The organism is Serratia sp. G204Y, from assembly GCF_051172435.1.
Taxonomy (GTDB): domain Bacteria; phylum Pseudomonadota; class Gammaproteobacteria; order Enterobacterales; family Enterobacteriaceae; genus Serratia; species Serratia sarumanii.
The window spans coordinates 2,363,293-2,472,167 of the sequence record NZ_JBPIZA010000001.1 but is presented as its reverse complement, the minus strand read 5'-3'; the positions used below and the strand labels follow the sequence as shown (position 1 = coordinate 2,472,167).

Here is a 108,875-nt window from a genome sequence, read left to right as displayed (position 1 = left end):
AGCGGTGGCTTTCGCCACTCGGCGGCGCCGCGCCGCCGTAGCCGGCTGAGCCGAAGTCGGTGCGGGTCTGCAGCGCGCCGGCGGGCAGCGGGGCTTTACCTGAGCCCGCGCCCTGCGGCAGCTCGCGCACGTCGGCGGGAATGTTGGCCACGATCCAGTGCCACCAGCCTGAGCCGGTCGGGGCATCGGGATCGTAAACGGCGATCACGAAGCTTTTGGTGCCGGCCGGCACGCCGTCCCAGGCCAGGTGGGGCGACAGGTTATCGCCGTGATAGCCCATGCCGTTGAAAACCTGCTGCTGCGGCAGTTTGCCGCCGTCCTGCAGATCGTTGCTGTACAAACGAAAAGCCATAGTGACTCCCAGTTGTCGGTAAACGCGAACCCTTAAGCTAGATCTTTTCGGTGGAACAATACAACCCCTTGCGCCAGCGGCGGACGGTTGATCTCGACGGTGACATGCACCAGTTCGGGACGCGCGGCCAACAGTTGGCGTACCCGATCGGGGGTGAGGGTGCGATCGGCGCTGCTCAAGGCGATGACGCAATGATACTTTCCTTTGCCGATGCGGCCTAAATGCAAATCGGTCAGCGTAAGCGAGTGGCCGGCAGTGGCCAGAGTTTGACGAATCTCTTGTGCAACGGGAGCGTCCATTTCGGCATCCAGCAAAATCTTTCCACTATCGCGCATCAGGCTATAGGCCCAGGCGGCCACCATCATCGCGCCGACGATGCCCATCAACGGATCGAGCCATACGGCGCCCCAAAGCTTGCCGCCGAACAGCGCCACGATCGCCAGCACCGAAGTGGCGGCGTCGGCGATGACGTGGATATAGGCGGAACGCAGGTTGAGGTCATGATGATGGTCATCGTGGTCATCCCCGTGATGATGGTGGCCGCCGCCGCGCAACAGCCAGGCGCAAAGCAGATTGACGGCCAGCCCAATCGTACCGATGGCGATGGCTTCGTTGTAATGAATCGGGCTGGGATTCATCAGCCTTTGCGCAGACTGGAACAGCATCAGCGCCGCCACCAGCACCAACAACACCGCGCTGGTGTAACCGGCCAGCACTTCTATCTTCCAGGTGCCGAGGCTGAAGCGGCGGTCTTTGGCCAGCCGTCGTGCGGCGCCGTAAGCCAGCACCGACAGGCCCAGAGCCAGCGCGTGTGAGCTCATATGCCAGCCGTCGGCCAGCAATGCCATCGAGTTAAACAGCCAGCCACCGGCGATCTCGATGGCCATCATACCGGCGGTGAGTATCACCGCCCATCTGGTGTTTCTTTCAGCCAATGGGTTACCATCGTCAAAAACGTGGCTGTGCTCGCGGTGCAAAGCGAGCGCGTGAGAAGTCATGGTGAAGTTCCTCAGCAAAAGGTAGTGTGCTGAAATATACTATACCCCAGTATAGTAAATAACAATCAGGCGGAAATGATGAGCCATACCATCAGAGATCAAAAGAAGCTGTTGGCGCGGGTGCGCCGCATTAAAGGGCAGGCCGAAGCGCTGGAGCGCGCGCTGGAAAGCGGCGGTGAGTGTTCTGCTATTCTGCAGCAGATCGCAGCGGTGCGCGGCGCGGTCAACGGTTTGATGGCGCAGGTGCTGGAAGGGCACGTGCGCGAACACTTGGCTGCTGCGGACGCCACGCCGCAGCAGCGTGAGCAAGACATCGAGCAATTGATGACCGTCTTACGTTCCTATATGAAATAAGCATGATCTCACTGAAAAAACGCACGCCGTGGTTCGGCTGGCTGCGCCGTTGGGCCAAAGGCATCAAGCGCGATATTTACGCGCTGTGGCTGGCCGCCCGTGATAAGCGCACCCCGTGGTACGCCAAACTGATCGCGCTGCTGGTGGCCGGCTATGCGATCTCGCCTATCGATCTGATCCCGGACTTCATTCCGGTGCTGGGCTATCTGGACGACGTGATTATCGTACCGTTGGGCATCATGCTGGCGGTGCGCCTGATCCCCAAGCCGCTGATGGCCGAGCTGCGCGAGAAGGCGCAAAAGCGCGTGGATAACCCCACCGGCCGCATGGCGGCGGTGATGATCATTTTACTCTGGCTGCTGTGTCTGGGGCTGCTGGCCCGCTATCTGGACCAGCATTGGTAAGCCATTAACGCGCGGCGGCGGCCACGGCGGCGGTCAGGCGGCTGAGCTGTTCCGCTTCGATGATGTAAGGCGGCATCAGGTAAATCAGCTTGCCGAACGGCCGGATCCACACCCCGCGTTCGACGAACCCGCGCTGCAGCTCGGCGACGTTCACCGGTTCACGCATCTCCACCACCCCAATCGCGCCCAGCACCCGCACGTCCGCCACCTTCGGCAGCGCCGCGAGCGGCAGCAGCTCCTGCTTCAGCTGGGCTTCGATGGCGCTCACCTGCGCCTGCCAGCGATTTTCCGCCAGCAGAGCCAGGCTGGCATCCGCCACCGCGCAGGCCAGCGGGTTGCCCATAAAGGTCGGCCCGTGCATAAAGCAGCCGGCCGCGCCGTTGCTGATGGTCTCCGCCACGTGGCGGGTGGTCAGGGTGGCGGACAGCGTCATGTAGCCGCCGGTCAGCGCCTTGCCCAGGCAGAGAATGTCCGGCACCACCTGCGCGTGCTCGCAGGCGAACAGCTTGCCGGTGCGGCCGAAGCCGGTGGCGATCTCGTCGGCGATCAGCAGCACCTGATGGCGATCGCACAGCTCGCGCACCCGCTTGAGGTAGCTTGGGTGGTAGATGCGCATGCCGCCGGCGCCTTGCACCACCGGTTCCAGGATCACCGCCGCCACTTCACCGGCGTGCTGCTCCAGCAGCGCGGCGAACGGCGCGATGTCCTCTTCACGCCATTCTTCGTCGAAGCGGCACTGCGGCGCGGTGGCGAACAGGTGCGGCGCCAGATAGCCCTGATAGAGGCTGTGCATCGAGTTGTCCGGATCGCAGACCGACATCGCGCCGAAGGTATCGCCGTGATAGCCGTGGCGCAGCGTCAGGATGCGCTGCCGCCGCTCGCCGCGCGCCTGCCAATACTGCAGCGCCATCTTCAGCGACACTTCCACCGCCACCGAACCGGAATCCGCCAGGAACACGCACTGCAGCGCTTCCGGCGTCATCTCCACCAGCCGACGGCACAGCGAGATGGCGGACGGATGGGTAATACCGCCGAACATCACGTGCGACATCTTCTCCAGCTGCCGGCTGGCGGCCTGATTCAGGCGAGGATGGTTGTAACCGTGGATCGCCGCCCACCAGGAGGACATGCCGTCCACCAGACGCCGGCCGTCCGCCAGCTGCAGCTCGACGCCGCTGGCCGACTCGATCGGGTAACAGGGTAACGGGCGGCTCATGGAGGTGTAGGGGTGCCAGATATGACGTTGGTCAAACGCCAGGTCGGAAGCGGTGACAGACATACTTGTAAACCAAATTGAATTAAGATTGGTTGACAGTATATCCACAATATTTAAACTGGCGACACTTTTTCGTTTTGGAGACGCCATGATGGCCGATCGCATTCACTGGACAGTAGGGCAAGCCCAGGCCCTGTTTGATAAACCGCTGCTTGAACTGCTGTTCGAAGCGCAAACCGTACACCGCCAACACTTCGATCCGCGTCAGGTGCAGGTCAGCACGCTGCTGTCGATCAAAACCGGCGCTTGCCCGGAAGACTGCAAATACTGCCCGCAGAGTTCGCGCTACAAGACCGGCCTGGAGGCGGAGCGGCTGATGCAGGTCGAGCAGGTGCTGGAATCGGCGCGCAAGGCCAAGGCGAACGGCTCGACCCGTTTTTGCATGGGCGCGGCGTGGAAGAACCCGCACGAGCGCGATATGCCTTATCTGCAGCAGATGGTGCAGGGCGTGAAAGCGATGGGCATGGAAACCTGCATGACCCTGGGCACGCTGGATGGCACTCAGGCTGAACGGCTGGCGGAGGCCGGGCTGGATTACTACAACCATAACCTCGACACCTCGCCGGAGTTCTACGGCAGCATCATCACCACCCGCAGCTACCAGGAACGCCTGGATACGCTCGACAAAGTGCGCGATGCCGGCATCAAAGTATGCTCCGGCGGCATCGTCGGGCTGGGTGAAACGGTGCGTGACCGCGCCGGGCTGCTGGTGCAGCTGGCCAATCTGCCGAAGCCGCCGGAGAGTGTGCCGATCAATATGTTGGTGAAGGTGAAAGGCACGCCGCTGGCGGATAACGACGACGTCGATCCGTTCGATTTCATCCGCACCATCGCGGTGGCGCGCATCATGATGCCGTCTTCTTATGTCCGCCTTTCCGCCGGCCGTGAACAGATGAACGAACAGACGCAGGCGATGTGCTTCATGGCCGGCGCCAACTCGATCTTCTACGGCTGCAAGTTGCTGACCACGCCGAACCCGGAAGAAGACAAAGACCTGCAGCTGTTCCGCAAGCTGGGGCTGAACCCGCAGCAGACCGCCACCGAACACGGCGACAACCAGCAACAGCAGGCGCTGGCTAAGCAACTGCTGACCGCCGATACCGCCGAGTTTTACAACGCGGCGCTGTGATGAGCTGGCAACAACGCATTGAGCAGGCGCTGGCAGAGCGGCGCCTCAACGCCGCCTACCGTCGGCGACAGACCACCGAGGGCGGCAATGGCCGCCAGATTCGGCTCGGCGATCGTCTCTACCTGAATTTCTCCGGCAACGACTACCTGGGGCTGAGCCAGGATGCGCGGGTGATCGCCGCCTGGCAGCAGGGCGCGCAGCGCTACGGCGTCGGCAGCGGCGGTTCGGGCCACGTCACCGGCTTTAGCGCGGCACATCAGGCGCTGGAGGAGCAACTGGCGGCGTGGCTCGGCTATCCGCGCGCGCTGCTGTTCATCTCCGGTTACGCCGCCAACCAGGCGGTGCTGGCGGCGTTGATGCAAAAGGGCGATCGCATTTTGGCCGATCGCCTCAGCCACGCCTCGCTGCTGGAGGCGGCGGCGCAATCGCCGGCCGAGCTGCGCCGCTTCCAGCACAATCAGCCGCAGGCGCTGGCGGATCTGTTGGCCAAACCCTGCGACGGGCAGAGGCTGGCGGTGACCGAAGGGGTGTTCAGCATGGACGGCGACGGCGCACCGTTGGTGGAACTGCATCGCCTAACCCGCGCGGCGGGCGCCTGGCTGATGGTGGACGATGCCCACGGCGTCGGCGTGCGCGGCGAGCAAGGCCGCGGCAGCTGCTGGCAGCAGGGCGTGCGCCCTGAACTGCTGGTGGCGACCTTCGGCAAGGCGTTCGGCGTCAGCGGCGCGGCGGTGCTGTGCGATGAGGCGACCGCCGAGTATCTACTGCAGTTCGCCCGCCATCTGATCTACAGCACCGCGATGCCGCCGGCGCAGGCCTGCGCGCTGCAGGCGGCGCTGGCCTGCATTCGAGAGGGCGATGAACTGCGCGCCCGGCTGCAGGACAACATCCGCCGTTTCCGCCAGGGCGCTGCGCCGCTGGCGCTGACCCTGACGGACTCCGACACCGCCATCCAGCCGCTGCTGGTGGGTGACAATCAACGCGCGCTCGATCTGGCGACCCGCCTGCGCGAGCGCGGGCTGTGGGTGAGCGCCATCCGCCCGCCGACGGTGCCGCCGGGCGGCGCGCGGCTGCGCATCACCCTGACGGCGGCGCATCAGCCGCAGGATATCGATCGCCTGCTGGAGGTATTGCATGACGTCAGCCAATGACTGGGTGAACAAACAGGCGGTCGCTTCGGCCTTCAGCCGCGCCGCCGGCAGCTACGACGCCGCCGCCGCGCTGCAGCGTGACGTTGGCGAGCGCTTACTGGGGATGGGGAGTGCCCATCCGGGTGAACGGCTGCTGGATGCCGGCTGCGGCACCGGCTATTTCAGCCGCCTGTGGCGCGAGCGCGGCAAGCAGGTGACCGCGCTCGATCTGGCGCCGGGCATGCTGGATGTCGCCCGTCAACGGCAGGCGGCGCACCATTATTTGCTGGGCGATATCGAACAGGTGCCGCTGCCCGACGCGGCGATGGACATCTGTTTCAGCAGCCTGGTGGTGCAGTGGTGCAGCGATCTGCCCGCCGCGTTGGCGGAGCTGTACCGCGTGACCCGCCCCGGCGGCGCGATCCTGTTTTCCACGCTGGCGGCGGGATCGCTGCAGGAACTGGGGGATGCCTGGCAACAGGTGGACGGCGAGCGCCACGTGAACGCCTTTCTGCCGCTGGCGCAGATCCGCGCCGCCTGTGCTGGCTATCGACACGAGCTGGTCACGGAGTTGCGCACTCTGAACTACCCGGACGTGATGACGCTGATGCGTTCGCTCAAGGGCATCGGGGCCACGCATCTGCATCAGGGGCGCGAGGGCGGCCTGATGTCGCGCGGCCGTCTCGCCGCGCTGCAGGCGGCTTACCCGTGCCGGCGGGGGCAGTTCCCGCTCAGCTATCATCTGGCTTATGGAGTGATTTATCGTGATTAAACGTTGGTTCGTAACCGGCACCGACACCGAAGTGGGGAAAACCGTCGCCAGCAGCGCCTTGCTGCAGGCCGCCAACCGGGCGGGCTACCGCAGCGCCGGGTATAAGCCGGTGGCTTCCGGCAGCGAGATGACCGCCGAGGGACTGCGCAACGGCGACGCGCTGGCGCTGCAGGCCAACAGCGGCGTGGCGCTCAGCTACGATGAAGTGAACCCTTACGTTTTTGCCGAACCCACCTCGCCGCATATCGTCAGCGCCGATGAAGGCCGGCCGATCGACGCGGCGCGGCTGTCCGACGGCCTGCGCCGGCTGGAGCAGCGCGCCGACTGGGTGCTGGTCGAGGGCGCGGGCGGGTGGTTTACCCCGCTGTCGGCGGAGTACACCTTTGCCGACTGGGTGCAGCAGGAGCAACTGCCGGTGATCCTGGTGGTGGGCATCAAACTAGGCTGCATCAACCACGCGGTGCTGACGGCGCAGGCGGTGCAGCAGGCCGGGCTGACGCTGGCCGGTTGGATCGCCAACGACGTGGCGCCGCCGGGGCGGCGGCATCAGGAATACCTGGCCACGCTGCGCCGCATGCTGCCGGCGCCGCTGCTGGGCGAAATCCCGCACCTGCCGCAGGCCGAACGGGCGCCGCTGGGGCAGTATCTGGATATCAGCCTGCTATAAACTCTCAATGAGGGGGGCTTCTCTCCCTCATCCTTCTTCTTGCCCTGCCAACCCGGCGCCGATCAGCGCCTCATCCAGCTGCGCCAGCGCGCCGTGCGCCACCGTGCGCCCGCTATCCAACAGGCAGAAGCGATCCGCCACCCGGCGCACGAACGGCAGCTGATGCTCCACCAGTAAAATGGTCATGCCCAGTTCGCGGTTGAGCCGGCGGATCACGTTGCCGATGTCGGCGGCGATCGAGGGCGGTACACCCGCCGTCGGTTCGTCGAGGATCAGCAGAGCCGGCTCCTGGGCCAGCGCCCGACCGATCGCCAGCTGGCGCTGAGCGCCCACGCACAGATCGCCGGCGCGGCGCGCGCGCATCTGGCGCAAATGGGGAAACAGGCTGTAGATCAGCGGCGGAATACGGCGAGGGGCGCCGCGCCCGGCCATTTGCGCCACCTGCAGATTCTCCTCCACGCTCAACTGCGAGAAGAGCTGCCGCCCTTGGGGTACGTGGCTGATGCCCAGCGCGGCGCGGCGCTCCATCGGCTGCAGCAGCAGGTTTTGCGGCGGCTGATCCGCCGGCTGCCAGGTCATGCTGCCGCTCACCACCGGCACATGCCCCATGATGCAGTTGACCAGCGTGGTCTTGCCCACCCCGTTGCGCCCGAGCAGCACGGTGCACTGGCCGCGCGGCAGCTCCAGGTTGATGTCCCACAGGGTGTGGTTCTGCCCGTAAAATTGATTGACCGATCTCAGGCTCAGCATTTGGCATTCTCCTCATAGACGCTCGTTTCACTCGTTGGCGGGGGCTGCAAAGGCCGCATGAGCGGCGAATTTCCCGAGTGTGGCAATGTCTGGAACAAAATGCCGTCCGTCCGAGGAGCCAGAGCCAGGTCTGCGGTGGACGGAATGACAGTCAATATGTCGTTAAAAACGACGCTTGTGACGACTTGGTGTCGTTCTTGCGTTTTTACGGGCGATAACGCCGCGGCGGTGAAACTTCGCGGCCGGCAGCGCATCATGCTGCCGCACCGCATTTATACGCAGGAAGACAAAGCAACTCCCAGGCCAATTTTTGCCGCCGGGTGAAAACGGGGGATTGTTATCGCCTTGTTAACCGCACGTCAGGCCTGACGCGCGCTGCCGTGACGGCCTGAAAATACGCGGGCAAGTTAACCCGGACGTTTTTTGCACTCTTGTGGTGCTGTTCGGTGTGGGCATGGTGCAAGGCATTGCGCCGCCGTCAAGAGCGATCCACGTGAAAGGAGCCAATGCGATTTTGGCAATGGGGATTTTTAGTATTAATCGGCATAAACAAAGCGATATTTTTATGAAAAAATAACTAAAAAAGGCATTTTGGCCAGTGTAAAGGGCGAAAAGCTTTCTTTCTGTAACTCCCGCCCCGGGCGGGGCGGTGAGAGTTATCCACTATTCCTGTGGATAACCTTGTGTATTAGATTTAGAAAAACGCTGTAAAGCGAGAGCGGACGCGGGTTCTGTTCGCTTTGCCCGCATTCTCGTCTTTTTATTAAAGTAATTAATTATCAATAATTTAATTAAAATCAAGACGCGAGGGTATTGATCAGGTCTCTATGTATGATTTTTCGACGCGGTGCTATCAATAAGTTAATTCGCGGCAAGTTCTGGGGATAAATCTGTTATTGACAATAAAAATGTCACCGGACTGTAACGCCACGGTGCAACGGCGTTGCCGTGGCATCGGGCGCAGCGACGAATCCGCTTGAAGCTGGTTTTATATCCAGTATCATGGGCACTGGCGCAAATCGCCGACACTTTCCATAATTAGGGGCCATGCCCGGCGCAGAGTCGGCTGGCCGCCTGAGCGCGCGCATCTCCACAGGGTAGCCGAGCAATGAGTAAACTTTTCAAACTGCATTCAGAGTTCAAACCGGCCGGCGATCAGCCGGAAGCCATCCGCAAGCTGGAAGAGGGGCTGGAAGACGGCCTGGCGCACCAGACGTTGCTGGGGGTCACCGGTTCGGGCAAGACATTCACCATCGCCAACGTGATAGCCGATCTGAATCGGCCGACCATGGTGCTGGCGCCGAACAAGACGCTGGCGGCGCAGCTGTACGGCGAGATGAAAGAGTTTTTCCCGGAGAATGCGGTGGAATACTTCGTCTCCTACTACGACTACTACCAGCCGGAAGCCTACGTGCCCAGCTCCGATACCTTCATTGAAAAAGACGCTTCGGTGAACGAGCACATCGAGCAGATGCGCCTTTCCGCCACCAAGGCGCTGCTGGAGCGGCGCGACGTGGTGGTGGTGGCGTCGGTGTCGGCGATCTACGGCCTGGGCGATCCGGATCTTTACCTGAAGATGATGCTGCACCTGACCCAGGGGATGATCATCGATCAGCGATCCATTTTGCGCCGCCTGGCGGAGCTGCAATATTCCCGCAACGATCAGGCCTTCCAGCGCGCTACCTTCCGCGTGCGCGGCGAGGTGATCGACATTTACCCGGCGGAGTCGGACGAGCTGGCGCTGCGCGTCGAGCTGTTCGACGAAGAAGTGGAGCGGCTGTCGCTGTTCGATCCGCTGACCGGGCAGATCGAGCAGGTGGTGCCGCGCTTTACCATCTACCCGAAATCGCACTACGTGACGCCGCGCGAGCGGATCATGCAAGCGATGGAAGAGATCAAGGTCGATCTGGCGGACCGCCGCAAGGTGCTGCTGGCCAACAACAAGCTGCTGGAAGAGCAGCGCCTGACGCAGCGCACCCAGTTCGATCTGGAGATGATGAACGAGCTGGGCTACTGCTCGGGCATCGAAAACTACTCGCGCTACCTGTCCGGGCGCGCCGAGGGCGAGCCGCCGCCGACGCTGTTCGACTACCTGCCGGCGGACGGCCTGCTGGTGGTCGACGAATCCCACGTCACCATTCCGCAGATCGGCGCGATGTTCAAGGGCGACCGCGCGCGCAAGGAAACGCTGGTGGAGTACGGCTTCCGCCTGCCGTCGGCGCTGGACAACCGCCCGCTGCGCTTCGAGGAGTTCGAGGCGCTGGCGCCGCAGACCATCTATGTCTCCGCGACGCCGGGCAAATACGAGCTGGAGAAATCCGGCGGCGATCTGATCGATCAGGTGGTGCGGCCGACCGGGCTGCTGGATCCGATCGTGGAGGTGCGGCCGGTCGCCACCCAGGTGGACGATCTGCTCTCCGAGATCCGCAAGCGAGCGGCGATCAACGAGCGCGTGCTGGTGACCACCCTGACCAAACGCATGGCGGAAGACCTGACCGAATACCTGGAAGAGCATGGCGAGCGCGTACGCTACCTGCACTCGGACATCGATACCGTGGAACGGGTCGAAATCATCCGTGACCTGCGTCTGGGCGAGTTCGACGTGCTGGTGGGCATCAACCTGCTGCGTGAGGGGCTCGACATGCCTGAGGTGTCGCTGGTGGCGATTCTGGACGCCGACAAGGAAGGTTTCCTGCGTTCCGAGCGTTCGCTGATCCAGACCATCGGACGCGCGGCGCGTAACCTGAACGGCAAGGCGATCCTGTATGGCGATCGCATCACCGATTCGATGGCCAAGGCGATCGGTGAAACCGAGCGGCGCCGCGCCAAGCAGCAGGCCTACAACGAAGCCAACGGCATCGTGCCGCAGGGGCTGAACAAGAAGATCGGCGACATTCTGCAGATCGGCCAGCCGGTCAACCGCGCCAAGAGCAAAGGCAAGGGCAAGGCGGCGGACGGCGGCGCTTCGCTGCAGAACCTTACGCCGAAAGCGCTGGATCAGAAAATCCGCGATCTGGAAGCGCAAATGTACACCCACGCGCAAAACCTGGAGTTCGAGCAGGCGGCTGCGCTGCGCGACCAGATCCACCAGCTGCGCGAGCAGTTTATTGCGATTTCCTGACCGTTGGATGGCGCCCGCGCGGCGGGCGTCGAAATTCCTTGTCGGCCGCGTCAAAGCTGTTAAGGTGTGCGGCCCGATTTGACCACGAAGAGTACCGAACATGAGCCAACACCAGTCCAAAGACCCGCTGCACGGCGTGACGCTGGAGCAACTGCTGAATAAGCTGGTGGATCACTACGGTTGGTCCGAGCTGGGCGCACGCATTCGCATCAACTGCTTCCGCAGCGATCCGAGCATCAAGTCCAGCCTGAAGTTTTTGCGTCGCACGCCCTGGGCGCGCAAAGAGGTGGAAGATCTGTATATCGATATGGTCAGCCATCCCGCCCCAGCCAGCGATAATCCCTGGCTGCGCGGGCGAGACGGTTAAATTCGGTCAGCGGCGGGCGGCCAGCGCCACCAGCGCCCGATCCAGCGCCTGGCGCAGCAGCTGGCGATCGTGTCTGTAGGGGATGTCGCTCGCTTCCAGCGGCTGTTGAATCACCACCCGATCCTGCACTTCACTGGCGTCTACCACCGGGCCGACGATCAGCGCATCGATCATCCGGCGGCCAATCTTCTCTTCCATCAGCGTCAGCTTATCCTGTAGCGACAGCGCCGCGGCGGCCACGCTCAGCTCGCGGCCGAGGTTGCCGATATAGATCATGCTGGCGCTGCTGCGGCGCAGCGCCTGGGTGAGATCGTCCAGCAGCAGCAGCGGCATCAGGCTGGTGAGGAAACTGCCCGGCCCGATCAGGATCACGTCGGCCTGCGCGATGGCGTCCAGCGCTTCGCGCGTGGCGCTGACCGGCGGCGACAGCATCAGCTCCTGCGGCATATGGGCCAGCTGATCGACATTCACTTCACCGTAAACGTGATTGCCTTCGTGATCGTGCGCCATCAAATCCACCGGCTGCTCCGACATCGGGATCAGCGCCGCGTCTACCTTCAGCAGGCTGCGCACCAGGTTGATCGCTTCCAGCGGGCGCACGCTCAGGTGATCCAGCGCTTTCAGCATCAGGTTGCCGAGGTTGTGGCCGGCCAGTTCGCCGTTGCCGCTGAAGCGGTATTCGAACATCGCCGAGGCGACGCTCGGTTCGGTGATCAGCTGGTTGAGACAGTTACGGGTATCGCCCCAGGCAATGCCGCCTTCCGAACGGCGGATGCGGCCGGTGGAACCGCCGTTGTCGGTGGTGGTGACGATGCCGGTCAGGCGAGAGCCTAAGGACGACAGGGCCGACATCACACGGCCCAGGCCGTGTCCGCCGCCTAACGCCACCACGCGGTCGAGATCGGCCAGGGTACGATTACGCATAAATTTCCTTACAAAGGGGCTGAACTGCCCGCATAAGGTAACGGATCCGGCATAAAAACGCGATAAGAGTGTCATTTGCGTGATTCCGGTCAATTCGTCCGCGCAAGTGATGTTTATCATGGTTTACCAGAATACGCGGCGTCTAAAAACGCTGTATAGACAATTATATAGCGAATTTACGCGTTGGCTATCGTTGCCGATTAGCGCTAGAATTCTGCTGAAAACCACGGTTTCGTTCCGGCTACTCAAGGTAGCGGGAAGAGAAATCAAACTCCTAGCCCCTGCGCCTACGTTGTTCATCCGGAACGATATGGCGCCTGGGCCGTGGCGAAGTCAGCCACCAGGGTGCAGAGGGGAAACGCTCGCATCTCCCGACTTTGGAAAGGTGTTATGGTGCCGCAACTCATTGATGCTTATGAGCGCAAGTTCTATTACCTGCGCTTGTCGATCACCGACGTGTGCAACTTTCGTTGCACCTATTGTCTGCCCGACGGCTACAAGCCGAGCGGCAGCCCGAAAAGCTTCCTGTCGCTGGATGAAATCCGCCGCGTCAGCCGCGCGTTCGCCGAACTGGGCACCGAAAAGGTGCGCCTGACCGGCGGCGAGCCTTCGCTGCGCCGCGATTTTACCGAGATCATCGCCGCCGTGCGGGAAAACCCGGCCATCCGTACCCTGGCGGTCACCACCAACGGCTACCGTCTGGCGCGCGACGTTGCCGCCTGGCGTGACGCCGGTCTGACGGCAATCAACGTCAGCATCGACAGCCTGGATCCCCGCCAGTTTCACGCCATCACCGGCCAGGACAAGTTCCGCCAGGTGATGGACGGCATCGACGCCGCCTTCAGCGCGGGTTTCAGCAAGGTCAAGGTCAACGCAGTGCTGATGCGCGACGTTAACCACCAGCAGCTCGGCGCCTTTCTCGCCTGGATCAAGGACCGGCCTATCCAGCTGCGCTTTATCGAACTGATGGAAACCGGCGAGGGCGGCGAGCTGTTTCGCAAACACCACGTTTCCGGCGAAGTGATTCGCCTGCAGTTGGAGCAGCAGGGCTGGCAGCGCCAGGCACGCGGCCGCAGCGACGGCCCGGCGCAGGTGTTCAGCCACCCGGACTACCAGGGCGAGGTGGGGCTTATCATGCCGTATGAAAAAGACTTTTGCGCCAGCTGTAACCGGCTGCGCGTCTCTTCCATCGGCAATCTGCACCTGTGCCTGTTCGGCGAGCAGGGGGTGCCCCTGCGCGATTTGTTGGCGGACGACGGCCAGCTCGACGCGCTGAAGGCGCGCATCCAGAGCGGGCTGCTGAGCAAGAAACAGACCCATTTCCTGCATCAGGGCAACAGCGGGATCACCCAGAACCTGTCGTTTATCGGCGGCTGACAGCCAATAGGAGCCTATTGAACCATGAGCCATGCGAGCAGCGAGTTTATTGCGGCGCATATCGCCATCCTGACCGTCTCCGACAGCCGCGGCGCGGCGGAAGACACCTCCGGCCACTATCTGCAGGAAGCGGCGCAGGAAGCCGGCCATCAGGTGGTGGATCGCGCCATCGTCAAAGATGACATTTACCAGATCCGCGCGCGGGTTTCCGCCTGGATCGCCGATGACAACGTGCAGGCGGTGCTGATCACCGGCGGCACCGGTTTTACCGCCCGCGACAACACGCCGGAAGCGCTGCTGCCGCTGTTCGACAGAGAGGTGGAAGGGTTCGGCGAACTGTTCCGCATGGTGTCGTACGAAGAGATCGGCACTGCGACGATCCAGTCGCGCGCGCTGGCCGGCCTGGCCAACCGCACGGTGATCTTCGCCATGCCGGGCTCCACCCGCGCCTGCCGCACCGCCTGGGAGCGGATTATCGAAGAGCAGTTGGACGCGCGCCATCGCCCGTGCAACTTCCAGCCCCACTTGAAGAAGCCCTGAGTCATGACACAGCTAACCCACATTAACGCCGCCGGCGAAGCCCATATGGTTGACGTTTCCGCCAAGGCCGAAACGGTGCGCGAGGCGCGCGCCGAAGCCTTCGTCGAGATGCTGCCCGCCACGCTGGCGATGATCGTCGACGGCAGCCATCACAAGGGCGACGTGTTCGCCACGGCGCGCATCGCCGGCATTCAGGCGGCCAAACGCACCTGGGAGCTGATCCCGCTGTGCCACCCGCTGATGCTGAGCAAGGTCGAAGTGCAGCTGGAGGCGCAAACGCAGCACAGCCGGGTGCGCATCGAAACCTGCTGCCGGCTGACCGGCAAAACCGGCGTCGAGATGGAGGCGCTGACCGCCGCCTCGGTGGCGGCATTGACCATCTATGACATGTGCAAAGCGGTACAGAAAGACATGGTGATCGGCCCGGTGCGCCTGCTGGCGAAAAGCGGCGGCAAATCCGGCGATTTTAAGGTGAACGTATGATCGATATTCTTTTCTTCGCGCAGGTGCGCGAACTGGTGGGCACCGGCGGCCTGTCGATGCCGGCGGATTACCCGACCGTCGAGGCGTTGCGCCAGGCGCTGTGCGCGCGCGGCGATCGCTGGGCGCTGGCGCTGGAGTCCGGCAAATTGCTGGCGGCGGTCAATCAGTCGCTGGTGGCGGCGGACCATCCGCTGCGCGCCGGCGATGAAGTGGCCTTCTTCCCGCCGGTCACCGGGGGGTAAGCATGGAAAATACCCGCATTCGCGTGGGCGAAGCGCCGTTCAACGTCGGTGACGAGTACCAGTGGCTGGCGCAGTGCGACGCCGATGGCGCGGTGGTGACCTTCACCGGCAAGGTGCGCAACCATAATCTGGGTGACGACGTCAGCGCGCTGACGCTGGAACATTATCCCGGCATGACCGAGAAGGCGCTGGCGGAGATCGTGGCCGAGGCGCGCAGCCGTTGGCCGCTGCAGCGGGTGACGGTGATCCACCGCGTCGGCGCGCTGTATCCCGGCGACGAGATCGTGTTCGTCGGCGTGACCGGCGCGCACCGCAGCATGGCGTTCGCCGCCAGCGAGTTCATCATGGACTACCTGAAGACCCGCGCGCCGTTCTGGAAGCGCGAAGCCACCGGCCAGGGCGATCGTTGGGTGGACGCCCGCGACAGCGATCGCGAGGCCGCGCAGCGCTGGCACGACGCGGCTAAATAACGCGTCAACAGCGGAAACAAATCAAGACCTTTGCCGCTTTCGCCCGGCATATTCTGTGGTACGCTTATAGCAGGCGAAGCCCCGTTCGCGGGGCTTCGGAATCTTGTTTACAACGCAAAAGGTAACCGTCATGGACCGATATCCACGCTCTAATGGTTCAATCGTCGAACGTGCCAACAGCGGCATTCAGGCCTACATGGCGCAGGTTTACGGCTGGATGACCTGCGGTCTGCTGCTGACGGCGTTCGTTTCCTGGTATGCGGCCAACACGCCCGCGATCCTCAACTTCATCTTCTCCAGCCAGATCACCTTCTTCGGCCTGATCATCGCCCAGCTGGCGCTGGTGTTCGTGATCTCCGGCATGGTCAACCGCCTGAGCGGCGCGGTGGCCACTTCGCTGTTCATGCTGTACTCGGCGCTGACCGGGCTGACGCTGTCGAGCATCTTCATCGCCTACACCTACAGCTCGATCGCCAGCACCTTCGTGGTCACCGCCGGCATGTTCGGCGCCATGAGCCTGTATGGCTACACCACCAAGCGCGATCTGAGCGGCTTCGGCAGCATGCTGTTCATGGCGCTGATCGGCATCGTGCTGGCCTCGCTGGTGAACATCTGGCTGAAAAGCACCGCGCTGATGTGGGCGATCACCTACATCGGGGTGGTGGTGTTCGTCGGCCTGACCGCGTACGACACGCAAAAACTCAAGGCGATGGGCGAGCAGCTGAACGCCGATGATAAAGACAGCTTCCGCAAGTACGCCATCGTCGGCGCGCTGACGCTGTATCTCGATTTCATCAACCTGTTCCTGATGTTGCTGCGTATCTTCGGCAACCGTCGCTAAATCCGTGGCCTTTCAAGCAGCAGCTTGAAATCCACAGGACTTACCAGGCTCTGCATGTGACATGCAGAGCCTTTTTTATGCGATTTTGCGGCGGAACAGCGCGTAGGCGGCGCTGCCGGTGGTGGCGGTGATCACCAGCAGCGGCCACAGGCTGTGCCAGATGATGTCGAAGCTGGCGTCCTTCAGGTAGATCTGCTTGGTGATGTCGGTGAAGTGGCGTATCGGGTTAACCCAGGTCAGATCCTGCAGCCACACCGGCATATTCTCCACCGGCGAGACGTAACCCGAGAGCAGGATCGCCGGCATCATGAACACGAACACGCCGATGAACGCCTGCTGCTGAGTGGCGCACAGCGACGAGATCAGCAGGCCGAAACCGACCAGCGACAGCCCGTAGATCAGCATGGTGGCATAGAACAGCAGCAGCGATCCGGCGAACGGGATCTGATACAGGAAGATGCCGATCAGCAGCACGATGCTGGCCTGGAAGCTGGCGACGATCAGCGCCGGCACCGCCTTGCCGATAAAGATCTGCCAGGTGGTGAGCGGCGAGACCAGCAGCTGTTCCAGCGTACCCTGTTCGCGTTCGCGCGCCACCGACAGCGAGGTGACGATCAGCACGCCAATGGTGGTGATCATGGCGATCAGCGACGGCACCACGAACCATTTGTAGTCCAGATTCGGGTTATACCAGTTGCGCACCACCAGCTCGCTGTTGTTGGGTTTGGCGCGGTTGCCGAGCAGCTCGTTCTGATATTCCTGCACGATCTGCTGCACGTAGTTGGCGGCGATCTGCGCGCTGTTGGAGTTGCGCCCGTCGAGCAGCAGCTGCAGCGGCGCGGTGTTGCCGGTGGCGATATCGCGCGAGAACTGCGCCGGGAAGCGGATCAGCAGCAGCGCCCGCTGGTTGTCGATGGTGGTCTTTATCTCCTGCGGGCTGCGCAGCAGCAGCACGTGTTGAAAGGCCTTGGCCTTGGCGAAGCGCTGGGTCAGCTCTACCGAGGCCTGGCCGCTGTCCTCGCTGTAGACCGCGATGGTGGCGTTGGTGACTTCCAGCGTCGCGGCGAACGGGAACAGCAGCACCTGCAGGATCACCGGCATGATTAAAATGGCGCGGGTTTGCGGATCGCGCAGCAGCGCCTGCATTTCCTTGATGATGAGCGTCAACAGACGATGAAACATCGCTTTTCTCCTCAATCCAGCCGGCGCTGGGTTTTCCAGGCCGTCAGGCCGATGAACACCACCGCGGAAGCGATCAGGAACAGCAGATTGATCAGCAGCACGGTGCCGACGTTGCCCGCCAGGAACAGCGTTTGCAGCGTGCTGACGAAGTAGCGCGCCGGAATGATGTAGGTCACCGCGCGCACGATGGCCGGCATGCTGTCGATCTGGAAGATGAAGCCGGACAGCATGATCGACGGCAGGAAGGCGGCGTTCAGCGCCACCATCGCCGCATTGAACTGATTGCGGGTGAGGGTGGAGATCAGCAGGCCCATGCCGAGGGTGCTGGCGAGGAACAGGCTGCTGATCAGCAACAGGATCAGCAGGGAGCCGCGATAGGGCACGCCGAGCACCCACACCGCCACCGCCATGCACAGCGCCATCGCGGCCATGCCGAGGAAGTAATAAGGGATCAGCTTGGAGAGCAGCAGCTCGCTGCGCGTCACCTGGGTGGACAGCAGGGCCTCCATAGTGCCGCGCTCCCATTCGCGGGCGATCACCAGCGAGGTGAGGATGGCGCCGATCACCGTCATGATGATGGTGATGGCGCCGGGGATGATGTAGTGCCGGCTGATGGCCGCCGGGTTGAACCAGTAGCGCATCTGCACGTCAATCAGCGGTTTGTCGCTGTTGCCCCGATCGGTGGCGCGCTGCTGCTGCCAAACTTGCCATACGCCCTGGGCGTAACCCTGCACGAAGTTGGCGGTGTTCGGCTCGCTGCCGTCGGTGATCACCTGGATGGGGGCGCTGTCGTGCGGGCGCGCCATGCGCTGGTCGAAATCCACCGGGATCACCACCAGGCCACGGATCGTGCCGGCCTGCATCTGCTGGATCAGCCGTTGGCGGTTGTCGCTGATGGTCGGTTCGATATAGGGCGAACCGGCGAAGGCGTGAGCCAGATCGCGCGCGTCTTCGCTCTGTTGCTCCATCAGAATACCCAGATGCAGCTTGCTGGAGTCCAGGTTGATGCCGTAGCCGAAGATAAACAGCAGCATCAGCGGGATGACGAAGGCGATCAGGCCGCTGCTGGGATCGCGCAGTATCTGCAGCGTTTCCTTCAGGCATAGCGCGCGCAGCCGGCGCCAGGAGAAGCCGCCGTCGTCGATTGGGGTGCGGTTATCGCTCACCGTGATTCCTCCTCATCGTAGCCCTGCACCAGCTCGATAAACGCCTGCTCCATCGAGGGGTTGGGATTGTCGTCGCGCGCCACCAGCTGTTTGAGATCGTCCGGCGTGCCGGCGGCGATGATCTTGCCGCGGTATACCAGGCCGATACGGTCGCAGTACTCCGCCTCGTCCATAAAGTGGGTGGTCACCATCACCGTGACGCCCTTGTCGACCATGCCGTTGATGTGCAACCAGAATTCGCGCCGCGTCAGCGGATCGACGCCGGAAGTCGGTTCGTCGAGGAACAGGATATCCGGTTCGTGCATCAGCGCGCAGGCCAGCGCCAGGCGCTGTTTGAAGCCGAGCGGCAGCGCGTCCGGCGTCTGATCGAGGATCGGCGCAAAGTTGAAGGCGCGGGACATCTCGTCGATTTTGTCGCGCTGCGCCTTGCCGCCCAGGCCGTAGACGCCGGAGAAGAACTTCAGGTTTTGCGCCACCGTCAGGTTGCCGTACAGCGAGAATTTTTGCGCCATGTAGCCGAGCCGCTGGCGCGCCTTGCCGGAGCTGGTCTTCAGATCCATCCCCAGCACCAGCGCCTTGCCGCTGGAGGGGATCAGCAGGCCGCACATCATTTTGAAGGTGGTGGACTTGCCGGCGCCGTTCGGCCCGAGCAGGCCGAAAATTTCGCCGCGCCGCACCTGGAAATCAACGTGATCGGTAGCGGCGAAGTCGCCGAATTTTTTGGTCAGCTGCACCGCTTCGATCACCGTTTCACCGCTTGCGCCGTTGACGGTCGGCATGATCTCCGCCAGCGCCGAGCGGTGGTTGGGGCCGCCGCCGAGCAGATCGATAAACGCATCCTCGAAGCGCGGATCCGCTTCGTCCAGTTCGGCCTCCGGCAGATCCAGCGCCTGCAGCAGCCGGCGGTGATCTTCGCCTTCTTTCAGGATCAGGCGCAGATATTTGCCCTGGATCACCCCGTCGGTGACCGCCGGCAGGCAGATCGCCCGCTGCAGCAGCGATCGATGGCTGCCGGGGGGCGCGGCGATCAACACCGTGCGCCCGGCCATACGGCGGGTCAGCGCCTGCGGCGCGCCGCTGAACAGCAGCTCGCCCTCGTTGAGCAGCAGCACTTCGCGGCACTGCTCGGCTTCGTCGAGATAAGACGTGCTCCACAGGATCAACATGCCGTCGTTGGCCAGCTCGTGCACCATGCGCCACAGCTCGCGGCGCGAGATCGGATCGACGCCGACGCCCGGCTCATCCAGCAACAGCACCTGAGGTTCGCCCAGCAGCGTGCAGGCCAGGCCCAGCTTTTGCTTCATGCCGCCGGACAGCTTGCCCGCCAGGCGCTCGGTGAAGCGGGTCAGATCGGTGAATTTCAACAGCCGCTCGAAGGTCTGGCGGCGAAGATCGCCGGTGACGCCGCGCAGATCGGCGTACAGCGTCAGGTTCTCCATCACCGTCAGATCCTCATACAGCCCGAACTTCTGCGGCATGTAACCGAGGATCGCGTGCAGTTGACGATCCTGAGTGATCGGATCCAGCCCGGCGACCCGCAGTTTGCCGCTGCTGGGCTGCAGCAGCCCGGCCAGCATGCGCAGCAGGGTGGTTTTGCCGGCGCCGTCTGGGCCGACCAGCCCGATCACCGCGCCGCTGCGCAGGGTGGTAGTCAGGCTGGCGACCGCCGGTTTCTCAAGCGACGGGAAGCGCTTCTCCAGCCCTTCCAGCTCAATGGTGTGCGCCTGTTCCATGGCCGGCCTCAGGGTTTGGCGAAGCGCAGGGTGACCGGCATGCCCTGGCGCAGCGCGTCATCGGCGTCGGTGACGATCACCCGCAGGCGGTACACCAGATCGGTGCGCAGATCCGGCGTTTCAACGCTTTTCGGCGTGAATTCGGCGGTCGGCGAGACGAAGCCGATCTTGCCGTGATAAGGCTTGCCGGGGCGGCCGTCGGTGTAGATCTCCAGTTCGGTGCCGGGCACCGCCTGGCTCAGGCTGGTTTCGTTGACGTAGGCGCGCACCCACACCGGCCGGGTCAGCGACAGGGTGAAGACCGTGCCGCCGGCGCCGAGCATGGTGCCCGGCTCCACCGCGCGGGTCAGCACCGTGCCGGCGGAAGGGGAAACCAGCGTGGCGTCTTGCAGGTTCAACTGTGCCTGCGCCAGCGCCGCCTCGCTCTGCGCCACGTCGGCCTTGGCCTGTTCGATTTCTTGCGGGCGATTGCCGCTGCGGTATTGCGACAGCTTGTCCTTCGCCGCCTGCAGGTTGGCCTGCGCCTGATTGCGGGCGGTGCGCGCATCCTCCAGCGCGTCGGCGGAGGTAGCGTTTTTCGCCCACAGCCCCTGCTGGCGTTTCAGGAAGCTGTCGGCGTAGGCGAAGGCGGACTGGCGCTGCGCCATTTCCGACCGCACCTGGGCGATCTCTTCGGCGCGGTAACCGGCCTGCAGCAACGACAGCTTGGCGCGCGCGCTGCCGACGTTGGCTTCGGCCTGCTGCAGCGCGTTGCGGTAGGGGGCGTCGTCCAGCTTACCGAGCAACTGGCCCGGCTGAACGGCATCGCCTTCATCCACCGTCAGCGACGCCAGGCGGCCGTCGACGCGAAAGCCGAGGTTCACCGTGCGGATGTCGACGTTGCCATACAGCGTCAGCGGCTTATCCTGCTGCTGTTGGTAATGCCAGACCCCGTAAGCGGCGGCCGCGATCAGCAGAATTAACAACACGATCAAGGCACTGCGTTTTTTGTTCATAACACTCCCTGCCTGAATTTACGCGCCGTGACGTTGGCGCAGCCCAACAACCAGAATCTCGATATGCTCGCTCAGCACCGCCGCGACTTGCGCCGCTTCGCCCTCACCAATCTCTTGCCAGCCGGCCTGACGGCGGATGGTTTCGCGCGCCACGCGGAACGACAGCACCTCGCCGATCAGCGCATGGGTATGCAGCACGAGGCGGGGGGCGCGTTCGTCGATGCCGGTGGCGGCCGCCAGCAGGCGGCACAGCCGCTCGTGCATCGGCGCGATCACCTGGCTGTGGATCAGCGGGTAGGCGTCGGTCGGGGCGAGCTGTTCGCGCGACATGATTTTGCTCAGGTTCAGCGTGTGCGGCTGGGTCATCAGTTCGCTGAAGGCCAGCAGGCCACGCTGCAGCAAACGCAGCGCCGCGTCGGGTGAGCGCAGCGCGACGGGCTGTTGCCAGAAGCGATCGACCTCTTCGGCCAGCGGGGCGAACGCCTGCTGGATGAAATCGGCGAGCGACTGCGCCACGGCCAGGTACAGCCCCTCTTTGGAGCTGAAGTAGTAGGTGATGGCGGCGATGTTCTGGCCGGCGCGCTGGGCGATATCGCGGGTGGTGGCGCCCTGCAGGCCATATTCGCCGAACAGGTCGGTCGCCGCGGCGAGCAGCTGCCGGCGCGCTTGCTCGCCGCGCGCCCGGCCGGCGGCCTGATGAGGTACGGAAGCTGGCATGGGTCACGCTCGAAGTTAATCAATCATATGATTAACTTTATGCCAGATTGTTTAAAACGCAACCGCTAATCACAATGAGTTATGTGATCGGCTTCAGACAATGCTGAATTTACGGCAGATTGTGCTCTCCACGCGTAAAAGTGCTTTTTATTGCGCGACTTCTGTTACAATCGCCGCCTGGTGCACTGCAGTTTGTGCCAATCCCTCGTGGTCATGCTTAATGCCCCGTCTGATCATCCTCCCAGGAAACTGCACCGAACACCGTTAGGTTAGGGGGGATCTGGAGTTTTTCTCTTTATGTCATTTGAAACCCTCGGCTTAAGTGCTGAAATTGTGCGCGCTGTTGAAGAACAGGGCTATCGCGAACCGACGCCAATTCAGCGTCAGGCTATTCCTGTCGTGCTGGAAGGTCGTGACCTGATGGCCAGCGCCCAGACCGGCACCGGTAAAACCGCCGGTTTTACCCTGCCGCTGTTGCAGCTGCTGAGCAAGCATGACCATCCGGTCAAGGGCCGTCGCCCGGTGCGCGCGCTGATCCTGACGCCAACCCGTGAGCTGGCGGCGCAGATCGGCGAAAACGTCGATGCCTACAGCAAACACCTGCGCCTGCGTTCGCTGGTGGTGTTTGGCGGCGTGAGCATCAACCCGCAGATGATGAAGCTGCGCGGCGGCGTCGATATCCTGGTGGCGACGCCGGGTCGTCTGCTGGATCTGGAACATCAGAACGCGGTTGACCTGTCCAAAATCGAAATTCTGGTGCTGGACGAAGCGGACCGCATGCTGGACATGGGCTTTATCCACGACATCCGCCGCGTGCTGGCCAAACTGCCGGCCAAGCGTCAGAACCTGCTGTTCTCAGCCACCTTCTCCGACGACATCAAGGCGCTGGCCAACAAGCTGCTGCACAACCCGGCTTCGGTAGAAGTGGCGCGCCGCAACACCGCGTCCGAGCAGATCGAACAGAGCGTGCATTTCGTCGACAAGAAGCGTAAGCGGGAACTGCTGTCGCAGATGATCGGCGAAGGCGACTGGAAACAGGTGCTGGTGTTTACCCGCACCAAGCACGGCGCCAACCACCTGGCGGAGCAGCTGAACAAAGACGGCATCACCGCCGCGGCGATCCACGGCAACAAGAGCCAGGGCGCCCGTACCCGTGCGCTGGCGGACTTTAAAGACGGCCGCATCCGCGTGCTGGTGGCCACCGACATCGCGGCGCGCGGTCTGGATATCGACCAGCTGCCGCACGTGGTGAACTACGAGCTGCCTAACGTGCCGGAAGACTACGTGCACCGTATCGGCCGTACCGGCCGCGCGGAGCGCACCGGCGAAGCTATCTCGCTGGTGTGCGTGGACGAGCACAAGCTGCTGCGCGACATCGAGCGTCTGCTGAAGCGTGAAATTCCACGCATCGCGCTGCCGGGCTACGAGCCGGATCCGACCATCAAGGCCGAGCCGATCATCAACGGCCGCCAGGGTGGCGGGCGCGGTGCGCCGCGCGGCAACGGCGGTGGCCAGCGTTCCGGTAACGGCGGCGGTCAGCGCAGCGGTAACGCGAACGGCGGCCAGCGTGAAAACCGCGGCAACGGCAACGGTAACGCCCGCCCGCAGGGGGACGGCCAGCGCCGTTCCGGCGCGCCTTCGCGCCGCCCGCGCAATCGCAAACCGGCCGAATAAGCCTGATTGCTCTAAGAGTAAGCCGCCGATACGGGCGGCTTTTTTTTTGCCTGGCGGAACGGCATTTTCGTACTAGGCTGGACGGTGGCTAACCCTACATTCCAGGAGACGGAGATGAAATTGAAGTGCGCAATTCTCGATGATTACCAGCAGGTGGCGCTCAAGATGGCAGACTGGTCGGCACTGGCCGAGCGGGTGGAGGTGTCCGCCATCAGCGCGCACTTTACCGATGAGGCGGAGCTGGCGGTGCATCTGCAGGAGTGCGACATTCTGGTCATCATGCGCGAGCGCACGCCGATGACCGCCTCGCTGCTGGCGCGGCTGCCGAAGCTGAAGCTGCTGATCACCTCCGGCATGCGCAACGCCGCTATCGATTTGGCCGCCGCCGCCGAGCGCGGCGTGGCGGTGTGCGGCACCAGCAGCGGGTCGGCGGCGCCGATGGAGCTGACCTGGGCGCTGCTGCTCGGGCTGGCGAAGCATATCGTGCCGGAAAGCGTCGGGTTGAAAAACAACGGCCCGTGGCAGCGGGATCTCGGTGTTACCCTGCAGGGGAAAACGCTGGGGCTGCTGGGGCTGGGCAAGATCGGTGGCCAGATGGCCCGGGTGGCGCAGGCGTTCGGCATGCGGGTGCTGGCCTGGAGCCAGAACCTGACGGCGGAACGGGCGGCGCAGGAGGGGGTCCTGTTGGCGCCGTCCAAACGGGCGCTGTTCGAGCAGAGCGATTTTGTCTCTATCCACCTGGTGCTGAGCGATCGCAGCCGCGGGCTGGTGGGGCGCGACGAATTGACGGCGATGAAGCCCACCGCTTACCTGATCAACACCTCGCGTGCGGCGATCGTCGATCGGGCGGCGTTGGTGGACGTGCTGCAACAGAGGAAGATCGCCGGCGCCGGGCTGGACGTGTTCGAGACGGAGCCGCTGCCGGCCGACGATGCGTTTCGTCAGCTGCCCAACGTGCTGGCCACGCCGCATGTGGGCTACGTGGCGGACGACAACTACCGCGCCTACTTCACCGAGGCGGTCGAGGACATTGCGGCGTTCCTCGCCGGCCAACCGATCCGCCGGCTGGGCTGACGGCGCTTTTAATGCCCGCAGAGGCTTGTCTGGCGCGGGCATTCACCCGTATCATTGCGGGTCTTTTTTTAGCTGGGATTGGTCATGCGCGTATTATTGGCTCCGATGGAGGGCGTTCTCGATTCTTTGGTGCGTGAGTTGCTCACCGACGTGAACGACTACGATCTGTGCATCACCGAATTTTTGCGCGTGGTCGATCAGCTGCTGCCGGCCAAGTCGTTCTACCGGCTGTGCCCGGAGCTGCGCTGCGCCAGCCGCACGCCGTCGGGCACGCTTGTGCGCGTACAGCTGCTGGGGCAGCACCCACAGTGGCTGGCGGAGAACGCCGCGCGCGCGGTGGAGCTGGGCTCTTACGGCGTCGATCTCAACTGCGGCTGCCCGTCCAAGCTGGTGAACGGCAGCGGCGGCGGGGCGACGCTGCTCAAAGATCCGGAATTGATCTACCAGGGCGCCAAAGCGATGCGCGCGGCGGTGCCGGCCCATCTGCCGGTCACGGTGAAGGTGCGTTTGGGTTGGGACTCCTCCAACCGCAGTTTTGAAATCGCCGATGCGGTGCAGCAGGCGGGCGCCAGCGAGCTGACGGTGCATGGCCGCACCAAAGAGGACGGCTACAAGGCGGATCGCATCAACTGGGCGGCGATCGGCGAGATCCGTCAGCGGCTGAGCATTCCGGTGATCGCCAACGGCGAGATCTGGGATTACCGGAGCGCGCAGGATTGCCTGCAGACGACCGGCTGCGACGCCATCATGCTGGGGCGCGGCGCGCTCAACGTGCCGAACCTGAGCCGGGTGGTGAAGTACAACGAACCGCGCATGCCCTGGCCGCAGGTGGTTGAGCTGCTGCAAAAATACGTCCATCTGGAAAAGCAGGGCGACACCGGCCTGTATCACGTGGCGCGTATCAAACAGTGGCTGGGCTATTTACGCAAGGAATATGACGAAGCCACCGAACTGTTCAGCGAAATACGCGCGCTGACGACCTCGGGGGATATTGCGCGCGTCATCTGCCGCAGCTAAAAATAAACCCGCACGCGGCGGGTTTATTTAAATCGGTATTATCAGGCGGCTTTGTCGAGACGGTTCAATTCTATCTCGATATCCTGAATGGTTTTTTCCAGCCCTTCCAGGCAGGCACCCTGTTTATTCAACAGGTCGTTAATGGCTTCGGCGAATGCCTTATTTTTGCATTCCCCCTGATCGAAGGCCAGCCAGTGTGCGGAGAGCGTTTCGGTATTCGCCTGCGCATAGTGGCGCATTTCCTTCAGCTGGGAAGCGACGTTGCGTAAATTATCCAGCTGCGCCTGTGCGTTTGCATTGTTGCTCATGAATTTCTCCTTGAGTTGGCCGTTAAATAATTTCGACTGCGGGATCAAGCTTACCCCATCTAAATAAAAATATCACCCTTGGTGGCCCAGGTAGTTATTTTTTAATGAATGCGACTATATTTATTTTTCGATTGAACAAGGACTTGGGTGGAATTGTAAAAATAGATAAATACGGTTTTTTTGGCGGTTATTAACGGCCATTCCATGCGGAATGGCCGTTATTCTAACGCTTAAGAGTGATGCTTATTATGCCGCGTCCGCCAGCATAAACATGCCGTAGGGGTGTATTTCCAGATAATACTGTTCGCCGACGTTGGGCTGCAGGCGAGTGGCGTTAACCTGCAGCAAAATCTGCTGCCCATGCCACGCCACCGTGACTTCATACTGCGGCCCCATGTAGGCGACATGCTGGATCACGCAGCGCTGGCTTTCCTCGCCGTACTCGCTCAGCGTGATCGCTTCCGGCCGCACGCCCACCGTGCCGGCGCCTTCGGCGGTAAAGTGCGCGGGGCGCGGCAGGCGATAGCCGCTGATATCGACATAGTCCGCGCTGAAGCCGGCCGGGAACAGGTTGGCGTCCCCCATAAAGCTCGCCATAAAGCGCGACGCCGGCTGCCGATAGAGATCCTGCGGCGAGCCTATCTGCATGATATGCCCCTTGTTCATCACCAGCACGGTGTCTGAGACCGCGAAAGCCTCGCTCTGATCGTGGGTGACGTACAGCGACGTGATATCAAACTGCTTTTGCAGCTCGCGGATCTTTTCGCGCATGCTGCGGCGCAGGTTGGCGTCGAGGTTGCTCAACGGCTCGTCGAACAGCAGCACTTTCGGCTTGAGGATCAGCGCGCGCGCCAGCGCCACGCGCTGCTGTTGGCCGCCGGAGATCTGATCGACATAGCGATCGTCGAACCCCGCCAGATCCACCATCGCCAGCGCTTCCTGCACGCGCGCTTTCACTTCGGCGCGCGGAATGCCGAGCATCTTCAGGCCATAGCCGACGTTTTCCCCCAGCGACATGTGCGGGAACAGGGCATAAGACTGGAACACCATGCAGATGTCACGCTGCTGGATGGAACGATGGGTAACGTCTTCACCATCAATGAATATCTGCCCGTCGCTCGGCTTTTCCAGCCCGGCGACCAGGCGCAAAATGGTGGTCTTGCCGCAGCCGGAAGGGCCGAGCAGCGTCACCATCTGCCCCCGAGGGATGGTGAGCGCGATGTTATCGATCACCGTGTTGCTGCCGAACCGTTTGGAGACGTTGCGCAGTTCAACGAAATTTTTCTGGCTCATCATGGGCTCCATTACGCCTGGTTTTTGGCTTTTGAACGGGAGATGCGTGCCTCGCCGATCAGCCAGTCAAAGAGGAAAATAATCGCCAGCATCACCACGATCAGAATTGAACCGTAGGCGATCGCCACCCCGTATTCGCCGTCTTCCACGCGGTTGAGGATGTATGCGGTGGCCACGCGGGTATCGGGGGTGACCAGGAAGACGATGGCGCTGACGGTGGTGATGGCGCGCACGAAGCTGTAGATCAGCGCCGACAGGATCGCCGGGCGCAGCAGCGGCAGCAGGATGTGCGTGATGGTGCGCAGCGAGCCGGCGCGCAGGCTGAGCGAGGCTTCGTCCAGCGATTTGTCTATCTGGCCCAGCCCGGCGATCCCGGCGCGAATGCCCACCGGCACGTTGCGCATCACCATCGAGATAATCACGATGGCGGCCGTCCCGGTGAGGTACACCGGCGCGCTGTTGAAGGCGAGAATGTAAGAGACGCCGGCCACGGTGCCCGGCACCGCAAAGCACAGCATGGTGGTGAACTCGATGGTCTTTTTGCCCCTGAACTGCTGGCGCACCACGATCCAGGCGATCAGCAGGCCGAAGGCGGCGGTGATCGGCGCGGCGATCCCGGCGTACAGCAGCGTGTCGAGCAGCGAAGGCCACGCGCCGTCGCTCATGCCCTGGCCGAACAGCTTGATGAAGTTATCCAGCGTCAGCGTGTAATCCACCCCCCAGTTGACGGTGAAGCTGCCGTAGAAAATGCTGCCGTAGAGCAGGGCGTTAAAGGCTATCCACACCGCCAGCAGCGCGATCACGCCCCACACCAGCGTGACCGGCAGCGGCTGTACGTCGCCGCGGTAGGATTTGCCGGACACGGTGACGTAAGAGCGTTTGCCGATCCACAGGTATTGGATGCAGAACACCAGCAGCGAGAACAGCAGCAGGAAGGCGCCGAGGGTGCTGGCGGCCTGATAGTCGAGCTGCGAGCCGGTGATGTAGAAATAGATTTGCGTCGCCAGCACGTCGAAGTTGCCGCCGAGCACCAGCGGGTTGCTGAAGTCGGCCAGCGATTGCACCACCACGATCAGAAACGCGTTGGCCAGCGCCGGTTTCAGCAGCGGCACGAACACGCCGTTAAAGGTTTGCCAACGGCTGGCGCGCAGGGTGTAGGAGGCTTCTTCCAGCGAAGGATGAATGGTCTTGATCGCGCCGTCGAGGATCATGAACGCCATCGGCGTGAACGCCAGCACCTGCGCCAGCCAGATGCCGGTAAAGCCGTACAGCCAGTTGGTGTTGGTCAGGCCGAACCAGGCCACCATCCACTCGGTGACGTAGCCGGAGCGCCCCATCATCAGCGTGACGCCCAGGCCGACGACGAACGGCGGCGTGACGATGGGCAGGATGGAGAAGATGCGGCCGATAATGGCGCTGCGCTTGGCGATGCGGGTGGTGTAAATCGCCAGCACCAGGCCGAAGAAGGTGCAGCCGGCGCCCACCGCGATCGACAGGGCGATGGAGTTGAGGATCACCTGAACGATATGCGCCTGCGACAGCACGTTCATAAACGCCAGCGGCGCGAACGCACCCGTCTGGTCGGTGAACATCGGAATGAAAATCGCGATGCTCGGCCAGACGATGAAGACGCCGATCAGCGCCACGATGGTGACCAGCGCACCGATAACGAAACGGTCGCCGCCCAGCCATTCGAGGCGGGTCAGCGCCAGCGTCATGATGGCGCCCAGCGCGGTCAATTGCACCAGGGTGGCGTAGCCTAAACCGCGCCCCGCCACCGTGGCGCTGACGACGATAAAGGCCATGCACAGCAGCGCCCAGCCGGCATCGAACGCGTGGCGCCGCCGCCGTTCACCGCCCGCCGGGGCGTAGGGGCGAAGCAGCAGCAGGCTCGGCAACAGGCACCATAGCCAGCTGACATTGCGGTGTGACCAGCCGTAGGCCGCGAGGATTTCATCGCCGGTGGACTCCAGCAGGCCGTAATCCAGGCTCCAGCTCGGCAGCAGGGCGAACGCCAGCCAGCCAAGCAAGACCCAAAGGAATATCGCATCTCGTTTTTTCACGAGATGGAGAGCATGTGTATGTGACATAAGTTTCCCGGATGTTCAGGCCGGGTAAGGCGTGAGGCTTACCCGGCAACAGGCGCAGAATGCGGGTTTATTTACCCATCTTGACTTCGCTGACCCATTTGTTGATCAGCGCCTTGCGGACCTCGGTCGAGCCGTATTTGTCCATGTCGTAGTTGATCAGTTTCAGATCGTCGAGCTTCAGCGAGTTCGGCGAGGTAGCGGCGGTGGTATTGGTCAGGATCTGATAGGACTTACCTTTCTGCCATGCCAGTTCCTGCGCCTCTTTCGACAGCACCCAATCCACGAACAGCTTGGCGTTGTCGAGGTTGCGCGCGCCTTTGAGGATGCTGACGCCGCCGATTTCGTAGCCGGTGCCTTCACAAGGCGAGATCAGCTCAAGCGGCGCGCCCTGTTCCTTTTCGAGCGAGTAGTCATGCAGGAAACCGATGCCGATCGCCGTTTCACCGCGGGCGGCGTTGCGCGCCGGGGCAATGCCGGACTTGGTGTACTGCGAGACGTTGGCGTTCAGCTGCTTGAGGTAATCGAACGCCTGATCGTCTCCCCACAGCTGGGCAAAGGTCGCCAGCGCGGTGTAGGCGGTGCCGGAGCTCTGCGGATCGGCGATTTGAATCTCGCCTTTGTATTCCGGCTTGGTCAGGTCTTTCCAGCACTTGGGCACCGGCAGGTTTTTCTCTTGCAGGCGCTGGGTATTGACGCCAAAGCCGAGAATGCCGACGTAGACCGCCGAGGAGTAGTTGCCTTTCAGCTTCGCCGGATCGCGGAATTGTGGCATCACCTGTTCGAGGTTTGGCGATTTATATGGCTGCAGCAGCCCCATTTCACCGGCCTGGGATTGCGGATCGAGCGTGCCGCCGTACCAGACGTCCGCCTGCGGGTTTTTCTTCTCGGCGTCCACTTTCGCCAGCGTGCTGCCGGAGCCGTTGCGGATGAACGAGGTTTTCACGTCATATTTCTCGCCGAAGGCTTTGGTTTCCGCTTCGCACATTTCATTGGTGGCGCTGCAGTAGACCACCAGGCGGCCCTTGGCGTGCGCGGCGCCGCTCAGCGTGGCCAGCGCGATGCCGGAAGCTATCAGGGTAGTGACTAAGGTTTTTTTCATTGTTTTATCCTTCTCTCGGTAGAGGTGGTAACGCTCGCCATCAGCAGCGGCATCAGCAATAAACCCATAAGAACGGCGGCGATCGACAGCAAACTGAACATGCCTGACCAGCCGTAGCCTTCGATGATCTGCGACAGCGGCCAGCCCGCCAGCGCGGCCCCCAGGTAGGCGAACAGGCCGAGAAAACCGGTGATGGAGCCCGCTGCGCCTTTGTGCCCGCATTCCACGGCGGCGAGGCCAATCAGCATCTGTGGGCCGAAGACAAAAAAGCCCACCGCAAAGAAACAGCCCGCCAGCAGCGCGTAGTGATGCACCGGCGCCAGCCACAGCGCGGCGACGGAAACCATCAGCCCGAGCGTGAACAGCAAAATCATCGGCGCGCGCTGCCCGCCGAACAGCAAATCCGAGCCCCAGCCGGCGAACAGCGCGCCGAGCAGGCCGCCTACCTCGAACAGCATCACCGTGGCGTTGGCGCTGAGCAGGTTGACGCCGTGGCTTTCCGTCAGCCAGAGATTGCCCCAGTCGTTCAACGCGATGCGGATCAGGTAGACCAGCACGTAAGAGACGCCGAGCAGCCAGATCATCGGGTTCTTCAGCATCGTGGTGCGCAACATCTGCCACAGCCCCATCGGCGGGCTTTGCTGTTCCTGGCGCAGTTCCAGCGGATCGTGGCGCCACCGGCCGACCGACGGCAGGCCTTCTTCCTGCGGCGTGCCCGTCAGCCGCCGCGTGAGCCAGATGCCCAACACCATGCTGACGGCGCCCGGGATCAGCATCGCCGCCTGCCAGCCCCAGCGCTGGGCGGCGAAGGCGCTGATCAGCGGCACGAGCGCGCCGCCGAGGTTGATCGACATATTCCAGCAGCCCCACCAGAAGCCACGCTCGTTGCGCGAATACCAGTGGGTCAGCAGCCGCGCGCAGGGCGGCCAGCCCCAGCCCTGAAAGAAGCCGTTCAGCGCCCAGACCGCCAGCAGCAGCGTCAACGATTCGCCGAAGGCAAACGCCACGTTCAGCAAGCCGGTGGCGCACAGGCCGATCCCCATAAACTTGCGCTGCCCGTGGCCGTCGTGCCACAGTCCGGCGGCGAATTTCGACAGGCCGTAGCTCAGGTAAAACAGCGAGCCGAGCAGGCCGATGTCCCCTTTATCCAGCCCCAAATCCGTTTGCAGCGCCGGCAGCACGTAATTCACGCTTTTGCGCGTCAGGTAAAAGGCGGCGTACCCGATGACCATGTACAGCAGCAGTCGCGGGCGCAGCGCGCGGTAACGATGATCGATTTCAGATGCCGAGCGTGCCTGCATAGCCGCCTCCCTGGTGCTGACTATAAGAAGGTGAAAGGGAAAGGGGATGAGAGAAAGTCCGGAGTGGCTAAGACTTTTTCCTAGTTAGTCGATGGTTTGTTGCAAATTTGTGGGCAGGTTAACAATTACCCTCGTGCCGCAATGCGTTTCCAGCGTCAGCTCGCCGCCCAGCGCGCTGACCCGCTCGCGCATCCCCTGAATGCCGAGGCCGGGCGCCTTGTCCACGCGGATGCCGACGCCGTTGTCCCGCACCTCGAGGTGCAAAAGCGCGCCCTGTTGATACAAGACGATGGCGACCTCGCTGGCTTCGGCATGTTTGCACACGTTGTTGAGCAGCTCTTGCAGCAGCCGGTAGAGGGTGAAGCGCACCGTTTCGCCGGCGGGCGTGTCTATGAGCCGGTAGTCGAAACGGCAGCGGATGCCCCGTTCGGCAAAGGCGAATTCGCTCAGCAGGTGGTGAAGCGCCTCTTTGAACGCCAGTTCGTCCAACGCGGGCGGGCGAAGCTGGCGCAGCAGCTGGCGCGTGGAGTGATGAATGCGCCGGGCGAGCTCGCTTATCTGGTGCGCGGCGGCCTGGGTTTGCGCCGGATCGCGCGCCCGTTTGACCAGCTGCGACTGGATTTGAATCGCGGTGATGTTCTGGCCGATTTCATCGTGCAGCTCGCGCGCCAGATTTTTCCGCGTGTCTTCTTCGGTGTGGATCAGTTTTTCGGTCAGCGCCCGCCGCGCCGCCAGCTCTTCTTCCAGGCGACGCTGATAGTGGTGCAGGTTTTGCGCCAGGTGCTGCTGGCGGCTGATGGCGATGCCCAAGCCGATGCCGAGCAGCGCCTGCGTCGCCAGAAAGATTTCCAGCTCGACCAGATTGCCGAACCCCACGCCGACCTGCCGGGCGAGGGTGATCATCATGCTGCCGAGCAGGCCGGACAGCACGCCGCCCTGCCAGCCGAACTTCCACGCCATCACCACGTTCGGCAGAAACACCACGATCAGCAGCAGGCGTTCGATTTCCGGCGACAGCACCATCTGCGTGCCGATGCCGATAACGAAAAACAGGCTGCACCAGATGATTAAGGACGCGCGCAGCGGCGGGTTGGGGGTGTCCAGCCCCAGCAGGTGGTAACGGTGCTGCTGGCGCAGAAATTCAAAGATCAGGTAGACGAACGGGGCCAGCAAGACGCCGCCGGTAAACGACGCCAGGCCAAGCAGCATCGCCGGGCTTGGCACAAACGGCGAAAGCAGGGTGGTATTGAGCAGCGAGGCGGCGGTCACCGCAGCCAGCAGCAGCGTCAGCCGCTGCCAGTAGAGCGGAAAACGGTGCCAGAGTCGTTGCGCGACCGCGGCCGGAAGCAGGGTGATAAACGGCGCGGCCAGCAGGCCGTAGCCGCTCAGCAGGCGTTCGCCGTGCAGCCAGAACAGCAACAGCACCGGCGGAATTATCAGGGCGGGCCAATAGCGGCGCGCCAGCAGGATCAGCAGCGCGAGATAGACGCCGTGCGGCAGAAACAGCGCCGCCTGGTTGCCGTTGTGGGTCAGATAGAAGCCGAGCGTCCACAGCATCAGCCAGCCGCTGCCCCAGGCCAACAGGATAAACAGTGAGATAACCCAGGGCCGGAGTTTGGGCGACATCAATGCCCCGCCAGCAACTGATGGTCGAGGGCGAAATGCACCAGCTCGATGGTGCTGTTGCACTGCAACTTGCCCAGGACGTTGGCGCGATGCACGTGCACCGTTTTATGGCTGAGCGCGAGCTTGAAAGCGATCTCCTTTACGCTGTCGCCTTTGACCAGCAGATCGAAGATTTCACGCTCGCGCGGGGTCAGCGCTTCCAGCGCCGTGGCCGGCTGCTCGCCGCCGCGCAGCGCCCGCAGCGCGTCGGCGCACAGGTAATGGCCGCCCATATCGACGGAACGCACCGCCTGCACCAGCTCTTCCGGCCCGCAGCGTTTGGTCAGATAGCCGCTGGCGCCGGCGTCCAGCGCGCTTTGCACGAAGGTGGGGGAGTCATAGATGCTGAGGATGATCGCGCGGAACTGCGGCTTCTGCGCCCGCAGGCGCTTCAACAGGCTGAGGCCGTTTTCATCCGGCATGGCGATGTCCATCAACGCGACGCTGACGTCGTCGCGCAGCAATGCCGGCCAGGCCGCCGCCGCGCTGCTGTATTGCCCCACCACGTCGAGATCGTCCTCGAGGCTGAGCAATTGCGCAAAGCCGGAGCGCACCACCACATGGTCATCCACCAGTATCACACGGATCATTTTTCGCACTCTGTTGCCGAATCATGGCCCTATGATGCCTGCCGCCGCGGTGCTGGCAATCAGCCAAGCGCGGTTATGCAATCGGTGTAACAGAATCGTAATAAAAGGGCGCCGCCTGCGCCGTCAACGATCCAAATCGATGGCGAAATGCTGCCACAGCGCGGCGCGCCGCTCCTCTTCCGAATGCAGCGTCGTTTCGTGGCGCTGATGATCTTCGGTCACGATCAGCTTCATGTCGCTGAGGGTCACCCGGCCGTGGTCCGTCGGCCGTGAACACACCAGCCGCTGGGTGAAGTGCGACTGCGGCGAGGTGCTGTGGAAGCGGCACATCTCGTCGAACTCATGCAGCTCGCGCGGCTGAACGGTAAAGCGATACAGGGTTTTGGCATGCGAACGTTGGTCGCCGTTGCGGCGCTCCAGCAGGTAATAGTCGCCTTCCCGCTCCAGGTGGAAGGTGCCGCTGGCCTGCGGTTGCGGCTCGGCGGCGACGATCTTCAGCGGCGTCAGGAAGGAATCGCCGAAACCGACGTCCACCAGCCAGGCCTGGCCCGCCAGATCCAACCGCAGCGCCAGATGGTCGTAGGGCGGGCCGAAATGGCCGTCGCGCGCGCGGATCTCGCCGGAGATGAAGCTCACCTTGAAACCGATCTCCCGCAGCAGCAGGGCGAACAGCGCGTTCAGCTCATAACAGAAACCGCCGCGGTTGCGCTCGACCACCTTGCTGAACAGCGCCTCCGGCGCCAGCTGAATACCCTGATGATAAATAATGCTCAGGTTCTCGAACGGGACGCTCAGCATGTGGCGATGGTGCAGCTGTTGCAACGTGTGGAGGTCAGGGCGGGCGGCGCCGGTAAAGCCGATATGCTGCAGGTAGCGTTGGGTATCCACAGGGAGTCTCGCATGAGAAAAAGTAGGCATAAAATAGCGGGCTTTGCGGCTTTTGTGAGCGCATTACGTGCTGCGCTGTCGCTGCTGCCGCAAACTGTCACTGGTCGGCGTTAGCCTGTTCCCCTGAGTTCAATCTGGCAGGAGAACGGTTATGCAAGATTTCAAACATCGGGTGGCGCTGGTGACCGGCGCTTCCACCGGCATCGGCGAAGCGATCGCCGCCGAACTGTTTCGGCGCGGTGCCACGGTGGTGATGACCGGCCGCCACGCCGCGCCTCTCGCCGCCGCCGCCGCGCGGCTCGATCCCGAGGGCCGACGGGTGATGACGTTGCGGATGGACGTGCGTGAGGCGCCGTCGGTGCAGCAGGGTATTGAAGAGACGGTGCGGCGCTGCGGCGCGCTGCATCTGTTGGTCAACAACGCCGGGATCACCGGCCCGCACGAGGTGGACATCGATCGGTACGCGGTCGAAGATTGGCATGAGGTGATCGCCACCTGCCTGAGCGGCACGTTTTTCGGCATGAAGTACGGCCTGCCGGCGATCGTCGCCGGCGGCGGCGGGGCGGTGGTGAACCTATCTTCCGCCAACGGCGTGGTGGGCATTGCCGGGATCGCGCCTTATACCGCCGCCAAGCATGGCGTGTTGGGCCTGACGCGCTCGGCGGCGCTGGAGTTCGCCACGCGCGGCGTGCGCATCAACGCCGTCGGGCCGGGCTATGTGGAGACGCCGGCGATGGGGACTCTGCCGGCGTCGGCGCGGGCGCAGATGGCCGCTTCGCACCCGATGGGGAGAATGGCGACGCGGGAAGAGGTGGCGAAAACGGTGGCTTTCCTGCTCTCGGACGACAGCAGTTTCACCACCGGCGCGTTTTACAGCATCGACGGCGGTTATACCGCGCGCTGAGCCAGCGCCTGCAACCAATTGAGAAACGCCGCTGCGCCGGGTTTTTCCAGCGTGCGCGGCGGGTAAACCACGTAGTAGGGTTTGCTGAGCGGCAGCGCCGGTTCGGCCAGGGTGACCAGCTGGCCTGCCGCCAGTTCACGGCCGATCAGCCGCCGCTGGCCGAGCAGCACCCCGCGCCCTTGCACGGCGGCGTCGATGGCCAGTGAAGTCAGGTTATAGGTCAGCCCGCGCCGCGCCGGCGGCATTCGCTCGGCGGCGGTAAACCACTCGTGCCAGCCCGGCAGAAACTGGCTCTCTTTGCCCCAGTCGACGTGGATCAGCGGCAACTGCGTCCAGTCGCCGCGATCGCGCAGCGCCGGGCTGCACACCGGCTGCACCCGATCTTGAAACAGCCGCACCTTTTCCAGCAGCGGGTAATCCTGTTCGCCGAAGCACAGGGCGAAGTCCGCCGCCGAATGGGCGAAATCGACCGCCGCATGGGTGGCGTGCAGCCGCAGATCGCCGTCGGGGCACTGCGCCAGCCAGTCGCCCAGCGCCGGGTTCAGCCACTTGGAGGCCAACGCCGGCAGGGCGAACACCGTCAGCGTCTGTTTGCCGCGCTGGCGCTCGACGTGCTGCTGCGCCACGCGCAGCGTTTCGAACGCCTCCTGCACGTAGGCCAGGTAGTCCGCGCCCTGTTCGGTCAGCGTGACGCCGCTTTTGGCGCGGATGAACAGCGTGATGCCCAGATGCTGTTCGAGCTGGCGGATCTGCTGGCTGACGGCGGCGGCGGTCAGCGCCAGCGTATCCGCCGCGCGGGCCAGGCTGCCGGTGCGGGCGGCGGTTTCGAACGCCAGAATGGCGCTCAGCTTGGGCAAGCGCGCGCGGAACGGTGAGTGCATGGGCAGGGCTATCGCTAAGAATTGGTTAGCTTATCCATAACGTATTTTTGTTATGGCGGCAATACGCCATTCGCTACAGTGAGAGGCATCCGGCTATCGCACACGAGGGGAACGCCATGCCGCAACTTGCCGATATTATCGATCTGTCCGCTCATCCCATCGACGACGCCGCATTCCGCGTCCGCTGCCGGCAAACGCTGGAGCGCGCCGGCGCGCTGGTGCTGCCGGGATTTCTGCGCGCCGCCGCGCTGGCGACGGTAAGGCTGGAAGGCTCCGAACAGCACCACGCGGCGTTTTACGCCACCAGCAAACACAACGTGTATCTGCGGCCGCAGGACGATACGCTGCCGGCCAATCACGCGCGCAACCGGCTGGTGGTGTCGTCCAAGGGCTGCATTACCGACGAAGATATTCCGCCGCAGTCGCCGCTGCGTGCGCTGTACGACGCCCCGGCGTTTCGCGCGTTCCTCTGCGCGGTGCTGGATGAGGCGCAGCTGTATCCCTACGCCGATCGGCTGTCGTCGATCAACCTGCATTACGCCCACACCGGCCAGGAGCTGGGCTGGCACTTCGACAACTCGTCGTTCGCCATCACGCTGCTGATCCAGAAACCGGCGGCAGGCGGGCGTTTCGAGTACGTGGAGAACCTGCGCGACGCCGATCGCGGCGAGATGAACTATGCCGGGGTCACGCAGGTGCTGGACGGCGAGCGGGCGGCCAAACGGCTGGCGATGGAGGAGGGGGATTTGGTGCTGTTTCGCGGGCGCAACGCCATGCACCGGGTGACGCCGACCGAAGGCGACACCACGCGCATGCTGGTGGTGCTGGCCTACAATGCGCAGCCGGACGTGATGCTGTCGGAAAGCGCCAGAATGACGTTCTACGGCCGCTTATAGCGGATAAAAAAACCGCCCCGGAGGGCGGTTTGTCGATTCAGTGCGGGTTCTGCTCTTCGTGAGCCTGCTGCTCCCGCTTCACTTCCTGCGCGCGCTTGCGCAGGCCGAACCAGCCCAGCGTCAGCAGCACCGCCAGCACCGGAATGGTGGCGATGGTCCAGGTGCCGTTCGGGTAGTCGAACGCCATCATCACCACCACGATCAGCAGGAACGCCAGCGTCAGCCAGGAGGTGAACGGCGCGCCCGGCATTTTGAACGATACCGGCTGCGCGCGGCCTTCGCGCACGGCTTTGCGCAGGCGCATCTGGCAGACGATGATAAACGCCCAGGAGGCGATGATGCCCAGCGAGGCGATGTTCAGCACGATCTCGAATACCTGCGAAGGCACCAGGTAGTTGAGCACCACGCCGATCACGTAGATGCCGCAGGTGACCAGGATGCCGGCATAAGGCACCTGCTGGCTGCTCATTTTGGCCATCAGCTTCGGCGCGGAGCCGCCCATCGCCAGCGAACGCAGGATGCGGCCGGTGGAGTAGAGGCCGGAGTTGAGGCTGGACAGCGCGGCGGTCAACACCACGATGTTCATGATGGTGCCGATGTAAGGCACGCCCAGCTTGCTGAAGAAGGTGACGAACGGGCTTTGGCCGGCCTGGTAGGCGTTCCACGGCAGCAGCAGCACCAACAGCACCACGGAGCCGACGTAGAACAGGCCGATACGCCAGATCACGCTGTTGATCGCTTTGGGCATCATTTTGGCCGGATCTTTACACTCGCCGGCGGCGGTGCCGATCAGCTCGATGCCGGCGAAGGCGAAGATCACCCCTTGCACCAGTACCAGCGCCGGCAGCAGGCCGTGCGGGAACATGCCACCGTTTTCGGTGATCAGGTGCATGCCGGTGGTGTGCCCGGCGACCGGGGTGCCGGTGCCGAGGAAGACGACGCCGACAATCAGGAACAGCGCGATGGCGACCACCTTGATCAGCGCGAACCAGAACTCCATCTCGGCGAACCACTTCACGCCGATCATGTTCATGGTGGCGACGATGCCGAGCGCGCCGAGGGCGAACAGCCACTGCGGCACGTCGGCGAAGGTGCCCCAGTAGTGCATGTACAGCGCCACCGCGGTGATGTCGACGATGCCGGTCATCGCCCAGTTGAGGAAATACATCCAGCCGGCGACGTAAGAGGCTTTCTCACCGAGAAATTCGCGGGCGTAAGAAACGAAGCTGCCGCTGGAAGGGCGATGCAGCACCAGCTCGCCCAGCGCGCGCAGGATGAAGAAAGAGAAGATCCCGCACACCAGATAGACCAGCGCCAGCGCCGGCCCGGCCAGTTCGAGACGGCCGCCGGTACCGAGGAACAAGCCGGTGCCGATCGAACCGCCAATGGCGATCATTTGGATCTGCCGGTTGCCCATGCTTTTGTGATAACCGGATTCATGAGAGTCTAGCCAGCGTCTTCTGGCGGCGTGTTTATCGTCCGCCGACTTTTTTTGTGAGTGCATTATCCGTCCTGTTTACCTGTCTATGATGAACGCCGCCCTGAGCTGCAGGGCAAACGATTGCCATCAGCAATCGTAATGAGAATGAGGTCGTGGCATCATTCCGCTGTTTATTGTGTATACAGCCGCCGTTAAATAACGGCGTGGCATGCTACCGTTTCCCGATAAAGCTGGCAAAAAAACCTGCGTACAAAGCGTGAACAATTGTGTGTATTTTTTAAACTGAAAACAAAAGCGCATATTATTCAGTAAGATGAGTCTTATTATCAACACGGAAATATCGAGCGATAAAAGTGATTGAAATCACAGAATAATAATTACCGCGCAAATTAAAGGGATTTGGACGTTATTTTGCGTGAGGGGGAAGGCGGGCGGAAAATAAAGCGATGGCGCCTGCGCAGTAATTAGCGTGCGCAGGCGAATCGGACGCGGGGGCTTTTTAGGCGGATTCACCGGCCGGCAGAGCCGAAGCCGGCAGGCCGAACAGCTTGTCGAACGCCCAGTTAAACAGGAAGGTGTAGCAAGGAATGATGACGATCAGCGCCATATCCAGCAGCAGCGCCTGCCACAGCGTGATGCCCATCCACCAGGCGATCAGCGGGATCAGATACACCACCAGCGTCAGCTGAAAGCCGACGGCGTGCAAAATGCGGCGCTTGAGCGTGCGGGTACGCGACAGCTGGCGGCTTTCCCACCACTCGAATAAATAGTTGTAAATGAAGTTCCAGCTGACCGCGATGGTGGTGATCACCACCGCCAGCGGCCCGGTGCTGCTCGGCGCATGGCCCGACAGCAGCGCCAGCCCCAGCGCCGAGATCGCCATGCCGATGATTTCATAAGCGGTGACATACACCAGTTTGCGTTTGACGCCTTGCATTGTTTTCTCCCGATCTGTTTTTAGTTGCCTCTGCGGCGACGGCGGCTAAGATAACGTCAATCACATTGATAGAAAAAGTCAGGAGCTGTCAGTTTTACTGACAGGTTAAACGATGAACTTTTCCAGCGACAATATCGAACTGTTTCTGGCTGTGCTCGATCGCGGTTCGTTTTCCGCCGCCGCCCGCGCGCTGCGGCGCGTACCGTCCGCCGTCAGCATGGGTATCGCCAACATGGAGGCGGAACTCGGTTTCGCCTTGTTCGATCGCTCGCACCGTGAACCGACGCCGACCGCGCTGGCGTTGGCCCTGGCGCCGCACGCCCGCCTGATCGCCGGGCAGCTTAAGCAGCTGCAGGTGCACGCCATCGAACTTTCCCAGGGGCTGGAAAGCACGCTTTCGATCGGGGTGGCATCGGATATCAACGGTACTGGCCTGCTGGCGGCGGTGAAGACGCTGTCGCAGCGTTATCCGCTGCTGAACATCGAAGTGCTCAGCGCGCCACAGGACGACGTGCTGCACATGCTGCATCAGGGGCGCATTGGCGTTTGTCTGGCGTTCGGCGGGCTGAACATCAACAGCGCGGAGCAGTTCCACTTCGTCGGCGCGGAGTCGCTGGTAGCGATGGTATCGCCGCAGCATCCGGCGCTGGAGGGCGCGGCGGGCGAGCTGTTTCTCGAGGATCTGGTCAACGTGCGGCAGATCATGGTGGCCAGCCGCGATCTGCCGATCGGCGATCTGCGCCCGCAGGTGGCGGAGGCCTACTGGCGCACCGACAGCCTGCCGATGGCGCTGAACATGGTGGAAGCGGGCCTGGGGTGGGGCAATTTCCCGCTGTCGCTGGCCGAGCCGCTGCTGGCGCAGGGGCGGCTGGTGCGGCTGAAATTCAAAAACACTAAGAACGAGCTGCGCTTGCCGATGCATTTGATCTGGCTGAAGAATCGCCCGCTGGACAAGGCGGCGCGCGAGCTGGTCGAGCTGATGCGCACGGCACCGCAAGAAGGCTGACGCCAGGCGCGCTGGCTTATTCCGCGTGGCGTTTGCGCCACCAGAAGCGCACCAGCAGGATGGCGGCGATCGCCAGCGCGACAAACAGCAGGCTGGAGAGTTTTTTGTCGAAGCCGGTAACGAAGCGTTCGATCGCCTGGCCGCCAAAATAGCCGAGCATGACGAAGATCGTTGCCCACAGAATGGCGCCGAGGATATTGAGCGGCACGAAGCGCGATGGCGGCAGGCGGCTGGCGCCGATCAGCACCGGGCCGATGATGCGGAAGCCGTACATAAAGCGCACCCCGATAACGAACAGCATCGGGTGGCGGGCGATCAGCCTTCTGGCGCGCGCGATGCGCTTTTCCTGCCCCTTGAGCCGCGAGATGACCCGGCCTTCGAACCGGCGGCCGGCGAAGTACAGCAGCTGATCCCCCAGTGTACCTCCCAGCGCCACCACCGCGATCACCCACGGCCAGTGCAGCAAGCCTTCATGGGCGGCGATGCCGCCCAGCAGCGTGATGGTTTCTCCCTCAGCCAGGCAGCCGATAAACAACGCCCAGTAGCCGTAGTCCGTAATGTAGTGGGCCAAATCGGTCATTCCTTACTCCTTATGTGGCTGACGCATAAGGGCAAGTATACCCCCGATCGCTAGCCTTGGGCGATCTGGGCCACCAATGCTCTGCGCCGCGCCAGGCTTTCCGCCATCTGCGCCTGTACCCTGGCGTAAATGTGCGGCGGGGCCAGTTCCGGCGTGCCGCCCGTGAACGGCGGGGCCGGGGCGTATTCCAGATAAAGCTGGATCGTCTGGGCAGTGTCTTCGCCGTGCAGTTCGGCGATCAGCGCCAGCGCAAAGTCGATGCCGGCGGTGACGCCGCCGCCGCTGATCACGTTGCCGTCGCGCTCTACGCGTGCAGCGCTGGGGATGGCGCCGAACAGCGCCAGGCTGTCGCGCATCGACCAGTGGCAGGCGGCACGTTTGCCCGCCAGCAGGCCGGCCGCGGCCAGGATCAGCGAACCGGTGCACACCGAGGTCAGGTAGCGGGCATCGGCGCCCAGCCGCCGGATTTGCTGCATGAACGCTTTATCCTGCAGCGCCTGGGTGCAGCCGCTGCCGCCCGGCACGCACAGCACGTCGCAGCGCGCGATCTCCGGCAGCGGGCGCAGCTGGGTGAAGTGCAAGCCTTCCGATTCGACATCCGCGCCGTCTACCGAAGCGACGATGATTTCCGCGCCCGGCATGTGGCGCAGAAACTGCAGCGGGCCGGTGAAGTCGAGCTGGGTGACGCCTTGATAGATGGGAAATACAATCACGAGTGGTTCAGACATGACATTCGCCTCATTTTTATCGTTGGACCTGGGCCATAATAGCCGCCCTGATTTTGGCTGGTATGACAGATAACCCTCAAAAAGCGCCATCATGAAAACGATCGGTTTTGTGGTTTTTCCCGGTTTCAACCTGCTGGATTTTGCCGGCCCTCTGGCGGCGTTCGATAACGTCAGCCAGTTTACCGATCCATCGGCCTACCGCTGCGTGGCGATCTCGCCGCAGGGCGGGATGGTCGCCAGCTCGGCCGGGGTGGAGATCGCCACGCAGCCGTGCGGCGACGAGCGTTTCGATACGCTGGTGGTGGCCGGCGGCAGCGGCAACGTGATGGCGGCGCAGTCGCCGGCGCTGGTGGCGTTTCTGACCACCCACAGCCGGCGGGCGCGGCGCATCGCCAGCGTGTGCACCGGCGCGTTTATTCTGGCGGCCTGCGGTTTGCTGGACGGCAAGCGCGCCACCACCCACTGGTATCATGCGGCGCGGCTGCAGCAGAGCTATCCGCGCATCCGCGTCGACAGCAACCGCATTTTCATTCGCGACGGCGATATCTGGACCTCGGCCGGCATCAGCGCCGGTATCGATCTGGCGCTGGCGTTGATAGAAGACGACCTTGGCGCCACCCTGGCGGCGGCCGTGGCGCGGCAGCTGGTGGTCTATCATCGGCGCCCCGGCGGGCAGTCGCAGTATTCGCTGCTGCTGGCGTTGAACCCGTCGTCGGATCGCATGCGCGCCGCGCTGTCGTTCGCGCGCGAGCACTTGCACCTGCCACTGTCGGTGGCGGATCTGGCCGACGCCGCCTGCCTGAGCGAGCGCCAGTTCGGCCGGCTGTTCCGCGCCGAAACCGGGCAGACGCCGGCCAAGGTGATCGAACAGCTGCGGGTGGAGGCGGCCAGGGTGCGCATCGAAGAGAGCACCGAGCCGCTGGAGGCGATCGCCCGTTCGGTGGGGTTCAGCGATCCGGAGCGCATGAGACGGGCGTTTATCCGGGTATTTGGCCTGTCGCCGCAGGCGATCCGCCGGCTCGGCCGCGCGGGATAACTTTTTTGCCACGCCTGGCGGCGGGGCACACCAGAGGAGCAACGGATGTATCAGGATTTCGAGAGCGAATTGAACTGGGCGATGCGCCATATGCCGCGCACCCGGGCGGCGGTGGCGGCGTTGCCGGACCTGCACGGGGTGCGGCTGGCGTGCAATATGCACCTGGATCTGAAAATGGCGCCGCTGGTGGCCGGCCTGCTGGACAAGGGCGCGGCGATCTTCCTGACCACCTGCAATCCCACCACGGTGCAGAACGACGTGGTGGCCTGGCTGGAACGGCGGGGCGCGCAGGCCTATGCCTGGCGCGACATGAACGCCGGCGAATGGTCGGAGTCCTTCGACCGCGCGCTGGCCTGGCAGCCGACTCACCTGTGCGAAATGGGGGCGGATCTGACCACCCGTTTGCACCAATCGCCGAACGGCCCGCAGATCGTCGCCGGGCTGGAGGCCACCGGCTCGGGCATCAGCCGTTTGAACGGCGTGGCGCCGCGCTACCCGATCTTCAACTGGGACGATCTGCCGGTGAAAGAGGGGCTGCACAATCGGCATATGGTTGGGCTGACTGCCTGGCACACCTTCTTCCAGACCACCCACTTGACGCTGCACGAAAAGCGCGTGCTGGTGATCGGCTACGGCCTGGTCGGGCAGGGGACAGCGGCGGCGGCCAGGGCTTACGGCGGCCAGGTGATGGTGGCGGAAATCGATCCTGCGCGCGCGCTGCAGGCGCGTTATGACGGCTGGCAGGTGGTGGATCTGGCGAGCGCCGTCGCGCAGGCGGACGTGATCGCTACCGCAACCGGCGCGAAAAACGTGCTCTCGGCGCAGCATTTGCAACAGGCGCAAGACGGCGTGTTTATCCTCAACGTCGGCCACGTGGCAGAAGAGATCGACGTCGGCTTCCTGCAAGGCCTGCCGCACCACGAGCCGATGCCTTATGTGAACGCTTACCAACTTAATGAGAAGACGGTGTATTTGCTGGCCAACGGCTCGATGTTTAACCTGACCGCCGGCTATGGCGACAGCCTTAACGCCTTCGATGTGACGCTGGCGGTGATGGCGGCCGGCATCGGCCATATCGTCGGCGCCGGTGCGCGGCAAACGCCGGGGCTGTACCTGTTGCCGCAGTCGGCCTGGCAGCCGGCGCTGTAACTTTTTCCACGCGGGCGTTCATCCCAGAGCGCCCGCGGGCTGCGTCGTTTTTCATCGGACAGAATTTGTCACAAATCCGCCATACAATCCCAGTGCCAAGCGCTGAACCCTCACATATAATTCGCTGAGTTCAAGCCCCCATTTCAGAGTAATGCCTGTGAAAATACGTGTTTTGGTTCTGACCCTGCTCGCTTTGCAGGCGGGCGCAGGCTTTGCGCCGCGCGCGTTGGCCAGCGACAACGCCGCCGCCCTGCACGCCACCCAACCGGAGCTGGCCTCCGGCAGCGCGATGGTCGTCGATATGCAAACCCATAAGGTGATGTATGCGCGCAACCCGGATGAAGTGGTGCCGATCGCCTCGATCACCAAGCTGATGACCGCCATGGTCACGCTCGACGCGCACCTGCCGCTCGACGAGATGCTGGCGGTGGACATTCGCCAGACGCCGGAGATGAAAGGGGTGTATTCACGGGTGCGGCTGAACAGCGAAATCAGCCGTAAGGATATGCTGCTGCTGGCGCTGATGTCGTCGGAAAACCGCGCCGCCGCCAGCCTGGCGCACCACTATCCGGGGGGCTACAACGCCTTCATCAAAGCGATGAACGCCAAGGCCAGGGCGCTGGGCATGACCAATACCCATTATGTGGAACCGACCGGGCTGTCTATTCATAACGTGTCGACGGCGCGCGATCTGACCAAGCTGCTGATCGCCACCAAGCAATATCCGTTGATCGGCCAGCTCAGCACCACCACCGAACGCATGGCCAGCTTCAAGGATCCGAACTACACGCTGCCGTTCCGCAACACCAACCACCTGGTGTACAACCCGAAATGGAACATCCAGCTGACCAAAACCGGCTTCACCAACCAGGCGGGCCACTGCCTGGCGATGCGTACGGTAATCGGTAACCGCTCGGTGTCGCTGGTGGTGCTGGACGCCTTCGGCAAATACACCCACTTCGCCGACGCCAACCGCCTGCGCAGCTGGATTGAAACCGGCAAGGTGACGCCGATCCCGGCCGCCGCCCGCGACTATCGTCGCCAAAAAGACGCCCGTCTGGCGAAGAACGACAGCGAATAACCCGCCTGGCGGCCTGCCCGTTTGCGGCAGGCCGCTATCGGCCCTCGGGCCGTCTGATGACAAATCCCCGCTCGCGATCGCCGTCGAAACCCGCCTTGAGATAAAGCTGGTGCGCGCCGGTGCGTTGCTGCCCCGACAGCAGCATCACCTTGTAACAGCCCTTGCGCCAGGCCAGCTGCAGCGCGTATTCGATCATCGCGAGCGCCACGCCGTGGCCGCGATAGGGCTCCGCCGTCACCACGTGTTCGATGACGCCGAACGGCTGCGCCTGATGCGCCAGCCCCGGGATCAGCGCCAGCATGCAGGTGGCGATCGGCTGTTCCTCTTCCGCTGCCACCACCAGACGAATGGCCGGATCGTCCAGCAGGCGCTGCAGGGCACGGCGCGCGTCGTCGCTGCGCAGCGGCGCATCCTGTGGGCGCAGCTCGCGATACAGAGCCAACAGGCCGTTGAGATCGTCCGGCTGCGCCAGGCGATGAATGATGCTCATGGTTGCTCCTTTCGCCGCTTCAAGGGTAATCCGCTATCCTCCATTAATACCACAACGATTACCGAAGGGGATGTTATGAGTCAGGTTTCGACCTTTGTCATGTTCCAGGGGGAGGCGCAGCAGGCGATCGACCTCTACAGCCAGGTGTTTGCGCGTTTTCGGCTCATGCAGGTGCAGCATTACGACCCGACGCCGGACGGCCGGCGGTTAATCAAGCATGCCACCATCGATTTCGACCGGCAGAACCTGGTGTTTATCGACAGCCCGATCAGCCATGATTTCAGCTTTACCCCGGCGGTGTCGCTGTTCATCAACCTGCCTAACGAAGAGGCGCTGGAGCAGGCTTTCCACCGCCTGGCGGAGGGCGGCAAGGTGCTGATGCCACTTGACGACTACGGCTTCAGCGCTCGCTTCGGCTGGCTCAACGATCGCTTTGGGCTTTCCTGGCAGCTCAATGTGCCGGCGGGGGATCTGCCCTGAGGCTAAGGGGGAGTGTGCAAAAGGCATGGTAGTTCCTGTTGTTGTTTCATATGCTTATCGCCGGGGCAGGAACTCTGCCGTGGGGAATACCGACAACATCATGGAAAGGTGCGATTTGATTGATTTTGACCGCTATGTTGAGCAAGCGAAGTCTTACGGTGAGTGGCCGGGGGCACAGGTGGGCACGTTGTCCGGTTGCGTTGAGGGATTGAGCTACCGCCTGTATCGACAAACTGCCGAGAGCGAAGACGTGATCGTGGTTTATCACGGCGGCGGGGTTAACAGCGCCGCCGGGTATGACATTCTTGCGCGCCAGCTGGCCGCCGAGCCAACGCTCGCGGTGTGCCTGGTCGATATTCGCGGGCATGGCGATTCCACGGGAGAGCGGGGGACGGTTGAGCGGCCTGAGCGTATTTGGCGCGATGTCGATGTCATCCTGGCGGAAATGCGCCTGCGTTTTCCGTTAGCGCGCAGGCACCTGCTTGGCCATTCCAGCGGCGCCGGGATGTTGCTCAACTACCTGACCCGCTATCCTTGTGAACAGCAGGCGGACAGCCTGATCCTGCTGGCACCCGAGCTGGGGCCATTTTCCGGGATGGCCCGCGATCTGGCGGCGGCGGCCCGTTTTGCCCAGGTGCGGCAATGGCCTTTTGTGGCCAATGCGCTCAGCGGTGGGCGATGGTTTGGGCAATCTCGGGCGGTCAGCCTGAATTTCCCCCCGGCCGTACTGGCCGCCTCCCCCGATTTTGTTTGCCAATACAGCGTTAATATGGCTAACGCCTTGACGCCACGCACCCCGGCAAAGCAACTGGCGGCGCTGCGATTGCCGACTTTGCTGCTGGCGGCAGCGCAGGATGAGTTGTTCAGCGCACAATCCTTGCAGCGTTTCGTTGAACAGCATGGCAGCGTGCATGTTGCCTTTGGCTTGCTTGCGAGCAGCACGCATTTATCGTGCGTCTTTGAGGCCCACGTCCCGATCCTTCAACATATCTCACGCGCGTTCGCTCTCGGAGCTGATGAGGGACTGTCAGGCGAGAGGTTTTAACTTCCACCCGGCGTTTTCCGCGATCCTCCCATATCCTTTCATGACGCTTTACCGCTATGCTAAATATAGAATGGCCCGTGAACATGAAAAGGATGAATCATTTTGGCAGGAAGTAGCTTACTTACCCTTATCGACGACATCGCCTCGTTGCTGGACGATGTCTCTTTGATGACCAAGATGGCGGCAAAAAAAACCGCTGGGGTGCTGGGGGACGATCTGGCGCTCAACGCGCAGCAGGTCACCGGCGTTAAAGCCGACCGCGAACTGCCGGTGGTGTGGAGCGTCGCCAAAGGTTCGCTGATCAACAAGGCGATCCTGGTGCCGCTGGCGCTGCTGATCAGCGCTTTCGCGCCCTGGGCGATCACGCCGCTGCTGATGGTGGGCGGCGCCTACCTGTGCTACGAAGGGTTCGAAAAGGTGTATCACAGCCTGAGCCAAGACAAGCAGGCACATGAGGATAAGCAAGACGGACCGGGCGCCAATGAGGATGTGGCGGCCTATGAAAAGCGTAAGATAAAAGGGGCTGTGCGTACCGATTTCGTGTTATCCGCCGAGATTATCGCCATTACGTTGGGCACCGTCGCCGGCGCCACTTTCAGTCAGCAGGTGATCGTGCTGTGCGGCATCGCGCTGGTGATGACGCTGGGGGTTTACGGCATCGTCGCCGGTATCGTCAAGCTGGATGATTTGGGGCTGTACCTGAGCCGCAAGGGCAGCGCGTTGGCGCGCGCCGTCGGCGGCGGCATCGTGCGCGCCGCGCCTTATTTGATGAAAACGCTGTCGATCGTCGGCACAGTCGCCATGTTTATGGTCGGCGGCGGCATCCTGACCCACGGTCTGCCGCCGGTACATCATCTGTTTGAGGACTGGGCTTCCTACGCTACGGTGGTGCCAACGTTGGGGCATATTTTGCAGGGTGTCATTCCAGCTCTGCTGAACGTGGTGTTCGGTGTGATCGCCGGCGGCGTGGTGCTGGCGGTAGTGTCGGCGCTGGGCGCGGTGCGCGCGCGTTTCAAGGCATGATGAAAAGTCTCGCCCCGCAAGGGGCGGGACGGAGCTGACGCTTTAAAAAATCAGTTTGAGAACGCCGGTAATCGTCAACAAACCCACGATGAAGATGATGGCGACAATCCACAGAATAATTTTCATTTACTTCTCCCTTACCGGTTAAATGTGGCGCACGATTGGCGCTAACTTAATGAAATCACTCTTCACTATAGACGCTAACTCCCTATCGTGCGTCGCCATGTATTCAAGGATGCTGACTGTCGCCCGAGCCCAGCGCGCGCTGCATGAGGTGGGTGTCGCGCCATTCCCCCAGTTTGAATCCCACGGCCTTTAACGTCCCGACGCTGGTAAAGCCGAGCGACTGGTGCAGCGCCAGCGAACCGCGGTTGGCGGCGGAATCGCCGACGATCGCCAGCATCTGGCGCCAGGGGCCTTGCTCGCAGCGGGCGATAAGCTTGCTCAGCAGCGCCTTGCCGACGCCTTTACCCTGTTGCCCCTCGGCGATATACACCGAGTCTTCCACGGTAAAACGATAGGCCGGCCGGGGCCGATACGGCGTGGCGTAGCAGTAGCCCACAATATGGCCTTCGCTTTTCGCCACCAGCCAAGGCAGCCCGGCTTCTTGCACCTTGCTCAGCCGCAGCTGCATTTCCGCCAGGGGCGGCGGCTGTTCTTCAAACGAGGCGGCACCGTACAGCACGTGGTGGGTGTAAATGCGCAGCACGGCGGCCATATCGTCCGGCGTGGCGTCAAGGAGGCTGAGTACGGGAGCGGAGAACGTCATGGTAATGCCTGTTTACCTTGGAAATCAGCGGATAAACGCCATTATGCGCGCCGCTCGCCGCCGGGGTAAATCGGGTTTTCTTATGGTGAGATAAGAAAAGGCGATGATTAGCGGACAAGGGGCTCTTTGGGGAGAGCCCCTGTGGCGCTGTGCCTGGAATTACCAGCCTTTCACCGCGCCGCCGTTGAAGATTTTCTCGGCGGCTTTGGCGACTTCGTCCGACTCATAGGCCTTGATGAAGTTCTGCACGTTCGGCGCGTCCTTGTTGTCTTCGCGGGTGACGATGATGTTGGTGTACGGCGAGTCCTTATCCTCGATGAAGATGCCGTCTTTGGTTGGCGACAGGCCGGTCTGGTTGATGTAGGTGGTGCTGATGACGGCGAGGGTGACCTTTGGATCGTCCAGCACGTGCGGCAGCTGCGCGCCTTCCAGCTCCATGATTTGGTAACGGTGCGGGTTGGCGCTGATGTCCAGAGCGGTGGGCAACAACCCCTTGCCTTGTTTCAGCGTAATCAATCCGGTTTTTTCCAGCAGCAGCAGGGCGCGCCCCAGGTTGGTCGGATCGAGCGGGATGGCGATCACCGCGCCGTCCGGCAGCTCTTTGAGCGATTTTATCTTTTTGGAGTAGCCGGCCATCGGGAAGACAAAGGTATTGCCGACCGCCACCAGCTTATAGCCGTGATCTTTGTTTTGCTGTTCGAGGAACGGGCGGTGCTGGAACACGTTGGCGTCCAGTTCGCCCTTGTCGGTGGCGTCGTTCGGCAGCAGCGAACCGCTGAAGCCGACCAGCTCGACGTCCAGCCCGTATTTCTCTTTCGCCACTTGCCTGGCGACTTCCGCCACGTCCTGTTCCGCGCCGTTGATGACGCCGACCTTGATATGGTTCCGATCGGTTTTTTGATCGCAGCCCTGAAGCGCCAAAACGGCGGTGAAGGCCGCCGCCAGAGGGGTGATACGCCAGCGTAAGGTCATCGAAGTCTTCCTGAAAAGAACAATAAAATCAGTTGGTTTTTGTTCTTACAGCTAAGCCTGAACCGCCGATGAAGTCAAACGCTCGCTCAGCATAAACGGCTATAGCTTATAGCCGTTATGCGGCGGGGGATTATCGGCTGAGCGAACGCAGCACCACGATGCCCGGCGTGGCCATCACGTAATCCATAAAGGGCGAATCGACCACCCGCATGTTGGCCTTGCGCGATGAGGCGTTGCGCAGCACCGGGCCGTTGTCGGTCATCACGAAGATGCCGGTGTGGGTCACGTCCAGCCCGTCCAGGTTGGTGTAAATGCCGATGTAATCGCCGGTGCGCAGCTGGGCCAGCACCTTGTCGTCGATACGGTCGCTGGGGATATAGGTCACGCTGCGTTGTACGTCGGGCAAGCCGGGCAGGTAGCTGCCGCCATCCGCTTTGCGGTTGAGGGTTTTCACGAGGGTGACGGCGTGCGGGCTGAGCCGCGCGGTGATGTCTTCAGCCACTTTTTTCGGCCGCTGCGCCCAATCGGTGAAGAAGTGTTTGCGCTGCGGGAAGGCGATGTTGCCGTCGACGTAGCGAATGTCTACCAGGCGCTGTACGAACTCGCCCTCGCTGCGGGCGGTGCTGAGTGCTTCCACATAATCGATGTAGGTGAAGCAATCCAGCCCGCGGAAGTCGATCACCAGCTGCTCGGGCGTGCTCTGCGAACCGATCAGGCGGTTGGCGAGATAGGGCGTGCCGAGAAACTCGCGCGAAATCAAATCGACGGTGCGGCCATGTGGCTGCGTGGCGTGCCAACCGGCGCGCAGCGCGAGGATCTCATGCAGCTTGCTGCGGGTGCTGGCGTCCATCTGCGGTTGCACAGCCGGCGGCGAAACGGTGACGTCGGTCGGCGGCGTTGCGGGGGAGACGGCGGTGGGGCGCTCGGCGCATCCGCTCATGGCGATAGCTAACATCAGTAAAACAACCTTGTTCTGGTTCATACGGCCCTCCCTGGGTGTCGCTGGTTTATCAGAGTCAGTGATAACAGTTCTCATCCGATGGTAGGGGTTAAAAAGTAAACATAGCCTCAATGGCGGCCGATAAATCAGTAACCGATTTCGCTATTGAACGGCAAATACCAGAACAGCGCGATTTCGTGATCGGCGATCTCCGGCTCGGCGCGGTACAGCAAACGGTCGATGCCGCCGAGAATAAACCCGTAATGCTGGTAGCAGCGACAGGCGGCCAGATTGTTGTTCTGCGTTTCGAGCATCATACCTGAGGTTTCCTGCTGCCGCGCCCACTGTTTGGCGCAGTCCAGCAGCGCCCCGGCGATGCCCTGACGGCGCGCGTGAGCGCTGACCGCGATCTCGTCGATCAGGGTGTAACCGTTCCAGTTTTTGCTCAGCGTGATGTGGCCAACGGCTTGGTCCTGGCGATACGCCAGGAAAGTCGCGCTGTCTTGGTTGGCGAACGGCGCCAAGGGATACTGTTTGCGAAACGGCGCCACCGGGCGGGTTGGCCAGCTGTCGACCGGGGTGTCGAACTGCGGCAGGGCGTAACAGCGGATGGTAAAGCCGAAATCGCCGCGCGTCAGGTAATCATCGGGCAGCGCCTCAATGGCCGCGATGCGGATGACCGGGGTCATTACGGCAGCTCCCGCAGCAGGCGCGCCGGGTTGCCGGCATAAATCCCCTTGCGGGTGATGTTGCGGGTCACGACCGCCCCGGCGCCGATCACCGCGTCGCTGCAGATCTCCACCGCCAGGATGGTGGCGCCGGAGCCGATGGACACCCGATCGCCGACGCGCGTGCGCCCCCAGCTGGCCGGATCGGCATTGGGCGCGCCGTCTTTGAACAGATCGTTGGCGAAGGTGACGCCGTGGCCGACAAAACACGCTTCGCCGAGGGTGACGTATTCGCAGATAAAGCTGTGCGACTGAATTTTACTGCGCGCGCCGATGCTGACGTGGCGCTGGATCTCCACGAACGGGCCGACGAAGACATCGTCGCCGAGCCGGCAGCCGTACAGATTGCAGGGCTCGACAACGGTGACGTTGCGCCCGGCGTCGACGTCGACGATCCCCGCCTGGCGGGTGGTGATAACGGATGACATGGCCTTCCTCGCAGCCTGGTTTTTATGGTGGGAGTATAAGACAAAGCGCCGCGGCGTTGCGCTTTCCGCACGTTTTTTCGCCGAAAGACTATAATGAGTACAGGGGAGAGAGCCCCGTGGCCGCAATCCTCGCACGGGTAGCAGTCCGTCGGAGGTGTGAAATTCGTTCGCCGATCGCGGCCTACGGCGAGATAGGAGGTGTCTCATGGTCAGTCATGTTTGGGGACTTCTGGCGCATCCCAGCGCCGAGTTCGAACAGATCAAAAACGAGAATGAAAGCGTCTCGCACCTATACACCCATCACGTGTTGCTCTTGGCAGCAATCCCGGTGGTCTGCGCCTTTATCGGCACCACCCAGCTGGGCTGGCTCTCCGGCGAGGGACATGCCATCAGGCTCGACATGTTTACCGCGCTTTATACCGCCGTGGCGTTTTACCTGCTGATGCTGGCGGGCGTAGCGGCCATGGGGAAAGTCATTCACTGGATGGCGCGGCGCTATGAATCGCGCCCCAGCCTGCACCGCTGCATGGTGTTCGCCGGCTACGTAGCGACCCCGATGTTCCTAAGCGGGATTGTGGCGCTCTATCCGGTCGTCTGGCTGTGTCTGTTTGTCGGCATTATCGGCCTGTGCTATTCGGGCTATCTGCTGAATCTGGGGATCCCGCACTTCCTGAATATCGACAGTAAGGAAGGGTTCATCTTCTCCAGCTCGACCTTCGCCATCGGCATTCTGTTGCTCGAGCTGCTGCTTGGGGTGACGGTGCTGCTGTGGGGGTACGGTTCCTGGTTATTCTGAGTTAACGGTTGTTGTTGTCGCCCCCGCGCCGGTGGAACGGCGCGGGGGCTTTTGCTTTTATACGCGGCGGAAAACCAGCATCACGCCGAGCACGATGCCCGCCATGCCCAGCAGGCTCAGCGCCGCCAGCGCGTGGCCGAGCAGCAGGTAGTCCAGCAGGGCGGTGACCGCCGGGATCAGATAGAACAGGCTGGTGACCTGCACCAGGTTGCCGCGCTGGATCAGGCGATACAGCAAGAAGGTCGCCAGCACCGAGATCACCACCGCCATCCACAGCAGCGGTAGCACGAACTCTGGCCGCCACTCGACCCGCAGCGGCTCAAACGGCAGCGCCAGCGTACACATCAGCAACCCGACGGCATACTGCAGCGGCAAGACCGCCAGCGGCGGCTGCGTCATGCCTTTTTGCAGCAGGGTGCCGGCGGTCATGCAGCCCAGCGCGATAAAGGCGAACAGCATGCCGCTCAGCGAGAAGTGGGCCACCATCAGGCTTTGGTACACCACCAGCGTCAGCCCGACCATTGCCAGCGCCAGGCCGAGCGCCCGCAGCCCGGTGCAGCGCCGTTCGGTGATGAACTGGGTGAGGATCGGCTGTACGCCAAGCAACGTGGCCAGCACGCCGGGCGTAATACCCTGTTCCAACGCCAGCAGATAGCAGATTTGATAGCTGCCGATCATCAGCACGCCAATCAGCGCGACGCGCCGGCGGGTGCCGGGGGCGGGCAGGCACTGGCGCTGCCACAGGCCGATGGCCAACAGCACCGCCAGCGCGATGGCGCAGCGGAAGAACAGAAAAGCGAAGGCGGAGGCGTGCTCCAGCCCCCAACGGGAGAAAATCGCGCCGCTGCTCCAAAGCAGGACGAACAGCGTAGCCAGGCCGGCATTGGCCCAGAGAGAAGGTAATCGCATGTCAATTTCACCTGTCGTGAAAATTACAGGCTCCGGCGCGCGCGGCGGTCTACGCCTGAACGCAACAGATCAATAAGCCGGAGGTAAAAAGTCGGTTTGGCTTAGCGCACGACCACAATGCGTGGCGGGTAAGCGGCAACCGCTGAAACGACAGAGGAAACGGCGGGTGGGGCGGAAGAAGCACACAGCAAAACGGCGGCCGGAACGGTCGCGTTTGTCGGATCTGTGCTGTGCGCCAGGTAGGTCATGTGAGTTCCTGAAAACCGGGAATGAAACTAATCGCTCAAACATAACTAAGTTCAGCGGGGCGTGCAATCGGAAATCGCAGTGGTTTAAGTGATAATGAAAATCATTATCATTCATTGAGAGGTATGCTATGTTGCTTTGGCCGCGCAGTTTTGACGCAGAGGGCGCGGCTTGCTCTTGCCTCGGTTCACGCAATGCGTGCGACAAAAGACATTGCGATTCGCTTTTGCAGAAGGCACGTAATCGTGGTAAAAATATTGATATGTTATAATATAACAATTTACGCATAATGAATTCAGTTCGCGACATCCTCCACGTTGATGGGATTAGCCTGACCGGCCACGGCGGGGCATTGATACTCGACAACATCCATTTCGCGCTGCGCGCCGGTGAGAAGCTGGCGGTGATCGGCCCTAACGGCAGCGGCAAGTCCAGCCTGTTGCGTGCCCTGATCGGTGAAACGCGGCCGGACAGCGGCGACATTTACTGGCGAGGGCGCGCCTTGTCCGCGTGGCCGGCGGCGGAGCGCGCCAGAAGCATCGCCTTTCTGGCGCAAAACGATCTGCCGGATTTGCGGCTGTCGGTTGAGGACTACGTGGCGTTGAGTCGTTTGCCGCATGGCGCATGTTCTGCGACGGGAAAGCGCATCGTTGACGAAGCCATCGGGGAAACCGGGCTGGCGTCGCTCAGGCACCACCCGTTGGGGCGGCTCTCGGGCGGCCAGCGTCAGCGTGCCGCGCTGGCTCGGGCGTTGGCGCAGTCTCCCGATCTGTTGTTGCTGGATGAACCGACCAATCACCTCGATCCGCCCGGGCGCTCGGCGCTGCTGTCGTTAGTGAAAAATAAAGACATCTCCGTGATTGCGGTGCTGCACGACCTGCCCGTGGCAGAGGCGTTTGCCGATCGGATCCTGGTGCTCAACGAAAGCCGTCAGGTGGCCTGTGGTACGCCCGAGGCGGTGTTGCAGACCCCAGTGATTCTGCCGGTGTTCGGCATGAACAGTTTCAAGGTGGCGCATCCCGTCAGCGGGAAAACGCTGCGCATTTTTGACGTTCCCCATTGCGCTTGATCAACCAGAGAGAAACATGAACGCACGCGTATTCATTCTGCTTCTGCTGCTGGCCGCCAGGTCGGCGGCGGCCGAACATTTTCCCGTCACCGTAGAAAGCTGCGGTGTGCCGGTCACCTTCAACCAGGCGCCGCAGCGCGCCGTCATCAACGACATCAACATGGCCGAGATGGCCTTTGCACTGCATCTGCAGGATCGCATTGTCGGGCTGACCGGCATCACCGGCTGGTACAAACTGACGCCCGAATTCAAGGCCGCGATGGGCACCATTCCCGAGCTGGCGCCGAAATATCCCGCTTTGGAAACGCTGCTGGCGGCACAGCCGGATTTCTTCTTCGCCGGCTGGAATTACGGCATGAAGATCGGCGGCGACGTCACGCCGGAGAAGCTCGCCCCGTTCGGCATCAAAACGCTGGTGCTGAGCGAGAGCTGCGTACAGGCCGGCGGGCGGCCGCAGAAGGCCGATATGAACCTGCTGTATGACGATGAGCTGAAGCTCGGCAAGATTTTCGGCAAGCAGCAAGAGGCCACCGCGCTGGTTGAGGGCTGGCAGCGCCGGTTGGCTACGCTTCCCGCCAGGCCGGCGGGCCAGCCGCCGCTCAAGGTGTTCGTCTATGACTCGGGGGAGGAGAAGCCTTTCACCAGCGGCAAATACGCGATGCCGACGGCGATCATCGAAGCGGCGGGCGGCCGCAACGTGATGGACGGTTTGCCGGCGAGCTGGACGACGGCGTCCTGGGAGGCGGTAGCGGCGGCCGAGCCCGACTTCATTATTCTGCTGGATTACCAGACCGGTTCGGGCGCCGATGCGCTGCGGCGCTTCCTCGAGTCTCACCCGTTGATGAAATTGACGCCTGCCGTACGGCACCACCGCTATCTGAAACTGCAGTATGCGGAGCTGACGCCGGGGCCGGCCAACATCGGCGCAGTGGAAAAGCTGGCGCGGGCGCTGTACGCGCCGGAGGCTGAATGAACTCGCCGACTCGGCGCTTTATGCTGCTCGCACCGCTGGCGCTGTCGGTATTGTGCGGGCTAATGATCTGGAGCCTGCAGTTGGGGAGCGTCGCGCTGTCATGGCGGCAGGCGTTTGCGGCGTTAGGGCTCGGTTCGGCGCCGCTTTCCGGCATGCTGGACACCATCGTCGTGCAGCTGCGGGTGCCCAGGGCTTTGTTGGCGGCGTTAACCGGCGCCGGACTGGCGATGACCGGCGCGCTGCTGCAGACCACCACCCGCAATGAGCTGGCCGATCCTTTTTTGTTTGGGCTCTCTTCCGGTGCCTCCGCCGGCGCGGTGCTGGTCATCACGCGCTTCGGCGATGCGCTGGGCGTACTGACGTTGCCGCTGTCCGCTTTCGTCGGCGGCGTTTTGTCCGCATTGGCGGTGATGATCCTGTTTCGCGTCAGCCGGGTCAGGCGCGCCGAGCAGCTGATCGTCTGTGGCCTGGCGGTCTCATTTTTGTTTAGCGCGCTCACCAGCTACCTGGTGTTTTCCGGCGATCAGCGGGCGGCCGGTTCGGTGTTGTTCTGGTCGCTCGGTGGGCTGGGGCTGGCGCGTTGGGATAATCTGTTCATTCCGCTGGTGAGTTTCGTGCTGCTGGCCGGGTTTACGGCGCTGCGTTGGCGGGCGCTGGACGCGCTGCTGGCGGGCGAGCAAACCGCCCATTCGATGGGGGTCAACGTGGCGCGGCTGCGCACCGAGACCTTTCTGTGCTGCGCACTGTCCACGGCGTTTCTCGTTTCGCTGACGGGCGTGATCGGCTTTGTCGGGCTGATGGTGCCTTATCTGGCCCGGCGCCTGGTGGGCGTGCGCCACCGATTGTCCGTGCCGATGTGCGGCATGCTGGGGGCGATGCTGCTGACCGGCGGCGACATGCTCAGCCGCAGCCTGATCCCCAATCAGGAACTGCCCATCGGCATCATTACGGCGGGGCTGGGGGGCGCGTTCATCGTGTCCTTGCTGCTGCGCGCGGAGCGGTGAACGCCGCCCTGTCTCAATAGAGCTCCAGATGCAGGCGCTGCTGCTCAATCAGCGTCTGCCACAGGTTTTCCGCCCCGCAGGCTTGCTCCAGCGCCGTCGCCACGGCATGTTCCAGATACTGACGATTGCCGCACAGGTAGACATGCGCGCCCCGCCGCAGCAGGCCGCTGACGACACCGGCGTGATCGTCGATGGCGTGTTGCACGTAATACTTGTCGGCGGTGTCGCGCGAGAAGGCGGTGATGAGCCGCGTGAGTACGCCCGCCGCGTTCAGCGTGACCAACTCCTCGCCATACAGGAAGTCTTCATCGCGCCTTTTCTCACCGAAGATCAGCACGGTTTCACGCCGTTCGCCCTGGGCGGCCATTTCGCGCAGTAAGCCAATCAACGGTGCGATGCCGGTACCGGTGCCGATAAGCAGCACCGGTACGGTGGTATCGCGCGGCAGGTAAAAGCCGGGGTTGGCGCGGCAGAAGAGGCGGAAAGAGCCGGGTTGGCTGAGCAGCCAGCCGGTCGCCGTGCCGCGCCGGGTGCGGCCGCCGCGTTCATAATGCACGTCGCGCACGCACAGATCGAGGCTCTCTTCCCGCGTTGCCGAAGCGATGGAGTAGGCGCGCGGCAGGCAAACGGGCAGCAGCGTCAGCAGGTTCTCCAGCGTGACCGCGTGCGGCGGGCAAAAATCGTGCAGCACGTCCAGCAGATCGGCGCCGTACAGATAACTCTCCAGGGCTTTGCGCTGGCGGATCTTGAGCAAGCCTTTGAGTTCTTCGTTGTCGGCCAACTGCGCCAGTTCACGCAGCGTCGTTTTGCTGAGCTGGCGCAGCTCCCGGCGGCGCAGCGCGTCGGCGGCCTCCGGCCTGCCGAGCCAGTCAGCCAGCCGGGTCAATAATCCTTCGTCGTTCTCCGGCAACAGATAGACGGTATCTCCCGCCCGGTAAACGATGCCGCTGCCGGCGATATTCAGCCGCAGGTGCCAGGCCTGCGGGGTGCGTGCGCTGAGCGGCCGCCGTTCGAGGAGGGCGGCGCTGAACGCATGGTCTTCACCGTAGGCGGTCACGCGCAGATGTAAATCGCGGCCGGCCTGGGCATCGCCGGCCAGCACCTTCTCAAGCGTCTTCAGCCAGGTTGCGAAGAACGGTTCGAAGTTAACGTCGGCGTCGACGCGATTGACGATGGCCTGGGCGCCGTATTGCGTCAGGCGTGCATCCAGCGCCTGCGTGAAGCCGCAGAAATGCGGGTACGCGGTGTCGCCGAGGCCGAAGATGGCGTAGCGCAACCGGTGGCGGTCAGGCCATTGCGCCAGCGCGTCGGAAAAACGCTCGGCGTTGGCGGGCGGTTCGCCGTCGCCAAATGAGCTCGAGACGATCAGCAGGGCGTCACGCTCGCCCACATCGGCGGGCTGGATGGCGTTGAGTTCTTTCACGACGGGGCGGTAGGGTTGCAGGCTGCTTTGCTCGCCCAGGCGCATCGCCAGCGCCCGGGCGTTGCCCGACTCCGAACCGTAACCAATCAGGATGCGTTCGATAAGGTCGGCCATGGCGGTTACTTGTCGTAGTGGTTGTCGAACTGTTCTTTGGCGAATTCCACCGATTCGAAGTCGGTCATCAGATCGTTGATCACGCGGCGGATGCTGATATAGGCCGCGATATTGCCCTGGGCGTCATACAGCGGCTGCACCGTGGTGTCGACCACGTACAGCACGCCGCCTTTGCCGACGTTCGGAATGATGCCGGTCCAGATGCCGCCCGCCTTGATGGTGTCCCACATCGCTTTGTAAACCGCTTTCGGCACGGAAGGGTGGCGCACGATGCTATGGGGCTGGCCCACCAGCTCTTCCCGGGAAAAGCCGGTCAGCTGGCAAAACAGATCGTTGACGTAGGTGATGGTGCCCTGCAGATCGGTGGTGGAGATCACCATCACTTTATCGAGCGCGGTTAACAGCTGGGCGGAATCGAGGGTCTGACTCATGGTAGGTTCCTTCTCATTAACAACTTCGCGGTGATTGCCACGGCGGATGCCATGTATCCGTCATGACAGTTTTGTAATTGATTCTCATTTGCGATGAATGGTAATCGGGAAATTTATAAGTTGCAATAAGAATGCATCTTTAAGGGCGCAGAAAGATCACGATGAGGCAGGCAGGGGAGAGTCGGCCCGCGCCGGGTGCGGCGGCGGGCCAATCGGGCGGTCTTAGCGGGGGCCTTCGGCCCAGCCTTTGCGTTTACTGGTTTTGCCGATGCCGGGGTTGAAGCTGTTGGTCGGATCGGCGGCGTGGTAGAACGCCTGCAGATCCGGTTTGGCGTGATACAGGTGGCCGACGTTATGCTCCGCCGGGTACTCGGCGCCGCGCCGGTTGAGGATCTCGAGCATCTTTTCTTTCAGCGCGTGGCTGTCGACGCCTTTTTTCACCACGTAGTCCTGATGGAAGACGTGGCACATAAAGTGGCCGTAATACAGCTTATGCACCAGCTGGTTGTCGATTTCCGGCGGCAGCGTTTCAAACCAGTCGGTGTCGTTGCGGCGCAGGGCGATATCCAGCGCAAGAATATCTTCCACCTTGTCGGCGTGCACCGCATGGTAGCGCACGGCGGCGCCGGCGGCGGCGAAGCGGTGCAGGAAGGCCTTTTTGCCTTCGTCAGGCGTACAGGCGAAGAAAGCGCCTTCGGCCTGGGCGAAGTACTCGGTCAGGTAGCGCTGCGCTTCGTCTACGCCGGGGCCGGCCATCTTCAGCAGCAGGTGATGTTCGAAACGTTCGCGGTAGTCCTTCATGCGCTTCGGCAGGTGGCTCGGCGCCAGATGGCTCAGGCCCTGCATCAGCCGGTCGGTCAGGTTGTGCGGCAGCAGCGGCAACTTGTTGAGGCTGGCGTCCATGCGGCCTTTCAGGGTGAAGAAGCGCGGCATCTGATCGGTGCCGAGCTTGTCGATCATCATGAAGGTGTCTTTGCCGTACACCTCGGCGATGTCGAAGATATCGCGGTGCATGTATTCACCGGCCACCGGCAGGTTGTCGAACTGGCTCAGCATGTGGCGGCGCAGCTCGGTCAGCACCGCGGTGTCGTTGGTGCCGATATAGAATACCTGTTCTTTGCCTTCTTTCTCGAAGGTGTCGAGCCGCACCGCGAACACCGCCAGCTTGCCGGCGCAGCCGGAGGCCTCGAACAGGCGGCGTTTGTCGGCGTTAAAGCGGGAAGGGGTGTCGGCATCGACGTCGCGCACCCGGCTGGCGTACTCGTTATCCGAGGCGCGCAGCTCGCCGTATTCGACGTCGGTCGGGCGATAGTCGCCTTTTTCCAGCCGGGTGAGGATCTCTTCCGGCGTGTCGCCGAGGCGGATGCCCAAATGATTCACCAGGCGCAGTTGGCCGTCTTCCCCTAGCTGGGCGTACAGCGCCATTTCGGTATAGGCCGGGCCGCGTTTCACCAGCGAGCCGCCGGAGTTGTTGCACACGCCGCCGATCACCGAGGCGCCGATACAGGAGGAACCGATCACCGAATGCGGTTCGCGGCCGTAGGGTTTGAGCAATTTCTCGAGGTGGTGCAGGGTGCTGCCGGGGAAGCCGACCACCTGCTTGCCGTTGTCCAGCACCTGAATATGGTCGAGGCGCAGGGTGCTGACGATGACGATGTCGCGATCATAGTCGTTGCCGCTGGGGGTCGATCCTTCGGTCAGGCCGGTATTGGCGGCCTGCATGATGACGATTTTGTCGGCGGCCACGCAGGCCTGCAAAATGCGCCACAGCTGCAACAGGCTGGTGGGAAACACCACCGCCAGCGCCTGGCCTTCGCCGGAGCGGAACCCCTTGCGATACCGCTCGGTGTTGCGATCGCCGGTCAACAGCTGCGGGCCGCCGACGATGTCCTTGAGCTGATTGATAAACGCCTGATTGCCTGACTGCATGCTGTCTGTCTCCCTGTCATCCCCGTCGCTTTAACCGCGGCGCCGGAGTGCCGCATATAAGCTAAGAGGTTATCAATTAAATAACTTATTAAGCTATCAGCTTAGCCGGGCTAATGGCTTGTGGGTTTAGTAGCGCTCGGCGTAGCCGGCCCGGCGCTCTTCGTCGCGCAGCGTCAGGATCTCCACGCCGTCGGCGGTGACCGCCACGGTGTGCTCCCACTGCGCCGACAGTTTTTTGTCGCGCGTCACCACCGTCCAGCCGTCTTTCTTCTGCTTGATGCGGCGGTCGCCCTGGTTGATCATCGGCTCGATGGTGAACACCATGCCTTCCTGCAGCACCAGACCGCTGCCGGGTTGACCGTAGTGCAATACCGCCGGCTCTTCATGCATATCGCGGCCGATGCCGTGGCCGCAATACTCCCGCACGATGCTGTAGCCGGCCTGCTCGGCGTGCCGCTGGACGGCATGGCCGATATCGCCGAGGGTGGCGCCCGGTTTCACCGCGCGAATGCCCTGCCACATCGATTCATAGACGTTGTTCACCAGCCGTTTGGCCAGCGGCGTCACCTGGCCAATGCAGTACATCTTGCTGGAGTCGGCGATGTAGCCGCCGTTTTCCAGCGTGATGTCCACGTTGACGATCATGCCGGAACGCAGGATTTTGCTGGCCGACGGCACCCCGTGGCACACCACGTCGTCGATTGAGGTGTTGAGCACATAGGGGAAATCATACTGCCCTTTGCTGGCCGGGCGCGACTTCAGCTCCTCGACGATAAACGCCTCGGCGCGGTCGTTGATCTCCATGGTGGAGATGCCTTCGACGATGACCTCATCGAGCATAGCAAACACTTTCGCCAGCAGGGCGCCGGAATGGCGCATTTTGGCAATCTCTTCCGGTGTTTTAATCACAATCTGTTTCACCCGACAATCTCCTTCAGCGTCAGCGCGTTATCTTTCATCATCTTTTTTACCAGCTGTGGGTAGGTCAGTTCCGGATGGAACTCCGCCAGCATGCCGATCTTGATCCAGTACTCGGCCTGCGCATTGATCGAACGCGTCATGGTCAGGCTGGCGAGGCGCAGATCGTCATGCAGCGCGTCTGAAATTTTTACGATGCCCATCGGCGTCTCCCTAAGTGAACGATATACGAAGTGTATACGTTTAGGATGGTCGCGATGTGGCATTCCGTGGCGTAAGAAGATTCTGGCGACAACGATTGCCGCCGCCGGGCAATGCGTTTATTGTGATGAACGACTTTTTTGCCATGATTTTTCAGAAGGATTTAAGGCGTGACTAAACTACGTGTTGGGGTGATTTTTGGCGGTAAATCGGCGGAGCATGAGGTGTCGCTGCAGTCGGCCAAAAACATTGTGGATGCAATCGACAAAGAGAAGTTTGACGTCACGCTGCTGGGGATCGACAAACAGGGGCAGTGGCACATCAACGACGCCTCCAACTACCTGCTCAACGCCGAGAACCCGGCGCTGATCGCGCTGAACCGCTCGAACAAGAACGTGGCGCTGATCCCGGGCCAGGAAAAACAGCAGCTGATCGAAGCGGGCAGCGCCGGCGCGCTGGGCCAACTCGACGTCATCTTCCCGATCGTGCACGGTACGCTGGGGGAGGACGGCTCGCTGCAGGGGCTGCTGCGCATGGCCAATATGCCGTTCGTCGGCGCCGGCGTACTCGGCTCGGCGGTCAGCATGGACAAAGATGTGACCAAGCGCCTGCTGCGCGACGCCGGGCTGGCGGTGGCGCCGTTCGTCACCCTGACGCGCGCCAACCGCGCCGGATTCACGTTTGAGCAACTGAGCGAGCGCCTCGGCCTGCCGCTGTTCGTCAAGCCGGCCAACCAGGGCTCGTCGGTCGGGGTCAGCAAGGTGGAAAACCGCGCCGAGTTCGACGCGGCGGTATCGCTGGCCTTCAGCTTCGATCACAAGGTGCTGGTGGAGTCGGCGATCGTCGGCCGCGAGATCGAGTGCGCGGTGCTGGGCAACGACGATCCGCAGGCCAGCGTGTGCGGCGAGATCGTGCTGAGCGACGCCTTCTATTCTTACGACACCAAATACATCAATGAGCAGGGCGCTCAGGTGGTGGTGCCGGCGGCAATCGCGCCGGAAGTGAGCGACCACATCCGCGAGGTGGCGCTGAAGGCGTTCCGCACGCTGGAGTGCTTCGGGCTGGCGCGGGTGGATGTGTTCCTGACGCCGGACAACCAGGTGGTGATCAACGAAATCAACACGCTGCCGGGCTTCACCAATATCAGCATGTATCCCAAGCTGTGGGCCGCCAGCGGCGTCAGCTATCAGGCGCTGATCACGCGCCTGATCGAATTGGCGCTGGAGCGCCACCAGCAGGATCGCGCGCTGAACAGTTCGGTGTTCGATCGCTAAACGCGGCAGGGGGCGGCGGTGCCGCCCCCGTCTCTCACTTCACCGTCACGTCGATGTCGCCGAAATACTTCTTCGACAGCGCCGCCACCGTACCTTGCTGTTTCACTTTGGCGATGGCGGCATCCAGTTTTTTCTTCAGCGCCTCATCCCCTTTACGCAGGCCGAAGGCGATACCTTCACCGAGGATTTTGTCGTCGCGCACCGCCTCGCCGACGAAGGCGAAGCCTTTGCCGTCCGGCTGCGACAGGAAGCCGCTTTGCCCCGACGGCGCCATCACCAGCGTGGCGTCGAGCCGACCGGCCGCCAGATCGAGGTAAACCTGGTTCTGATCCTGATAAGACACCACGTCCACGCCCGCCGGCGCCCAATGGGTTTTGGCGTAAATCTCCTGAATCGATCCTTGCAGCACGCCCACGTGTTTGCCCGCCAGCGATTTGGCGTCCGGCAGCAGGCCGCTGCCGGCTTTGGCGATCAGGCGGTTCGGCACCTGATAGATGGCGTCGGTGAAGGCGATCGCCTGACGCCGCTGTTCGGTCACGTTCATCGCCGAGTTGATGGCGTCGAACTTGCGCGCCTGCAGCGCCGGGATCAGGCTGTCGAACGAGGTTTCCACCCAGCTGCATTGCAACTGCGCGGCGGCGCACACCGCGTCGCCCAGTTCGATGTCGAACCCTTCCAGTTTGCCGCTGGCGGATTTGGATTCGAACGGCGGATACAGCGCTTCCAGGCCGAAGCGCAGGCTGTTTTCCGCCGCCAGCGAAGCGCCGGCGGCCAGCAGGCATCCGGCGGCGAACAGCGTTTTCAATGCTTTCATAGGCAGTGCCCCTTTCCCATGGTTGGACAAAAAATCACACCTGGCTCAGGCGGCGCGCGCCTTCCAGCAGGGTCTCGTTATCTTTGGAAAAACTCAGCCGGATAATGCCGGTATCGGTGCTGTCGCTGTAGAACGCCGACAGCGGGATCGTCGCCACCTTCGCTTCGCGGATCAAGCGCACGGCGAAATCATTGTCGCTTTCGTGACTGAAGCCGCTAAAGCGTGCCAGCATGAAGAAGCTGCCGCGGCTGGGCAGCAGCTCAAAGCGCGAATCCTGCAGGGCGCTGGCCAGCAGATCGCGCTTTTGTTGATAAAACGCTGCCAGCCCCAGGTAGCTCTGCGGGTTGGCGAGCGCGGCGGCGAAGGCGTGCTGCATCGGCGTATCGGCGGAGAACACCATGAACTGGTGCACCTTGCGGATCTCGTCCATCAGCGCCGCCGGCGCCAGGCAGTAGCCGACGCGCCAGCCGGTGACGTGGTAGGTTTTACCGAACGACGACACGATCACGCTGCGTTCCGCCAGCTGCGGGTAGCGCGCCATGCTGTGGTGAATATCGCCGTCGAACACCACGTGCTCGTAGACCTCGTCGGACAGGATCACGATGTCGGTGTCGCGGGTCAGGGCGGTCAGACGTTCGATGTCGTGCGCGTCAAACACCGCGCCGGTCGGGTTGTGCGGCGTGTTGACGATGATCATGCGCGTTTTGCCGTTGATGGCGGCGGCCACTTCGTCCCAGTCGACGCGAAAATCCTGCAGCGACAGTTTGATCGCTACCGGCGTGGCGCCCTGCAGGCGCACGATCGGCGCATAGCTGTCGAACGCCGGTTCGAAATAGATCACCTCGTCGCCGGGATGCACCAGCGCGCTGATCGCCGAGTACAGCCCTTCACTGGCGCTGGCGATCACCGTGATTTCTTCGTCGGCGTCATAGCGTGCGCCATACAATCGTTCAGCTTTTTCCGCCAGAGCAGCACGTAACGCCGCCACGCCGCTCATCGGCGCGTATTGGTTATGACCTGAGCGCATGGCTTGCGCCGTTGCCTCGATCAGCTGCGGGTCACCGGCGAAGTTGGGCGCGCCCTGCGACAGATTGAGGGCCTGATGTTCGGCGCTGAGTTGGCCAATGACGGTGAAAATGGTGGTGCCGACGTCCGGCAGCTTCGAGCGGGATGAACAGGCGCTCTGCATGATGGGCTCCAGTCAAACAGGGAAGTGTTGAGCGATTAAGCATCAGCCGGCGTAGGCGGACAAGGGAAAGTTTGTCATACTTGCCATGCACTACGATCATACCTAATCGAGGCCCGCTATGCCGATATCCCTGCCGTCGCTCGACGTGTTGAAAACCTTCGTGGTGGTGGCGCAACGCCTCAACTTTACCCATGCCGCCCGGCAGCTGCACCTGACGCAGGGGGCGGTCAGCCGGCAAATCCTCGGGCTGGAACAGCGCCTGGGCTATCCGCTGTTCAGCCGCCAGGCGCGCGGTTTGGCGCTGACGCCGCAGGGCGCGCAGCTGCTGGTGCCGGTGCAGCAGGCGCTGGGGCAGTTGGACGAGGCGCTGACGCGGGCCGTCGCCCCGCCGGGGGCGCTGCGCATCAAATGCCCGACCTGCGCCATGCGCTGGGTGCTGCCGCGCATCATTCGCCTGCAGAATGAACGGCCGGACATGCATATTGAGCTGACCGCTTCGGTGTCGCACGGTCTGGATTTCAGCACCGAGCAATTTGACGCTGCGGTGGTATTCGGCCGGCCGCCGGGCAAAAAGCTGAGCGCGCACCTGCTGTTCGATGAAATCCTCACGCCGGTCTGCACGCCGACGTTTCTGCCGCCAACGCCCCGGCTGGCGGACTTGACGGACAAAACCCTGCTGCACCCGACGCGCGATCGGCGCGACTGGCTGCGCTGGCTGAAGGCGGCGGGGGCCGATGCGCTGCCGTCCGGCAAGGCTCAGCATTTCGATACCCTCGATCTGGCGATGAGCGCCGCGCTGCAGGGGTTCGGCATCGCCATCGGCGATCTGTGCCTGCTGGAGGAGGATATTCAGGCGCGGCGTATCGTCACGCCGTTCCCGCTCTGCGTCAGCAGCGGCGCGGCCTATTATTTGGTCTATCCTGAACGCGGGGCGCCATCGCCGGCGCTGGCGCAGTTTATCGATTTCCTGACGGCGGAGGCCGCCGACAGTCGCGCCCGGCTGCAGAATTACCTGCCGATAACCTGTAATGCTTTGTAAACATTAACGATGCGAATTCCCTTGGCGATGAAACAGAGTGTGGCAAACTGTTTCTTCACTCCGATTAAACTCCGCGGCGTTGGCGGCGGAAACACGCCTGAGATAAAACAAGATGAAATGGCTTTGTGTGGTGAGTATGTTGTCCGGTCTGGCCCTCAGCCCGGCTTTTGCGCAGGAAACGCCGATAACGCAGGGCATGCACGCCCAGCAGCGCGACGCCTTCGTGTCCAATTTGATGAAGCAGATGACGCTGGAAGAGAAGATCGGCCAGCTGCGGCTGATCAGCGTCGGGCCGGATAACCCGAAAGAAGCGATCCGCGAGGGCATCCGCAAAGGGCAGATCGGCGCCATCTTCAATACCGTTACCCGGCCGGATATCCGGGTGATGCAGGATCAGGCGATGCAGCTCAGCCGCCTCAAAATCCCGTTGTTCTTCGCCTATGACGTGGTGCACGGTCAGCGCACCGTGTTCCCGATCAGCCTGGGGCTGGCGGCCAGCTTCGATCTGGAAGCCATCGCGCTCAGCGCTCGGGTGGCGGCGCAGGAGGCCAGCGACGACGGCCTGAACATGACCTTCGCGCCGATGGTCGATATCACCCGCGATCCGCGCTGGGGCCGGGTCTCCGAAGGCTTCGGCGAAGATACCTGGCTGGTGTCGAAAATCGCCAAGGTGATGGTCGACGGTTTCCAGAACGGCGACCCGGCCAAACCCGGTTCGGTGATGGCCAGCGTCAAGCACTTTGCGCTGTACGGCGCCGTCGAAGGCGGCCGCGATTACAACACCGTCGACATGAGCCCGCTGCGCATGCATCAGGACTATCTGCCGCCTTATAAAGCGGCGGTGGATGCCGGCAGCGGCGGGGTGATGGTGTCGCTCAATGCGATCAACGGCGTGCCGGCCACCGCCAACCCGTGGTTGCTGAAAGATCTGCTGCGCGACCAGTGGGGCTTTAAAGGCATCACCATCAGCGACCACGGCGCAATTAAAGAACTGATTAAACACGGCGTGGCCGCCGACGCGCGCGACGCGGTGCGCCTGGCAATCACCTCCGGCGTCGACATGAGCATGAGCGACGAGTTCTACGACAAATACCTGCCGGGCCTGGTGAAAGACGGGCTGGTGGCTGAAAGCGATATCGACCGCGCCTGCCGCGACGTGCTGAACACCAAGTACGACATGGGGTTGTTCACCGATCCGTATGTGCATCTGGGCCCGGCGGGTGCCGATCCGCAGGACACCAACGCCGAAAGCCGCCTGCACCGCGCCGAGGCGCGGGTGGTGGCGCGCAAAACGATGGTGCTGCTGAAGAACGATAAGCAGACGCTGCCGCTGAGCAAACAGGCGACCATCGCGCTGGTCGGGCCGATGGCCGACAGCCAGCGCGACGTGATGGGCAGCTGGTCCGCCGCCGGGGTGGTCAAGCAGTCGGTGACCCTGCGCGAAGGGCTGGAGCGGGCGGTGGGCGACAAGGCGCGCATTCTTTACGCCAAGGGCGCCAACGTCACGCAGGATAAGGGCATTATCGACTACCTGAATGAGTATGAGCCGGCGGTGGCGTTCGACACCCGTTCGCCGCAGCAGATGATCGACGAAGCGGTACAGGCGGCGAACAAGGCCGACGTGGTGGTGGCGGTGGTGGGGGAATCGCAGGGCATGGCGCATGAGGCCTCCAGCCGCGCCGACATCACGATCCCGCAGAGCCAGCGCGATCTGATCGCCGCGCTGAAAGCCACCGGCAAGCCGCTGGTGCTGGTGCTGATGAACGGCCGGCCGCTGGCGCTGAGCTGGGAGAGCGAGCAGGCGGACGCAATGCTGGAAACCTGGTACAGCGGCACCGAGGGCGGCAACGCGGTGGCGGACGTGCTGTTCGGCGATTACAACCCGTCGGGCAAGCTGCCGATGACCTTCCCGCGCTCGGTCGGCCAGATCCCGATGTACTACAACCACCTGAACACCGGCCGCCCGTTCGGCAAGGAGAATCCGGGCAAGTACACCTCGCGCTACTTCGATTCGCCCAACGGCCCGCTGTATCCGTTCGGTTACGGCCTGAGCTACACCACCTTCAGCCTGTCGGATCTGACATTGTCCAGCCCGACGATGGCGCGCAACGGCAAGCTAACCGCCAGCGTCACGCTGAAAAATACCGGCAAGTACGACGGCGCCACGGTGGTGCAGCTGTATCTGCAGGACGTGACCGCCTCGGTCAGCCGGCCGGTGAAAGAGCTGCGCAACTTCAAGAAAGTGACGCTGAAGGCCGGTCAGTCGCAGCAGGTTGAGCTGCCGATTAGCGAAGACGATCTGAAGTTCTACAACGCCAGCCTGAAATGGGGGGCGGAGCCGGGCAAATTCAACGTGTTCGTCGGCCTGGACTCCGACAACGTGCAGGCGCAAAGCTTTACGCTGAAGTAACCCTGTCCCCCTCGTTCGCCGCGCTGAGCGAGGGGCATCTATTCATTCCCGCTAACGTCATCGGAGCTTGCCTCATGAAACGCTATCTGGACTGCAGCGCCAGCGATCTGGCCGATATCGGCAAAGCCGATCTGCTCTACGCCATCCGCGCCAGCGAAGGGCGCATCTTGGTCAGCGAAACCATCGCGGTCACTCAGCCGCTGCTCAATAACGTCACCAACGCCGAGCTGGCGGCCAGCCAGGGCGCCGACCTGCTGCTGCTGAACCTGTTCGACGTCGACCATCCGCACATCGCGGGCCTGCCCGCCGACGTGCCGCCGCAGGAGGCGCTGCGCACGCTGCAGCGCCTGACCGGGCGGGTGATAGGGGTGAACCTGGAGGCCGTCGATCCGGCCTTCGCCACCGAACATAACGATTTCTGGCAGATGACGGCGGGTCGTGCCGCCACCGCCGAGAATGCGCGCAAGCTGTATCAACTCGGCGCGCGCATGCTGGTGCTGACCGGCAACCCGAACAACGGCGTCAGCAATCAGGCGATCGCCGCCGCGCTGAAAGCGATCCGTGATGAGGTGGGCGACGAGATGGTGCTGGTGACCGGCAAGATGCACGGGGCCGGTATCGTGCGCGAAAGCGGCAGCCAGCTGATCGGCGAGCAGGACATCGCGCTGTTCGTGGAGAACGGCGCGGACATCGTGCTGTTGCCGGCGCCCGGCACCATTCCCGGCATGTCGCAGGAGAAAGTGGCGGCGCTGATCGCTTATGCGCAGCGGCAGGGCGCGCTGGCAATGACGGCGATCGGCACCTCGCAAGAGGGGGCCGACGTGCAGACCGTGCGGCAGATTGCGCTGATGAGCAAAATGGCCGGCGCGGATCTGCACCATATCGGCGATACCGGCTATCTGGGGCTGGCGCTGCCGGAAAACATCTTCGCTTACAGCGTGGCGATTCGCGGCGTGCGCCACACCTACAGCCGCATGGCGCGCTCGGTGAACCGCTAAGCCTGGGGCTTTTGCGCCGTCACGATGCTGAAATAGCCGAGCGACGGCAGCACCTGAGTAGGCCCGAAGCCGACGTCGTGCAGCAGGTCGCCGATTTCCCTGCCGGAGTATTGGCGGCCCTGCGTCCATCCCATCATCATCAGGCTGTACCCCGCGGCGGCAGGCGGCCCGTCGCCGTCATCGTTGTACAGCACTTCGTGGATCACGATCCTCCCCCCGGGCGGGAGGGCCGCATAGCTCTTTTGCGCCAGGAAGCGGTTCTTGTCCATCGGCCAGTCGTGGAAAATATTGGAGTACAGGTGCAGATCCGCCGCCGGGTAGGGATCGCGCCACATATCGCCGCTGTGGGTGCCGATGCGCTGGCTGAGACCGTAATGGCGCGCGTAGTCGGCGGCGAGCGGGCACACCTCCGGCAGATCGAACACGGTGCAGGTCAACGTCGGCCAGTGGGCCGCCAGGCTGATGGCATGGGCGCCGGAGGCGCCGCCGATATCCAGCGCCGCGCGGCAGGCACCGAGGGGCAACAGCGCCGGCCAAACGCTGGCCGAGCCCATGCTCAGGCTGTGCATGGCGTGGGTAAACCGCCGCATTCTGTCGGCGTCGAGCGTATGGGTTTCAAACAGCTCCTGCTCGCCGTACACCTGCGAGGTATTTTTTCTGATGGCGCTTTCCAGGTTTTTCAGCGAGAAAATTTCGCTATTTTCAACCATCAAATCCCAGAAGTAGCCGAAATAATGCGGGTTGTTTTTTAACAAAAAGGTTTCCGCTTCCGGCGTGAGAGAGAATGTTTCACCGTCTCTGTCTATCAATTTCAATGCCAATAACGCCATGACCAACGTTTCCGCCGGGCGTCTTTCCACATTGGCCTGAGCGCATATATCGGTCAGGTTGCGGGGGTGCAAAGCAATAAATTCAAAGATGCCCAGGCGATGCGCGATAAGTACCGCCGGATAGAGATATAAATTCATCGTGATATCGAGAATGGTTTTGTCGTCGCATTGCGGCGGCCGGACGGAATAGTTCATGTGAATCCCCTCCCACTAGGCATGGCGCGTCTTAACAGGCTATGTCACGCCTGTGATTTTAGCAAAGGGCGGGAGCACGATTGACCGCAGGCCAACACTTCCGTTGCAAATAATTCCTGGGTGAGATTATTTTTAATATGAATTGAGCGCGGCCAATATCGAGCATGAAAAAATGATACCGGGCGGGGGTCATTACCCTATCGTGCGTTTTTATTTTATTGGGGGTTAACTTAATCACAGTTATTAACGCGTTAGGGTTGTGCTAATCTAGGCCGCCGTTATACCGTAGCGGTGTTCGCATTCTTTTTGTGAATAATTAAAACTTAACTATTTCATTATTAAAACGAGTTAACAATGAAAAAAAGCATTCTGACCGGCATGATTGCCGCGACTCTGGGCCTGTTCAACACCGCTAACGCTGAAGGGATGGATCCTGCCGCATTGAAAAACGTTTATGACATCACGCGCAATACCGCCGGGCTGATGTCTTACTGCGTCGATAAAGGCTTCCTGAAAGCCGACAGCATCGACAACGCCAAGAAAATGGTGGCCTACGTGGCGGCTATTCCCGGCGGCGTCGACACCCGCGATGGCGACAAGCGCGAAGCGATGGGCCGAGAAGGCAATGTGCTGAACGACGACGGCAAAGTGGTCGCGTTGGAAAAAGAAGCGCCGCAGGGGCTGCAGGCATGGTGCCAGCAGGCTGACGAAGGGATCCGCCAGGGGCTGACGTCTATCGGTCAGTAAGTCTTCTTCACGCGCCCTTACAGGGCCGATGGGATCCGTCGCCACACCGGCGGATCCGCTTCCAGGATCGCATTCACGCCTCGTTTTACCTCCCGAGTACCCGCATCCGGTTTGATCCCGCTGATTGTTTCGCCATGCACATCGCTATATTATTTGCTATACAACGATAATCAACCGGTCACTGCCATGTTTAACTTTCTCCCGCGCCTGCTGTTGGCGCTTGTTTTGTTTTCCACCGCCGCCCAGGCGGATCGCCAGGTCACCGATCAGCTCAATCGCCAGGTCACGCTGCCCGATCGCATCACCCGCGCGGTGGTGCTGCAACACCAGACGTTGAACCTGTTGGTGCAGCTTGATGCGATGCCTCAGGTGGTCGGTGTGCTCAGCAGTTGGAAAAAGCAGCTGGGGCCAAACTACCTGCGGCTGGCGCCGACGTTGGCAACCCTGCCGATGCCGGGCGATCTGACTTCGGTGAATATCGAGAGCCTGCTCGGCCTGCATCCGCAGGTGGTGTTCGTGGCCAACTATGCGCCGCCGGAGATGATTGCGCAGATCGAACGGGCGGGCATTCCGGTGGTGGCTATCTCGCTGCGCCGCGAGGCGGCCGATCAGGCGGGTAAAATGAATCCGCAGCTGAGCGATGAGGATCGGGCCTATACGCTGGGGCTGCAGGACGGCATTCGCCTGATCGGCGAGGTGATGTCGCGTCAGCCTCAGGCAGAAGCCCTGATTAAGGACGTCATTCAGCAGCGCGCGTTGGTCGCCGAACGGCTGCGCGATCTGCCGGAAAATCAGCGGGTGCGGGTGTATATGGCCAACCCCGATCTCACCACCTACGGCGCCGGCAAATATACCGGGTTGATGATGCGGCACGCCGGTGCGCTCAACGTAGCGGCGAAGGACATTCAGGGGTTTAAACAGGTTTCTATCGAGGATGTCCTGAAGTGGGATCCGGCGGTGATTTTCGTGCAGGAGCGCTACCCGGAGGTGGTGAAACAGATCCTGACGTCACCGCAGTGGCAGCCGATCGACGCGGTGAAGAATAAGCGGGTCTACCTGATGCCGGAGTACGCCAAGGCCTGGGGGTATCCAATGCCGGAAGCGATGGCGTTGGGTGAGTTGTGGATGGCGAAAAAACTTTACCCGCAGCGTTTTGCCGATATCAATCTGCAGCAGCGGGTCGACGCTTACTATCAACGTTATTACCGCGCCACCTGCTGCCAGAGCGGGCAATGAGGCTGGGCTGGCTGGCATTGTTGACGCTGTGCTGCGCGCTGTTTTCGCTCGGCGTTGGCCGCTTTCAGGTGCCAATAACGCACAGCCTGATGATTTTGCTGGAGCCGTTCACCGGGCAGCATTATGCCGGCATCGATGCTATCCAACGCCAGGTGATCCTGGTTGTGCGCGTGCCGCGAGTGCTGTTGGCGATGGGCGCCGGCGCAGCGCTGGCCCTGTGCGGCGCGGCTTTGCAAGGCGTCTTTCGCAACCCGCTGGTCGACCCGCATATCATCGGCGTGTCGTCCGGCGCGGCCTTTGGCGGCACGCTGGCTATCCTGCTCAGCCTGCCATTGGCGGCGCTGCTGCTGTCGGCTTTTGTTTTCGGCATGGCGGCGCTGCTGTTGATTTTCACTCTCACCAGCGCCATTGCGCGGCGCAATATTCTCTCTTTGGTACTGGCGGGAGTGATCCTCAGCGGCTTCTTCTCAGCCTGCGTCAGCCTGATGCAATATCTGGCGGATACCGAAGAGAAACTGCCGAGCATCGTGTTTTGGCTGCTCGGCAGCTTTGCCACCGCCGATCGGCAAAAGCTGCTGATGCTGTTTGTGCCTTTGCTGTTGGCCGGCGGCTTGCTGTTGGCGCTGCGCTGGCGCATCAATCTGCTGTCGTTGGGTGATGAGGATGCCGGTGCATTGGGCATCAACGTTGAGCGCACCCGCTGGCTGATTTTGACGCTGTGCGCCGCCATCGTGGCCGCCCAGGTGGCGGTCAGCGGCAGCATCGGTTGGGTCGGCTTGGTGATCCCGCACGTGGCGAGGCGGCTGGTGGGGCCGGATCACCGGCGCCTGTTGCCGGCTTCACTTTGCCTGGGGGCCCTGTACATGCTGGTGATCGACGATTTGGCGCGCACGCTGAGCAGCAGCGAAATCCCGCTGGGCATTCTGACCGCGCTGATTGGCGCGCCGCTGTTCGCGCTGCTGCTGCGTCGCGCGCAAGTGAGAGGCTGGCATGACTGACACCTTATTGGCCGCCAGGGGCGTGAGTTTCGCCTGGCCGGGCGGGGCTCCGCTGTTCCAACATCTGGACATTCAGCTGCGGCGCGGCGAAGTGCTGGCGATATTGGGCCCGAATGGGCGTGGCAAGAGCACGCTGCTGCAGCTGTTGTTAGGCAGCCTGACGCCGCAATCCGGCGAGATTGAGCGCCACGGTGAGATGGGCTTTGTCCCGCAGCACTTTGCGCCGCCGTTCGCCTATCGGGTGCTAGATATCGTATTGATGGGGCGGGCGCGCCATGTCGGCCTGTTCCGTTCACCGTCAGCCGAGGACCATCGGCTGGCGAGAGAAGCGTTGCAGTCGTTGGATTTGCAGCACCTGGCAGAGCGCGAGTTTGGCAGCCTATCCGGCGGTCAACGTCAATTAGTGATGATCGCCCGCGCGTTGGCGATGCGCTGCGAGGTGTTGATCCTGGATGAACCGACTTCGGCGCTGGATCTGCATTATCAGGATCGGGTGTTGAGCCTGATGGCGAGCCTGGCGCGGGAGCAGCAGTTGGCGGTGGTGTTCTCTACGCATCAACCCAATCATGCTCACGCGGTGGCCGATCGGGCTTTGCTGTTGGGCAAGGAAGGGCGCAGCCGGCTCGGTGCCTGCCGCGAGGTGTTAACGGCGCAATCCCTGTCACCCCTGTTCGAGCTGGCGATCGAACGGGTGCCGCTGACGGTGGCGGGCCGCCGTTACGCGACGCTGGTGCCGCTGTATCGCAGCCAACTGGAGCGACATGATGAGTGATATCCTGCTGTTTGCCGCCGGCAGCCTGCGGCTGGCGTTTGCGCCGCTGCTGTCGGCGTTTCAGCGGCGCGCCGGGCAAAAAGTCACGGCGGAATTCGGCCCGGCGGGGTTGTTGCGCCAGCGGATAGAGAATGGCGAGCGGCCACAGCTGTTCGCCTCGGCCAACGTGGCGCACCCGCAAAGGTTGGCGGATCTTGGGATAGCGGGGGCGGTGCAGATTTTTGCGCGCAATCGGCTCTGTGTGACGGTACGCAACGTGCCGGCATTAACCGAACGTCCGCTGCCGCAGGTGCTGTTCGATCCCCACTGGCGCCTTGCTACCTCGACACCGGAGGCAGATCCTTCCGGCGATTATGCGCTGCAGCTTTTCGAACGTTGTGAGCAATACTGGTCGGGGCAAGGGGAAGCGTTGCGCCGCCGGGCGCTGCCGTTGGTTGGCGGCAGGGATTCTGCCCCGGTGCCGGCGGGCCGATTGGCAGCGGAATATCTGATCGCCGGCGGGCAGGCGGATATTTTTCTCGGCTACGCCAGCTATGCTCCGGCCTTAGCCGCCTACCCGACGTTGGCGGTGCGGCCGTTGGCGCCGCCGCTGGACATCGAGGCGGATTACGGTTTATGCCTGTTGGATGACGGCGCGCAGCGGTTAGCCGCATTTATCTTGAGCGAACAGGGGCAGGAAATCCTGAGCCGACACGGGTTTATGCGGCGCGCGGAATGACTCGCCGGGCCTGGCGGCCCGGAGAATGTTACCAGAACAGCGGTGTGGTGTTTTCAGCCAGAAACGCCAGCAGGATTTCGTTGACCGCCGTCGGGTTTTCCTTGTTGCTGATATGCCCGGCGTTGGGGATCAGCACGTGCCGACAGCCGAGAAGATCGGCCATGCGCTGGCCTTCCGCCGGCGGGCGCGGTTTATCCTGCGCGCCGGTGATGACGATGCTGGCGGCGGTGATGTTTTCCAGCAGCGCCAGCTTGTCGGGGCGACCGAAGATCATCCGGCCCAGCGGGACGATGCTCTCGCGCAGGCGAGCGGCGGGCAGGCTCTGCAGATGGGCCAACAATGGTTGCGACAACGCATCGGGTACTTCGTCGGAATAAAACTGCGCGGCGATATACTCCAGCAACGGCGAGGTGATGGCGCCGGCCTGTTCAACGGCCGCCAGCATGCCCATATAACGCTGCCGCGCCTCCGGCGTTTCGTCGCCCAGATAGCTGTCCATCAGCGCCAGCACCTTGACCCGCTCAGGCGCCAGTGCTGCCAGTTCGGCGCCCCACATGCCGCCGACGGACAGGCCGACGATGCCGAACTCTTCAATATCCAAATGATCCATCAGCGCCAAATGATCGGCGGCGATATCCGACAGGCTGTTTCGCCCGGCCGGCAGCGCCGGTGAGTCGCCGTGGCCCCAGAGATCCGGCACGATCAGGCGGTAGCGTTTCGCCAGCGCTTCGAACTGCGGTGCCCACATGTTCAGATCGAACAGATAGCTGTGGCCCAGCAGCAACGGAAAGCCTGAGCCCACGTCGAGATAATGCAGGGATTTGCCCATCGTTGGCATCTTATCGGTTCCTTATATAAAGAGAGTCCGGCTGCTTATATCACACTCATATTCAACCTGCGGTATTAATTTACCTTAAATTACTTAGGTAAATCCTTATTTTTAATTTCTCTTGATAACAAGACGTCAATGAAAGGTAACGCTAAGGATAATATTCTGGTGACGATAAGCGCCTTGGTTTATGCTGGCGCTCCTTTCAAGATGGAATAGCTAAACAGGGAGTCACGATGAAAAGACTTTTCAGACTATTAATTATTTTGCTTGTCATTTTGCTGCTGGCGGCGGTGCTGTGGTGGTTCTTCGGGCGTGGTAATCCGAATGCGCTGTGGCAAATCGTCAGCCAACAGTGCGTGCCCAATCAGCAGCAGAACAACGATCCGGCGCCCTGCTTAAAGGTTGATTTAACACAGGGTTATGTGCTGTTTAAGGACAGCAAAGGCCCCTATCACGATCTGGTGATGCCAACCGAAAAGGTCAGCGGCATCGAGAGCCCGGCATTGCAGACGGAGCACGCGCCGCCTTATTTCGCCCAGGCCTGGAATAACCGCGAACATATATCCGGCGAGTTGGGTAAGCCGTTAAAAGATGCGTGGCTTTCGCTGGCGGTCAATTCGAAATATGGCCGTTCTCAGGATCAGCTGCATATTCACGTTGCCTGCCTGCGTCAGGATATCTATAACGCGCTGGGGCAACAGGCGGAGCAATTAGATCAGCAGTGGCGCCCGCTGGCGGTGAAATTGGTCGGCCACCAATATCTGGCCAGAAAATTGGCGGGCACCGATTTAACCCAGGAAGATCCTTTCCGTTTGCTGCACAACTATGTGGTCGAGCAGGGCGACAGCATCGGCAATTATGGCCTGGCGCTGGCGGTCAGCCCGCAGGGTGAGATGCTGCTGTTGGCCAACCGTTTGAAGTTGACCGATCTGAACCTGGGCTCGGCCGGCGAAATTCAGGACTACCACTGCGCGGTGGCGGGGAACTGAAGGTGATGACAACCCGCCGGCGATGGCCAGCCGGCGGCTGCCGCGCGGTCAGAGCTTCTTCAGCAGCGCCAGCAGCTGCGCTTCGCTTTTCTCCGCCAGCCCGTCGATGGCCAGCTTGATGATGTCGGAGCGGGTAATGCGCACGATGCCGCTGCGCGCCGCCTGGACGATCACTTCATCGATGGCTTCAATGTGGCTGTCCGTCAGGCTGACGGAAATCGCCTTATAGGTGCGCTTGCGGCCGGCCGGTTTGGCTTCCGGCGCGGGCGCCGCGACCGGCAGCGTGTGCGAGGTGGCGCTGTTGATGAATTCGTCTTCCGACATGCGGTGGGTGGGGGCGCGCTTCTTCACAGGATCACCTCTTTCACCAGGCATTCAATTTCGCTCTGCGCCTTTTCGTTGTTCGCCTCATGCACGGTGATGGCTTCGCCCCAGGCGTCGCGGTAAATCTTGCGGTCGCACAGGCGGTGGCTCACCAGGGTGAACTCCGGGTATTCGCTCAGCACCTGCGCCGCTTCGTTGGCTTCATTGATGAAGATGTTGGTCGGGCACATGTTCAGCACGATGTAGCCTTTGACCTTCTCGTTGTATTCCTGCGCGGTGGAGAACATCTCCGACAGATAGCCGATGGTGTCGAGATCCATCTGCGAAGGGCGCAGTGGCGAGAGGAACAGATCGGCGGCCAGCAGCCCGGAGCGCAGTTCGGCGCTGTCGCGGCCGGCGGTGTCGACGATCACGTAGTCGTAATGGCGATCCAGTTCCAGCAGCGTTTCCTTGATTTTGCCCGACGCGGCCACCACCGGAATGTGCGGCAGCCCCTCGACGTTCTGACGGTCGTTGTACCAGGTCATGATCGATTTCTGGTCGTCGGCATCGACGATGATCGCCGTCTTGCCTTGCTTAAGAATCAGATACCCGGCGATATTCACCGCTTTCGTCGATTTGCCGACGCCGCCTTTTTGCGAGCCAATCAGAACAATCATGCTGCCATCTCTCAAGTTATTAAGCTGATAACTTATTAAGTTAATGTGCTTATTAGGTTGATAATCAAACAGGTTAACAAGAACAACTCGCGAACAATATGCACCAACTGCGGCGGCTTGCCAAGCCAGTATGTCGTTAACTGCGCAGCTTATTTTGCGCTGGATGGCCCGGATGGGTAAGTAGGAATTCTCTGGGAAGTGGCGGAACGGAAGAGGGAGTTGTTAATTTAACAGCTTAATAAGTTAGTGGCTCATTAAGCTGTCGGTGGCGTTACTTCTTCATCATCGCCTTCAGGTTGGCGAACGGGTTATGGGTGGCGACGCCGACATCTTTCTGCGCGTCTTCACCGGCCACCACCGTCGAACCGTATTGATCGGCCTCGGTGTATTTCGAGTGTTCATGGTCGTGGCAGTACAGGCACAGCATTTCCCAATTGCTGCCGTCTTCGGGGTTGTTGCTGTGATCGTGATCGATGTGGTGCACCGTCAGTTCGCGCAGGTTGGAATAAACGAACTCGCGCGAGCAGTGCCCGCATACCCAGGGGAACAGTTTCAGCGCTTTTTCGCGATAGCCGGTTTCCAGCTTCGCATAGTTTTTGGGGATATAGGCCATGGTGGTCGTCCGTCGTGAATCACTATGCGGCAAATAATACCACACTGCGTGCGGCGACAACGTGCGGCTCATCCTGTCGCTAGCGAAATGTCTCCACCGCCCAGTCGATAAACGCCCGCAGCTTGCCGCTGAGGTGGCGATTGGACGGGTACACCACGTACATCTGCTCCGGCGGCGGCTGCCAGTCGTGCAGCAGGCTGACCAGCTCGCAGCGCTCGAGGTGCGGCTGCGCCATAAACCGATAGATCTGGATGATGCCCAATCCGGCCAGGCTCGCCGCCAGCAGCGCGTTGCCTTCGTTAATGCTGACCGGGTAGCGCTGTTGAATGGCGATCTCTTTGCCGCGTTCGACATAGCGTTGCGGATGGATGCGATCGTTGACCGGATGGCGGTAGTGCACCATCGGAAAACCCTGCTCCAGATCGCACGGGTGGCGTGGGGCGCCGTGGCGCGCCAGATAAGCCGGGGTGGCGCAGCTGACCCAGTCCAGATCGAACAGACGCCGGGCGATCAGGCTGGAGTCGGCCAACGGGCCGCTGCGGATCACGCAGTCCGCGCTGTCGCTGATCAGATCGATAACGCGATCGCCGATGCTGAGATCGATCTGGATTTGCGGGTAGCGTTCCAAAAAGCCGGGCAGCGCCGGCAACAGCAGCTGGCGGGCGGTGCCACTGCCGGTATCGATGCGCAGCACGCCCTGCGGAGAATTCTGTGACTCGGTCAGACAGCCCTCCATCTGCTCCAAATCCGCCAGCCATTTCACCGTATTCTGGTAATAGCATTCGCCTTCGCGGGTGACCGACACGCTGCGGGTGGTGCGCTGGAACAGCTTGGTCTGCAGGTGATCCTCCAGATTCTGGATCAGCTTGGTGACCGTCGCTTTCGGCATGCCCAGCGAATCGGCGGCGCGGGTAAAACCGCCGGTTTCCACCACGCGGTTAAATACCCGGATAGCGAGCAAATGATGGTCCATAGGTTCCCAACGTCATGCCCCGGCAGTGGCCGGGGCATGTTTCTGCAGATAGATAATGATTAACACTGTTTAGCGCCAATCGCACCGGAGCGCAAGCTGAGGCCGAACACCAGCGTGGCGGAGAGGATCAGCGCGCCGCCGAACAGCATGGCGCTGCTGACGCCCTGCCAGTCCACCACCTCGCCGCCCAGCAGTGCGCCGGAGGCCAGCGCGATCTGGATGACGCACACCAGCAGCGCCTGGCCGGCTTCCGGCGCCTGCGGCACCGCGGCGAACATCCAGTTGGTGGCGCATACCGGCACGGCGCCGAACGCCAGCCCCCAAACCAACACCATCAGCGTGGCGCCGGCGAGGCCGCTGAGCAGCGGCGAAACGATCAGAATGCCCGCCAGCATGGCGGCGATCAGGATAAAGGTGGCGCGCAGGCTGTACTCCCCCAGACGCTCGCCGAGGAAGGTGCCCAGCAGGCCGATGGCGCCATAGGCCAGCAGCTGCAGCGAGATCGCCGATGGGCTGAGCACGAACACCTGTTGCAGCAGAGGGCGCAGATAGGTATAGGCGGCGAAGTGGCCGATGAACAGCAGCACGATGGCGATCAGGCCGATGCGCGCCATCGGCAGGCGCAGCGGCAGCACCAGATCGCGCGGCGTAACCGGCCGGGAAGGCGGTACCGACGTAAGTAAACGCAGCTGCGCCAACAGTACGCCGACCGCCAGCGCCGCCCCGCCGAAGAAGGCGGCGCGCCAGCCGAACAGATCGCCGATCAGCGCCCCCGCCGGCACGCCGCACACCGCGCCGACCGAGATGCCGCTGAGGATCAGCGCGGTGGCGCGGCCCTGGCTGGCTTCCGGCACCAGATGGCGGCCGTAGTTGGCGGCGAACGACCAGAAGCCGCCGACGCAGACGCCCAGCAGCACGCGGCCCAACAGCATCATCGGGAAGTTGACCGCCAGCGCCGCCACCAGGTTGGACACCATCAGCAGCAACGACAGTCCCAGCATCAGCAGGCGTCTGTCCAGCCGGCCGGAAGCCAGGCTCAACACCGGTGCGGCCACCGCCGCCACGATGCCGGGCATGGTGACCATCAGCCCGGCGGTGCCGGTGCTAACGCCGAGCGAAGGGGCGATGTTGGTCAGCAGGCCGATCGGCAGAAACTCGGTGGTGACCATGACAAAACAGGCGACCGTCAGCGAGAAGATCGCCGGCCACGGGGATGATGCAGGTTTATCTTTATTATTCAGCATAATGCCGCTCGTCTTGGGTGAATGCGCAGGCCGCGCTCGGGGCGCGGTGTGACCGAAGTCACAATCTACGGCAGGCCGAAGCCGCGGATAAATCCGTTTGCGGTGGTTACACTGTTTCTGAGGGGAAACAATCGCCGGCGGCGAGTGAAAACGCGGCTTGCGCCGCGCTACGGGGGAAAGGAATAAAACGGCATAAGGTTATGACCGAATGCCGCTTGCGTTTAAAGCCCCGGCGCTTTCCACAGCGAGGTGGTCAGGCCGTTATCCACCAGCGTCAGCTGATCGGCGTAAACCTGCCGCCAGGTTTCTTTCTGTTCCTGATACAGCGCATGGTGGGTCATGTCGGGTTGATGCTCGCGCTCCCAGCGCACCAGGCGTTCGCCGGTTTCGGCCAGCGACTCGAACAGCCCGGCGCCGACGCCGGCGGCGATCGCGCAGCCCAGCGCGGTGGCTTCTTTCACCACCGGCACCCGCACCGTCAACCCGGTGACGTCGCTGAGGATCTGGCTCCACAGCTTGCCCTTGGCGCCGCCGCCGGCGAACACCAGCGAGCGCGCCTGCACGCCGGAGAAGGCGGCGATCTGCTCCAGGTTGCAGGCGGAGACGATGGCGGCGTTCTCCTCCAGCGCGCGGAACAGCGTCTGTTTATTGCAGCGCTCCGGGTCGATCGACATATTGATGAACGACGGCGCCGCGTGATACCAGGTTTTGAAATGCATGGCGTCGGAGAAAATCGGCATCACGCCGTAGGCGCCCGGCGGTACCCTGGCCGCCATCTCTTCCAGCAGGCTGTAGGCATCGACCCCCAGCCGCTCCGCCAGCAATTTTTCCTCCGCGCAGAAGGCGTCGCGGAACCAGCGCATGGTCAGGCCGGTAAAGAAGCTGATGGATTCCGCCTGCGCCATGCCGGGAATGACGTGGGGGTTGATGCGGATGTTCATTTCCGGATCGATGGCCGGCTCCGGCAGGTTGACGATCTGCTGCCAGAAGGTGCCGCCGAGCACCGCCGTCTGCCCGGCGCGCACGATGCCAAGCCCCAGGCTGCCGAGCTGCACGTCGCCGCCGCCCATCACCACCGGGGTGCCGCGCAGCAGCCCGCTCTCCTGCGCCGCCTGTTCGGTGACGCGCCCCAGCACGCTGCCGGTCTCTTTCACCGGCGACAGAATATCGGCGCGCAGCCCGGCCATGTCGAGCAGCGCCGGCCGCCAGTCGCGGCTGGTCAGATCCAGCATGCCGGTGGTGCCGGCGTTGGAAGGATCGACCGCCAGCTCGCCGCTGAGCATGTTGGCCAGCCAGTCGCTGATCATGGTCAGCGTCGCCGCCTGGCGGTAGATGTCCGGCCGATGGTGCGCCAGCCACAGCAGACGCGGCATGGCACTCAGCGCCAGAGTCTGGCCGGAGTATTGATACACCTCGCGTTCGAAGCCGTGGTTATGCAACTCTTTCAGCTCGCTGACTTCGTGGCTGGCGCGCGCGTCGACGTTGGCGCAGGCCCAGATCGGCACGCCGTTGCGGTCGTACAGAACGATGCCTTCACGCATCGAGCAGCAGGCCACCGCGCGTATCGCCTGCGCCGTCAGCCCGGCGCGCTGCAAGGCCTGGCGAATGCACTGGCAGGCCAGCTGCCAGTTGCGGCTGAGGTCAAACTCCATCGAGCCGGGCACGCCCGGCACCGCCAGGTGTTGCCACTCCGCCTGGCCGTGCGCGATCTGATTGCCCGCCAGATCGAAGATCACCGCGCGAATACTGCCCGTTCCTGCGTCCAGCGCCATCAAGTAGTTATCCATAGCCTATGCTCTCAGGGGGAGGAGTGTTAACTATAGATGCCGCCGCCATACCCCGCCGGGGGAGGAGTGGGCGTCGCCGATGCGATTTGTGAGCCAGGCGGCAAAATTGCCGTTGCGGCAGGGCAATCGACGGGAATAAACCTATGGTTGGAAAGCGCCATGCTACGGCGCGCCGTTCAAACAAGGAGCTGTCATGCACGTCACATTGGTTGAGATCAACGTTAAACAAGACAAAATCGACGAATTTATCGATGTTTTCCGCGCCAATCATCGGGGGGCAATCGAAGAGCCGGGCAACCTGCGCTTCGACGTGCTGCAGGACGAACAGATTCCGACGCGGTTTTACATCTACGAAGCCTATCGCGACGAGCAGGCGGTGGCGGCGCACAAGCAGACCCCGCACTACCTGCAGTGCGTGGAGAAGCTGGAAGCGCTGATGACCGGCCCGCGCAAGAAGACCACCTTTATCGGCCTGATGCCGGAATAATCGCCGGCGTTTGCCGGTGTCCATACGCCTGGTTTGGTTGTAACCTGCAAGCTAAAGCGATTTTCAATGGGATAAGCGGGGCGAGGATGACATTGCGCGATCGGCTGTTGGCGCTGTTGGTGGTGGTGATCTGGGGCGTGAATTTCGTCGTGATCAAGTTCGGTTTACAGGGCATGCCGCCGTTTCTGCTGGCCGGGATGCGTTTTTTGCTGGTGGCGTTGCCGGCGATCTTCTTTATCCCGCGCCCGACGATCCCGTGGAAATGGCTGCTGCTGTACGGCATGACCATGAGCTTCGCGCAGTTTGCCTTCCTGTTTGTCGCCATCAAGGTGGGCATGCCGGCGGGGCTGGCTTCGCTGGTGTTGCAGGCGCAGGTGTTCTTCACCCTGCTGTTGGGTGTCGTGCTGATGGGCGAAAAGCTGCGCGTCAACCATTTCGTCGGCATCGCTATCGCCAGCGGCGGCATGCTGGTGCTGGCGCAGGCCAGCCTGCATAAGCCGGGCAGCGGCGCGGTCCCCCTGGCGGGCCTGCTGCTGACGCTGGCGGCGGCGTTTTCCTGGGCGCTGGGCAACCTGACCAACAAGAAGATCCTGGCCGGTTTCCCGCAGCGCAACATTTTGTCGCTGGTGGTGTGGAGCGCGCCGATCCCGGTCGTGCCGTTCCTGGCCTGCAGCTGGCTGTTCGACGGCCCGCAGGCGGTGCTGAGCAGCCTGGGCCATGTGCAGGTCGGCACCTGGCTGGCGGTTGCCTACCTGGCGTTTGCCGCCACGCTGTTCGGTTATTCGGTGTGGGGTAGCCTGCTGGGGCGCTATGAAACCTGGCGCGTTGCGCCGCTGACGCTGCTGGTGCCGCTGGTCGGGCTGTTCGCCGCCTGGCTGCTGCTGGATGAAGCGCTGTCACCGGCGCAGTTTGGCGGCGCATTGCTGGTGCTGGGCGGCATGGCGGTCAACACCTTCGGGCTGCCGCGCCGCCGGGCGGCGATCGCGCGTTAAACCGAACAGGGCAATTCTGTTCAATACCTTGTCGACGGCGGTCGGCATTCTGGCGCCTGTGAATACTTTCTCAGGTGACCATCATGAATATCTACCTTTCCATGGCCGCGTTTGCGCTGGCGGCCTCCATCACCCCCGGCCCGGTCAACATCGTCGCATTGAGCGCAGGGGCGCAATTCGGCTTTGGCGCGGCCCAGCGCCACGTGTTCGGCGCCACGCTGGGGTTTACCCTGTTGCTGGTGCTGCTGGGATTGGGCATGCACCAGCTGCTGATCCTGTGGCCGGCGCTGACCCGCTTGATTCAGTGGGCCGGCGTGGCTTTCCTGCTGTTTATGGCCTATCGGCTGGCGTTTGACGACGGCAGGTTGGGCAGCGGCGCGGCGCGGGCGCCTTCCTGCCGCTACGGCGCGCTGATGCAATGGCTGAACCCCAAGGCGTGGCTGGCGTCGGTGGCCAGCCTCGGCGCTTTTGTCGGCGACGGCGACATCCGGCTGCTGTGGCAGTTCGCCGGGCTCTACTTCGTGATTTGCTATGCCTCGGTGGCCTGCTGGGCCTATGTCGGCGCGATGCTGCGCGGCCTGCTCAGGCAGGCGCGCAACGTGCGGCGTTTCAACCGCGCAATGGCGGCGTTGCTGGCGGCCAGCGCCTGCTATCTGCTGGCGGAGGGTTTTTGATACTGCCCCGGCGTGGCGGCCAGCAGCTGTTTGAAGGTGCGCTGGAAGTGCGCCTGATCGGCAAAGCCGCTTTCGCTGGCGGCCGCGGCGATCGGCAGGCCGCTTTTCAACAGCCGATGGCCGTGCTGCACGCGGCGGTTAACCAGATAGGCGTGCGGCGTCATGCCGTAGCGCTGGCGGAAGGCGCGGATCAGGTAAGAAGGGGACAGCGCGGCGGCGCGGCAAATGTCGTCCAGCGTCAGCGGCCGGGTGCAGTGCGCGTCAATAAACGCCGCCGCCGCTTCCAGTCGGGTATGCGACGGTGTTTCCGGTTGGCGGGCATCGCCCAGCCCGAGCTGCAGGGCGCTGAAATACTCCACCATGGCGATCTGTTTTTCCAGCGCGCTGCACAGCGGATCCGTCAGCAGCGCATAAAGCCGGTTCAGGCCGTGGAACAGCACCGGATCGCGGCTCAGCGGCTGGCTGAACGGAACAAAACGGTCGCCGTCGCCGCCGAGCAGCTCCTGCTGCAGCGCGCCGAGCCAGGCGAGATCGAGATAGAACATGATGTACGACCAACAGCGATCGGCGATGGGGTTGCAGGCATGCGCCTGCTGCGGGTTGATGACAACCAAATCGCCGGCGCTGACCTGCATGCGCCGCTCGCCGTTGACATAGGTGCTGACGCCGCCGGTGATGGCGCCGATGGAAAAGAATTCGTGGCTGTGCAGGCTGTAGCACACCTGGCGGCCATCCGCGATGGCGCGGGCTTCGACGAACGGCAACTGCGGATCGCGCCAGAACTGCGGCGTTTTTTCACTCATACGCTTTCCTTTTCACTGCGGCGGCATCACAGTGTTATAGCCTGAAAGCGACGAGCGGGGGAATGGCGGATGATGATTTTTAACGTATTCGGCCGTCTGCTGGGCGTGAAGCGCATCGGGGACGAATGGCGGCTGTTCCGCGTGACGCTGCCGGAGCGCAAGTATGCCCCCAGCTACGATATCGTGCTGCCGGCCGACCTGCGCGAAGAGGAGATCGCCGGCTATCTGGGGGATATTTATCACGAGGCGGCGACGCTGCAGCGGCCGGAGGTGTTTCGCGTCGAATAGCGCGGCGCGTTACTCTTCCGCGTTGCGCGCCATCATGCGGCGTTGATGCTCCTCGCCGGCGGCCTGGATCTCTTCCAGCACCGAGCCGACGTCGGCGCGTTTCAGGGTTTCGCTGAACCGGCCGCTGAGGACGCTGTCCGGCGTCAGGTTGCCTTCCTGATACAGCGCCCAAATCTCTTTGGCGTATTGGCTATCGCGCAGCTCCGGCGCGAACTGGCCATAATATTCCGCCAGATTGCCGATATCGCGCTCGAACATGCTTTTGGCGTGGTTGTTGGCGGCGGCGTCCACCACCTGCGGTAGATCGATGATCACCGGCCCGTCTTTATCCATCAGCACGTTGAATTCCGACAGGTCGCCGTGGACCAGGCCGGCGCACAGCATGCGCACCGCGTAGTTCATCATCAGGGCGTGATCGGCGCGCGCCTGTTCCGGCGTCAGGATGACATCGCTCAAGCGCGGCGCCACCAGGCCTTCTTCGTCGGTGATCAGCTCCATCAGCAGCACGCCGTCCAGGCAGATATCCGGCTGCGGCACCCGCACCCCGGCCTTGGCCAGCAGATACAGCGCGTCCACTTCGGTGTTTTGCCAGGCTTCTTCCTGCTGCTGGCGGCCGAATTTGGAGCCTTTGCTCATGGCGCGCGCGTCGCGGCTGTTGCGCACCTTGCGCCCTTCCTGATAGTGAACGGCCTGCTTGAAGTTGCGCTTCTCGGCCTCTTTGTACACTTTGGCGCAGCGGATCTCATCGCCGCAGCGCACGATAAACACGTCGGCTTCTTTGCCGCTTTTCAACCGGCGGATGACGTCGTCGATTAATCCGTCATCAACCAGCGGCTGGAGTCGTTTTGGAATTTTCATGCAGCCTTGTACCCTATTTAGGCTCCGGTGTGAATGGCTTGCGCAGTTGATAGCGTAAGTTAGACCCGAAAGGCAAACATTAGTTTTGCCGCCGCTGCATCATTGCGCGGCGGCGGGCGCTCACAGGCTGGCGGCCGGCACCCAGACGCTGACGCTGCCGGCGTTGACCGGGAAATGGGCGCTGCCCTGGTCGTCGGTGGTGATTTCCTCCTGACGGTTGCCGAGGAAATCGCGCCAGGCGGTGTGCGCCAGATCGGCTCCCAGCGCGACGGTTTTGCCGCTTTCGCCGCCGTTGGTCAGCACCACCACGCAGCCGGGGGCCTCGGCGGTGCCGGCGCGGCTGAAGGCCACGCAGTGGCTGTCGTCGAAGTAGTCGGTTTGCGGGCCGTTGGCGAAACGCTGGCGGGCGGCGATCAGCTTCTCCAGCTCCGGGATCGCCGGCATATCAATCTGGTACTCGCCGCCGTCGCGCCCCTTGTCACGGTAGCTGGCGCCATACAGGTCGGGATAAAACACGCAGGGCACGCCCTGTTCGCGCAGCAGGATCAGCGCGTAGGCCAGCGGTTTGAACCAGGGTTCCACCGGCGCTTCCAGCGACTGCAGCGGCTGGGTGTCGTGGTTGGCGACCAGCGTCACCGCGTGGGCCGGATCGGCGGCGGTCAGGGTATCGGTGAAGATTTGCGCCATGTCGAAGCCGTCGCCCTGTTTCGACGCCTGATGAAACTTCAGGTGCAGCGCCACGTCGAACAGCATCACCTTGCCGTCCACCAACTCGATGTATTGTTGCAGCGCGCTCAGATCGTGCGACCAGTATTCGGCAACGATCAGCAGGTCGCGCTGCGCGCTGTCGCGCACGTGATCCGCCCACTCTTTGAAGAACCAGGCGGGAATGTGTTTGGCGGCGTCCAGGCGGAAGCCGTCGCACGGCAGGCTTTCCAACAGCCAGCGCGCCCAGTATTTGAGCTCCTCCGTCACGGCGGTATTGCGGAACTCCACGTCGGCGCCCATCAGATAGTCGTAGTTGCCCTTTTCGTCGTCGACCTGATCGTTCCAGCCGTCGTCGCCATAGTCGTTGGCGATTTTGAACACCCCTTTGTCGTCCGGCTGCTCAACGTAGTCGACGCCGCTGAAGCATTTGTAATCCCAGATAAACTCGGAATGCACGCCCTGGCGGCCGGGAAAGGTGAAGCGGGTGTAGGCCAGCGCGTCGAAGCCCTGGTCGTCGATGTCGTTGCGGTTGTTGGCGTCCACCTTGAACACGTGTACCTGTTCTTTCTCGTCCGCGCCGAGCTTGTGGTTGAACACCACGTCGTAGAGCACCCCCACGCCGTGTTCGCGCAGCGTATTGGCGGCGTGTTCGAGCGCCGCCTTGTCGCCGTATTTGGTGGCCACGCTGCCTTTCTGGTCAAACTCGCCGAGATCGAACAGATCGTAAGTATCGTAGCCGACGGAGTAGCCGCCGGAAGCGCCCTTGCAGGCGGGCGGCAGCCACAGATCGGTGATGCCCAGTTCGGCGAGGTGCGGCGCGCGCTCGGCGGCCTCCTGCCACAGTTTGCCGCCGTCGGGGTAGTACCAGTGGAAGAATTGCAGCAGGGTGGTTTTTTTCGTCATGAGCCAGCGTCCCGGTTAGCCAGAAGGAGAGGAGCAGTTGCCGTTAAAGCATGGGCTACTTTTGGCAAAAGGGACAAGTTTGGCATAGGCGGCCCGAGAAGGCCGCCCGAGAGACGGCTTAACGTTGGCTGGCGTAATGAGGTGAGCGTGGGCCATAAAGAATGGCGCCGTTCTGACCTGTCGCCGATAGCAGGCGGGTGTTGGCGATGGCGCCAACATCAAATCCTTTGTCGCTGATGGTATCGGCGATTTGCGAAATCGCGGCGCTGATCACCATGCCCAGCAGGCCACCGGAGTTGTTGTTGCCTTCGTTGCTGGATGCGGTGGCGGTGCCGGCCCACAGCTGTTTGCCGTTGCGCAGATCGACCAGGCGAGCGGCTACGGTAACGCGGGTTTCGCTGCTGATCACCATGTAGCTGGTGCCGTATTGCGTGACATCCAGGTACAGCACGGTGTCGGCGCCGAAAATCTGGTGCAGTTTTTTCGGACTGACGGCGCGGATGTCGTTGGCGTTGGTTAGGCCGTTTTGCAGGAAGGTTTCCTCCACTACAGCGACCGGCAACACATAGTAACCGGCCTCGGCCAGCGGCAAGGTGGCGCTGGCGAGCACGCTGTGGCTGGCTTTGACGTCCGGCGACTGGTTAACCGGCGGCAAGACCAGGATCGACTTCGGCTTGCTCTCATGGAACGCCGCATAGTCATAAGGCGTCTGCTTGGCACAGCCGCTTAGCAACAGGGTGGCGGCAACGGCGAGGAAAGTGAGTACACGTTTCATTTAAAGCTCCCTTTATCCCTGGCCATCAGGAAATTCATAAACGGCGCCGACTCCGGGAACAGCGTTTTTTCCGTGTTGAATTCATTCATGGCTTGTCCGTCGTTGCCGATTTTGCTGTACAGCAGCCCCAGCTGCGCATGCAGACCTGGCGGTACGGCTTTATCCTTGGCGCGGGATTTCTCGACGATCTCTTTCAGCGTGGCGATCTGCTGCTCAGGGCTTTGCCCCTCCTGCTGGTAGTATTGATAGAGAGAAGTCTGGTAGCCATCCCAATTGTAAAGCGTTTTCGGCGCGGCGCAGCCGGCCAGCAGGGTCGCTGCAAACAGCGCCCCGCCCATTTTTTTAGTTATCATCTTTCTGCTTCTATTCCGTTAGTTAGCAGGGCGCCATGCGCCGTTTTCGATACCGGTGACCAGGTTATTGACGGCTTCACGCACGGCCAGATCCAGCACCTTGCCGTTGAGGGTGGAGTCGTAGCTGGCGGTGCCCCCGAAACCGATGATTTCGCGATTGGACAGTTCGTATTCACCGGCGCCCTGAGCGGAATAGACGACTTCTGAGGTCTGTACGTTTACGACGTTCAGATTGACTTTGGCGTAAGCGACCTGTGATTTACCACGGCCCAAAATCCCCCACAGCTGATGATCGCCGACTTCTTTACGGCCGAATTCGGTGACATCGCCGGTAATCACATAGTTGGCGCCTTTCAGCGTTTGCGCCTTCCCTTTAATGCCGGCTTCAGTTTTCAACTCTTCCATGTTGGCGCGATCCAGCACGTTGAAACGGCCAGTCTGCTGCAAATGCGTGATCAGGATAGTCTTGGACTGATTGCCCAGCCGATCGACGCCATCGGAGAAGATGCCGTTCATGTAGCTGGATCGGTTGTCGAATTTGCCGACGGCGATAGGGCTGCGTGGGCCCTGATAAGTGGTGTTGTAGGAAGCCACTTTCGGCACTTCCAAAGAGCGGGAGGATTCGGTCGCGCAGCCCGCCAGCAAAGTGACGGAAAGGGCAACGGAACAGACGGCGAGTGATTTTTTCATTGGCATGCGATCTCTCCATGAGCATAAAACAGCGCGGGAGCAACCCGCGCCCGACGTTGACATAACGAACGTTGTCGCCGTTATGGAAACGCCGCGATCCTGCCATGAATATGTAACAAATTACAACAAGATATCGGCATTAATGCCGTTATTAACATTATTGTAACCTATTGGAATACAATGAATTAGTATCGATTTTCACTTGTCATCACAGCGTTTTCCACGATTGTGCATTTTTTGTCTGGGTTATTGTCTTTTTAATCGCAAACATATGGCCATTAATCCTGAAATATTTTAACTAATCAGTTTGTTGTATTGAGTAATGTTACGTTTTGCATCAACTCCTGTGTTATGCCGGGGTTCATGGCGGCTTGATGATCCGTTAAGGTAGTGAAAATTAGGTAACACTATCAACCAAATGTCATTTTTCATCGGTAGCTAATCGGGGATATCAATTGTGAACATCAGGGATTTCAGAGCATTGGCGCGTAGTTTGGTCAGAGAATTCGGCATGTTGAACAAGCAGAGCAACGGCTCGCGCTTTTCGCCGCTGCAGATCCATCTGATGATCGAATTCAGCGAGCAGCCGCTGGGCGTCACCGAGCTGGCGGCCCGGCTTTGCATCGACAAGGCCAGCGCCAGCCGGGCGCTGCGCAGCCTGGTGGCCGCCGGTGTGATAGAAACGGTGGATCATCCGGATGACAGGCGGCACAACCTGCATCGGCTGAGTAAAAAGGGCGGCAAGGCGCTGGCCGGCATCGAGAGCGACGCCGACGGTTTTATGCAGGCGGCGCTGGCGCAGTTGGACGACGATGAGCTGGCGAGCACCACGGCGGCGATGAAAAAGATGACCGCGGCGCTGCGCAGCGCGCGCAAACAGCGCGACGCCAACCTGCGGGTACGGCCGATTGCCGCGCGCGACGATGCGGCGATGGCGGCGATCATTCGCGACGTGTTTCGCGAGTACGGTATGGACAAGATGGAAGGGGTCAGCCTGCACGATCCGGATCTCGATCGGCTGACCGGCCTGTATCGCGACAACGGCGGCCACTACTGGGTGCTGGAGCGGGACGGGCAGGTGGTGGGGGGCGTCGGCATGGCGCCGCTGGCGGGCGAAGAGCCCGGCTATTGCGAGCTGCAGAAACTGTTCTTTAAGTCCGGCGCGCGCGGGCTGGGCATGGCGCGCTATATGGTGGTGCAGGCGCTGAAGGCGGCGCGGGCGGCGGGGTATCGCTACTGCTACCTGGAAACCACCGAACAGTTGAAAGAGGCGATCGGGCTGTACTACGCGCTGGGGTTCACCCTGTTGACGGAACGGCGCGGCAATACCGGCCATCACGGCTGCAACGTGTGCATGCTGAAAAATCTGCAGAACGACGATATGTGAGCGGTTTCAAGGTTAGCGCCCGCGCCTTGTGCCACCCTGTTAACCGTTTGATAACAATCACAACGTTTTATCAGGGAGGAAACTATGTTGGGGGATCCGATGGCGCTGTCCGCGCTGGTCACGCTGGTGGTCATCGCGCTATGGGCCAGCGCCCGCTTACCGGAGTATCTGGTCGCGCTGCTGTTCTTCGCGGCGGTGATGGTGTTGCAGCTGGCGCCCGCCGCAGTGACCTTTTCCGGTTTCGCGTCTTCCGCATTCTGGCTGGTGCTCAGCGGTTTCGTGCTGGGCACCGCCATCCGCAGCACCGGCTTGGCGGATCGCCTGGCCAACCGACTCTCGCCGCACCTGGCCGGCTCCTGGCCGCGCCTGGTGGGCGGCGTGGTGGCGATAAGCTACGCGCTGGCGTTTGTCATGCCTTCCAACATGGGGCGCATTACGCTGTTGATGCCGATCGTCATGGCGTTGGCCGATCGCGCCGGTCTGGCGGAGGGCTCGCGCGGCCGCATCGGTTTGGCGCTGGCGGTGGGATTCGGCACCTTCCAGCTCTCCGCCAGCATCCTGCCGGCCAACGTGCCCAACCTGGTGATGAGCGGCGCGGCGGAAAGCGCCTACGGCAGCCACTTCGCTTATCTCTCTTACCTGCTGTTGCACGCGCCGGTGCTCGGGGTTGCCAAAGGCGCGCTGCTGACGCTGTGCATCTGCGGCCTGTTCCGTGCGCGGCCGCAGCCGGTGGCGGCCGAGGCAGCGCAAACCCCGCTCAGCGCCGCCGAATGGCGGCTGATCGCGCTGTTGGGCGCCACGGTGTTGCTGTGGATGACCGACAGCTGGCACGGCATCGCTCCCGCCTGGATCGGGTTGGCGGCGGCCTGCTTGTGCCTGTTGCCGCGTATCGGGTTTCTCAACGGCGAGCAGTTCGCCGCCGGGGTTAATGTGCGCACCTGCATCTACGTGGCGGGGATCCTGGGGCTGACGGCGCTGGTCAGCCACTCGGGGCTTGGCGATCGGTTGGGCGGTGCGCTGCTGGCGATGATGCCGGATCTGCACGGCAAACCGTTCACCGCATTCGGTTCGCTGGTGGGGATCACCGCGTTGCTGAATTTCGTGGTGACCGCCAACGGCGTGCCGGCGCTGTTTACCCCGCTGGCGCAGGCGCTGTCCGCGGGCAGCGGCTTGCCGCTGCTGACGGTGCTGATGACCCAGGTGATCGGTTACGCCACGCCGCTGCTGCCGTATCAGGCTTCGCCGATCGTGGTGGCGATGGGGATGGGCAAAGTGCCGGCGCGCGAAGGGCTGAAACTGTGCCTGCTGTTGGCCGCGCTCAGCTTTGCGCTGCTGGTGCCGTTGGACTATCTGTGGTTCAGGCTGCTGGGGTGGATCCCGTAAACAGCCCCGCGCCGCCGGCAAAACAATCTTCGTCCAACGTCAGGGTGGCGATTTTATGCACCGGTCCGCGCATGCTGACCTGAAAATCGCCGCTGAAGGCGATCTGCAGTTCGCCGCCAGGCATCCGCACGCTAACCCGATCGCCGACTCGTCCCAACTTGCGCATCACGCTGGCGGCGGCGCAGCTGCTGCTGCCGGAGGCGAGGGTAAAACCGGCGCCGCGCTCCCAGATGCCGATGCGCAGCGTCTGGCGATCGACCACTTCCACCAGTTGTACATTGGTGCGTTTCGGGAACAGCGGATGGCGTTCAATCTGCGGTCCGAGCCGATGCACTTGCGCCAGATCAAGTTTTTCCACCGGCACCACGCAGTGCGGGTTGCCCATCGACACCAGCGAAACGCTTAACGTCTCCTCCCTCAGGGGCAGGGGATAGTTCAGCGCCTCCGGCAGATCGATCAAGGCCGGCAGCGCCGCCGGGCTGAAATTGGCGCGCCCCATCTCCACGGTTATCTGATGCGCGTCTTCCGCCACTTGGCAACGCACGTCGCCGCCGGCGGTGTGCACCAGAAACGGCTGATGCCCCACGCGCTCGCTGTCGAACAGATACCGCGCGTAGATACGCAGGCCGTTGCCGCTTTTCTCCGCTTCGGAGCCGTCCGGGTTGATGATGCGCAGGGTGGGATTGACGGCGTCGCCGCTGTCGATCAGCAGGCCGTCGGAACCGATGCCGTAATGCGGGTGGCACAGCAGGCGGATCTGTTCCTGGCTCAGACGATCGGCGACCGAACGGTGGCATACCAGGTAGTCGTTGCCCAGGCCGTGATATTTGTGAAACAGCAGGGGAGTCATGTCGTTGCTCGGCTCAGCAAAAAAAGGTTGCTACAGCTTACAACAGAACGTTGGCGTCAAAACAAACAAAAGGCGGCCTGAGCCGCCCTTTTGCACGATTACCTATCTGGCAATTAATTGTAGATGATCGCGGTACCGTGCAGTTTGTTGTCGCCGGTGGTGGCGATGATCTGGAAGGATTTGGCGCCGGCCGTGTCGGCTTTGGCCGCCAGTTTGTTTTCCAGGCTGCTCAGGTCGGAAGCACCGCTGACGGTAACGACGCCGGTTTTTTGCAGATCGGCCGGTTGAGCGTTGACCAGTTCGGCGGCGAAGCTGCCGAAGGAGACGGAGGCCAGTGCGATGGCGGCGATGGTCATTTTCAGGTTTTTCATGGTCTTATTTCCTATCTATGTTCTTTACGATGTTTGTTTTGTAAGGTCGTTAAATTAATTAACGATCGATAATTTAATGTTAGATGCCGGTTTGACGGATTGCAAGTATTTTTTTAATGCTCGTTAATTAATTTTTTTTGATGCCCTGGCGTCGGGAGCAGAATTTCTCGCGATCCACTGGTTTAATGTCTTGTTATTGATAGATTTCTGCGGTTCCATGCAGCTGGTTGTTACCACCGGCGCCGATGATGCGGAAGGATTTGGCACCCGCCTGATCGGCTTTGGCGGCCAGGCTGCTTTCCAGCGAGGTCAGATCGGACGCGCCGCTGACGGTGATGACGCCCACTTTCTGCTGGTCTGCCGGTTGGTTCTGGACTAAATCGGCGGCGAAGCTGCCGAAGGAAACGCTGGCCAGAGTGAGAGCTGCTAAGGTTAATTTTAAGTTTTTCATAATGTTAATTCCTTTCCGATAACGGTGAATAGAGGGTTTTAATCCGCTTCGCTAAATTATCTTAACGATCGATAACTAAATGCTAATCGGTTCTCGACGAAGGCGCAATATTTTTTTATAATGATCGTTAATTTATTTGTGCTAACCCTGCCGTGGAGCGGGATAGGAGAGGAACGATGAGCATCAATGAAGAGGTTTGCGGCAAGAAAAGCCGCGGCAGACCGAAACAATTTGATCGCGACCGGGCGCTGGAAAGCGCGCTCGATCTGTTCTGGCGGCACGGTTATGAAGCCACCTCGCTGGCCGATCTGGTGGAAGTGACCGGCGCCAAGGCGCCGACGCTGTATGCGGAATTCGGCAACAAGGAAGGAATGTTCCGCGCGGCGGTGGAACGCTATCTGCAAAAATACACCACCTGCACCAACCAACTGTTGGAGCAGGATCTGCCGGTGGCCGAGATCGTCGAGGCCTACGTACGCTCTTCCGTTGAAGTGTTTACCGACCCCGATACGCCGTCAGGCTGCTTTATGGTGTGCGCCTCGGCCGCGCTGTCGTCTGCGTCCGACGACGTCGCCCAGATGCTGCGCAGGAAACATCATGCGCAGGAAGCGGCGCTGAAGGCCTGCTTCGATCGCAAGGTGCAGCAGGGCGAACTGCTGGCGAAAACCGACACCGCGCTGCTGGCGAAATACGTGATTTGCACCATTGAAGGCATGTCGGTGCAGGCGCGCGAAGGGGCAAGCCGGAGCGATCTGCTGCGGTTGCTGGAGGCGTTGATGCTGGTGTGGCCGCGGCTCAGCCAGATTGGCAATAAGGTATAACAACCGGCCCGGCTTTTACCGGGCCGTGTAACCCATTACTGATTGACCGGGATCACCGCGCCCTGATATTTCTCGCGGATAAAGTCCTGAATCGGTTTGGAGTGCAGCACCTTCACCAGCGCCACGATCTCCGGCTTGTTCACGTCGGCCTTGTGCACGGTGATGATGTTGGCGTATGGGTTGTTTTCGCCGCTTTCGACCGCGATCGGATCTTTGGTCGGGTTCAGCCCGGCGTCGATGGCGTAGTTGGCGTTGATCACCACCGCGTCGCCTTCGTCGTTGTTGTACATCTGCGGCAGCAGCGCGCCCTCAACGTTGGCCTGGAATTTCAGGTGTTTCGGGTTTTCCACCACGTCGGTGATGCGCGCGTCCACCTTGCTTACCCCCGGCTTCAGCTTGATCACGCCTTCCCGCTCAAAAATAGACAGGATGCGGCCTTCTTCCGCCACCGCGTCGCGCATGATGATTTTGCCGTTTTCCGGCAGATCTTTCAGGCTCTTGTACTTCTTCGAGTAGATGCCGATAGGCTCAATATGGATCGCGCCGGCACTGACGAAGTCGTAGCTCTTGTCGTCGGCGTGGTCTTTCAGCACCGAGTTCAGATAAGGCACGTGCTGGAAGTAGTTGGCGTCGATGTCGCGGCTGGCCAAGGCGGTGTTCGGCAGGATGTAGTCCTGGAAGCGCTTGATCTGCAGGTCGATGCCTTCCTTCGCCAGTATCGGCTTGGCCTGTTCGAGGATCTCGGCGTGCGGCACGTTGGAGGCGCCGACCACCAGCTTGGTCGCCGCGGCGGCGCCGTAAGAGGCGAGGGTGGCGACGGAGGCGAAAGCCAACATCAGTAGGTGCTTTTTCATCATCGTTTTCCTTGGTTAATTAACGTTTATCGAGCGTTCTTGTCAGGGTGTCGCCGATGAACTGAATGACGAAAACGATCAGCAGAATCGTCAGCGTCGCCACCAGCGTCACATCACTGTGGTTGCGTTGAAACCCTTCCAGATAGGCCAGGTTGCCCAGGCCGCCGGCGCCGATCACCCCGGCCATCGCGGTGTAGCTCACCAGCGCGATCAGGGTGACGGTGATGCCGGAAACCAGCGCCGGCGAGCTCTCCGGCAGCAATACGCGGAAAATCAGGGTGCGGTTTTTGGCGCCCATCGAGCGCGCCGCTTCGATCACCCCTTTGTCGACCTCGCGCAGCGCGATCTCCACCAGCCGGGCGTAGAACGGAGCCGCGCCGACGATCAGCGCCGGCAGGGCCGCGTCCGCGCCGAGAATGGTGCCGATCAGCGATTTGGTGAACGGGATCAGCAGCACGATCAGAATGATGAACGGAATGGAGCGGAAGACGTTGACCAACACGGAGATCAGCGAGTAGACCGCCCGGTTCTGCCACAGCTGGCCCTTCGAGGTTAAAAACAGCAGCACGCCGAGCACGATGCCCAGCACCAGCGTGGCCAAACCGGCGATGCCGGTCATGTACAGCGTTTCCCAGGTGGCGTCCCACAGTTGGTCCAGACGCAGGTGGGGGAACAGGGATTCAATCATGTTGGATAACCTCGACGGCGATATCTCTTTCGTGCAGCAGGCTGAGCATGTCGGCGACTTGTTGTTCGTTGCCTTCGGCGTGAATGTACAGTTCGCCGAACGAACCGTTGAGGGTGTGGCTGATCTTGCCGTGCAGAATGTTGACGGTCAGGGCATAGCGCCGGATCACTTCAGAGATCACCGCCTGATGGGTTTGCACGCCCACGAAGGTCAGCTTGAAAATCGCCCCCGGCAGATGGGCGGTGAGCAGCGGGTTGAAGCTCTCTTCGGTATCCGCATACTGCGACACCTGTTTGACGAACTGCCGGGTGATCGGCTGCTGTGGCCGGGTGAACACGTCGAGCACCGGGCCTTCTTCGACGATGCGGCCGTTTTCCATCACCGCCACGCGGTGGCAGATTTTGCGCACCACGTGCATCTCGTGGGTGATCAGCACGATGGTCAATTTCAACTGGCGGTTGATGTCCAGCAGCAGGTCGAGAATGGCGTCGGTGGTCTGCGGGTCGAGCGCCGAGGTGGCCTCGTCGCACAGCAGCACGCTCGGGTTATTGGCCAGCGCGCGGGCGATGCCGACGCGCTGTTTCTGGCCGCCGCTGAGCTGCGAAGGATAGGCGTCTTCACGCCCCTGCAGGCCGACCAGCGCGATCAGTTCCGCCACGCGCGGCGCAATCTGCGCCTTGGGCACGCCGGCGATCTGCATGGAAAATGCGATGTTTTGGCTGACGGTGCGCGACCACAGCAGGTTGAAGTGCTGAAACACCATGCTGATTTTCAGGCGCGCCTGGCGCAGGTGGCTGCCTTTGGCGCGGGCGATATCGAAGCCGCCTACGTCAATGCGGCCGCTGGTGGGCGTTTCCAGGCCGTTAAGCAGGCGGATGAGCGTGCTTTTGCCGGCGCCGCTGTAGCCGATGATGCCGTAAATTTGCCCGGCCTCTACCGCCAGACTGACGTTGTCTACCGCCACGACGCGGCCCTGTGTGCTGTCAAAAGTTTTGCAAACGTTCGAAAGAACGATCATAGCGAAGCGGATCCTTATCGATACATCACAGCATTCCGCCCAGAGCGCGGTGCGCCGGACAGGGATCGTTCGGCTTTTCGGCGGGCACAACCCGGCGGGGAGTGGCGGACGGAACCTCTGTTGCGGGTGAATACCGGGCAATCCTACCGAGGGTTTATAGTGACAGGAAGAATGTAAATTCTATTACTTATTCTGATTTGATATATAAAGCGGCGGGTGAAACAGGGTGAGAAAACCGGCCGCAGGGCGGCCGGCGGGAGGGCTAGCGTTTGTCCAGCTTCATGTGCAGCAGCGGGAACGGGTTGCCCTGGCCGTCGAGCGGCGAGCGGCCGGTGATGACAAACCCGTAGTGGCGGTAGAAGCCGCTGGCCTGCGGATTTTGCTCGTTCACGTCCAGCTGCAGCTCATCGTGCAGCGTTTCCGCATGGGTGAGCAGCGCTTTGCCCACCCCTTTGCCGCGCTGATCGGCGTCGATAAACAGCATCTCCACCTTGTTGCCGTTCAGGCCGATAAAGCCGCAGGGGTGCCCCGGCCGCTCTTCGGCCACCCAGACGTTAACCGCCGGCAGGTAGTCGTTCAGCACCAGCGGGAACAGCTGCGCGATGTTGTCTTCGGTTAAAAAATGGTGAGTGGCGCGCACCGAACGCAGCCAGATATCTGCCAATTGCGCGTTGTCTTCCGCCGCGCGTGCTCTGATGGTAATCATCGAACTCTCTGCTATCTAAGTTGGAGGAAAAAAACTAGATAGAGGTTTTGTGGGGTTAGTGCCGAATTAACGTGGGTTAACGCCCTGCAAAGCGCCTCTGCAGTGGATCGAATAGGCCCGCCTTTCTGCCGGCGGTATAATAAATGTAATTCAGTAAGTTAATGCTTTCAACCGCCGCAGGGCGCAATGAGGCGCCCGACGCGTGGTACACTGGCCGCCGGGTGAACAGCGGAGGCAGCAGGATGGAAGCGGTACGCGCAGCGATAGAAAAACAGGTGCTCAGCCTGACCGGGCTGGCGCTCGGCGGCGTCGATTTTGAGAACCCGCCCGGCGATCCGGGCTTGTTCGGCCCGCAGTCGGTCATCTGGCAGGTTCACCGCGATTTCACCCCGATGCTGTGCGGCGGTGTCAGCGCCTTGCTGCTGCAGATGCTGCACCCGCTGGCGCTGGCCGGGGTGTGGGATCACTCCAACTTCCGCGAAGATATGATTGGCCGCCTGCGCCGCACCAGCCAGTTCGTGTCGGTTACCACCTTCGGCCCGACCGCCGAGGCGCAGCGGCTGATTGCCAAAGTCAAAGCCATCCATCTGCGGGTGACCGGCGTCGGCAGCGACGGCACGCCTTATGCCGCCAGCGATCCGGCGCTGCTGACCTGGGTACACGTCGCGGAGAGCAGCCGTTTTCTGGCCAGCCACCTGCGCTACCGCAACCCCCATCTTTCCCGCGATTTGCAGGATCAATACTACCGCGAAGCGGCGCGCGTGGCCGCCGCGCTGGGGGCGACCGCCATCCCTCAGTCCTGCGCGGAGGTCGAAGAGTACCTGCAGGCGATGCGGCCGCAGCTGGTCTGCGATGAACGCACGCAAGAGGTGGCGCGCATTCTGCTGAAGGCGCCGGCGCCGAGCGCATTGGCGCGCCCGCTCGGCGGGGTGGTGATGCAGGCGGGCATCGATCTGTTGCCCGATTGGGCGCAGCGGCAGTTCGGTTTTCATCCGGGCGCGCTGCGGCGGCGGCTGGTGCGAACGGGCGCCGCAGGCCTCGGCAAGGTGCTGGGCGCGTCGATGCGCAACGGCTCCTATCAGCGCGCGGTGCGGCGCATCACTCAGCCGTCATGAGCCACAGCCGCTATAATTAGTCTTTGTTTATCTTCGTTTACGGCCGCTTTTGAGACTTTTACGGGTGATCCGGCCAGTAATGCGTTTTACACTTGGGGGCAAAGCCACATTCCATTTTTGGCGCGCAGCCGATTCTGCCGCGCCCTGACCCTATTGAGGTGATATGAACGAGTCATACGTACTTGCTGAAGTCAGCAATGAGAACCAGACGCTGGTTGCGGTGGTTCAGCAAGGGAGCAGGGCAGCCTATTTTTATATCTATCCCGCCGAAGCCTACAGCGATCGCTATCAGGTGCGCGCCTGCTGGCTGCGCAACCTGGCCGCCGCGCCGCTGCAGGAAGATCGCGCCGCGCTGGAACAAGGGCAGCCGCCGATGCTGGCGGCGGAGTATTGCCGCAACCTGGAAGGCGAAGCGCCGCTGAACCCGGAAGGGCTGATGGTGGTGTGGAGCGAAAGCGACGACGGCGCGGCCCTGTGGTATTACGGCCAACTGCTGGCGGTGATCCCCGGCTGGAGCCTGTATATCGACCATTCGGTGTGCTATTCGGCCAGCTGCATCAAGGAGAGCCCGTTGGCCTATCCGCTCGGTTCGGCCTCGACCAACACGCAATATGCTCAGGCGGAAAGCACCCGCCAGTTTTGGCGCAGCTGGCAGCGTGAAGAGGGCAACCCGTGGCCGAAGATGCAGCGCGATTTTCAGGCGCGCTATGAGTCGCATTTCGGCCCTTCGGTGAAGTACTACGCCATCGATCAGGGCAAGTGGCCGCCGATGGCCATCACCCAGCACGAGCGCGACGGCATCTATTACTTCCTCACCATGGGGGTGAGCATCCGGCCGATGCCGTGGGTGGAGATCCTGTTCAACGACGAGGCTTCGCGCTATCGCCGCATGGAGATGGCGATTGCCATCGACAGCCAATACATGACCGAAGACAACGCGGTGCAGATGGCCAGCGCGCTGGCCGGTTTCGCGCATGCGCCGTGGGCGCGGCTGACCTGGATCGGCGAAGGGCATACGCTGGAGTCGGACGTGGCGCCGCTGGGCTACGAGGGCTATATTTTATCGTCGTCCTTCTACCCGCATAACGCGCACCTGACTCTGCCGCAGCAGTACGGCGATCCGGTGAACCTGTTCTGGGCCAGCCCAGTGTTTACCGCTGAGCGGCAGCTGGCGCACGCCACGCCGAACGGCGGGCACGATCTGGTTAACCGACTGCGGGAGCAGGGTGTCGACCATATTTTCCGCCCGCGCCAGCCGGTGTGCTGACGCCACTTATCTTCTGTTCGGGAGCCGCCATGACCAGCGCGCTGTTGATTATCGATGTGCAGGAAGGATTGTTTACGCCGCCGCCGGCGGATGCCGCGGGCACCGTTGCGCGCATCAATCAGCTGAGCGAGCGCGCCCGCCGGGCGGGCGTGCCGGTTGTCGTCATTCAGCACCATACGCCGGACGACGAGCTGCCGCACGGCAGCGCCGCCTGGCAAGTGCTCGCGGCGCTGAAGGTGGCGCCGGGCGATCATCGGGTGGATAAAACCACGCCGGACTCGTTCCTGCGCACCTCGCTGGGCGCGTTGCTGATCGCCAACGGCGTATCGCAGCTGGTGGTTTGCGGCTACTCCACGCCGTTTTGCATCGATACCACGGTGCGCAGCGCGGCGGCGCACGGTTATCCGGTGACGCTGGCGGCGGATGCCCACACCTGCCACGACAAACCCTATGCCGACGGTCTGCTGATCCGCACCCACCATAACGAGACGCTGTCGACTATCGAAAGTTTCGGCGTGCCGATCCGCGCCGTTCCCGCGGCGGACATCGTGTTCTGAGAGCGGAAAAACGGGGGCCGAGGCCCCCGTTCGTTATTTCAGGCCCGCCCGCCGCGCCGCCACCTTGGCCAGCGCCGCCCAGTCCAGATCCGCATCCCCCTGCGCCATCGCGTCGAGGAAGTTGTCTTTCAGCACCCCGGCGAACGGCATCGGCGTATGGCTGTCGGCGCTGGCGGCCAGCGCCAGCCCGACGTCCTTCAGCCCCAGCGCCAGCCGGAACCCGGCGGGGGAATACTTCTCGGCGGCGATCAGCGCGCCATAGCCCTGATAGGCCGGGGCGGCGAAGACGGTGCCGCCCAGCATCTGCAGGTAGTCGGCGCCGGACACGCCGTAGTTGCGCACCAGCGCGCTGCCTTCCGCCATCGCTTCAATGGCGCTGGCCAGCGTAAAGTTGGTGGCGATTTTGACCACGTTGGCCTGCGCCGGATCGGCGCCGAAGTGCCAGGTTTTCTGGCCGAGGGCATCGAACAGCGGCTGCGCTTGCTTCAGCCGCTCGCTATCGCCGGCCGCCAGAATATTCAGCTTGCCGGCGGCGGCCACGTCGACCCGCCCCAGCACCGGCGCGGCGAGATAGCCGATGCCGTGTTCCGCATGCAGCGCCGTCAAACGCTTGGCGAGTTCGACCGAGATGGTCGCCATATTGATATGCAGCGCGCCCGGTTTCATCCGTTGCAGCAACCCGCTGTCGACCACCACCTGTTGCGTGGCGGCATCGTCGGCCAGCATGGTGATCAGCACGTCGGCATCGGCCAGCTGTTCCGGCCGTTCTGCCTGCCGCGCGCCGGCGCTCACCAGCGGCTGCGCCGCCTGCGGCGAGCGGTTCCATACCGTTAAGGCGAAGCCCGCTTGCAACAGGTTGGCCGCCATGGCGCTACCCATCCCACCCAGTCCGGCAAATCCGATCTTCATCATGCGCTCCTTTTTCAGGTTGAAGGTTTTACCCTAGCGCGCCAGGCCAGGAACGCAAATGCCGGAGTGTAACGCCGCCTTACGCGCTATTGACGCGTTGCCGCTGCGGGTATACCTTGATGCCATGAATATATCGATGCACTCCACCCACAATCAGTCATGGTGGCGCCTCTTCTGAGGCGGCACGAGTATTCACATCTCTTATTAATGCCGCCGGTTTGGCGGCATTATTTTTTGTGGCGTTGATCCGGCGGTCTACAGACCTTCAGGAGCACTGTCATGAGCTACACCATTCTTACCGGCGATCGCGCCACCGGCCCACTGCATTTAGGCCACTTCGTCGGCTCGCTGCGCCAGCGCGTGGAACTGCAGCACCAGCATAACCAAACGGTGATGGTGGCGGATCTGCAGGGTCTGACCGACAACGGTAACAACCCGCAAAAAATCAGCGCCAACGTGCTCAACGTGGTGGCCGACTATCTGGCGGTGGGCATCGATCCGCACAAGACCACGATCTGCCTGCAGTCGGCGCTGCCGGCGTTGGCCGAGCTGACGATGTACTACCTCAACCTGGTCAGCGTGGCGCGGCTGGAACGCAACCCGACGGTGAAAAACGAAATCGCCGAGAAGGATTTCGCTCGCAGCCTGCCGGCCGGTTTTTTGATTTATCCGGTCAGCCAGGCGGCGGACATCACCGCCTTTGGCGCCACCCACGTGCCGGTCGGCGAGGATCAGCTGCCGATGCTGGAGCAAACCAATGAGATCGTGCGGCGTTTCAACCACATCGTCGGCCAAGCGATATTAACGGAGTGCCAGCCGTTGTTGAGCAACGTCGGGCGTTTGCCGGGGCTGGACGGGCAGGGCAAGATGTCGAAATCGCGCGGCAACGCCATTCAGCTTGGCGCCGGCGCCGACGAGGTGCACAAGGCGGTGATGAGCATGTTCACCGACCCCGGCCATCTCAACGTCAGCGATCCCGGCCGGGTGGAAGGCAACATGGTGTTCACCTACCTGGACGCCTTCTGCGAAGACGCCGCGCTGGTGGCGGATCTGAAGGCGCACTATCGCCGCGGCGGGTTGGGGGACGTGAAAATCAAACGGCTGCTGGAGGACTGTCTGCAGAGCCTGCTCGAGCCGATCCGTGCCCGGCGCGCCGAATTCATCGCCGATAAAGGCGAGCTGACGCGCATCCTGCAGCACGGCACCCGCCGCGCGCATCAGGTCAGCCAACAGACGCTGCGGCAGGTCAAGACGGCGCTTGGGCTGGACTTCTTCACCCTGGAATGAGGCGAACGCCGGGGCGGCACGCGTCACGCCCTGGCCATAAAACCATCATCCCACTGTCATAAACTTATCCGTTAATAGGTGCCCATAATGATTAGCCACTGAAACCAGAGAAATCATATGGCTCAGGCACTGTTAAAATTGGCACAGCACGACTTTCCAGGGCAGCACGCCGCCGCATCCCGCAAAGTATTGTCGGTAAAGGGACTCGGCAAGGCCTACAAAGCGCAGCAGCGCGTGCTGGATGACATCAATTTCGATCTGCACGCCGGCGAATTCGTGGCGGTGATCGGCCGTTCCGGGGCGGGCAAGTCCACGCTGCTGCATACCCTGAACGGCACCATTCCTTCCAGCTGCGGCGAGATGCTGCACTTCGAAGACGATGGCGCAGCGCAGGATATCGCTCAGTTGGCCGGCCGCCAGATGCGCCAGTGGCGCGCGCGCTGCGGCATGATCTTCCAGGACTTCTGCCTGGTGCCGCGGCTGGACGTGATGACCAACGTGCTGCTGGGCCGCCTGAGCCACACTTCCACTCTGAAATCCTTCTTCAAACTGTTCGATGATACCGACCGCGCTCGCGCCATCGAGCTGTTGCAGTGGCTCAACATGCTGCCGCACGCGCTGCAGCGCGCCGAGAACCTCTCCGGCGGCCAGATGCAGCGCGTCGCCATCTGCCGCGCGCTGATGCAAAACCCGCAAATCCTGCTGGCCGATGAGCCGGTGGCGTCGCTCGATCCGAAAAACACCCGCCGCATCATGGACGCGCTGCAGAAAATCAGCGAAGACGGCATCGCGGTGATGGTGAACCTGCACTCGGTCGAACTGGTGAAAGAGTATTGCTCGCGGGTGATCGGCATCGCCCACGGGAAGATCGTGTTTGACGGGCATCCTTCGCAACTGAACGAACGGATCCTGCACCAGCTGTATGGCGAAGAAGCCAATCAGATCCATTGAAGCACTTTTGACCTTTACCCTTTACACACAAGGCACACCTGATGAAAAAAGTATTGAGTCTGACCACCCTGATGGCCGGCGCGATGATGGTATTTAATGCTGCCGCAGCGGATGCGCCGAAAGAGCTGAACCTGGGCATTCTCGGCGGCCAGAACGCCACCCAGCAGATCGGCGATAACCAGTGCGTGAAGCAGTTCCTGGACAAAGAGCTGAACGTCGATACCAAGCTGCGCAACTCGTCCGACTATTCCGGCGTGATCCAGGGCCTGCTGGGCGGCAAGATTGACCTGGTGCTGAGCATGTCGCCGTCGTCGTTCGCTTCGGTCTACATCAAGGATCCGAAAGCGGTGGACATCGTCGGCATCGCGGTCGACGACGTCGACCAGTCGCGCGGCTACCACTCGGTCGTGGTGGTGAAGGCCGGCAGCCCGTACCAGAAACTGGAAGACCTGAAAGGCAAGGCCATCGGCTTCGCCGATCCGGATTCCACCTCCGGCTTCCTGATCCCGAACCAGGCGTTTAAAAAGCTGTTCGGCGGCACGGTCGACAACAAATACAACAACACCTTCTCCAGCGTCACCTTCTCCGGCGGCCACGAGCAGGACATTCTCGGCGTGCTGAACGGCCAGTTCGAGGGCGCGGTGACCTGGGCGTCGATGATCGGCGACTACAACACCGGCTACACCAGCGGCGCGTTCACCCGCATGATCCGCATGGATCACCCGGACCTGATGAAACAGATCCGCATCATCTGGCAGTCGCCGCTGATCCCGAACGGCCCGATCCTGGTGAGCAACTCGCTGCCGGCCGACTTTAAGGCCAAAGTGGTCACCGCCATCAAGAAGCTGGATAAAGACGATCACCAGTGCTTTATCAAAGCGATGGGTGGCAAGCAGCACATCGGCGACACCACCCTGGCGGAATACCAGACCATCATCGATATGAAGCGTGAGCTGACCAAAGGCGACCGTTAATTCCTGGCTGCCTCGGCCGTTCGAATGAAGGGGTTCAGCGTGCTGAGCCCCTTGTTCCATAAAGATGGAAGACCTCTTTTGAATACCGATTTCGCACATTATTACCAACGGATCCGCAGCAAGCAAAAGCGCGAAGCGCTGCTGTGGTCGCTCGGGCTGGTGGCGCTGTACCTGGGCGCCGGCAACCTCGCCGAGTTCAACCTGCACACCGTTTGGGTGTCTATTCCGCACTTCTTCGACTACCTGGCCGAAACCATTCCGACGCTGCACTGGCCTCTGCTGTTCGCCGACGGGCGCACCGAGGGCTCGCTGGCCTACTGGGGTTACCGCCTGAATATCCAGCTGCCGCTGATCTGGGAGACCCTGCAGCTGGCGCTGGCGGCGACCATTTTCTCGGTGCTGGTGGCGACCGTGCTGGCGTTTCTGGCGGCCGGCAACACCTATACCCCGGCTTCGGTGCGGCTGGCGATCCGCACGCTGGTGGCGTTTTTGCGCACCATGCCGGAGCTGGCGTGGGCGGTGATGTTCGTGATGGCGTTCGGCATCGGCGCCATTCCCGGCTTCCTGGCGCTGGCGCTGCACACTATCGGCAGCCTGACCAAGCTGTTCTACGAATCGATCGAAACCGCCTCCAACAAACCGGTGCGCGGGCTGGCGGCCTGCGGCGCCACGCCGCTGCAGCGCATGCGTTTCGGCCTGTGGCCGCAGGTGAAACCGGTGTTTCTTTCCTACAGCTTCATGCGGCTGGAGATCAACTTCCGCCAGTCGACCATTTTGGGGCTGGTGGGGGCGGGCGGCATCGGCCAGGAGCTGATGACCAACATTAAACTCGACCGCTACGATCAGGTCAGCATGACGCTGCTGTTGATTATCGTAGTGGTTTCCGTGCTCGACTACGTGTCGGGCGAGCTGCGCAAGCGCGTGGTGGAGGGGGCAAAATGATAGCGGGCACTCCGGCGTCGGCGGAAACGCTGCGCCAGTTGAAACAGCAGCATCCGGCGATCTTCGCGCAGCAGGGGCGCTACCTGCGCACCGTCGGCCTGATAGCATTGGCGATCGTGCTGTATTACGTGTTCTTCTTCCTGGTGTTCGGCATTACCTGGCCGCAGTTTATCAACGGCTGTCAGCAGCTGGGGCGCTATTTCCTGCGCATGTTCGTCTGGCACGACTTCGTCAACTGGCCGTTCATGTACTACTTCCAGCAGATCGGCATCACCATCGCCATCGTGTTCGCCGGCACCATTACCGCGTCGCTGATCGCGCTGCCGCTGTCGTTCTTCGCCGCACGCAACGTGATGTCGACGCCGCTGCTGCGGCCGATCTCCGTGCTGGTGCGCCGCTTGCTGGACGTGCTGCGCGGTATCGACATGGCGATCTGGGGGCTTATCTTCGTGCGCGCCGTCGGCATGGGGCCGCTGGCCGGGGTGTTGGCGATCGTGATGCAGGACGTCGGGCTGCTGGGCAAACTGTACGCCGAAGGGCACGAGGCGGTGGACAAGTCCCCCAGCCGTGGCCTGACGGCGGTAGGCGCCAACGGGTTGCAGAAGCACCGCTACGGCATCTTCACCCAATCGTTCCCCACCTTCCTGGCGCTCAGCCTGTACCAGATCGAGTCCAACACCCGCTCTGCGGCGGTGCTGGGCTTCGTCGGCGCCGGCGGCATCGGCCTGGTATACGCGGAGAACATGCGGCTGTGGAACTGGGACGTGGTGATGTTCATCACCCTGATCCTGGTGGTGGTGGTGATGATCATGGACAAGGTCTCGTCGATGCTGCGCAACAAGTACATCATCGGCGAAGACATCCCGCTGTATCAGCAAAAAAGCCAAATCGATTGAGAAACCCCTTGCCGATCCCTATACTGCCGCACATTCAAGGTGTGTGGCAGTCATTTCGTTTCGCAATGTGCGCACGTCCCCGTTAGACAAATAAGGCAATGCAATCCCATGATGAACAACGACGTGCTGCGCAGCGTGCGCTATATGCTGAGCATTAACAACGCCAAAATGGTCGAGATTATTAAACTGGACGATTTCGAGGTGGCGGTGTCGGCGATGGACGCTTACGTGATCAAAGAAGGCGAGCCGGGCTACGAGAAGTGCCCGGACGAAGTGATGGCGCACTTCCTCAACGGCCTGGTGTTCTTCAAGCGCGGCAAGGACGACAAGTTCCCGGCGCCGGCGGTTGAGCTGCCGATCACCAATAACCTGGTGCTGAAAAAGCTGCGCGTGGCGTTTGAGCTGAAAGACACCGATATGCACCAGATCTTCACCGCGGTGGACTTCCGTATCTCCAAGCCGGAGCTGAGCGCGCTGTTCCGCAAAGAAGGCACCAAGAACTACCGCCCGTGCGGCGATCAGATGCTGCGCTACTTCCTCAAAGGGCTGGCGCAGCGCGTTCGCGGCGAGTAACGCGCAGCGTTCATCGAGCCTCAGGCGCAATCGCAAGGTTGCGCCTTTTTTATTGCCGCTCTCCCGCCCGCCGTTGTTGTACTGGCCCTCAGCCATCCGCCATCGATGGTGGACGGGCCGCCCCTCCGGTTACTTTCTCATGGTCAATTCAATCCCCCCAACCATGAGGAAAGCAGGATGCCAACCA

At 62.0% G+C, this 108,875-nt stretch carries 117 protein-coding genes and 1 riboswitch (2 of these 118 only partly in view); of the genes, 58 read left to right on the top strand and 59 right to left on the bottom strand.

What is annotated here, in order from left to right; genetic code table 11:
• Positions 1-352: the 5' portion of a kinase inhibitor gene (locus ACSBQQ_RS12050; protein WP_033637497.1), read on the bottom strand. 131 nt of this gene lie to the left of the window's left edge; the window shows 352 of its 483 coding nt (coding positions 1-352); it begins with the start codon at positions 350-352; its stop codon lies off the left edge, out of view.
• 32 nt (positions 353-384) lie between these two features.
• Positions 385-1,350: a CDF family Co(II)/Ni(II) efflux transporter DmeF gene (gene dmeF, locus ACSBQQ_RS12045; RefSeq protein WP_072269907.1), complete on the bottom strand. Its 966-nt coding sequence runs from the start codon at positions 1,348-1,350 to the stop codon at positions 385-387.
• A gap of 78 nt (positions 1,351-1,428) precedes the next feature.
• On the opposite strand from dmeF, the gene ACSBQQ_RS12040 reads away from it, so the two are divergent.
• Positions 1,429-1,704, top strand: coding sequence for a metal/formaldehyde-sensitive transcriptional repressor (locus ACSBQQ_RS12040; RefSeq protein WP_019453999.1), 276 nt, complete (start codon positions 1,429-1,431; stop codon positions 1,702-1,704).
• A gap of 2 nt (positions 1,705-1,706) precedes the next feature.
• The gene (locus ACSBQQ_RS12035; RefSeq protein ID WP_016928691.1) at positions 1,707-2,108 is read left to right on the top strand and encodes a YkvA family protein; all 402 of its coding nucleotides are present in this window, start codon (positions 1,707-1,709) and stop codon (positions 2,106-2,108) included.
• A gap of 4 nt (positions 2,109-2,112) precedes the next feature.
• Here the strand turns inward: ACSBQQ_RS12035 and bioA are convergent, their stop codons facing one another.
• Entirely contained in the window at positions 2,113-3,387 is a 1,275-nt protein-coding gene (gene bioA, locus ACSBQQ_RS12030) for an adenosylmethionine--8-amino-7-oxononanoate transaminase (RefSeq protein WP_060428240.1), read from the bottom strand.
• An 88-nt stretch (positions 3,388-3,475) separates the two neighbouring features.
• Here bioA and bioB point away from each other — a divergent pair, with 88 nt between their 5' ends.
• Genes bioB through bioD form a run of 4 tightly spaced genes read left to right on the top strand, consistent with a single transcriptional unit; the run spans position 3,476 to position 7,082 of the window.
• Positions 3,476-4,513 carry a biotin synthase BioB gene (bioB, locus tag ACSBQQ_RS12025; RefSeq protein WP_033653544.1) on the top strand — a complete coding sequence of 346 codons (1,038 nt, stop codon included), beginning with the start codon at positions 3,476-3,478 and terminating at the stop codon, positions 4,511-4,513.
• Positions 4,513-5,664 carry an 8-amino-7-oxononanoate synthase gene (gene bioF, locus ACSBQQ_RS12020; RefSeq protein ID WP_060428242.1) on the top strand — a complete coding sequence of 384 codons (1,152 nt, stop codon included), beginning with the start codon at positions 4,513-4,515 and terminating at the stop codon, positions 5,662-5,664. Before bioB ends, bioF begins: the two co-directional genes overlap by 1 nt.
• Positions 5,648-6,415, top strand: a complete 768-nt coding sequence (gene bioC, locus ACSBQQ_RS12015) for a malonyl-ACP O-methyltransferase BioC (RefSeq protein ID WP_033647122.1) — start codon at positions 5,648-5,650, stop codon at positions 6,413-6,415. The genes bioF and bioC overlap by 17 nt, the downstream gene beginning before the upstream one ends.
• Entirely contained in the window at positions 6,408-7,082 is a 675-nt protein-coding gene (gene bioD, locus ACSBQQ_RS12010; RefSeq protein ID WP_039566910.1) for a dethiobiotin synthase, read from the top strand. The genes bioC and bioD overlap by 8 nt, the downstream gene beginning before the upstream one ends.
• 27 nt (positions 7,083-7,109) lie before the next feature.
• Here the strand turns inward: bioD and ACSBQQ_RS12005 are convergent, their stop codons facing one another.
• Complete coding sequence (locus ACSBQQ_RS12005) at positions 7,110-7,832, bottom strand: ATP-binding cassette domain-containing protein (RefSeq protein WP_033647117.1); 723 nt, start codon at positions 7,830-7,832, stop codon at positions 7,110-7,112.
• Positions 7,833-7,976: 144 nt separating this feature from the next.
• Between ACSBQQ_RS12005 and ACSBQQ_RS12000 the strand changes: the two genes are divergently transcribed.
• From ACSBQQ_RS12000 to ACSBQQ_RS11990, 3 genes are all read left to right on the top strand, one after another.
• Positions 7,977-8,156, top strand: coding sequence for a hypothetical protein (locus tag ACSBQQ_RS12000; RefSeq protein ID WP_130042688.1), 180 nt, complete (start codon positions 7,977-7,979; stop codon positions 8,154-8,156).
• 784 nt (positions 8,157-8,940) lie between these two features.
• The gene (gene uvrB / locus ACSBQQ_RS11995; protein ID WP_033647115.1) at positions 8,941-10,953 is read left to right on the top strand and encodes an excinuclease ABC subunit UvrB; all 2,013 of its coding nucleotides are present in this window, start codon (positions 8,941-8,943) and stop codon (positions 10,951-10,953) included.
• 100 nt (positions 10,954-11,053) lie between these two features.
• On the top strand, positions 11,054-11,320 hold the full coding sequence (locus ACSBQQ_RS11990) for a VF530 family DNA-binding protein (RefSeq protein WP_004939783.1): 267 nt from the start codon (positions 11,054-11,056) through the stop codon (positions 11,318-11,320).
• 6 nt (positions 11,321-11,326) lie between these two features.
• On the opposite strand, the gene yvcK is transcribed toward ACSBQQ_RS11990, so the two are convergent.
• On the bottom strand, positions 11,327-12,244 hold the full coding sequence (yvcK, locus tag ACSBQQ_RS11985) for a uridine diphosphate-N-acetylglucosamine-binding protein YvcK (protein ID WP_060428244.1): 918 nt from the start codon (positions 12,242-12,244) through the stop codon (positions 11,327-11,329).
• A 259-nt stretch (positions 12,245-12,503) separates the two neighbouring features.
• Positions 12,504-12,648: riboswitch (molybdenum cofactor riboswitch) on the top strand.
• On the opposite strand from yvcK, the gene moaA reads away from it, so the two are divergent.
• The 6 genes from moaA (at position 12,635) to ACSBQQ_RS11955 (ending at position 16,197) form a co-directional block, all read left to right on the top strand.
• Complete coding sequence (gene moaA / locus ACSBQQ_RS11980; protein ID WP_016928681.1) at positions 12,635-13,621, top strand: GTP 3',8-cyclase MoaA; 987 nt, start codon at positions 12,635-12,637, stop codon at positions 13,619-13,621. (Overlaps the previous riboswitch by 14 nt.)
• 24 nt (positions 13,622-13,645) lie before the next feature.
• Complete coding sequence (gene moaB / locus ACSBQQ_RS11975; RefSeq protein ID WP_033637505.1) at positions 13,646-14,161, top strand: molybdenum cofactor biosynthesis protein B; 516 nt, start codon at positions 13,646-13,648, stop codon at positions 14,159-14,161.
• Between the two features lie 3 nt (positions 14,162-14,164).
• The gene (gene moaC / locus ACSBQQ_RS11970) at positions 14,165-14,644 is read left to right on the top strand and encodes a cyclic pyranopterin monophosphate synthase MoaC (protein ID WP_033637506.1); all 480 of its coding nucleotides are present in this window, start codon (positions 14,165-14,167) and stop codon (positions 14,642-14,644) included.
• Positions 14,641-14,886 carry a molybdopterin synthase sulfur carrier subunit gene (gene moaD, locus ACSBQQ_RS11965; RefSeq protein ID WP_019453985.1) on the top strand — a complete coding sequence of 82 codons (246 nt, stop codon included), beginning with the start codon at positions 14,641-14,643 and terminating at the stop codon, positions 14,884-14,886. Before moaC ends, moaD begins: the two co-directional genes overlap by 4 nt.
• A 2-nt stretch (positions 14,887-14,888) precedes the next feature.
• Positions 14,889-15,356, top strand: coding sequence for a molybdopterin synthase catalytic subunit MoaE (gene moaE, locus ACSBQQ_RS11960; protein ID WP_004939764.1), 468 nt, complete (start codon positions 14,889-14,891; stop codon positions 15,354-15,356).
• Positions 15,357-15,486: 130 nt separating this feature from the next.
• Positions 15,487-16,197: a Bax inhibitor-1/YccA family protein gene (locus tag ACSBQQ_RS11955; RefSeq protein WP_033637508.1), complete on the top strand. Its 711-nt coding sequence runs from the start codon at positions 15,487-15,489 to the stop codon at positions 16,195-16,197.
• 75 nt (positions 16,198-16,272) lie between these two features.
• Here the strand turns inward: ACSBQQ_RS11955 and ACSBQQ_RS11950 are convergent, their stop codons facing one another.
• Genes ACSBQQ_RS11950 through cecR form a run of 5 tightly spaced genes read right to left on the bottom strand, consistent with a single transcriptional unit; the run spans position 16,273 to position 21,990 of the window.
• Positions 16,273-17,379: an ABC transporter permease gene (locus ACSBQQ_RS11950; protein ID WP_033637509.1), complete on the bottom strand. Its 1,107-nt coding sequence runs from the start codon at positions 17,377-17,379 to the stop codon at positions 16,273-16,275.
• 11 nt (positions 17,380-17,390) lie between these two features.
• On the bottom strand, positions 17,391-18,545 hold the full coding sequence (locus ACSBQQ_RS11945; RefSeq protein WP_060426447.1) for an ABC transporter permease: 1,155 nt from the start codon (positions 18,543-18,545) through the stop codon (positions 17,391-17,393).
• Positions 18,542-20,278, bottom strand: a complete 1,737-nt coding sequence (locus tag ACSBQQ_RS11940) for an ATP-binding cassette domain-containing protein (RefSeq protein ID WP_060426450.1) — start codon at positions 20,276-20,278, stop codon at positions 18,542-18,544. Before ACSBQQ_RS11940 ends, ACSBQQ_RS11945 begins: the two co-directional genes overlap by 4 nt.
• A gap of 8 nt (positions 20,279-20,286) precedes the next feature.
• Positions 20,287-21,273 (bottom strand): secretion protein HlyD, encoded by a 987-nt coding sequence (gene hlyD, locus ACSBQQ_RS11935; protein ID WP_033647110.1) that lies wholly within the window; start codon positions 21,271-21,273, stop codon positions 20,287-20,289.
• 18 nt (positions 21,274-21,291) lie between these two features.
• Entirely contained in the window at positions 21,292-21,990 is a 699-nt protein-coding gene (cecR, locus tag ACSBQQ_RS11930; RefSeq protein WP_033647107.1) for a transcriptional regulator CecR, read from the bottom strand.
• A 297-nt stretch (positions 21,991-22,287) separates the two neighbouring features.
• Between cecR and rhlE the strand changes: the two genes are divergently transcribed.
• The 3 genes from rhlE (at position 22,288) to dusC (ending at position 25,755) form a co-directional block, all read left to right on the top strand.
• The gene (gene rhlE, locus ACSBQQ_RS11925; RefSeq protein WP_033637514.1) at positions 22,288-23,664 is read left to right on the top strand and encodes an ATP-dependent RNA helicase RhlE; all 1,377 of its coding nucleotides are present in this window, start codon (positions 22,288-22,290) and stop codon (positions 23,662-23,664) included.
• Between the two features lie 114 nt (positions 23,665-23,778).
• Positions 23,779-24,738 (top strand): D-2-hydroxyacid dehydrogenase family protein, encoded by a 960-nt coding sequence (locus tag ACSBQQ_RS11920; RefSeq protein ID WP_060428246.1) that lies wholly within the window; start codon positions 23,779-23,781, stop codon positions 24,736-24,738.
• 84 nt (positions 24,739-24,822) lie between these two features.
• Positions 24,823-25,755 (top strand): tRNA dihydrouridine(16) synthase DusC, encoded by a 933-nt coding sequence (gene dusC, locus ACSBQQ_RS11915; protein WP_060428248.1) that lies wholly within the window; start codon positions 24,823-24,825, stop codon positions 25,753-25,755.
• 41 nt (positions 25,756-25,796) lie between these two features.
• Here the strand turns inward: dusC and ACSBQQ_RS11910 are convergent, their stop codons facing one another.
• From ACSBQQ_RS11910 to ACSBQQ_RS11875, 8 genes are all read right to left on the bottom strand, one after another.
• Positions 25,797-26,063: a hypothetical protein gene (locus ACSBQQ_RS11910; RefSeq protein WP_004939738.1), complete on the bottom strand. Its 267-nt coding sequence runs from the start codon at positions 26,061-26,063 to the stop codon at positions 25,797-25,799.
• A 246-nt stretch (positions 26,064-26,309) separates the two neighbouring features.
• On the bottom strand, positions 26,310-27,356 hold the full coding sequence (gene fbpC / locus ACSBQQ_RS11905) for a ferric ABC transporter ATP-binding protein (protein ID WP_060418312.1): 1,047 nt from the start codon (positions 27,354-27,356) through the stop codon (positions 26,310-26,312).
• 11 nt (positions 27,357-27,367) lie between these two features.
• Entirely contained in the window at positions 27,368-29,446 is a 2,079-nt protein-coding gene (locus tag ACSBQQ_RS11900; protein ID WP_060428251.1) for an ABC transporter permease, read from the bottom strand.
• 67 nt (positions 29,447-29,513) lie between these two features.
• Entirely contained in the window at positions 29,514-30,545 is a 1,032-nt protein-coding gene (locus ACSBQQ_RS11895; protein WP_049212802.1) for an ABC transporter substrate-binding protein, read from the bottom strand.
• Positions 30,542-31,870, bottom strand: coding sequence for an MFS transporter family glucose-6-phosphate receptor UhpC (uhpC, locus tag ACSBQQ_RS11890; RefSeq protein ID WP_268257853.1), 1,329 nt, complete (start codon positions 31,868-31,870; stop codon positions 30,542-30,544). The genes ACSBQQ_RS11895 and uhpC overlap by 4 nt, the downstream gene beginning before the upstream one ends.
• A gap of 60 nt (positions 31,871-31,930) precedes the next feature.
• The gene (locus tag ACSBQQ_RS11885) at positions 31,931-33,472 is read right to left on the bottom strand and encodes an MASE1 domain-containing sensor histidine kinase (protein ID WP_049212804.1); all 1,542 of its coding nucleotides are present in this window, start codon (positions 33,470-33,472) and stop codon (positions 31,931-31,933) included.
• Positions 33,472-34,101, bottom strand: a complete 630-nt coding sequence (locus ACSBQQ_RS11880) for a response regulator transcription factor (protein WP_033647090.1) — start codon at positions 34,099-34,101, stop codon at positions 33,472-33,474. Before ACSBQQ_RS11880 ends, ACSBQQ_RS11885 begins: the two co-directional genes overlap by 1 nt.
• Positions 34,102-34,224: 123 nt before the next feature.
• Positions 34,225-34,989, bottom strand: a complete 765-nt coding sequence (locus ACSBQQ_RS11875) for an arylamine N-acetyltransferase family protein (protein ID WP_049212805.1) — start codon at positions 34,987-34,989, stop codon at positions 34,225-34,227.
• A 151-nt stretch (positions 34,990-35,140) separates the two neighbouring features.
• On the opposite strand from ACSBQQ_RS11875, the gene ACSBQQ_RS11870 reads away from it, so the two are divergent.
• On the top strand, positions 35,141-35,893 hold the full coding sequence (locus ACSBQQ_RS11870) for an SDR family NAD(P)-dependent oxidoreductase (protein ID WP_033637526.1): 753 nt from the start codon (positions 35,141-35,143) through the stop codon (positions 35,891-35,893).
• On the opposite strand, the gene ACSBQQ_RS11865 is transcribed toward ACSBQQ_RS11870, so the two are convergent.
• On the bottom strand, positions 35,878-36,774 hold the full coding sequence (locus tag ACSBQQ_RS11865; protein WP_049212806.1) for a LysR substrate-binding domain-containing protein: 897 nt from the start codon (positions 36,772-36,774) through the stop codon (positions 35,878-35,880). The genes ACSBQQ_RS11870 and ACSBQQ_RS11865 overlap by 16 nt on opposite strands.
• 116 nt (positions 36,775-36,890) lie before the next feature.
• Between ACSBQQ_RS11865 and ACSBQQ_RS11860 the strand changes: the two genes are divergently transcribed.
• Positions 36,891-37,670: a HalD/BesD family halogenase gene (locus ACSBQQ_RS11860; RefSeq protein WP_060428252.1), complete on the top strand. Its 780-nt coding sequence runs from the start codon at positions 36,891-36,893 to the stop codon at positions 37,668-37,670.
• 37 nt (positions 37,671-37,707) lie between these two features.
• Here the strand turns inward: ACSBQQ_RS11860 and ansP are convergent, their stop codons facing one another.
• Together ansP and ACSBQQ_RS11850 are read right to left on the bottom strand one after the other, a co-directional pair.
• Entirely contained in the window at positions 37,708-39,174 is a 1,467-nt protein-coding gene (gene ansP, locus ACSBQQ_RS11855) for an L-asparagine permease (RefSeq protein WP_033637529.1), read from the bottom strand.
• 436 nt (positions 39,175-39,610) lie between these two features.
• Complete coding sequence (locus ACSBQQ_RS11850) at positions 39,611-40,048, bottom strand: PACE efflux transporter (protein ID WP_033647078.1); 438 nt, start codon at positions 40,046-40,048, stop codon at positions 39,611-39,613.
• A 112-nt stretch (positions 40,049-40,160) separates the two neighbouring features.
• Between ACSBQQ_RS11850 and ACSBQQ_RS11845 the strand changes: the two genes are divergently transcribed.
• Complete coding sequence (locus tag ACSBQQ_RS11845) at positions 40,161-41,054, top strand: LysR family transcriptional regulator (RefSeq protein WP_060428257.1); 894 nt, start codon at positions 40,161-40,163, stop codon at positions 41,052-41,054.
• 16 nt (positions 41,055-41,070) lie between these two features.
• On the opposite strand, the gene ACSBQQ_RS11840 is transcribed toward ACSBQQ_RS11845, so the two are convergent.
• The gene (locus ACSBQQ_RS11840; RefSeq protein WP_033637532.1) at positions 41,071-41,634 is read right to left on the bottom strand and encodes a DedA family protein; all 564 of its coding nucleotides are present in this window, start codon (positions 41,632-41,634) and stop codon (positions 41,071-41,073) included.
• Positions 41,635-41,684: 50 nt separating this feature from the next.
• Positions 41,685-42,362 (bottom strand): DJ-1/PfpI family protein, encoded by a 678-nt coding sequence (locus ACSBQQ_RS11835; protein ID WP_060387410.1) that lies wholly within the window; start codon positions 42,360-42,362, stop codon positions 41,685-41,687.
• A 91-nt stretch (positions 42,363-42,453) separates the two neighbouring features.
• Between ACSBQQ_RS11835 and ACSBQQ_RS11830 the strand changes: the two genes are divergently transcribed.
• The 3 genes from ACSBQQ_RS11830 (at position 42,454) to pbpG (ending at position 45,628) form a co-directional block, all read left to right on the top strand.
• A complete protein-coding gene (locus tag ACSBQQ_RS11830) occupies positions 42,454-43,398 on the top strand; it encodes a GlxA family transcriptional regulator (protein ID WP_060387411.1) in 945 nt (314 codons plus the stop codon).
• A gap of 45 nt (positions 43,399-43,443) precedes the next feature.
• The gene (locus ACSBQQ_RS11825; RefSeq protein ID WP_033653486.1) at positions 43,444-44,547 is read left to right on the top strand and encodes an adenosylhomocysteinase; all 1,104 of its coding nucleotides are present in this window, start codon (positions 43,444-43,446) and stop codon (positions 44,545-44,547) included.
• 151 nt (positions 44,548-44,698) lie between these two features.
• Positions 44,699-45,628 carry a D-alanyl-D-alanine endopeptidase gene (pbpG, locus tag ACSBQQ_RS11820; protein WP_041033978.1) on the top strand — a complete coding sequence of 310 codons (930 nt, stop codon included), beginning with the start codon at positions 44,699-44,701 and terminating at the stop codon, positions 45,626-45,628.
• 34 nt (positions 45,629-45,662) lie between these two features.
• Here pbpG and ACSBQQ_RS11815 read toward each other — a convergent pair whose 3' ends face one another.
• Positions 45,663-46,118 (bottom strand): GNAT family N-acetyltransferase, encoded by a 456-nt coding sequence (locus ACSBQQ_RS11815; protein ID WP_043146869.1) that lies wholly within the window; start codon positions 46,116-46,118, stop codon positions 45,663-45,665.
• Between the two features lie 75 nt (positions 46,119-46,193).
• Here ACSBQQ_RS11815 and ACSBQQ_RS11810 point away from each other — a divergent pair, with 75 nt between their 5' ends.
• From ACSBQQ_RS11810 to ACSBQQ_RS11800, 3 genes are all read left to right on the top strand, one after another.
• A complete protein-coding gene (locus tag ACSBQQ_RS11810; RefSeq protein WP_033637539.1) occupies positions 46,194-46,598 on the top strand; it encodes a VOC family protein in 405 nt (134 codons plus the stop codon).
• 79 nt (positions 46,599-46,677) lie between these two features.
• Positions 46,678-47,643, top strand: coding sequence for an alpha/beta fold hydrolase (locus tag ACSBQQ_RS11805; RefSeq protein ID WP_230199627.1), 966 nt, complete (start codon positions 46,678-46,680; stop codon positions 47,641-47,643).
• A gap of 102 nt (positions 47,644-47,745) precedes the next feature.
• Complete coding sequence (locus tag ACSBQQ_RS11800) at positions 47,746-48,666, top strand: DUF808 domain-containing protein (protein ID WP_049195887.1); 921 nt, start codon at positions 47,746-47,748, stop codon at positions 48,664-48,666.
• Between the two features lie 229 nt (positions 48,667-48,895).
• On the opposite strand, the gene ACSBQQ_RS11795 is transcribed toward ACSBQQ_RS11800, so the two are convergent.
• The 5 genes from ACSBQQ_RS11795 to ACSBQQ_RS11775 form a co-directional block, all read right to left on the bottom strand.
• Positions 48,896-49,435 carry a GNAT family N-acetyltransferase gene (locus ACSBQQ_RS11795; protein WP_043146873.1) on the bottom strand — a complete coding sequence of 180 codons (540 nt, stop codon included), beginning with the start codon at positions 49,433-49,435 and terminating at the stop codon, positions 48,896-48,898.
• Between the two features lie 159 nt (positions 49,436-49,594).
• Positions 49,595-50,407, bottom strand: a complete 813-nt coding sequence (locus ACSBQQ_RS11790) for a MetQ/NlpA family lipoprotein (RefSeq protein ID WP_060428259.1) — start codon at positions 50,405-50,407, stop codon at positions 49,595-49,597.
• A 130-nt stretch (positions 50,408-50,537) separates the two neighbouring features.
• On the bottom strand, positions 50,538-51,389 hold the full coding sequence (locus ACSBQQ_RS11785) for a DUF1460 domain-containing protein (protein WP_043146876.1): 852 nt from the start codon (positions 51,387-51,389) through the stop codon (positions 50,538-50,540).
• A gap of 104 nt (positions 51,390-51,493) precedes the next feature.
• Entirely contained in the window at positions 51,494-52,036 is a 543-nt protein-coding gene (locus tag ACSBQQ_RS11780; protein ID WP_043146878.1) for a GNAT family N-acetyltransferase, read from the bottom strand.
• Positions 52,036-52,503: an acyltransferase gene (locus ACSBQQ_RS11775; RefSeq protein WP_033647061.1), complete on the bottom strand. Its 468-nt coding sequence runs from the start codon at positions 52,501-52,503 to the stop codon at positions 52,036-52,038. The genes ACSBQQ_RS11780 and ACSBQQ_RS11775 overlap by 1 nt, the downstream gene beginning before the upstream one ends.
• A gap of 205 nt (positions 52,504-52,708) precedes the next feature.
• Between ACSBQQ_RS11775 and ACSBQQ_RS11770 the strand changes: the two genes are divergently transcribed.
• A complete protein-coding gene (locus ACSBQQ_RS11770) occupies positions 52,709-53,299 on the top strand; it encodes a Yip1 family protein (RefSeq protein ID WP_033637547.1) in 591 nt (196 codons plus the stop codon).
• Positions 53,300-53,356: 57 nt separating this feature from the next.
• Here the strand turns inward: ACSBQQ_RS11770 and ACSBQQ_RS11765 are convergent, their stop codons facing one another.
• Positions 53,357-54,208, bottom strand: a complete 852-nt coding sequence (locus tag ACSBQQ_RS11765) for a DMT family transporter (RefSeq protein ID WP_060418320.1) — start codon at positions 54,206-54,208, stop codon at positions 53,357-53,359.
• Between the two features lie 598 nt (positions 54,209-54,806).
• Here ACSBQQ_RS11765 and ACSBQQ_RS11760 point away from each other — a divergent pair.
• From ACSBQQ_RS11760 to ACSBQQ_RS11750, 3 genes are read left to right on the top strand one after another with little or no spacing between them, the layout of a single operon-like run.
• On the top strand, positions 54,807-55,523 hold the full coding sequence (locus ACSBQQ_RS11760; RefSeq protein ID WP_060418321.1) for an ABC transporter ATP-binding protein: 717 nt from the start codon (positions 54,807-54,809) through the stop codon (positions 55,521-55,523).
• 16 nt (positions 55,524-55,539) lie between these two features.
• Entirely contained in the window at positions 55,540-56,496 is a 957-nt protein-coding gene (locus ACSBQQ_RS11755; protein ID WP_049212819.1) for an ABC transporter substrate-binding protein, read from the top strand.
• Positions 56,493-57,500 carry a FecCD family ABC transporter permease gene (locus ACSBQQ_RS11750; protein ID WP_033647054.1) on the top strand — a complete coding sequence of 336 codons (1,008 nt, stop codon included), beginning with the start codon at positions 56,493-56,495 and terminating at the stop codon, positions 57,498-57,500. Before ACSBQQ_RS11755 ends, ACSBQQ_RS11750 begins: the two co-directional genes overlap by 4 nt.
• 13 nt (positions 57,501-57,513) lie before the next feature.
• Here the strand turns inward: ACSBQQ_RS11750 and ACSBQQ_RS11745 are convergent, their stop codons facing one another.
• The 5 genes from ACSBQQ_RS11745 to ACSBQQ_RS11725 all read right to left on the bottom strand — a co-directional run bounded on the left by ACSBQQ_RS11745 (position 57,514) and on the right by ACSBQQ_RS11725 (position 62,518).
• Positions 57,514-59,037 (bottom strand): flavodoxin domain-containing protein, encoded by a 1,524-nt coding sequence (locus ACSBQQ_RS11745; protein ID WP_033647053.1) that lies wholly within the window; start codon positions 59,035-59,037, stop codon positions 57,514-57,516.
• A gap of 5 nt (positions 59,038-59,042) precedes the next feature.
• Positions 59,043-59,468 carry a PAS domain-containing protein gene (locus ACSBQQ_RS11740; protein WP_060428261.1) on the bottom strand — a complete coding sequence of 142 codons (426 nt, stop codon included), beginning with the start codon at positions 59,466-59,468 and terminating at the stop codon, positions 59,043-59,045.
• 222 nt (positions 59,469-59,690) lie between these two features.
• Positions 59,691-61,397, bottom strand: coding sequence for a D-lactate dehydrogenase (gene dld / locus ACSBQQ_RS11735; protein ID WP_060428263.1), 1,707 nt, complete (start codon positions 61,395-61,397; stop codon positions 59,691-59,693).
• 126 nt (positions 61,398-61,523) lie between these two features.
• Positions 61,524-62,318 carry a type I methionyl aminopeptidase gene (map, locus tag ACSBQQ_RS11730; RefSeq protein WP_047568762.1) on the bottom strand — a complete coding sequence of 265 codons (795 nt, stop codon included), beginning with the start codon at positions 62,316-62,318 and terminating at the stop codon, positions 61,524-61,526.
• Positions 62,315-62,518, bottom strand: a complete 204-nt coding sequence (locus ACSBQQ_RS11725) for a ParD-like family protein (RefSeq protein WP_006324220.1) — start codon at positions 62,516-62,518, stop codon at positions 62,315-62,317. The genes map and ACSBQQ_RS11725 overlap by 4 nt, the downstream gene beginning before the upstream one ends.
• A gap of 168 nt (positions 62,519-62,686) precedes the next feature.
• On the opposite strand from ACSBQQ_RS11725, the gene ddlA reads away from it, so the two are divergent.
• On the top strand, positions 62,687-63,790 hold the full coding sequence (gene ddlA / locus ACSBQQ_RS11720) for a D-alanine--D-alanine ligase (RefSeq protein WP_060387420.1): 1,104 nt from the start codon (positions 62,687-62,689) through the stop codon (positions 63,788-63,790).
• A 34-nt stretch (positions 63,791-63,824) separates the two neighbouring features.
• Here ddlA and ACSBQQ_RS11715 read toward each other — a convergent pair whose 3' ends face one another.
• Together ACSBQQ_RS11715 and ACSBQQ_RS11710 are read right to left on the bottom strand one after the other, a co-directional pair.
• Positions 63,825-64,604, bottom strand: coding sequence for an ABC transporter substrate-binding protein (locus tag ACSBQQ_RS11715; RefSeq protein ID WP_060387421.1), 780 nt, complete (start codon positions 64,602-64,604; stop codon positions 63,825-63,827).
• Positions 64,605-64,638: 34 nt separating this feature from the next.
• Positions 64,639-65,793: a methionine aminotransferase gene (locus tag ACSBQQ_RS11710; protein WP_033647046.1), complete on the bottom strand. Its 1,155-nt coding sequence runs from the start codon at positions 65,791-65,793 to the stop codon at positions 64,639-64,641.
• A 118-nt stretch (positions 65,794-65,911) separates the two neighbouring features.
• Between ACSBQQ_RS11710 and ACSBQQ_RS11705 the strand changes: the two genes are divergently transcribed.
• The 3 genes from ACSBQQ_RS11705 to ACSBQQ_RS11695 all read left to right on the top strand — a co-directional run bounded on the left by ACSBQQ_RS11705 (position 65,912) and on the right by ACSBQQ_RS11695 (position 70,240).
• Positions 65,912-66,832 carry a LysR substrate-binding domain-containing protein gene (locus tag ACSBQQ_RS11705; protein ID WP_033647045.1) on the top strand — a complete coding sequence of 307 codons (921 nt, stop codon included), beginning with the start codon at positions 65,912-65,914 and terminating at the stop codon, positions 66,830-66,832.
• A gap of 112 nt (positions 66,833-66,944) precedes the next feature.
• Complete coding sequence (bglX, locus tag ACSBQQ_RS11700; RefSeq protein ID WP_033647044.1) at positions 66,945-69,242, top strand: beta-glucosidase BglX; 2,298 nt, start codon at positions 66,945-66,947, stop codon at positions 69,240-69,242.
• Positions 69,243-69,316: 74 nt separating this feature from the next.
• Positions 69,317-70,240 (top strand): PEP phosphonomutase, encoded by a 924-nt coding sequence (locus tag ACSBQQ_RS11695; RefSeq protein WP_033637556.1) that lies wholly within the window; start codon positions 69,317-69,319, stop codon positions 70,238-70,240.
• Here the strand turns inward: ACSBQQ_RS11695 and ACSBQQ_RS11690 are convergent.
• Positions 70,237-71,265 (bottom strand): methyltransferase, encoded by a 1,029-nt coding sequence (locus tag ACSBQQ_RS11690; RefSeq protein WP_060428265.1) that lies wholly within the window; start codon positions 71,263-71,265, stop codon positions 70,237-70,239. The genes ACSBQQ_RS11695 and ACSBQQ_RS11690 overlap by 4 nt on opposite strands.
• A gap of 354 nt (positions 71,266-71,619) precedes the next feature.
• On the opposite strand from ACSBQQ_RS11690, the gene ACSBQQ_RS11685 reads away from it, so the two are divergent.
• The 5 genes from ACSBQQ_RS11685 (at position 71,620) to ACSBQQ_RS11665 (ending at position 75,736) form a co-directional block, all read left to right on the top strand.
• A complete protein-coding gene (locus tag ACSBQQ_RS11685) occupies positions 71,620-72,012 on the top strand; it encodes a hypothetical protein (RefSeq protein WP_038879962.1) in 393 nt (130 codons plus the stop codon).
• A gap of 186 nt (positions 72,013-72,198) precedes the next feature.
• Positions 72,199-73,248, top strand: coding sequence for an ABC transporter substrate-binding protein (locus ACSBQQ_RS11680; RefSeq protein ID WP_033647041.1), 1,050 nt, complete (start codon positions 72,199-72,201; stop codon positions 73,246-73,248).
• Positions 73,245-74,246, top strand: coding sequence for a FecCD family ABC transporter permease (locus ACSBQQ_RS11675; RefSeq protein WP_033647040.1), 1,002 nt, complete (start codon positions 73,245-73,247; stop codon positions 74,244-74,246). Before ACSBQQ_RS11680 ends, ACSBQQ_RS11675 begins: the two co-directional genes overlap by 4 nt.
• Positions 74,239-75,018: an ABC transporter ATP-binding protein gene (locus ACSBQQ_RS11670; RefSeq protein ID WP_033647038.1), complete on the top strand. Its 780-nt coding sequence runs from the start codon at positions 74,239-74,241 to the stop codon at positions 75,016-75,018. Before ACSBQQ_RS11675 ends, ACSBQQ_RS11670 begins: the two co-directional genes overlap by 8 nt.
• A complete protein-coding gene (locus tag ACSBQQ_RS11665; RefSeq protein WP_080431100.1) occupies positions 75,011-75,736 on the top strand; it encodes a substrate-binding domain-containing protein in 726 nt (241 codons plus the stop codon). The genes ACSBQQ_RS11670 and ACSBQQ_RS11665 overlap by 8 nt, the downstream gene beginning before the upstream one ends.
• 28 nt (positions 75,737-75,764) lie before the next feature.
• On the opposite strand, the gene ACSBQQ_RS11660 is transcribed toward ACSBQQ_RS11665, so the two are convergent.
• Complete coding sequence (locus ACSBQQ_RS11660) at positions 75,765-76,565, bottom strand: alpha/beta fold hydrolase (protein WP_079656314.1); 801 nt, start codon at positions 76,563-76,565, stop codon at positions 75,765-75,767.
• A 236-nt stretch (positions 76,566-76,801) separates the two neighbouring features.
• On the opposite strand from ACSBQQ_RS11660, the gene ACSBQQ_RS11655 reads away from it, so the two are divergent.
• The gene (locus ACSBQQ_RS11655; protein WP_033647034.1) at positions 76,802-77,557 is read left to right on the top strand and encodes a CDP-diacylglycerol diphosphatase; all 756 of its coding nucleotides are present in this window, start codon (positions 76,802-76,804) and stop codon (positions 77,555-77,557) included.
• A gap of 48 nt (positions 77,558-77,605) precedes the next feature.
• On the opposite strand, the gene ACSBQQ_RS11650 is transcribed toward ACSBQQ_RS11655, so the two are convergent.
• The 6 genes from ACSBQQ_RS11650 to lsrK all read right to left on the bottom strand — a co-directional run bounded on the left by ACSBQQ_RS11650 (position 77,606) and on the right by lsrK (position 83,157).
• Positions 77,606-77,908, bottom strand: a complete 303-nt coding sequence (locus ACSBQQ_RS11650) for a hypothetical protein (protein WP_060387426.1) — start codon at positions 77,906-77,908, stop codon at positions 77,606-77,608.
• On the bottom strand, positions 77,905-78,540 hold the full coding sequence (locus ACSBQQ_RS11645) for an AAA family ATPase (RefSeq protein ID WP_033637564.1): 636 nt from the start codon (positions 78,538-78,540) through the stop codon (positions 77,905-77,907). The genes ACSBQQ_RS11650 and ACSBQQ_RS11645 overlap by 4 nt, the downstream gene beginning before the upstream one ends.
• Positions 78,541-78,811: 271 nt before the next feature.
• Positions 78,812-79,153, bottom strand: coding sequence for an HNH nuclease YajD (gene yajD / locus ACSBQQ_RS11640; RefSeq protein ID WP_060428270.1), 342 nt, complete (start codon positions 79,151-79,153; stop codon positions 78,812-78,814).
• A 79-nt stretch (positions 79,154-79,232) separates the two neighbouring features.
• The gene (locus ACSBQQ_RS11635; RefSeq protein WP_033647029.1) at positions 79,233-80,126 is read right to left on the bottom strand and encodes a LysR family transcriptional regulator; all 894 of its coding nucleotides are present in this window, start codon (positions 80,124-80,126) and stop codon (positions 79,233-79,235) included.
• Positions 80,127-80,185: 59 nt separating this feature from the next.
• Positions 80,186-81,370, bottom strand: a complete 1,185-nt coding sequence (locus ACSBQQ_RS11630; protein WP_033647027.1) for an MFS transporter — start codon at positions 81,368-81,370, stop codon at positions 80,186-80,188.
• A 221-nt stretch (positions 81,371-81,591) separates the two neighbouring features.
• Positions 81,592-83,157, bottom strand: a complete 1,566-nt coding sequence (gene lsrK / locus ACSBQQ_RS11625) for an autoinducer-2 kinase (protein WP_033637567.1) — start codon at positions 83,155-83,157, stop codon at positions 81,592-81,594.
• A gap of 193 nt (positions 83,158-83,350) precedes the next feature.
• Here lsrK and lsrG point away from each other — a divergent pair, with 193 nt between their 5' ends.
• The 3 genes from lsrG to ACSBQQ_RS11610 all read left to right on the top strand — a co-directional run bounded on the left by lsrG (position 83,351) and on the right by ACSBQQ_RS11610 (position 85,310).
• Complete coding sequence (lsrG, locus tag ACSBQQ_RS11620) at positions 83,351-83,644, top strand: (4S)-4-hydroxy-5-phosphonooxypentane-2,3-dione isomerase (protein ID WP_043146917.1); 294 nt, start codon at positions 83,351-83,353, stop codon at positions 83,642-83,644.
• A gap of 86 nt (positions 83,645-83,730) precedes the next feature.
• Entirely contained in the window at positions 83,731-84,636 is a 906-nt protein-coding gene (locus ACSBQQ_RS11615; protein ID WP_033647025.1) for an EamA family transporter, read from the top strand.
• Between the two features lie 83 nt (positions 84,637-84,719).
• Positions 84,720-85,310, top strand: coding sequence for a LysE family translocator (locus ACSBQQ_RS11610; protein WP_033638700.1), 591 nt, complete (start codon positions 84,720-84,722; stop codon positions 85,308-85,310).
• Here ACSBQQ_RS11610 and ACSBQQ_RS11605 read toward each other — a convergent pair.
• Entirely contained in the window at positions 85,286-86,113 is an 828-nt protein-coding gene (locus ACSBQQ_RS11605) for an AraC family transcriptional regulator (RefSeq protein ID WP_060428272.1), read from the bottom strand. The two genes, ACSBQQ_RS11610 and ACSBQQ_RS11605, sit on opposite strands and share 25 nt — an antisense overlap.
• A gap of 69 nt (positions 86,114-86,182) precedes the next feature.
• Between ACSBQQ_RS11605 and ACSBQQ_RS11600 the strand changes: the two genes are divergently transcribed.
• On the top strand, positions 86,183-86,401 hold the full coding sequence (locus ACSBQQ_RS11600) for a DUF7661 family protein (RefSeq protein WP_033647021.1): 219 nt from the start codon (positions 86,183-86,185) through the stop codon (positions 86,399-86,401).
• 9 nt (positions 86,402-86,410) lie between these two features.
• On the opposite strand, the gene ACSBQQ_RS11595 is transcribed toward ACSBQQ_RS11600, so the two are convergent.
• From ACSBQQ_RS11595 to ACSBQQ_RS11575, 5 genes are all read right to left on the bottom strand, one after another.
• Positions 86,411-87,259 (bottom strand): PA4780 family RIO1-like protein kinase, encoded by an 849-nt coding sequence (locus tag ACSBQQ_RS11595; protein WP_033637570.1) that lies wholly within the window; start codon positions 87,257-87,259, stop codon positions 86,411-86,413.
• Positions 87,260-87,379: 120 nt separating this feature from the next.
• Positions 87,380-88,870: an alpha-amylase gene (amyA, locus tag ACSBQQ_RS11590; RefSeq protein ID WP_033647018.1), complete on the bottom strand. Its 1,491-nt coding sequence runs from the start codon at positions 88,868-88,870 to the stop codon at positions 87,380-87,382.
• A gap of 118 nt (positions 88,871-88,988) precedes the next feature.
• The gene (locus ACSBQQ_RS11585) at positions 88,989-89,645 is read right to left on the bottom strand and encodes a DUF799 domain-containing protein (RefSeq protein ID WP_033647017.1); all 657 of its coding nucleotides are present in this window, start codon (positions 89,643-89,645) and stop codon (positions 88,989-88,991) included.
• Positions 89,642-89,998: a DUF4810 domain-containing protein gene (locus ACSBQQ_RS11580; RefSeq protein ID WP_033637573.1), complete on the bottom strand. Its 357-nt coding sequence runs from the start codon at positions 89,996-89,998 to the stop codon at positions 89,642-89,644. The genes ACSBQQ_RS11585 and ACSBQQ_RS11580 overlap by 4 nt, the downstream gene beginning before the upstream one ends.
• An 18-nt stretch (positions 89,999-90,016) precedes the next feature.
• Positions 90,017-90,688: a CsgG/HfaB family protein gene (locus ACSBQQ_RS11575; RefSeq protein WP_033647014.1), complete on the bottom strand. Its 672-nt coding sequence runs from the start codon at positions 90,686-90,688 to the stop codon at positions 90,017-90,019.
• Positions 90,689-91,169: 481 nt separating this feature from the next.
• On the opposite strand from ACSBQQ_RS11575, the gene ACSBQQ_RS11570 reads away from it, so the two are divergent.
• A complete protein-coding gene (locus ACSBQQ_RS11570; protein ID WP_080435741.1) occupies positions 91,170-92,075 on the top strand; it encodes a bifunctional helix-turn-helix transcriptional regulator/GNAT family N-acetyltransferase in 906 nt (301 codons plus the stop codon).
• A gap of 84 nt (positions 92,076-92,159) precedes the next feature.
• The gene (locus tag ACSBQQ_RS11565; protein WP_060428275.1) at positions 92,160-93,458 is read left to right on the top strand and encodes an SLC13 family permease; all 1,299 of its coding nucleotides are present in this window, start codon (positions 92,160-92,162) and stop codon (positions 93,456-93,458) included.
• On the opposite strand, the gene dapF is transcribed toward ACSBQQ_RS11565, so the two are convergent.
• The 3 genes from dapF to bhsA (ACSBQQ_RS11550) form a co-directional block, all read right to left on the bottom strand.
• Positions 93,433-94,308: a diaminopimelate epimerase gene (dapF, locus tag ACSBQQ_RS11560; protein ID WP_033647009.1), complete on the bottom strand. Its 876-nt coding sequence runs from the start codon at positions 94,306-94,308 to the stop codon at positions 93,433-93,435. The genes ACSBQQ_RS11565 and dapF overlap by 26 nt on opposite strands.
• Before the next feature lie 113 nt (positions 94,309-94,421).
• Complete coding sequence (gene bhsA, locus ACSBQQ_RS11555) at positions 94,422-94,679, bottom strand: multiple stress resistance protein BhsA (protein WP_060428276.1); 258 nt, start codon at positions 94,677-94,679, stop codon at positions 94,422-94,424.
• 193 nt (positions 94,680-94,872) lie between these two features.
• Positions 94,873-95,130 (bottom strand): multiple stress resistance protein BhsA, encoded by a 258-nt coding sequence (gene bhsA / locus ACSBQQ_RS11550; protein ID WP_033637578.1) that lies wholly within the window; start codon positions 95,128-95,130, stop codon positions 94,873-94,875.
• Positions 95,131-95,306: 176 nt separating this feature from the next.
• On the opposite strand from bhsA (ACSBQQ_RS11550), the gene ACSBQQ_RS11545 reads away from it, so the two are divergent.
• Entirely contained in the window at positions 95,307-95,951 is a 645-nt protein-coding gene (locus ACSBQQ_RS11545) for a TetR/AcrR family transcriptional regulator (RefSeq protein ID WP_048233035.1), read from the top strand.
• A 35-nt stretch (positions 95,952-95,986) separates the two neighbouring features.
• Here the strand turns inward: ACSBQQ_RS11545 and ACSBQQ_RS11540 are convergent, their stop codons facing one another.
• The 4 genes from ACSBQQ_RS11540 to ACSBQQ_RS11525 form a co-directional block, all read right to left on the bottom strand.
• Positions 95,987-96,805: a MetQ/NlpA family ABC transporter substrate-binding protein gene (locus ACSBQQ_RS11540; protein WP_060428277.1), complete on the bottom strand. Its 819-nt coding sequence runs from the start codon at positions 96,803-96,805 to the stop codon at positions 95,987-95,989.
• 19 nt (positions 96,806-96,824) lie between these two features.
• On the bottom strand, positions 96,825-97,493 hold the full coding sequence (locus ACSBQQ_RS11535) for a methionine ABC transporter permease (RefSeq protein WP_033637581.1): 669 nt from the start codon (positions 97,491-97,493) through the stop codon (positions 96,825-96,827).
• On the bottom strand, positions 97,486-98,511 hold the full coding sequence (locus tag ACSBQQ_RS11530) for a methionine ABC transporter ATP-binding protein (RefSeq protein ID WP_048233037.1): 1,026 nt from the start codon (positions 98,509-98,511) through the stop codon (positions 97,486-97,488). Before ACSBQQ_RS11530 ends, ACSBQQ_RS11535 begins: the two co-directional genes overlap by 8 nt.
• A gap of 262 nt (positions 98,512-98,773) precedes the next feature.
• Positions 98,774-99,217: an acetyltransferase gene (locus ACSBQQ_RS11525; RefSeq protein ID WP_015377088.1), complete on the bottom strand. Its 444-nt coding sequence runs from the start codon at positions 99,215-99,217 to the stop codon at positions 98,774-98,776.
• A gap of 242 nt (positions 99,218-99,459) precedes the next feature.
• On the opposite strand from ACSBQQ_RS11525, the gene ACSBQQ_RS11520 reads away from it, so the two are divergent.
• The 3 genes from ACSBQQ_RS11520 to ACSBQQ_RS11510 all read left to right on the top strand — a co-directional run bounded on the left by ACSBQQ_RS11520 (position 99,460) and on the right by ACSBQQ_RS11510 (position 102,156).
• Complete coding sequence (locus ACSBQQ_RS11520; RefSeq protein WP_004939498.1) at positions 99,460-100,332, top strand: oxygenase MpaB family protein; 873 nt, start codon at positions 99,460-99,462, stop codon at positions 100,330-100,332.
• Positions 100,333-100,495: 163 nt separating this feature from the next.
• Positions 100,496-101,599, top strand: a complete 1,104-nt coding sequence (locus ACSBQQ_RS11515; RefSeq protein ID WP_043146926.1) for a suppressor of fused domain protein — start codon at positions 100,496-100,498, stop codon at positions 101,597-101,599.
• Between the two features lie 29 nt (positions 101,600-101,628).
• On the top strand, positions 101,629-102,156 hold the full coding sequence (locus tag ACSBQQ_RS11510; protein ID WP_060428279.1) for a cysteine hydrolase family protein: 528 nt from the start codon (positions 101,629-101,631) through the stop codon (positions 102,154-102,156).
• Positions 102,157-102,189: 33 nt separating this feature from the next.
• Here the strand turns inward: ACSBQQ_RS11510 and ACSBQQ_RS11505 are convergent, their stop codons facing one another.
• Positions 102,190-103,065 carry an NAD(P)-dependent oxidoreductase gene (locus ACSBQQ_RS11505; protein WP_033646995.1) on the bottom strand — a complete coding sequence of 292 codons (876 nt, stop codon included), beginning with the start codon at positions 103,063-103,065 and terminating at the stop codon, positions 102,190-102,192.
• Between the two features lie 279 nt (positions 103,066-103,344).
• Between ACSBQQ_RS11505 and trpS the strand changes: the two genes are divergently transcribed.
• From trpS to ACSBQQ_RS11470, 7 genes are all read left to right on the top strand, one after another.
• Positions 103,345-104,352 (top strand): tryptophan--tRNA ligase, encoded by a 1,008-nt coding sequence (trpS, locus tag ACSBQQ_RS11500; protein WP_033646992.1) that lies wholly within the window; start codon positions 103,345-103,347, stop codon positions 104,350-104,352.
• Positions 104,353-104,469: 117 nt separating this feature from the next.
• Positions 104,470-105,303, top strand: coding sequence for a phosphonate ABC transporter ATP-binding protein (gene phnC / locus ACSBQQ_RS11495; protein WP_060418331.1), 834 nt, complete (start codon positions 104,470-104,472; stop codon positions 105,301-105,303).
• 41 nt (positions 105,304-105,344) lie between these two features.
• Positions 105,345-106,277, top strand: coding sequence for a phosphonate ABC transporter substrate-binding protein (gene phnD / locus ACSBQQ_RS11490; protein ID WP_025302014.1), 933 nt, complete (start codon positions 105,345-105,347; stop codon positions 106,275-106,277).
• A 78-nt stretch (positions 106,278-106,355) separates the two neighbouring features.
• Positions 106,356-107,219: a phosphonate ABC transporter, permease protein PhnE gene (phnE, locus tag ACSBQQ_RS11485; protein ID WP_033637590.1), complete on the top strand. Its 864-nt coding sequence runs from the start codon at positions 106,356-106,358 to the stop codon at positions 107,217-107,219.
• Complete coding sequence (gene phnE / locus ACSBQQ_RS11480; RefSeq protein ID WP_033637591.1) at positions 107,216-108,115, top strand: phosphonate ABC transporter, permease protein PhnE; 900 nt, start codon at positions 107,216-107,218, stop codon at positions 108,113-108,115. Before phnE (ACSBQQ_RS11485) ends, phnE (ACSBQQ_RS11480) begins: the two co-directional genes overlap by 4 nt.
• Positions 108,116-108,223: 108 nt before the next feature.
• On the top strand, positions 108,224-108,688 hold the full coding sequence (locus ACSBQQ_RS11475) for a DUF1456 family protein (RefSeq protein WP_004939471.1): 465 nt from the start codon (positions 108,224-108,226) through the stop codon (positions 108,686-108,688).
• Positions 108,689-108,865: 177 nt separating this feature from the next.
• On the top strand, positions 108,866-108,875 hold the 5' portion of the coding sequence (locus tag ACSBQQ_RS11470) for a putative mucin/carbohydrate-binding domain-containing protein (protein ID WP_060428282.1). Its footprint extends 2,558 nt past the window's final position; 10 of the gene's 2,568 nt are visible here — the first part of the coding sequence; the start codon lies at positions 108,866-108,868; its stop codon lies off the right edge, out of view.

Excerpts from the sequence above, each read along its gene's own strand:
- dmeF (WP_072269907.1), bottom strand. The coding sequence starts at position 1,350 with ATGACTTCTCACGCGCTCGCTTTGCACCGCGAGCACAGCCACGTTTTT.
- ACSBQQ_RS12040 (WP_019453999.1), top strand. The coding sequence starts at position 1,429 with ATGAGCCATACCATCAGAGATCAAAAGAAGCTGTTGGCGCGGGTGCGC.
- ACSBQQ_RS12035 (WP_016928691.1), top strand. The coding sequence starts at position 1,707 with ATGATCTCACTGAAAAAACGCACGCCGTGGTTCGGCTGGCTGCGCCGT.
- bioA (WP_060428240.1), bottom strand. The coding sequence starts at position 3,387 with ATGTCTGTCACCGCTTCCGACCTGGCGTTTGACCAACGTCATATCTGG.
- bioB (WP_033653544.1), top strand. The coding sequence starts at position 3,476 with ATGGCCGATCGCATTCACTGGACAGTAGGGCAAGCCCAGGCCCTGTTT.
- bioF (WP_060428242.1), top strand. The coding sequence starts at position 4,513 with ATGAGCTGGCAACAACGCATTGAGCAGGCGCTGGCAGAGCGGCGCCTC.
- bioC (WP_033647122.1), top strand. The coding sequence starts at position 5,648 with ATGACGTCAGCCAATGACTGGGTGAACAAACAGGCGGTCGCTTCGGCC.
- ACSBQQ_RS12005 (WP_033647117.1), bottom strand. The coding sequence starts at position 7,832 with ATGCTGAGCCTGAGATCGGTCAATCAATTTTACGGGCAGAACCACACC.
- ACSBQQ_RS12000 (WP_130042688.1), top strand. The coding sequence starts at position 7,977 with ATGACAGTCAATATGTCGTTAAAAACGACGCTTGTGACGACTTGGTGT.
- uvrB (WP_033647115.1), top strand. The coding sequence starts at position 8,941 with ATGAGTAAACTTTTCAAACTGCATTCAGAGTTCAAACCGGCCGGCGAT.
- ACSBQQ_RS11990 (WP_004939783.1), top strand. The coding sequence starts at position 11,054 with ATGAGCCAACACCAGTCCAAAGACCCGCTGCACGGCGTGACGCTGGAG.
- yvcK (WP_060428244.1), bottom strand. The coding sequence starts at position 12,244 with ATGCGTAATCGTACCCTGGCCGATCTCGACCGCGTGGTGGCGTTAGGC.
- moaA (WP_016928681.1), top strand. The coding sequence starts at position 12,635 with ATGGTGCCGCAACTCATTGATGCTTATGAGCGCAAGTTCTATTACCTG.
- moaB (WP_033637505.1), top strand. The coding sequence starts at position 13,646 with ATGAGCCATGCGAGCAGCGAGTTTATTGCGGCGCATATCGCCATCCTG.
- moaC (WP_033637506.1), top strand. The coding sequence starts at position 14,165 with ATGACACAGCTAACCCACATTAACGCCGCCGGCGAAGCCCATATGGTT.
- moaD (WP_019453985.1), top strand. The coding sequence starts at position 14,641 with ATGATCGATATTCTTTTCTTCGCGCAGGTGCGCGAACTGGTGGGCACC.
- moaE (WP_004939764.1), top strand. The coding sequence starts at position 14,889 with ATGGAAAATACCCGCATTCGCGTGGGCGAAGCGCCGTTCAACGTCGGT.
- ACSBQQ_RS11955 (WP_033637508.1), top strand. The coding sequence starts at position 15,487 with ATGGACCGATATCCACGCTCTAATGGTTCAATCGTCGAACGTGCCAAC.
- ACSBQQ_RS11950 (WP_033637509.1), bottom strand. The coding sequence starts at position 17,379 with ATGTTTCATCGTCTGTTGACGCTCATCATCAAGGAAATGCAGGCGCTG.
- ACSBQQ_RS11940 (WP_060426450.1), bottom strand. The coding sequence starts at position 20,278 with ATGGAACAGGCGCACACCATTGAGCTGGAAGGGCTGGAGAAGCGCTTC.
- hlyD (WP_033647110.1), bottom strand. The coding sequence starts at position 21,273 with ATGAACAAAAAACGCAGTGCCTTGATCGTGTTGTTAATTCTGCTGATC.
- cecR (WP_033647107.1), bottom strand. The coding sequence starts at position 21,990 with ATGCCAGCTTCCGTACCTCATCAGGCCGCCGGCCGGGCGCGCGGCGAG.
- rhlE (WP_033637514.1), top strand. The coding sequence starts at position 22,288 with ATGTCATTTGAAACCCTCGGCTTAAGTGCTGAAATTGTGCGCGCTGTT.
- ACSBQQ_RS11920 (WP_060428246.1), top strand. The coding sequence starts at position 23,779 with ATGAAATTGAAGTGCGCAATTCTCGATGATTACCAGCAGGTGGCGCTC.
- dusC (WP_060428248.1), top strand. The coding sequence starts at position 24,823 with ATGCGCGTATTATTGGCTCCGATGGAGGGCGTTCTCGATTCTTTGGTG.
- ACSBQQ_RS11910 (WP_004939738.1), bottom strand. The coding sequence starts at position 26,063 with ATGAGCAACAATGCAAACGCACAGGCGCAGCTGGATAATTTACGCAAC.
- fbpC (WP_060418312.1), bottom strand. The coding sequence starts at position 27,356 with ATGAGCCAGAAAAATTTCGTTGAACTGCGCAACGTCTCCAAACGGTTC.
- ACSBQQ_RS11900 (WP_060428251.1), bottom strand. The coding sequence starts at position 29,446 with ATGTCACATACACATGCTCTCCATCTCGTGAAAAAACGAGATGCGATA.
- ACSBQQ_RS11895 (WP_049212802.1), bottom strand. The coding sequence starts at position 30,545 with ATGAAAAAAACCTTAGTCACTACCCTGATAGCTTCCGGCATCGCGCTG.
- ACSBQQ_RS11885 (WP_049212804.1), bottom strand. The coding sequence starts at position 33,472 with ATGTCGCCCAAACTCCGGCCCTGGGTTATCTCACTGTTTATCCTGTTG.
- ACSBQQ_RS11880 (WP_033647090.1), bottom strand. The coding sequence starts at position 34,101 with ATGATCCGTGTGATACTGGTGGATGACCATGTGGTGGTGCGCTCCGGC.
- ACSBQQ_RS11870 (WP_033637526.1), top strand. The coding sequence starts at position 35,141 with ATGCAAGATTTCAAACATCGGGTGGCGCTGGTGACCGGCGCTTCCACC.
- ACSBQQ_RS11865 (WP_049212806.1), bottom strand. The coding sequence starts at position 36,774 with ATGCACTCACCGTTCCGCGCGCGCTTGCCCAAGCTGAGCGCCATTCTG.
- ACSBQQ_RS11860 (WP_060428252.1), top strand. The coding sequence starts at position 36,891 with ATGCCGCAACTTGCCGATATTATCGATCTGTCCGCTCATCCCATCGAC.
- ansP (WP_033637529.1), bottom strand. The coding sequence starts at position 39,174 with ATGCACTCACAAAAAAAGTCGGCGGACGATAAACACGCCGCCAGAAGA.
- ACSBQQ_RS11850 (WP_033647078.1), bottom strand. The coding sequence starts at position 40,048 with ATGCAAGGCGTCAAACGCAAACTGGTGTATGTCACCGCTTATGAAATC.
- ACSBQQ_RS11845 (WP_060428257.1), top strand. The coding sequence starts at position 40,161 with ATGAACTTTTCCAGCGACAATATCGAACTGTTTCTGGCTGTGCTCGAT.
- ACSBQQ_RS11840 (WP_033637532.1), bottom strand. The coding sequence starts at position 41,634 with ATGACCGATTTGGCCCACTACATTACGGACTACGGCTACTGGGCGTTG.
- ACSBQQ_RS11835 (WP_060387410.1), bottom strand. The coding sequence starts at position 42,362 with ATGTCTGAACCACTCGTGATTGTATTTCCCATCTATCAAGGCGTCACC.
- ACSBQQ_RS11830 (WP_060387411.1), top strand. The coding sequence starts at position 42,454 with ATGAAAACGATCGGTTTTGTGGTTTTTCCCGGTTTCAACCTGCTGGAT.
- ACSBQQ_RS11825 (WP_033653486.1), top strand. The coding sequence starts at position 43,444 with ATGTATCAGGATTTCGAGAGCGAATTGAACTGGGCGATGCGCCATATG.
- pbpG (WP_041033978.1), top strand. The coding sequence starts at position 44,699 with ATGCCTGTGAAAATACGTGTTTTGGTTCTGACCCTGCTCGCTTTGCAG.
- ACSBQQ_RS11815 (WP_043146869.1), bottom strand. The coding sequence starts at position 46,118 with ATGAGCATCATTCATCGCCTGGCGCAGCCGGACGATCTCAACGGCCTG.
- ACSBQQ_RS11810 (WP_033637539.1), top strand. The coding sequence starts at position 46,194 with ATGAGTCAGGTTTCGACCTTTGTCATGTTCCAGGGGGAGGCGCAGCAG.
- ACSBQQ_RS11795 (WP_043146873.1), bottom strand. The coding sequence starts at position 49,435 with ATGACGTTCTCCGCTCCCGTACTCAGCCTCCTTGACGCCACGCCGGAC.
- ACSBQQ_RS11790 (WP_060428259.1), bottom strand. The coding sequence starts at position 50,407 with ATGACCTTACGCTGGCGTATCACCCCTCTGGCGGCGGCCTTCACCGCC.
- ACSBQQ_RS11785 (WP_043146876.1), bottom strand. The coding sequence starts at position 51,389 with ATGAACCAGAACAAGGTTGTTTTACTGATGTTAGCTATCGCCATGAGC.
- ACSBQQ_RS11780 (WP_043146878.1), bottom strand. The coding sequence starts at position 52,036 with ATGACCCCGGTCATCCGCATCGCGGCCATTGAGGCGCTGCCCGATGAT.
- ACSBQQ_RS11775 (WP_033647061.1), bottom strand. The coding sequence starts at position 52,503 with ATGTCATCCGTTATCACCACCCGCCAGGCGGGGATCGTCGACGTCGAC.
- ACSBQQ_RS11770 (WP_033637547.1), top strand. The coding sequence starts at position 52,709 with ATGGTCAGTCATGTTTGGGGACTTCTGGCGCATCCCAGCGCCGAGTTC.
- ACSBQQ_RS11765 (WP_060418320.1), bottom strand. The coding sequence starts at position 54,208 with ATGCGATTACCTTCTCTCTGGGCCAATGCCGGCCTGGCTACGCTGTTC.
- ACSBQQ_RS11755 (WP_049212819.1), top strand. The coding sequence starts at position 55,540 with ATGAACGCACGCGTATTCATTCTGCTTCTGCTGCTGGCCGCCAGGTCG.
- ACSBQQ_RS11750 (WP_033647054.1), top strand. The coding sequence starts at position 56,493 with ATGAACTCGCCGACTCGGCGCTTTATGCTGCTCGCACCGCTGGCGCTG.
- ACSBQQ_RS11745 (WP_033647053.1), bottom strand. The coding sequence starts at position 59,037 with ATGGCCGACCTTATCGAACGCATCCTGATTGGTTACGGTTCGGAGTCG.
- ACSBQQ_RS11740 (WP_060428261.1), bottom strand. The coding sequence starts at position 59,468 with ATGAGTCAGACCCTCGATTCCGCCCAGCTGTTAACCGCGCTCGATAAA.
- dld (WP_060428263.1), bottom strand. The coding sequence starts at position 61,397 with ATGCAGTCAGGCAATCAGGCGTTTATCAATCAGCTCAAGGACATCGTC.
- ACSBQQ_RS11725 (WP_006324220.1), bottom strand. The coding sequence starts at position 62,518 with ATGGGCATCGTAAAAATTTCAGACGCGCTGCATGACGATCTGCGCCTC.
- ACSBQQ_RS11715 (WP_060387421.1), bottom strand. The coding sequence starts at position 64,604 with ATGAAAGCATTGAAAACGCTGTTCGCCGCCGGATGCCTGCTGGCCGCC.
- ACSBQQ_RS11710 (WP_033647046.1), bottom strand. The coding sequence starts at position 65,793 with ATGCAGAGCGCCTGTTCATCCCGCTCGAAGCTGCCGGACGTCGGCACC.
- ACSBQQ_RS11705 (WP_033647045.1), top strand. The coding sequence starts at position 65,912 with ATGCCGATATCCCTGCCGTCGCTCGACGTGTTGAAAACCTTCGTGGTG.
- bglX (WP_033647044.1), top strand. The coding sequence starts at position 66,945 with ATGAAATGGCTTTGTGTGGTGAGTATGTTGTCCGGTCTGGCCCTCAGC.
- ACSBQQ_RS11695 (WP_033637556.1), top strand. The coding sequence starts at position 69,317 with ATGAAACGCTATCTGGACTGCAGCGCCAGCGATCTGGCCGATATCGGC.
- ACSBQQ_RS11690 (WP_060428265.1), bottom strand. The coding sequence starts at position 71,265 with ATGAACTATTCCGTCCGGCCGCCGCAATGCGACGACAAAACCATTCTC.
- ACSBQQ_RS11685 (WP_038879962.1), top strand. The coding sequence starts at position 71,620 with ATGAAAAAAAGCATTCTGACCGGCATGATTGCCGCGACTCTGGGCCTG.
- ACSBQQ_RS11680 (WP_033647041.1), top strand. The coding sequence starts at position 72,199 with ATGTTTAACTTTCTCCCGCGCCTGCTGTTGGCGCTTGTTTTGTTTTCC.
- ACSBQQ_RS11675 (WP_033647040.1), top strand. The coding sequence starts at position 73,245 with ATGAGGCTGGGCTGGCTGGCATTGTTGACGCTGTGCTGCGCGCTGTTT.
- ACSBQQ_RS11670 (WP_033647038.1), top strand. The coding sequence starts at position 74,239 with ATGACTGACACCTTATTGGCCGCCAGGGGCGTGAGTTTCGCCTGGCCG.
- ACSBQQ_RS11665 (WP_080431100.1), top strand. The coding sequence starts at position 75,011 with ATGAGTGATATCCTGCTGTTTGCCGCCGGCAGCCTGCGGCTGGCGTTT.
- ACSBQQ_RS11660 (WP_079656314.1), bottom strand. The coding sequence starts at position 76,565 with ATGGGCAAATCCCTGCATTATCTCGACGTGGGCTCAGGCTTTCCGTTG.
- ACSBQQ_RS11655 (WP_033647034.1), top strand. The coding sequence starts at position 76,802 with ATGAAAAGACTTTTCAGACTATTAATTATTTTGCTTGTCATTTTGCTG.
- ACSBQQ_RS11645 (WP_033637564.1), bottom strand. The coding sequence starts at position 78,540 with ATGATTGTTCTGATTGGCTCGCAAAAAGGCGGCGTCGGCAAATCGACG.
- yajD (WP_060428270.1), bottom strand. The coding sequence starts at position 79,153 with ATGGCCTATATCCCCAAAAACTATGCGAAGCTGGAAACCGGCTATCGC.
- ACSBQQ_RS11635 (WP_033647029.1), bottom strand. The coding sequence starts at position 80,126 with ATGGACCATCATTTGCTCGCTATCCGGGTATTTAACCGCGTGGTGGAA.
- ACSBQQ_RS11630 (WP_033647027.1), bottom strand. The coding sequence starts at position 81,370 with ATGCTGAATAATAAAGATAAACCTGCATCATCCCCGTGGCCGGCGATC.
- lsrK (WP_033637567.1), bottom strand. The coding sequence starts at position 83,157 with ATGGATAACTACTTGATGGCGCTGGACGCAGGAACGGGCAGTATTCGC.
- lsrG (WP_043146917.1), top strand. The coding sequence starts at position 83,351 with ATGCACGTCACATTGGTTGAGATCAACGTTAAACAAGACAAAATCGAC.
- ACSBQQ_RS11615 (WP_033647025.1), top strand. The coding sequence starts at position 83,731 with ATGACATTGCGCGATCGGCTGTTGGCGCTGTTGGTGGTGGTGATCTGG.
- ACSBQQ_RS11610 (WP_033638700.1), top strand. The coding sequence starts at position 84,720 with ATGAATATCTACCTTTCCATGGCCGCGTTTGCGCTGGCGGCCTCCATC.
- ACSBQQ_RS11605 (WP_060428272.1), bottom strand. The coding sequence starts at position 86,113 with ATGAGTGAAAAAACGCCGCAGTTCTGGCGCGATCCGCAGTTGCCGTTC.
- ACSBQQ_RS11600 (WP_033647021.1), top strand. The coding sequence starts at position 86,183 with ATGATGATTTTTAACGTATTCGGCCGTCTGCTGGGCGTGAAGCGCATC.
- ACSBQQ_RS11595 (WP_033637570.1), bottom strand. The coding sequence starts at position 87,259 with ATGAAAATTCCAAAACGACTCCAGCCGCTGGTTGATGACGGATTAATC.
- amyA (WP_033647018.1), bottom strand. The coding sequence starts at position 88,870 with ATGACGAAAAAAACCACCCTGCTGCAATTCTTCCACTGGTACTACCCC.
- ACSBQQ_RS11585 (WP_033647017.1), bottom strand. The coding sequence starts at position 89,645 with ATGAAACGTGTACTCACTTTCCTCGCCGTTGCCGCCACCCTGTTGCTA.
- ACSBQQ_RS11580 (WP_033637573.1), bottom strand. The coding sequence starts at position 89,998 with ATGATAACTAAAAAAATGGGCGGGGCGCTGTTTGCAGCGACCCTGCTG.
- ACSBQQ_RS11575 (WP_033647014.1), bottom strand. The coding sequence starts at position 90,688 with ATGAAAAAATCACTCGCCGTCTGTTCCGTTGCCCTTTCCGTCACTTTG.
- ACSBQQ_RS11565 (WP_060428275.1), top strand. The coding sequence starts at position 92,160 with ATGTTGGGGGATCCGATGGCGCTGTCCGCGCTGGTCACGCTGGTGGTC.
- dapF (WP_033647009.1), bottom strand. The coding sequence starts at position 94,308 with ATGACTCCCCTGCTGTTTCACAAATATCACGGCCTGGGCAACGACTAC.
- bhsA (WP_060428276.1), bottom strand. The coding sequence starts at position 94,679 with ATGAAAAACCTGAAAATGACCATCGCCGCCATCGCACTGGCCTCCGTC.
- bhsA (WP_033637578.1), bottom strand. The coding sequence starts at position 95,130 with ATGAAAAACTTAAAATTAACCTTAGCAGCTCTCACTCTGGCCAGCGTT.
- ACSBQQ_RS11545 (WP_048233035.1), top strand. The coding sequence starts at position 95,307 with ATGAGCATCAATGAAGAGGTTTGCGGCAAGAAAAGCCGCGGCAGACCG.
- ACSBQQ_RS11540 (WP_060428277.1), bottom strand. The coding sequence starts at position 96,805 with ATGAAAAAGCACCTACTGATGTTGGCTTTCGCCTCCGTCGCCACCCTC.
- ACSBQQ_RS11535 (WP_033637581.1), bottom strand. The coding sequence starts at position 97,493 with ATGATTGAATCCCTGTTCCCCCACCTGCGTCTGGACCAACTGTGGGAC.
- ACSBQQ_RS11530 (WP_048233037.1), bottom strand. The coding sequence starts at position 98,511 with ATGATCGTTCTTTCGAACGTTTGCAAAACTTTTGACAGCACACAGGGC.
- ACSBQQ_RS11525 (WP_015377088.1), bottom strand. The coding sequence starts at position 99,217 with ATGATTACCATCAGAGCACGCGCGGCGGAAGACAACGCGCAATTGGCA.
- ACSBQQ_RS11520 (WP_004939498.1), top strand. The coding sequence starts at position 99,460 with ATGGAAGCGGTACGCGCAGCGATAGAAAAACAGGTGCTCAGCCTGACC.
- ACSBQQ_RS11515 (WP_043146926.1), top strand. The coding sequence starts at position 100,496 with ATGAACGAGTCATACGTACTTGCTGAAGTCAGCAATGAGAACCAGACG.
- ACSBQQ_RS11510 (WP_060428279.1), top strand. The coding sequence starts at position 101,629 with ATGACCAGCGCGCTGTTGATTATCGATGTGCAGGAAGGATTGTTTACG.
- ACSBQQ_RS11505 (WP_033646995.1), bottom strand. The coding sequence starts at position 103,065 with ATGAAGATCGGATTTGCCGGACTGGGTGGGATGGGTAGCGCCATGGCG.
- trpS (WP_033646992.1), top strand. The coding sequence starts at position 103,345 with ATGAGCTACACCATTCTTACCGGCGATCGCGCCACCGGCCCACTGCAT.
- phnC (WP_060418331.1), top strand. The coding sequence starts at position 104,470 with ATGGCTCAGGCACTGTTAAAATTGGCACAGCACGACTTTCCAGGGCAG.
- phnD (WP_025302014.1), top strand. The coding sequence starts at position 105,345 with ATGAAAAAAGTATTGAGTCTGACCACCCTGATGGCCGGCGCGATGATG.
- phnE (WP_033637591.1), top strand. The coding sequence starts at position 107,216 with ATGATAGCGGGCACTCCGGCGTCGGCGGAAACGCTGCGCCAGTTGAAA.
- ACSBQQ_RS11475 (WP_004939471.1), top strand. The coding sequence starts at position 108,224 with ATGATGAACAACGACGTGCTGCGCAGCGTGCGCTATATGCTGAGCATT.